General features: G+C 64.4%; 102 protein-coding genes, 1 tRNA gene and 3 pseudogenes (1 of these 106 only partly in view). 66 read left to right on the forward strand and 40 right to left on the reverse strand.

Annotated features, from left to right (window positions below):
* Positions 1–165: 165 nt before the first annotated feature.
* The 7 genes from DU478_RS11800 (at position 166) to DU478_RS11830 (ending at position 7,486) form a co-directional block, all read left to right on the forward strand.
* The gene (locus tag DU478_RS11800; protein WP_114511178.1) at positions 166–1,452 is read left to right on the forward strand and encodes a homoserine dehydrogenase; all 1,287 of its coding nucleotides are present in this window, start codon (positions 166–168) and stop codon (positions 1,450–1,452) included.
* 127 nt (positions 1,453–1,579) lie between these two features.
* On the forward strand, positions 1,580–2,554 hold the full coding sequence (gene glpX, locus DU478_RS11805; protein ID WP_114511305.1) for a class II fructose-bisphosphatase: 975 nt from the start codon (positions 1,580–1,582) through the stop codon (positions 2,552–2,554).
* Positions 2,555–2,642: 88 nt separating this feature from the next.
* On the forward strand, positions 2,643–4,388 hold the full coding sequence (gene recJ / locus DU478_RS11810) for a single-stranded-DNA-specific exonuclease RecJ (protein WP_114511179.1): 1,746 nt from the start codon (positions 2,643–2,645) through the stop codon (positions 4,386–4,388).
* Positions 4,389–4,551: 163 nt separating this feature from the next.
* A tRNA-Glu gene (locus DU478_RS11815) sits at positions 4,552–4,626 on the forward strand.
* 386 nt (positions 4,627–5,012) lie between these two features.
* Positions 5,013–6,014 carry a response regulator gene (locus DU478_RS11820; RefSeq protein ID WP_114511180.1) on the forward strand — a complete coding sequence of 334 codons (1,002 nt, stop codon included), beginning with the start codon at positions 5,013–5,015 and terminating at the stop codon, positions 6,012–6,014.
* A gap of 77 nt (positions 6,015–6,091) precedes the next feature.
* The gene (locus DU478_RS11825) at positions 6,092–6,505 is read left to right on the forward strand and encodes a response regulator (protein WP_114511181.1); all 414 of its coding nucleotides are present in this window, start codon (positions 6,092–6,094) and stop codon (positions 6,503–6,505) included.
* A gap of 471 nt (positions 6,506–6,976) precedes the next feature.
* Complete coding sequence (locus DU478_RS11830) at positions 6,977–7,486, forward strand: response regulator (RefSeq protein ID WP_147276339.1); 510 nt, start codon at positions 6,977–6,979, stop codon at positions 7,484–7,486.
* Between the two features lie 163 nt (positions 7,487–7,649).
* On the opposite strand, the gene DU478_RS11835 is transcribed toward DU478_RS11830, so the two are convergent.
* Positions 7,650–8,003 carry an Hpt domain-containing protein gene (locus tag DU478_RS11835; RefSeq protein ID WP_114511183.1) on the reverse strand — a complete coding sequence of 118 codons (354 nt, stop codon included), beginning with the start codon at positions 8,001–8,003 and terminating at the stop codon, positions 7,650–7,652.
* A gap of 909 nt (positions 8,004–8,912) precedes the next feature.
* Between DU478_RS11835 and DU478_RS11840 the strand changes: the two genes are divergently transcribed.
* The 3 genes from DU478_RS11840 (at position 8,913) to DU478_RS11850 (ending at position 11,940) form a co-directional block, all read left to right on the forward strand.
* Positions 8,913–9,647 carry a class I SAM-dependent methyltransferase gene (locus DU478_RS11840; RefSeq protein ID WP_233501211.1) on the forward strand — a complete coding sequence of 245 codons (735 nt, stop codon included), beginning with the start codon at positions 8,913–8,915 and terminating at the stop codon, positions 9,645–9,647.
* A gap of 25 nt (positions 9,648–9,672) precedes the next feature.
* Complete coding sequence (locus DU478_RS11845; protein WP_114511185.1) at positions 9,673–10,362, forward strand: N-acyl amino acid synthase FeeM domain-containing protein; 690 nt, start codon at positions 9,673–9,675, stop codon at positions 10,360–10,362.
* A 195-nt stretch (positions 10,363–10,557) separates the two neighbouring features.
* The gene (locus DU478_RS11850; RefSeq protein ID WP_114511186.1) at positions 10,558–11,940 is read left to right on the forward strand and encodes a sensor histidine kinase; all 1,383 of its coding nucleotides are present in this window, start codon (positions 10,558–10,560) and stop codon (positions 11,938–11,940) included.
* Between the two features lie 157 nt (positions 11,941–12,097).
* Here the strand turns inward: DU478_RS11850 and DU478_RS11855 are convergent, their stop codons facing one another.
* The 5 genes from DU478_RS11855 to DU478_RS11875 form a co-directional block, all read right to left on the reverse strand.
* The gene (locus DU478_RS11855; RefSeq protein WP_114511187.1) at positions 12,098–12,862 is read right to left on the reverse strand and encodes an ABC transporter ATP-binding protein; all 765 of its coding nucleotides are present in this window, start codon (positions 12,860–12,862) and stop codon (positions 12,098–12,100) included.
* Complete coding sequence (locus DU478_RS11860) at positions 12,859–13,896, reverse strand: FecCD family ABC transporter permease (protein WP_114511188.1); 1,038 nt, start codon at positions 13,894–13,896, stop codon at positions 12,859–12,861. Before DU478_RS11860 ends, DU478_RS11855 begins: the two co-directional genes overlap by 4 nt.
* The gene (locus DU478_RS11865) at positions 13,896–14,903 is read right to left on the reverse strand and encodes an ABC transporter substrate-binding protein (protein ID WP_114511189.1); all 1,008 of its coding nucleotides are present in this window, start codon (positions 14,901–14,903) and stop codon (positions 13,896–13,898) included. Before DU478_RS11865 ends, DU478_RS11860 begins: the two co-directional genes overlap by 1 nt.
* A gap of 427 nt (positions 14,904–15,330) precedes the next feature.
* Positions 15,331–16,110: an SDR family oxidoreductase gene (locus DU478_RS11870; protein ID WP_114511190.1), complete on the reverse strand. Its 780-nt coding sequence runs from the start codon at positions 16,108–16,110 to the stop codon at positions 15,331–15,333.
* Positions 16,107–16,436, reverse strand: a complete 330-nt coding sequence (locus DU478_RS11875; RefSeq protein WP_114511191.1) for a nuclear transport factor 2 family protein — start codon at positions 16,434–16,436, stop codon at positions 16,107–16,109. The genes DU478_RS11870 and DU478_RS11875 overlap by 4 nt, the downstream gene beginning before the upstream one ends.
* A 94-nt stretch (positions 16,437–16,530) precedes the next feature.
* Here DU478_RS11875 and DU478_RS11880 point away from each other — a divergent pair, with 94 nt between their 5' ends.
* The 12 genes from DU478_RS11880 (at position 16,531) to cysG (ending at position 32,750) form a co-directional block, all read left to right on the forward strand.
* Positions 16,531–17,439 carry a LysR family transcriptional regulator gene (locus DU478_RS11880; RefSeq protein WP_114511192.1) on the forward strand — a complete coding sequence of 303 codons (909 nt, stop codon included), beginning with the start codon at positions 16,531–16,533 and terminating at the stop codon, positions 17,437–17,439.
* 277 nt (positions 17,440–17,716) lie between these two features.
* The gene (locus tag DU478_RS11885) at positions 17,717–18,301 is read left to right on the forward strand and encodes an ANTAR domain-containing response regulator (protein WP_114511193.1); all 585 of its coding nucleotides are present in this window, start codon (positions 17,717–17,719) and stop codon (positions 18,299–18,301) included.
* Positions 18,298–19,473, forward strand: a complete 1,176-nt coding sequence (locus DU478_RS11890; protein WP_114511194.1) for a CmpA/NrtA family ABC transporter substrate-binding protein — start codon at positions 18,298–18,300, stop codon at positions 19,471–19,473. Before DU478_RS11885 ends, DU478_RS11890 begins: the two co-directional genes overlap by 4 nt.
* 274 nt (positions 19,474–19,747) lie before the next feature.
* Positions 19,748–21,115, forward strand: coding sequence for a CmpA/NrtA family ABC transporter substrate-binding protein (locus DU478_RS11895; RefSeq protein ID WP_114511195.1), 1,368 nt, complete (start codon positions 19,748–19,750; stop codon positions 21,113–21,115).
* Between the two features lie 89 nt (positions 21,116–21,204).
* Entirely contained in the window at positions 21,205–22,281 is a 1,077-nt protein-coding gene (locus tag DU478_RS11900) for an ABC transporter permease (RefSeq protein ID WP_114511196.1), read from the forward strand.
* 20 nt (positions 22,282–22,301) lie between these two features.
* On the forward strand, positions 22,302–23,981 hold the full coding sequence (locus DU478_RS11905; RefSeq protein WP_114511197.1) for an ABC transporter ATP-binding protein: 1,680 nt from the start codon (positions 22,302–22,304) through the stop codon (positions 23,979–23,981).
* 45 nt (positions 23,982–24,026) lie between these two features.
* Positions 24,027–24,965: a GAF domain-containing protein gene (locus DU478_RS11910; protein ID WP_114511198.1), complete on the forward strand. Its 939-nt coding sequence runs from the start codon at positions 24,027–24,029 to the stop codon at positions 24,963–24,965.
* An 11-nt stretch (positions 24,966–24,976) separates the two neighbouring features.
* Positions 24,977–27,418, forward strand: coding sequence for a nitrite reductase large subunit NirB (nirB, locus tag DU478_RS11915; RefSeq protein WP_114511199.1), 2,442 nt, complete (start codon positions 24,977–24,979; stop codon positions 27,416–27,418).
* Positions 27,415–27,744: a nitrite reductase small subunit NirD gene (gene nirD, locus DU478_RS11920; RefSeq protein ID WP_114511200.1), complete on the forward strand. Its 330-nt coding sequence runs from the start codon at positions 27,415–27,417 to the stop codon at positions 27,742–27,744. Before nirB ends, nirD begins: the two co-directional genes overlap by 4 nt.
* Positions 27,744–30,374: a nitrate reductase gene (locus DU478_RS11925; protein WP_114511201.1), complete on the forward strand. Its 2,631-nt coding sequence runs from the start codon at positions 27,744–27,746 to the stop codon at positions 30,372–30,374. The genes nirD and DU478_RS11925 overlap by 1 nt, the downstream gene beginning before the upstream one ends.
* Entirely contained in the window at positions 30,371–31,318 is a 948-nt protein-coding gene (locus DU478_RS11930) for a glycosyl transferase family protein (protein ID WP_114511202.1), read from the forward strand. The genes DU478_RS11925 and DU478_RS11930 overlap by 4 nt, the downstream gene beginning before the upstream one ends.
* 13 nt (positions 31,319–31,331) lie before the next feature.
* Positions 31,332–32,750, forward strand: coding sequence for a siroheme synthase CysG (cysG, locus tag DU478_RS11935; RefSeq protein ID WP_233501212.1), 1,419 nt, complete (start codon positions 31,332–31,334; stop codon positions 32,748–32,750).
* Between the two features lie 146 nt (positions 32,751–32,896).
* Here the strand turns inward: cysG and DU478_RS11940 are convergent, their stop codons facing one another.
* On the reverse strand, positions 32,897–34,687 hold the full coding sequence (locus tag DU478_RS11940; protein ID WP_114511204.1) for an SLC13 family permease: 1,791 nt from the start codon (positions 34,685–34,687) through the stop codon (positions 32,897–32,899).
* An 18-nt stretch (positions 34,688–34,705) separates the two neighbouring features.
* A complete protein-coding gene (locus DU478_RS11945; protein WP_114511205.1) occupies positions 34,706–35,047 on the reverse strand; it encodes a hypothetical protein in 342 nt (113 codons plus the stop codon).
* 257 nt (positions 35,048–35,304) lie between these two features.
* On the opposite strand from DU478_RS11945, the gene DU478_RS11950 reads away from it, so the two are divergent.
* Complete coding sequence (locus DU478_RS11950; RefSeq protein ID WP_114511306.1) at positions 35,305–36,273, forward strand: DUF6635 family protein; 969 nt, start codon at positions 35,305–35,307, stop codon at positions 36,271–36,273.
* Positions 36,274–36,356: 83 nt separating this feature from the next.
* Here DU478_RS11950 and DU478_RS11955 read toward each other — a convergent pair whose 3' ends face one another.
* On the reverse strand, positions 36,357–37,367 hold the full coding sequence (locus DU478_RS11955; protein WP_114511206.1) for an AraC family transcriptional regulator: 1,011 nt from the start codon (positions 37,365–37,367) through the stop codon (positions 36,357–36,359).
* 95 nt (positions 37,368–37,462) lie between these two features.
* Between DU478_RS11955 and DU478_RS11960 the strand changes: the two genes are divergently transcribed.
* On the forward strand, positions 37,463–38,017 hold the full coding sequence (locus tag DU478_RS11960) for a cupin domain-containing protein (protein ID WP_114511207.1): 555 nt from the start codon (positions 37,463–37,465) through the stop codon (positions 38,015–38,017).
* 241 nt (positions 38,018–38,258) lie between these two features.
* Here the strand turns inward: DU478_RS11960 and DU478_RS11965 are convergent, their stop codons facing one another.
* The 7 genes from DU478_RS11965 to DU478_RS11995 all read right to left on the reverse strand — a co-directional run bounded on the left by DU478_RS11965 (position 38,259) and on the right by DU478_RS11995 (position 46,216).
* Complete coding sequence (locus tag DU478_RS11965; protein WP_114511208.1) at positions 38,259–39,311, reverse strand: 2,3-butanediol dehydrogenase; 1,053 nt, start codon at positions 39,309–39,311, stop codon at positions 38,259–38,261.
* 22 nt (positions 39,312–39,333) lie between these two features.
* Positions 39,334–40,107 (reverse strand): acetoin reductase, encoded by a 774-nt coding sequence (locus DU478_RS11970; RefSeq protein WP_114511209.1) that lies wholly within the window; start codon positions 40,105–40,107, stop codon positions 39,334–39,336.
* A gap of 72 nt (positions 40,108–40,179) precedes the next feature.
* A complete protein-coding gene (locus DU478_RS11975; protein WP_114511210.1) occupies positions 40,180–41,979 on the reverse strand; it encodes an NAD(P)/FAD-dependent oxidoreductase in 1,800 nt (599 codons plus the stop codon).
* 140 nt (positions 41,980–42,119) lie between these two features.
* A complete protein-coding gene (locus tag DU478_RS11980) occupies positions 42,120–43,868 on the reverse strand; it encodes a sigma-54-dependent Fis family transcriptional regulator (protein ID WP_114511211.1) in 1,749 nt (582 codons plus the stop codon).
* 247 nt (positions 43,869–44,115) lie between these two features.
* Positions 44,116–44,919, reverse strand: coding sequence for a metal ABC transporter permease (locus DU478_RS11985; protein ID WP_114511307.1), 804 nt, complete (start codon positions 44,917–44,919; stop codon positions 44,116–44,118).
* Positions 44,919–45,689, reverse strand: coding sequence for a metal ABC transporter ATP-binding protein (locus tag DU478_RS11990; RefSeq protein ID WP_114511212.1), 771 nt, complete (start codon positions 45,687–45,689; stop codon positions 44,919–44,921). The genes DU478_RS11985 and DU478_RS11990 overlap by 1 nt, the downstream gene beginning before the upstream one ends.
* Positions 45,686–46,216 carry a transcriptional repressor gene (locus DU478_RS11995; protein ID WP_114511213.1) on the reverse strand — a complete coding sequence of 177 codons (531 nt, stop codon included), beginning with the start codon at positions 46,214–46,216 and terminating at the stop codon, positions 45,686–45,688. The genes DU478_RS11990 and DU478_RS11995 overlap by 4 nt, the downstream gene beginning before the upstream one ends.
* Positions 46,217–46,272: 56 nt before the next feature.
* Between DU478_RS11995 and DU478_RS12000 the strand changes: the two genes are divergently transcribed.
* From DU478_RS12000 to DU478_RS12055, 12 genes and pseudogenes are all read left to right on the forward strand, one after another.
* Positions 46,273–47,352 carry a metal ABC transporter solute-binding protein, Zn/Mn family gene (locus DU478_RS12000; RefSeq protein ID WP_114511214.1) on the forward strand — a complete coding sequence of 360 codons (1,080 nt, stop codon included), beginning with the start codon at positions 46,273–46,275 and terminating at the stop codon, positions 47,350–47,352.
* 72 nt (positions 47,353–47,424) lie between these two features.
* Positions 47,425–47,748: a DUF1007 family protein gene (locus tag DU478_RS12005; RefSeq protein ID WP_158545772.1), complete on the forward strand. Its 324-nt coding sequence runs from the start codon at positions 47,425–47,427 to the stop codon at positions 47,746–47,748.
* Positions 47,749–47,848: 100 nt separating this feature from the next.
* Entirely contained in the window at positions 47,849–49,060 is a 1,212-nt protein-coding gene (locus DU478_RS12010) for a GTP-binding protein (protein WP_114511308.1), read from the forward strand.
* On the forward strand, positions 49,057–49,692 hold the full coding sequence (locus DU478_RS12015; protein WP_114511216.1) for a DUF1826 domain-containing protein: 636 nt from the start codon (positions 49,057–49,059) through the stop codon (positions 49,690–49,692). The genes DU478_RS12010 and DU478_RS12015 overlap by 4 nt, the downstream gene beginning before the upstream one ends.
* Positions 49,689–49,943 (forward strand): DUF6525 family protein, encoded by a 255-nt coding sequence (locus DU478_RS12020; RefSeq protein WP_114511217.1) that lies wholly within the window; start codon positions 49,689–49,691, stop codon positions 49,941–49,943. The genes DU478_RS12015 and DU478_RS12020 overlap by 4 nt, the downstream gene beginning before the upstream one ends.
* A 183-nt stretch (positions 49,944–50,126) precedes the next feature.
* Positions 50,127–51,485 (forward strand): annotated as a pseudogene (locus tag DU478_RS12025) (ABC transporter substrate-binding protein).
* The gene (locus DU478_RS12030; RefSeq protein WP_114511218.1) at positions 51,482–52,411 is read left to right on the forward strand and encodes an ABC transporter permease; all 930 of its coding nucleotides are present in this window, start codon (positions 51,482–51,484) and stop codon (positions 52,409–52,411) included. Before DU478_RS12025 ends, DU478_RS12030 begins: the two are co-directional and overlap by 4 nt.
* Positions 52,408–53,226 (forward strand): ABC transporter permease subunit, encoded by an 819-nt coding sequence (locus DU478_RS12035; RefSeq protein ID WP_114511219.1) that lies wholly within the window; start codon positions 52,408–52,410, stop codon positions 53,224–53,226. The genes DU478_RS12030 and DU478_RS12035 overlap by 4 nt, the downstream gene beginning before the upstream one ends.
* Positions 53,223–54,680 (forward strand): ABC transporter ATP-binding protein, encoded by a 1,458-nt coding sequence (locus DU478_RS12040; RefSeq protein WP_114511220.1) that lies wholly within the window; start codon positions 53,223–53,225, stop codon positions 54,678–54,680. Before DU478_RS12035 ends, DU478_RS12040 begins: the two co-directional genes overlap by 4 nt.
* 40 nt (positions 54,681–54,720) lie before the next feature.
* Entirely contained in the window at positions 54,721–55,377 is a 657-nt protein-coding gene (gene zrgA / locus DU478_RS12045) for a zinc uptake protein ZrgA (protein ID WP_233501213.1), read from the forward strand.
* Positions 55,378–55,604: 227 nt separating this feature from the next.
* Positions 55,605–57,728 (forward strand): 4Fe-4S binding protein, encoded by a 2,124-nt coding sequence (locus DU478_RS12050; protein WP_114511221.1) that lies wholly within the window; start codon positions 55,605–55,607, stop codon positions 57,726–57,728.
* Positions 57,725–58,609 (forward strand): FAD:protein FMN transferase, encoded by an 885-nt coding sequence (locus DU478_RS12055; RefSeq protein ID WP_114511222.1) that lies wholly within the window; start codon positions 57,725–57,727, stop codon positions 58,607–58,609. The genes DU478_RS12050 and DU478_RS12055 overlap by 4 nt, the downstream gene beginning before the upstream one ends.
* A gap of 38 nt (positions 58,610–58,647) precedes the next feature.
* Here the strand turns inward: DU478_RS12055 and DU478_RS12060 are convergent, their stop codons facing one another.
* The gene (locus DU478_RS12060; protein WP_114511223.1) at positions 58,648–59,547 is read right to left on the reverse strand and encodes a substrate-binding periplasmic protein; all 900 of its coding nucleotides are present in this window, start codon (positions 59,545–59,547) and stop codon (positions 58,648–58,650) included.
* A 37-nt stretch (positions 59,548–59,584) separates the two neighbouring features.
* Entirely contained in the window at positions 59,585–60,283 is a 699-nt protein-coding gene (gene pedF, locus DU478_RS12065) for a cytochrome c-550 PedF (protein ID WP_407703160.1), read from the reverse strand.
* Positions 60,284–60,461: 178 nt separating this feature from the next.
* Between pedF and DU478_RS12070 the strand changes: the two genes are divergently transcribed.
* The 4 genes from DU478_RS12070 (at position 60,462) to DU478_RS12085 (ending at position 65,279) form a co-directional block, all read left to right on the forward strand.
* Complete coding sequence (locus DU478_RS12070; RefSeq protein ID WP_233501214.1) at positions 60,462–61,637, forward strand: ABC transporter substrate-binding protein; 1,176 nt, start codon at positions 60,462–60,464, stop codon at positions 61,635–61,637.
* Positions 61,619–62,602 carry a YVTN family beta-propeller repeat protein gene (locus DU478_RS12075; protein WP_114511224.1) on the forward strand — a complete coding sequence of 328 codons (984 nt, stop codon included), beginning with the start codon at positions 61,619–61,621 and terminating at the stop codon, positions 62,600–62,602. The genes DU478_RS12070 and DU478_RS12075 overlap by 19 nt, the downstream gene beginning before the upstream one ends.
* A 67-nt stretch (positions 62,603–62,669) precedes the next feature.
* A complete protein-coding gene (locus tag DU478_RS12080; RefSeq protein WP_114511225.1) occupies positions 62,670–63,227 on the forward strand; it encodes a tetratricopeptide repeat protein in 558 nt (185 codons plus the stop codon).
* Positions 63,228–63,512: 285 nt separating this feature from the next.
* On the forward strand, positions 63,513–65,279 hold the full coding sequence (locus DU478_RS12085; RefSeq protein WP_114511226.1) for a PQQ-dependent methanol/ethanol family dehydrogenase: 1,767 nt from the start codon (positions 63,513–63,515) through the stop codon (positions 65,277–65,279).
* Positions 65,280–65,659: 380 nt separating this feature from the next.
* Here DU478_RS12085 and DU478_RS12095 read toward each other — a convergent pair whose 3' ends face one another.
* The 7 genes from DU478_RS12095 to DU478_RS12125 all read right to left on the reverse strand — a co-directional run bounded on the left by DU478_RS12095 (position 65,660) and on the right by DU478_RS12125 (position 74,563).
* A complete protein-coding gene (locus DU478_RS12095) occupies positions 65,660–66,919 on the reverse strand; it encodes a benzoate/H(+) symporter BenE family transporter (RefSeq protein ID WP_114511228.1) in 1,260 nt (419 codons plus the stop codon).
* A gap of 35 nt (positions 66,920–66,954) precedes the next feature.
* Positions 66,955–67,761: an enoyl-CoA hydratase/isomerase family protein gene (locus DU478_RS12100; protein ID WP_199488334.1), complete on the reverse strand. Its 807-nt coding sequence runs from the start codon at positions 67,759–67,761 to the stop codon at positions 66,955–66,957.
* Between the two features lie 17 nt (positions 67,762–67,778).
* The gene (locus tag DU478_RS12105) at positions 67,779–69,308 is read right to left on the reverse strand and encodes an AMP-binding protein (protein ID WP_114511230.1); all 1,530 of its coding nucleotides are present in this window, start codon (positions 69,306–69,308) and stop codon (positions 67,779–67,781) included.
* Entirely contained in the window at positions 69,301–69,807 is a 507-nt protein-coding gene (locus DU478_RS12110; RefSeq protein ID WP_114511231.1) for a (2Fe-2S)-binding protein, read from the reverse strand. Before DU478_RS12110 ends, DU478_RS12105 begins: the two co-directional genes overlap by 8 nt.
* Entirely contained in the window at positions 69,795–70,622 is an 828-nt protein-coding gene (locus DU478_RS12115) for an FAD binding domain-containing protein (protein WP_114511232.1), read from the reverse strand. Before DU478_RS12115 ends, DU478_RS12110 begins: the two co-directional genes overlap by 13 nt.
* Positions 70,619–73,603, reverse strand: coding sequence for a xanthine dehydrogenase family protein molybdopterin-binding subunit (locus tag DU478_RS12120; RefSeq protein WP_114511233.1), 2,985 nt, complete (start codon positions 73,601–73,603; stop codon positions 70,619–70,621). Before DU478_RS12120 ends, DU478_RS12115 begins: the two co-directional genes overlap by 4 nt.
* Positions 73,604–73,711: 108 nt before the next feature.
* Positions 73,712–74,563: an AraC family transcriptional regulator gene (locus DU478_RS12125; RefSeq protein WP_114511234.1), complete on the reverse strand. Its 852-nt coding sequence runs from the start codon at positions 74,561–74,563 to the stop codon at positions 73,712–73,714.
* Positions 74,564–74,792: 229 nt separating this feature from the next.
* Between DU478_RS12125 and DU478_RS12130 the strand changes: the two genes are divergently transcribed.
* Both DU478_RS12130 and DU478_RS12135 read left to right on the forward strand, forming a co-directional pair.
* A complete protein-coding gene (locus tag DU478_RS12130; RefSeq protein ID WP_114511235.1) occupies positions 74,793–75,923 on the forward strand; it encodes an efflux RND transporter periplasmic adaptor subunit in 1,131 nt (376 codons plus the stop codon).
* Complete coding sequence (locus tag DU478_RS12135; RefSeq protein WP_114511236.1) at positions 75,920–79,057, forward strand: efflux RND transporter permease subunit; 3,138 nt, start codon at positions 75,920–75,922, stop codon at positions 79,055–79,057. Before DU478_RS12130 ends, DU478_RS12135 begins: the two co-directional genes overlap by 4 nt.
* Positions 79,058–79,125: 68 nt before the next feature.
* Here DU478_RS12135 and DU478_RS12140 read toward each other — a convergent pair whose 3' ends face one another.
* Complete coding sequence (locus DU478_RS12140; RefSeq protein WP_114511237.1) at positions 79,126–79,773, reverse strand: GntR family transcriptional regulator; 648 nt, start codon at positions 79,771–79,773, stop codon at positions 79,126–79,128.
* Positions 79,774–79,917: 144 nt separating this feature from the next.
* Between DU478_RS12140 and DU478_RS12145 the strand changes: the two genes are divergently transcribed.
* The 5 genes from DU478_RS12145 (at position 79,918) to DU478_RS12165 (ending at position 84,908) form a co-directional block, all read left to right on the forward strand.
* Positions 79,918–80,703, forward strand: a complete 786-nt coding sequence (locus tag DU478_RS12145) for a citryl-CoA lyase (protein ID WP_114511238.1) — start codon at positions 79,918–79,920, stop codon at positions 80,701–80,703.
* Positions 80,703–82,016 carry a phenylacetate--CoA ligase family protein gene (locus DU478_RS12150; RefSeq protein ID WP_114511239.1) on the forward strand — a complete coding sequence of 438 codons (1,314 nt, stop codon included), beginning with the start codon at positions 80,703–80,705 and terminating at the stop codon, positions 82,014–82,016. The genes DU478_RS12145 and DU478_RS12150 overlap by 1 nt, the downstream gene beginning before the upstream one ends.
* Positions 82,017–82,063: 47 nt before the next feature.
* Positions 82,064–83,071, forward strand: coding sequence for a TRAP transporter substrate-binding protein (locus DU478_RS12155; protein WP_114511240.1), 1,008 nt, complete (start codon positions 82,064–82,066; stop codon positions 83,069–83,071).
* Between the two features lie 63 nt (positions 83,072–83,134).
* Positions 83,135–83,602, forward strand: a complete 468-nt coding sequence (locus tag DU478_RS12160; RefSeq protein ID WP_114511241.1) for a TRAP transporter small permease — start codon at positions 83,135–83,137, stop codon at positions 83,600–83,602.
* A gap of 4 nt (positions 83,603–83,606) precedes the next feature.
* A complete protein-coding gene (locus tag DU478_RS12165) occupies positions 83,607–84,908 on the forward strand; it encodes a TRAP transporter large permease (RefSeq protein WP_114511242.1) in 1,302 nt (433 codons plus the stop codon).
* A gap of 6 nt (positions 84,909–84,914) precedes the next feature.
* Here DU478_RS12165 and DU478_RS22895 read toward each other — a convergent pair whose 3' ends face one another.
* Positions 84,915–85,067, reverse strand: a complete 153-nt coding sequence (locus DU478_RS22895; RefSeq protein WP_158545773.1) for a hypothetical protein — start codon at positions 85,065–85,067, stop codon at positions 84,915–84,917.
* A gap of 541 nt (positions 85,068–85,608) precedes the next feature.
* On the reverse strand, positions 85,609–86,307 hold the full coding sequence (locus DU478_RS12170; protein WP_114511243.1) for a winged helix-turn-helix transcriptional regulator: 699 nt from the start codon (positions 86,305–86,307) through the stop codon (positions 85,609–85,611).
* 188 nt (positions 86,308–86,495) lie between these two features.
* Between DU478_RS12170 and DU478_RS12175 the strand changes: the two genes are divergently transcribed.
* The 3 genes from DU478_RS12175 to DU478_RS12185 are packed head-to-tail and all read left to right on the forward strand — an operon-like array spanning position 86,496 to position 87,551.
* The gene (locus DU478_RS12175; RefSeq protein WP_114511244.1) at positions 86,496–86,717 is read left to right on the forward strand and encodes a tautomerase family protein; all 222 of its coding nucleotides are present in this window, start codon (positions 86,496–86,498) and stop codon (positions 86,715–86,717) included.
* A gap of 21 nt (positions 86,718–86,738) precedes the next feature.
* A complete protein-coding gene (locus tag DU478_RS12180) occupies positions 86,739–87,140 on the forward strand; it encodes a group I truncated hemoglobin (protein WP_114511245.1) in 402 nt (133 codons plus the stop codon).
* Positions 87,141–87,185: 45 nt separating this feature from the next.
* The gene (locus DU478_RS12185; protein WP_114511246.1) at positions 87,186–87,551 is read left to right on the forward strand and encodes a cupin domain-containing protein; all 366 of its coding nucleotides are present in this window, start codon (positions 87,186–87,188) and stop codon (positions 87,549–87,551) included.
* A gap of 83 nt (positions 87,552–87,634) precedes the next feature.
* Here the strand turns inward: DU478_RS12185 and DU478_RS23325 are convergent, their stop codons facing one another.
* The 3 genes and pseudogenes from DU478_RS23325 to DU478_RS12200 form a co-directional block, all read right to left on the reverse strand.
* The gene (locus DU478_RS23325) at positions 87,635–87,877 is read right to left on the reverse strand and encodes a helix-turn-helix domain-containing protein (RefSeq protein ID WP_233501215.1); all 243 of its coding nucleotides are present in this window, start codon (positions 87,875–87,877) and stop codon (positions 87,635–87,637) included.
* Complete coding sequence (locus DU478_RS23330) at positions 87,874–88,071, reverse strand: hypothetical protein (RefSeq protein ID WP_233501216.1); 198 nt, start codon at positions 88,069–88,071, stop codon at positions 87,874–87,876. Before DU478_RS23330 ends, DU478_RS23325 begins: the two co-directional genes overlap by 4 nt.
* Before the next feature lie 342 nt (positions 88,072–88,413).
* Positions 88,414–88,890 (reverse strand): annotated as a pseudogene (locus DU478_RS12200) (DUF2177 family protein).
* 77 nt (positions 88,891–88,967) lie between these two features.
* On the opposite strand from DU478_RS12200, the gene DU478_RS12205 reads away from it, so the two are divergent.
* Together DU478_RS12205 and DU478_RS23705 are read left to right on the forward strand one after the other, a co-directional pair.
* Positions 88,968–91,055: a VWD domain-containing protein gene (locus tag DU478_RS12205; protein ID WP_114511249.1), complete on the forward strand. Its 2,088-nt coding sequence runs from the start codon at positions 88,968–88,970 to the stop codon at positions 91,053–91,055.
* Positions 91,056–91,242: 187 nt separating this feature from the next.
* Complete coding sequence (locus DU478_RS23705; RefSeq protein WP_114511250.1) at positions 91,243–91,572, forward strand: transposase; 330 nt, start codon at positions 91,243–91,245, stop codon at positions 91,570–91,572.
* 194 nt (positions 91,573–91,766) lie between these two features.
* Here DU478_RS23705 and htpX read toward each other — a convergent pair whose 3' ends face one another.
* Both htpX and DU478_RS12220 read right to left on the reverse strand, forming a co-directional pair.
* Positions 91,767–92,690: a zinc metalloprotease HtpX gene (htpX, locus tag DU478_RS12215; RefSeq protein ID WP_114511251.1), complete on the reverse strand. Its 924-nt coding sequence runs from the start codon at positions 92,688–92,690 to the stop codon at positions 91,767–91,769.
* A 460-nt stretch (positions 92,691–93,150) separates the two neighbouring features.
* Positions 93,151–93,813 (reverse strand): GntR family transcriptional regulator, encoded by a 663-nt coding sequence (locus DU478_RS12220; RefSeq protein ID WP_233501217.1) that lies wholly within the window; start codon positions 93,811–93,813, stop codon positions 93,151–93,153.
* A 185-nt stretch (positions 93,814–93,998) separates the two neighbouring features.
* Here DU478_RS12220 and dctP point away from each other — a divergent pair, with 185 nt between their 5' ends.
* The 7 genes from dctP to DU478_RS12250 all read left to right on the forward strand — a co-directional run bounded on the left by dctP (position 93,999) and on the right by DU478_RS12250 (position 101,110).
* A complete protein-coding gene (dctP, locus tag DU478_RS12225; RefSeq protein ID WP_114511252.1) occupies positions 93,999–95,024 on the forward strand; it encodes a TRAP transporter substrate-binding protein DctP in 1,026 nt (341 codons plus the stop codon).
* Between the two features lie 77 nt (positions 95,025–95,101).
* Complete coding sequence (locus DU478_RS12230) at positions 95,102–95,623, forward strand: TRAP transporter small permease subunit (protein ID WP_114511313.1); 522 nt, start codon at positions 95,102–95,104, stop codon at positions 95,621–95,623.
* Positions 95,613–96,929 carry a TRAP transporter large permease gene (locus DU478_RS12235; RefSeq protein ID WP_114511253.1) on the forward strand — a complete coding sequence of 439 codons (1,317 nt, stop codon included), beginning with the start codon at positions 95,613–95,615 and terminating at the stop codon, positions 96,927–96,929. The genes DU478_RS12230 and DU478_RS12235 overlap by 11 nt, the downstream gene beginning before the upstream one ends.
* A 13-nt stretch (positions 96,930–96,942) precedes the next feature.
* Positions 96,943–97,113 (forward strand): hypothetical protein, encoded by a 171-nt coding sequence (locus DU478_RS23135; RefSeq protein ID WP_199488335.1) that lies wholly within the window; start codon positions 96,943–96,945, stop codon positions 97,111–97,113.
* Positions 97,114–97,117: 4 nt separating this feature from the next.
* On the forward strand, positions 97,118–98,851 hold the full coding sequence (gene araD / locus DU478_RS12240) for an L-arabinonate dehydratase (protein ID WP_114511254.1): 1,734 nt from the start codon (positions 97,118–97,120) through the stop codon (positions 98,849–98,851).
* Positions 98,852–98,859: 8 nt separating this feature from the next.
* Positions 98,860–99,585, forward strand: a complete 726-nt coding sequence (locus DU478_RS12245) for a ribonuclease activity regulator RraA (protein WP_114511255.1) — start codon at positions 98,860–98,862, stop codon at positions 99,583–99,585.
* Between the two features lie 10 nt (positions 99,586–99,595).
* A complete protein-coding gene (locus tag DU478_RS12250; protein WP_114511256.1) occupies positions 99,596–101,110 on the forward strand; it encodes an aldehyde dehydrogenase (NADP(+)) in 1,515 nt (504 codons plus the stop codon).
* A 104-nt stretch (positions 101,111–101,214) separates the two neighbouring features.
* On the opposite strand, the gene DU478_RS12255 is transcribed toward DU478_RS12250, so the two are convergent.
* Positions 101,215–101,643, reverse strand: coding sequence for an XRE family transcriptional regulator (locus DU478_RS12255; protein WP_114511314.1), 429 nt, complete (start codon positions 101,641–101,643; stop codon positions 101,215–101,217).
* Between the two features lie 376 nt (positions 101,644–102,019).
* Positions 102,020–103,222, reverse strand: coding sequence for a LacI family DNA-binding transcriptional regulator (locus tag DU478_RS12260; protein WP_233501218.1), 1,203 nt, complete (start codon positions 103,220–103,222; stop codon positions 102,020–102,022).
* Between the two features lie 60 nt (positions 103,223–103,282).
* Between DU478_RS12260 and DU478_RS12265 the strand changes: the two genes are divergently transcribed.
* The 6 genes and pseudogenes from DU478_RS12265 to DU478_RS12290 all read left to right on the forward strand — a co-directional run.
* Entirely contained in the window at positions 103,283–104,332 is a 1,050-nt protein-coding gene (locus DU478_RS12265) for an ABC transporter substrate-binding protein (RefSeq protein ID WP_114511257.1), read from the forward strand.
* Positions 104,333–104,395: 63 nt separating this feature from the next.
* Entirely contained in the window at positions 104,396–105,196 is an 801-nt protein-coding gene (locus DU478_RS12270; protein ID WP_114511258.1) for an ATP-binding cassette domain-containing protein, read from the forward strand.
* 1 nt (position 105,197) lies between these two features.
* Positions 105,198–106,448 carry a sugar ABC transporter permease gene (locus DU478_RS12275; protein ID WP_114511259.1) on the forward strand — a complete coding sequence of 417 codons (1,251 nt, stop codon included), beginning with the start codon at positions 105,198–105,200 and terminating at the stop codon, positions 106,446–106,448.
* 21 nt (positions 106,449–106,469) lie between these two features.
* Entirely contained in the window at positions 106,470–107,198 is a 729-nt protein-coding gene (locus DU478_RS12280) for an SDR family oxidoreductase (protein WP_114511260.1), read from the forward strand.
* Between the two features lie 27 nt (positions 107,199–107,225).
* A complete protein-coding gene (locus tag DU478_RS12285) occupies positions 107,226–108,860 on the forward strand; it encodes an FGGY-family carbohydrate kinase (RefSeq protein ID WP_114511261.1) in 1,635 nt (544 codons plus the stop codon).
* A 46-nt stretch (positions 108,861–108,906) separates the two neighbouring features.
* Positions 108,907–109,140: pseudogene (locus DU478_RS12290) on the forward strand (glycerophosphodiester phosphodiesterase family protein); the annotation flags it as partial.
* A 36-nt stretch (positions 109,141–109,176) separates the two neighbouring features.
* Here the strand turns inward: DU478_RS12290 and DU478_RS12295 are convergent.
* The 5 genes from DU478_RS12295 to phnD are packed head-to-tail and all read right to left on the reverse strand — an operon-like array spanning position 109,177 to position 113,493.
* Positions 109,177–110,085: an HAD-IIA family hydrolase gene (locus DU478_RS12295; RefSeq protein WP_114511262.1), complete on the reverse strand. Its 909-nt coding sequence runs from the start codon at positions 110,083–110,085 to the stop codon at positions 109,177–109,179.
* Complete coding sequence (gene phnE / locus DU478_RS12300; RefSeq protein ID WP_114511263.1) at positions 110,082–110,891, reverse strand: phosphonate ABC transporter, permease protein PhnE; 810 nt, start codon at positions 110,889–110,891, stop codon at positions 110,082–110,084. The genes DU478_RS12295 and phnE (DU478_RS12300) overlap by 4 nt, the downstream gene beginning before the upstream one ends.
* Positions 110,888–111,682, reverse strand: coding sequence for a phosphonate ABC transporter, permease protein PhnE (gene phnE, locus DU478_RS12305; protein WP_114511264.1), 795 nt, complete (start codon positions 111,680–111,682; stop codon positions 110,888–110,890). The genes phnE (DU478_RS12300) and phnE (DU478_RS12305) overlap by 4 nt, the downstream gene beginning before the upstream one ends.
* Positions 111,679–112,455: a phosphonate ABC transporter ATP-binding protein gene (gene phnC, locus DU478_RS12310; protein WP_114511265.1), complete on the reverse strand. Its 777-nt coding sequence runs from the start codon at positions 112,453–112,455 to the stop codon at positions 111,679–111,681. Before phnC ends, phnE (DU478_RS12305) begins: the two co-directional genes overlap by 4 nt.
* 54 nt (positions 112,456–112,509) lie before the next feature.
* Positions 112,510–113,493 carry a phosphate/phosphite/phosphonate ABC transporter substrate-binding protein gene (gene phnD, locus DU478_RS12315; RefSeq protein WP_114511266.1) on the reverse strand — a complete coding sequence of 328 codons (984 nt, stop codon included), beginning with the start codon at positions 113,491–113,493 and terminating at the stop codon, positions 112,510–112,512.
* Between the two features lie 50 nt (positions 113,494–113,543).
* On the opposite strand from phnD, the gene DU478_RS12320 reads away from it, so the two are divergent.
* Positions 113,544–113,859: the 5' portion of a DeoR/GlpR family DNA-binding transcription regulator gene (locus DU478_RS12320; protein WP_233501219.1), read on the forward strand. 620 nt of this gene lie beyond the right edge of the window; the window shows 316 of its 936 coding nt (coding positions 1–316); its start codon is at positions 113,544–113,546; its stop codon lies beyond the right edge, outside the window.

Genomic DNA, 113,859 nt, shown 5'->3' on the forward strand with positions numbered 1-113,859 from the left:
CGTCACTGCGGGCGCGGGCGGCGCGGCTGCGCGGGCCGGTGATCGACGCGGCCACGGCGGCGCGCATCGAACGCGGGGTGCGGCGTCCCGGCTGAGCGCCGTTGCACGTCCCCGCCGAACCGGCTACGAACCCGCGCAACATCATTCTGCGCAGGAGCCCCGAACATGTCTGACCCGTTGCGCCTTGGAATTGCAGGCCTCGGCACCGTCGGCGCGGGCGTCGTCAAGATCGTCCGGCAAAAGGCCGCGCTGCTGGCCGAACGCACCGGCCGGCCTGTGACCATCTCGGCGGTCTCGGCGCGGCACCGCGATGCCGACCGGGGCGTGTCGCTCAGCGACTACGCCTGGGAAGACGATCCGGTGCAGCTTGCGGGGCGCGACGACATCGACGTCTTCGTCGAGCTCATGGGCGGCAGCGACGGCCCCGCCAAGGCCGCGACCGAAGCGGCCCTGCGCGCGGGCAAGGACGTGGTCACGGCCAACAAGGCGATGCTCGCCCACAACGGCCAGGCGCTGGCGGAACTGGCCGAGGAACAGGGCCGCGTCCTGCGCTTCGAAGCGGCGGTCGCGGGCGGCATTCCGGTCATCAAGGCACTGACCGAAGGGCTTGCGGGCAACGAGATCACCCGCGTCATGGGCGTGATGAACGGCACCTGCAACTATATCCTCACGCGGATGGAATCCGCCGGGCTGACCTATGACGAGGCCTTCGCCGAAGCGGACGGGCTGGGCTATCTCGAGGCCGATCCGGAGCTGGACGTGGGCGGCATCGACGCCGGTCACAAGCTGTCGCTGCTGGCGGCGATCGCCTATGGCACGCAGGTCGCCTTCGACTCGGTCGAGCTGGAAGGGATCGGCAAGATCAGCATCGACGATATCCGCCAGGCGTCGGACATGGGCTTCAAGATCAAGTTGCTGGGCGTCAGCCGGATGACCGGGCGGGGGCTCGAGCAGCGCATGGCGCCCTGTCTCGTTCCCGCGACCTCGCCGCTGGGGCAGCTGGACGGCGGCACCAACATGGTGGTGATCGAAGGCGACCAGGTGGGCCAGATCGTGATGCGCGGCGCCGGGGCCGGCGAAGGCCCGACCGCCAGCGCCGTGATGGGCGACGTGATGGACATCGCCCGCGGCACGCGGCTGTCGACCTTCGGCCAGCCCGCCAGCTCCCTGCGCGCCGCCACGGCGGCGAAATCCGCCACACCCGCGCCCTTCTACCTGCGCATGTCGCTGGTCGACAAACCCGGCGCCCTGGCCAAGATCGCCACGGTCTTGGGCGAGGTCGGCATTTCCATCGACCGGATGCGCCAGTACGGCCATTCCGAAGGCGCCGCCCCGGTGTTGATCGTGACGCACAAATCCGCCCGCGACGCGCTGGACCGCGCGCTCGAGGCGATGGCGGACACCGGCGTTCTGGCCAGCGACCCGGTGGTCCTCCGGATCGAGGAAGTCTGACCGGTCCGGCGTCGGGACCGCTGCCGCTTCGGCGCGCCCGGCCGCCTATTTCACAGCAGCGCCCTTGTGAACCGGGATGCCGCTGGGCTACACGAACGAGGACATTTTCATCACGAGGACGATCTTCATGCCCGCGACCAAGGATTTCAACGACCGCATGCTGTCCCTGGGGCTCGCCCGGGTCTCCGAAGCCGCCGCTATCGCCTCGGCCAAGCTGATCGGACGCGGCGACGAAAAGGCCGCGGACCAGGCCGCGGTCAACGCCATGCGCGAGCAGCTCAACAAGCTGGACATCGCCGGGGTCGTGGTCATCGGAGAGGGCGAGCGCGACGAGGCGCCGATGCTCTATATCGGCGAAGAGGTCGGCACCGGCAACGGCCCCGGCGTGGACATCGCGCTCGATCCGCTCGAAGGCACCACGCTGACCGCCAAGGACATGCCCAACGCGCTTACCGTGATCTCCATGGGGCCGCGCGGGTCGATGCTGCACGCGCCCGACGTCTACATGGACAAGCTGGCCATCGGCCCGGGCTATCCGCAGGGCGTGGTGACGCTGGACATGAGCCCGGCAGAGCGGGTGAAGGCGCTGGCCAAGGCCAAGGGCTGCGGGGCGGGGGACATCACCGTCTGCATCCTCGAACGTCCGCGCCACGAGGACATGATCGAAGAGGTGCGGTCGACCGGTGCGGCGATCAAGCTGATCACCGACGGCGACGTTGCGGGCGTCATGCACTGCGCCGAGACCGGGATTACCGGCATCGACATGTACATGGGATCGGGCGGCGCGCCCGAGGGGGTGCTGGCCGCGTCGGCGCTGAAATGCATGGGCGGGCAGATCTACGGCCGGCTGCTGTTCCGCAACGAGGACGAGAAAGGCCGCGCCGCCAAGGCCGGGATCACCGACCTCGACAAGGTCTATGCCCGCGACGACATGGTGACGGACCACGTCATCTTTGCCGCCACTGGCGTGACCAGCGGATCGCTGCTGCCGGGGATCAAGCGTGAGGTCGGGTATTTGACCACAGAGACGATCCTGATGCGGTCGAAGACCGGATCGGTGCGGCGCATGAACTACCGTAACCCGACCAAGCCCGCGGCCTGACGCAGCACGGGCGTCGGGCGCCGGAGCCTCCGGCGGGAGTTTTTTGGCAAGATGAAGGGGGAGCCGCGCGCTCCTGAACGGGACCGGCGTGAGTTTTCTGGGGGTCGAGACATCGCTGACCGGACGGCGCTGGATCGGCCCGGCGCCGGACCGGGCGCGCGCCGCCGAGGCGATGGCGCAGCAGACCATGCTGCCGCCGGCGCTGTGCCAGACACTGGCGCGGCTGGGCGTGGCCAACGAGGCGGCGCTGGCTTACCTGGAACCGACCCTGCGCGACCTGCTGCCCGATCCGCGATCCCTGCGCGACATGGAGGCGGCGGCGGCGCGGCTGGTGCGGGCCGCTGGCGCGCGGGAACGGATCGCGATCTTTGCCGATTATGACGTCGATGGCGGCGCCTCTGCGGCGCTGCTGCTCGACTGGCTGCACCAGCAGGGGCAGCAGGCCACACTCTATGTGCCCGACCGGATCGACGAAGGCTACGGCCCCAACGATGCCGCCATGGCCGAGCTCGCCGCGCGCCACGACCTGATCGTCTGCGTCGACTGCGGGACGCTGTCACACGGGCCGGTGGCGGCGGCGAAAGGCGCGGACGTGATCATTCTCGATCATCACCTGGGCGGTGAGACGCTGCCCGCGGCGCTGGCCGTGGTGAACCCCAACCGGCAGGACGAGAACGGCGACCTGGGCCATCTTTGCGCCGCCGGGGTGGTGTTTCTGGCGCTGGTCGAGGCCGGGCGCCAGATGCGCGAAGCGGGCGGCAACGGGCCGGACCTCATGTCGATGCTCGACCTTGTGGCGCTGGCCACCGTGGCCGACGTGGCGCCGCTGCGCGGGGTCAACCGGGCACTGGTGCGGCAGGGATTGCGCGTGATGGCGCAGCGGGGCCGGCCCGGTCTGGTGGCTTTGTCGGACATCGCCCGGCTCGACACCGCACCGACGGCCTACCACCTGGGATTTGTCCTGGGGCCACGGGTCAATGCCGGCGGGCGCATTGGCCGCGCCGACCTGGGGGCGCGCCTGTTGTCCTGCCGCAACCCGGTGGAGGCGCAGGCCATGGCCGAACGGCTCGACCAGTTGAATACCGAGCGGCGCGAGATCGAGGGCGAGGTGCGCGCCGCGGCGCTTGCGCAGGCCGAGGCGCGCGGGCTCGACGCGCCGCTGGTCTGGGCGGCGGGCGAGGGCTGGCACCCGGGGGTCGTCGGCATCGTCGCCTCGCGCCTCAAGGAGCAGGCCAACCGCCCCGCCATCGTGATCGGCCTCGACGGCGACGAGGGCAAGGGCTCGGGCCGGTCGGTGAGCGGCATCGATCTTGGCGCGGCGATCCAGCGGCTGGCCGCCGAAGGGCTGCTGATCAAGGGCGGCGGGCACAAGATGGCCGCCGGTCTGACCGTGGCCCGCGACCGGCTGGACGCGGCGATGGCGCGCCTGACGGAACTCCTGGCAAGGCAAGGCGCGGGGCAGGGCGGGCCCGCCGACCTCGCGCTCGACGGGATTCTGATGCCGGGCGCCGCCACCATCGAGCTTATCGACCAGATCGCCGCCGCCGGCCCCTTCGGCGCTGGCGCACCGGCCCCGCGATTTGTCTTTCCCGACGTGCAGATCGGCTTTGTCAAGGAGGTCGGCACCGGGCATCTCAAGGTCGGGTTCGGCGACGGCCTGGGCGCGCGGCTCGATGCGATTGCCTTCGGCGCCATGGACGGCCCGCTGGGACCGTCGCTGCGCGATCACGGCGGCAGGCGATTCCATCTGGCCGGACGGCTCGAGATCAACGAATGGAGCGGCCGGCGGTCCGTGCAACTGCGCCTCGATGATGCCGCCCCCAGCCATGGCTAGAGCCGCGCCGGCCGCACCAAGCTGCTGCGACAGAACGGAAATCTTCGTGTCACGCTGGTAATTGGACAGCGTCAGAAGAACTTGGCGCGCCGCGGCAAGATTTCCGAAATTTCCGCTTGCGAAGCGCCCGGCCTTTCCCTAGAACCGCCACACGCCAAGGTTTGGCCCGTTCGTCTATCGGTTAGGACGCCAGGTTTTCAACCTGGAAAGAGGGGTTCGATTCCCCTACGGGCTGCCACTTTCCTCCGAAAAACGCACTTGCGCGGCTCTAGATGCCGCATATGACACACGGTGTTCGGGCGTGGACGTGATGTACATGCCATATGCGCTTTGCAAGGCCAGATCCCGCTGCCGCAGAGTTTTCGGGAGCGACGTCCCGACGGTGCCATGCCGCGGTGGCGCCGCGTGGCGGTTCGGGCAGCACAAGCCAGTCGCGAGGCTTTTCCCGGAGGGAATCGCGTACCGAAGGTGGTGATTTTCTTGAATTGGGCAGGGAAAAGCCGTTTTTTTGCCGTTGTTCAACCTTAGGGAGAAAGATAAGCCTCGAAACCACTCGAGCAAAACCAGTCGTTAGGTGTTGTTCTCAGTTCGAGACAGAAAGAGAAAAGCCCAACCGGGCAAACGATGGCGGGAAAGCTTGCACCTATGAAAATACTCATCATTGACGACGATCCGATCGCAATCGATTTGCTGCGCGACTGCCTCTCTGAAGCCGGGTACACAGACCTGACCTGCGTCACCTCTGCCGATGCCGGGGAGCTTCATATTCGCAACAAGCTCGAACATTTCGACTGCTTCCTGCTCGACATCTCGATGCCGGGAAAGAGCGGTATCGAAATCTGCGCCGAGATCCGGAAGACCACACGCTATCGCTACACGCCGATCCTGATGATCACGCGGCTGGCAGAGCGGTCGTCGATCCGGGCGGCGTTCCAGAACGGCGCTTCGGACTACATCACGAAGCCGTTCGAATATTTCGAGGTCATCGCCCGTATCAACATCGCGCAACGTCTGGCCGCCACCCGTGCGAAGGAGCATGGGGATCCGCTGGTCATCGATCCGATGCCGAAAGCGGGTTCGTCCGAACAATACCCCGGTTCCTTCCTGAGGAAGATCGACACCCTGATCGACCAGGAAAGCCTGTCGCTCGAGCGGGACGGGGTTCTTCCGATGTTCGTGTTCAAGAACTACCTGGAACGCATCACCCGGGTGGAAACCTGTGCCATCGAGGTCTTTGCCATCAAGGTCGAGGATATCGAGGATCACTTCGGTCGCATCGACCCGGCCAACTTCATCAGGTTCATCGGTGCCCTCAACACGTCAGTCAAGGAATTCACCGGGATCGACAGCGCCTTCATGACGCATGTCGGCGAAGGGCTGTTCCTGTGTGCAGCCGACGGCGCGAACGTGAGTTCGGTGGACAAGATCGAACGTGGCGTGTCAGAATGCTTTGATCGCAGGCTGTCGAAGGCGGTGCCGGGATACACGCGTCGGGTCGAACTGACCTCGAGCGAACCGCTCCATCTTCTCACCGCCTCGCGGCCGAATTTCAACCGCCTGATCAAGGTCATGCGAACACGCGTAAATCTTCGTCAATCTGACAAGATGAGCAGCGTCGGAGCCTGAGGCCCGGTAGACAGTTTCCGTTTGAGTGGTCACGCTTTCTGTTCCTTGAAATGGATTGTCAGACATGTGGTGCGCCAATGACTCAGACACTGCGGATTCTTCATGTCGAGGATGATCTCAGCATCCTCGAAATCACGAAGATATCTCTTTCGCTTTCGGACCGGATTCAGCTGTTTCAGTTTTCGTCGCCGGCAAGGGCGCTTGAGTTTGCCTCGTCCGAAAAGGTCGATGCGTTTCTTCTTGATGTCGCAATGCCAGAAATGAACGGTGGCGTCCTGTTGCAAAAACTTCGAGAGCTGGAGGGATTCGAGACAACTCCGGCCATTTTCATGACGGCCCATGCGCAACATGAGGATATCGTCAGGTTGGAGTCGCTGGGGGCCAACAGTGTCATTACAAAGCCCTTCGATCCCGTCACGCTCGCCGAAAAGGTTCTTCGGATTTTCGAGAGGCTGACCCAGAACACTCCACCGGAGAGGATGCCGAGATAGAGTTTCATCCGGCGAGACATCTTTCTGTACTGTGGAAGGTGAAAGATTGGCACTGAAAAGGGCGGCGTGCCGCCAAATTCAACCGGGCGCTTTCCTGTATCTTGCCAGAGGTACCAAGGGTACGGCGCCCGGCGCCTTTCGATGATTCGGATGGGTTTTCAGCAATTTCTGACGGCCGTGCCCGGGCTGCGCACGGCGTGTCAGCGGGAACGCCAGCGCAAATGCCGGTGCCCGGCACTTTCGGAGAATCCCATACGCGATAAGTCTGGATGAACCGGGGGAGGTGGTCGACGTGCCCCTCTGGTCGGAGGAAGCGATTTTCAGGCCAACGGTTAGAGACTCGTGGCGTCTGATCAGGTGGCATATTCCGAACAAGGTTAAGTCAGATTTGCGTGCGCGTTCCGGCGAACTTTCGCCATATTCCGATGTCAGCGGTTTAATCAGCAATTTGGCTGAGACCTGGGGGTCAAGTTGAAAATACTCGTTGTCGATGACGATCCTTGTATCTTGGAAATGCTTCCGATCATTCTGGCGAATGAAGGGATGCGTGAAGTCGTTTGTTCTGCGTCGAGTCACGACGCTTTGACCGCCATCGAAGAGGCGTCTCCGCGCTTCGATTGCTTCATCTTCGATATTGCAATGCCGGGTCTGACGGGAATCGATCTCTGTCGCAGGGTTCGAGCGACAACGGCGTACAACGCGACGCCAATCCTGATGCTGACCTCGCTTCGAGACGAAGAAAGCATGCGCCAGGCGCTTGGAGCCGGAGCCACCGACTATATAACCAAACCGTTCGACATTCTGCAGATTGGCGTGAGGATAAAATTGGCCCATCGGCTCGTGACGGCGCGTGAGAAAATCACGGCCCTGACCGAAGGCGATCATCGCGATACCGGTAAACAGCGGCTGAGGGAAAATATCACGCGGAACGAGATCATGAACCTGTTTTCGAACGAACTGTATAAAACAGGTGGCAAGTAAACAGGGACTCTCGAAAACTGAGTGATCTAGTGTCTTTACGGCTGGGAAACGGCGACGTTTCAGAAATCATGCGTGCTGGCCACGCCGTTGTTTCAGAAATCATGCGTGCTGGCCACGCCGTTTCCGTCACAGAAGCAATTTTTCGCTATCGGTGATATACGCCTCAATTCCTGCGAACGTCTTGTACCGCGTAGTCGGCCTGGCAGCTCTCGCAAACCTCGAGAAGATGTGCGACCGCCTTCATGACGTCATCGTCTATCTTTGAACCAAGCGCATCCCGTCTGCGGATCAGGTCTTCGGTCTTTCCCGCCTGTTGGCCGAGCGTATGAAAGCCGAGCGTGCCGGCCGTTCCGGCGATTCTGTGTGCAATATCCCGAATGACTATCAGGTCCGAATGGTTGGGCGGGGTCTGCCGAATGCTGACGGACGCTTTGCTGATCTGATCTGTTTGTTCCTTGAGCAACCCGATGAAGCGCAGTTTGATCTTCTCGAAAGAGGAGTAGAACTCTTGATTCATATTCAAGCCTGTCTGTCTGGGTTTTCAGGGGGTTTCGGGCGCTGATTTGGGTGCTCGCACCGCCTTAGTGACGCCGTGATGGTATTGGCGCAGTTGTCTCGGCACGACCGGAGTCAGCCATTCCTCGTGATGCGAGCGAAAAATCACTCTGCCCGAATAAGAGGCGCCGTATTCGTCGCACCTGTCGAATGGCAGATGCGCGCGCGATCCGATGCGGTACCGGACCTGCGGTAAGGGTTTCGGTACACCCATGCGTCTTTGTGAGGCGCGACACCGGCGCAGGCCGCTTCGGCAGGGGCGGCGTTGACGTTGTGGTACGTGACCATGCCAAGAAAGTAAGCGACGAAGTCGAGTTCGTTCAGCGTCCTGAAATTAGGAGAAACGTCCATTTAAACCTCACGAGATGCCGTGTTTCAGCGATTCTCTTACCTTCAACCAAAATTGCGGCTGCTTTTTGTCGAGTCGGAGACACTGGCCTCCTTGTTTGAAGTGCCGGGTCTGCCGGTGCCAAAATGTCATCTCGCGACGATGCTTTTTCCCACGATTTGCCCCCTGATCCTAGCCAATTTGGATCATTCCGAAAACTGTTGTGAGAGACAAAAGTTAACAACAACTTGAGGTTGAGGGTCGCCTGTGGACAAATGTTGTGGCAAAACCGTAGGCGAGGCCGTCGACGGTCGCCATTGCCGCGCTGCCAGCACCGCTCTGATCATCGGGCGCGCAGCTGTTGCGAGAGAAACGACAATGTTCTGAAAAATGTTTGCATTGTCCTTGAAAGGCCTTGCAAAGTTAGCATCGCCCGGTAACGTTCGGTTATCAATGGATGTTGTTCGATTGAAAGTTTTCCGAGTGATGGGCGAGGCTGTGCGTATGAGGATGGCATACGCTACGTAGGAAAAGGTGGCGCCAGTGACTCTGGAATGCTCTGGGCCGGCTGGCCAAACAGGTTCCACGGATTGGGCGGCCTACGCGACGGCCTACGACTTGCTGGCTCTTCACAACCCTGAGTATAAAGCGTTGATGTCGGGCTTTGAGACGTTTCTGTCGTCGGTCCAAGAACCTCGGCTCGTCTACGACATAGGCGGCGGTACCGGCAACTATACCGCCATCGCCGCGAAGGCCTTTCCGAAGAGTGCGATTCGCTTCATCGAACCCGATCCCGGGATGATGGGCCTGGCGAAACGCAAGCTGGCCGGGCACAAAAATATCGAATTCCAGAATGTGTCGCTCGAGAAGCTTTCGGTCGTCGACAAAGCCGACCTGATCGTATGCGTGCATGCGCTGTATGCGATGCCGAACCCCGCGCAGAGGCTCAAGGACCTGCATGATCTCCTTCGCCCCGGCGGAGTCCTTTATCTTGTGGATCTGGGCCGCTACATGGCCGTTTCGGACTGGCGTCGATATCTCTTTCTCTCAATCCTGAAGGCTCAGGGTCCTATCGGTGCGCTCAAGATATTTTGGCGCGGCCGAGAAATCGCCAAGCAGAACGCGGCAATCTACGAATCGCAAAAAAAGGGTGAGTACTGGACGCATACCGAAGAGGAATTCGCAGTTGCCGTCAAAAAGGCCGGTTTCGAAATCCTGAAGCAGCAGCCGGTTTATCGTGGCTACAGCGATCTTGTGGTGTGTCGTCCTAAACCCTAGTCGCGCGCGGGCGGAAGGATCGATTATGAACTTGCAAGCGATCAAGACATTGGAGCGGGCTCGATACAGGGTCGTGACGGAAAAGGTCTACCTCGATCAGGTGTATCGCCTGCGCTACAGATCCTATCGTTCCGAGAATACGATTCCTCATGACGATAGCGGCATGATGACAGATCGTTTCGACGAAACAGCGAACTGCATTCACGTCGCGGTCGATTTCGACGATAAACTCGTGGCGTCCGTGCGTTTGCACCTGATATCCAAATTATCACCGATATCGCCGACCCTGGAAGTGTTTCCAGAACTTCTGGACGAGCTTGCAAGCGGGAAAACGATCCTGGATCCGACGCGGTTTGTCATCGATCCTGCGGTCCGGAAGGACAATATTCAGTTGCATTTCCTGGTTCTGCGTATCCCGTTTCTGGCCACGATCTTCTACGATGTGGATATCGCCCTGGCACCGGTTCGGTCTGAACACGTCCCGTTCTACAGGCGCTATCTGGGCTATGGCGCCATGCTGGAGCCGCGAACCTATCCCGGGCTGAGCAAGCCGATCCAGCTTCTCACCGCGCGGGTGCGCGAGCAACGCGCCGCAGTTCTGGCGCGGACGCCGGTTTTCGGTCCGATCGGATGGATTCCGAATTCCAGCATCGCGTTTCCGGACTTGTCGGGCGTCTTTCCCGCCTGCCGGAAGGGCGGGACCGACGCGGCCTGAGCGCGGCGGTAATGTGGCAGGTTGCACAAGGTATCGGTCAGAATGGCCGTGCTGAATCGGCTTTTGTCCGGGAGAAACGCCGTTCACCTTTGGGTTGAGGTGTGCGGAGGAAATCTCGCGTAAAAACAGATTTTCAGCCTACTTTCGACAAAATGAGCGTGCATGATCTTTGTGAGCTCAGCAGTAGGTGCTTGAATGCAGGCCGCGAAAACATTTCTGAAGACCTGGAAAGGTTGGTTCGACCCTACCGGTCGTGAACAACGGATCAAGGACTACATCCACTTGGCCAACCAGCTTGTCTGGAAGCGTCAGGCGAGCTTTCTCGCGGCGGCGGTCCTGGCAGCGCTCTACTTCGATCCGGTCGTCGTCTTCATGGGCTACGCGCTGGTGGTCGTGACAGAACTCCTCGATGGCCTTCTGGCCCACAAATCGAAGAATTGGGACGGCCAAGACAAGGCCGTCGGGCGTCAAATCCTCAAGGGTATATTTGTCAACACGGCCCTGAGCGCCCTGGCGATCAGCTTCTTTATCGCGCAAATCGCCAACCAGCAGGTGTCCGGAGGACATTTTACGCCTTTGTTTTTCCTGTTTTCGGCGTCGGTATTTGCGGCAATGTACAACAGCCAGATGCTCGGGATTCTCCTGCTGCGCATATCGATCTATGGAGTTGCCTTTCTCTATATCGCCCTGGTGGACGTGATCCGATACAACCCGCCGCTCAGCTCGAACATATGGCTTGAATTCTTCACGCTTATCTTCGTCCTTTACTTCATTTTCGACATATCGATCACCTTCTATCGCCGCTACCAGGAGCGGATCGAACAAATGAAGCTGATCGAAGAGGAAAACCGCCGCACGAAAGCTGCGCTGGAGGTGAAATCCCAGTTTCTTTCCACGGTGAGCCACGAATTGAGGACGCCGCTGACCTCGATCATCGGATCCCTGGAACTGGTCAGGAACAACGCCCTGGGCGACATGCCTGACAACATGAAGCCGATCATCGGGATCGCGGCGAAGAACTCCCAACGACTTGCCGCCCTGATCGAAGATCTTCTGGACGTGCAGAAGATCGAGGCCGGGGAAATGAGGTTTCATTTCGAAACGCTTTGCGCAAATGCCCTGGTGCATGAAGCGGTGGATTCCAGCGCTGGCTTTGCGAGCCGTCTCGGGATTCCCGTGAAAGTCATAGATCGTGCCGGTGGAGCCCGGATCAGAGGCGATCGGAACCGGTTGATTCAGGTTCTCAACAATCTTTTGTCCAATGCCCTGAAGTTCTCGGACAAGGGCGGAGTCGTCACCGTGTGTTCGGAAGTGGTCGGGCAGCGCGTTCGTATTTCCGTCCGCGATGAAGGATTGGGAATCCCCGAAAACTCGGAAGAATGTGTCTTCGGCAAGTTCAGCCAGATCGACTCTTCGGATATCCGCAAGGTCGGGGGCACGGGGCTTGGTCTCAATATCAGCAGACAGATCATGAACCATCACGACGCGGAACTCAGATATGAGAGCGAGCTTGGTGTCGGAACGACGTTCTATATGGACTTCGACGGCGTGGCGGAAGAAAGCGACAAGGCGGCATAAAGGCCGTTAGGTGTCGCAGACGTTCGCAAAGACGGATTTCCGCGTTTTCCCCGTTCGGGACTAACTTGCGGGCCCGGACCGGCGCATCGCACTTCAGAATGGCGGTCACACCCGCCGTGTCGCCGGGGGGGCTCAATGCGCATGTCTCCCGGCCCGGTCAATCGGATATGAACCGGATATGCGGCCGACCGTTCGCCGATGCGCCACTGACATGGGCCGTGACGCGGAACACCTCCCGCAGAGTGTCTTGCGTCAATACCTCTTCCGGTGTGCCGCTGGCGCGGAGGGCCCCGGCTTCGAGCACCACGATCCGGTCGCAGAACATGGCGGCAAGGTTGAGGTCATGCAGCGCGATGACACTGGTCACGTCGAGGTCCCGGACCATGCGCAGGATTTCGATCTGGTGGTGAATGTCGAGATGGTTCGTCGGCTCGTCCAGGAACATCACTTGCGGGGACTGCGCCAGCGCGCGGGCGATATGCACCCTCTGGCGTTCGCCCCCCGACAATGTCTGCCAAGCCTGTTTCCGCCGCGATGCCATGTCCACGCGGTCGAGCGCCCGGTTGACCGCCGCCTCGTCGCCCTCGGACCAGCCCGCAAGCGCCGAGCGGTGCGGGGTCCGCCCGAGGCACACGACATCCGCCACGGTGACATTGGTGTCGGTGGCCGCGCTTTGCTGTACGAAGGCGACCTGCCGGGACAAGGCTTTGCGAGACACCTGCGCGATGTCCTGTCCATTGATCTCGACGCGCCCCGACAGCGGAGACCGCAGCCCGGCCAGCAGCCGCAACAGGGAGGACTTGCCGGATCCGTTGGGGCCGATCAGACCCAGGGTTTCACCCGACGCGACCGTCAGCGACACATCCGCCACGATGGTTCTGCGTTTCACGCCCCAGACAAGGTTCTCGGCCACGACACTCATGTTTGCGGCCTTGCCCGGTAGAGGATGATCGCGAAGAAGGGCACGCCGACCAGCGCCGTGACCACCCCGATGGGGACCGTCTGCTGCGCGACGATCACGCGCGACGCGATATCGGCGATCACCATGAAGACCGCACCGGTCATGGCGCAGGCCGGGAGAAGCCGCAGGTGCAGAGGTCCGACGATGTAGCGCGCGGCATGCGGGACCACGAGCCCGACAAAGCCGATGGCGCCGACCATGCTGACGATCGTCGCGGTCAGGACGGCCGTCACCCCGAACAGAACCAGCCGGATGCGCCCGACGGGCACGCCGAGCGCCGCCGCATCCTCGTCTCCGAAGGTGAAGGCGTCGAGCGATCGCGCCATCCAGATGCAGATAACGAGACTGAGGACAACAACAGCGAGCAGCAGCTGGAAATCCGGCCAGCGCACGCCGCCGAAACTGCCGAGAAGCCAGAACATCACATCCCGCGCCTGTTGAGCATTGCCCGACGTGGTCACGATGTAGGAGGTCAGCGCGTTGAAAAGCTGCGAAGCCGCGACACCGGCGAGGATCGTGTGGTTCGGCCCGCTTGTCRCGCCGTTGGACAGCAGCGCCACCAGCGCAAAGGCGGCGAACGCCCCGGCGAAGGCGCCCAGGGACAGCGACAGGCCTCCGGCGCCGATGCCGAGCACGATCACGCAGACCGCTCCGGTCGAGGCCCCCGCCGAGACGCCCAGGACAAACGGTTCGGCCAGGGCGTTGCGCAGCAGCGCCTGTAGGATCGCGCCGCAGATCGCCAGCCCCGCCCCGGCGAGCGCCGCCACCAGCGCGCGGCTGAGACGCAGGTTCCACACCACGCTCTGCTCGACGGGGGGAACCTCGGCGCCAGTCAGGCCAAGCTCGTTCGTGATCGACAGAAAGACCGTGGGCAGGGCGATGTTGTAATCGCCGATCGCAGCCGCCGAAGCGACCGCGAAGGCGAGAACGGCCGCCGACAGGCACAGGAACGGAAAAAGCCAGCCCGATCCGCGTTCCCCGGTCTCCGAGGTCATCACGGCAGATCCAGCTCTTTCAGCTGTTCGGCCAAGGCTTCAGCGCCGTAAAGTGTGCGGACGCTGGTGTTCATCGCCGCGCCGCTCATCACCACGATGCGGCCTTCGCGCACCGCTTCCATCTGGCTGACGGTCGGGTCCGAGGTCAGAAAGGCGATCTTGTTCTCTGCAGTGTCCAGCGCCCAGCGATTGCGGTCGACCTGGCTCACGACAAAGACCGTGGGGTCGGCTGCCATGATGCCTTCCCACCCGACCGTCGGCCATTCGGCCTCGGTCTGGATGGCGTTCTTGCCGCCAAGCAGATCGGCGATGTAGCCCGAGGCGCCGAAGCCGCCGCCCAGGTAGGCGTCATCGGCGGGCGAAGGGCTGGAGAACCAGAACAGGAACGTCAGATCCTCGTCCTCCGGGAAACGCGCGCGCAAGGCGGCCTCGCGCGATTTGAAATCCTCGATCAGCGCCGTGCCGCGGTCGGCGATGTCGAAGATGCGCGACAGGTCCTCGATCTCTTTGTAGACCAGGTCCATGGTCCAGAGGTCGCGGCGGGAGCCGTAGGCGTCGCCCGCATCGAGCGTCGTGGAACACGCGCTTGGCGACAGGTAGGTCGGGATGCCGAGAACTTCGAAATCCGACCGCTGCGCGACCTTGCTGTCGGGCCCAAGCAGTGTCGTGAGCATGGCCGCCACGAAGTCGGGTTGCGTCGAGAGCACGGATTCAAGAGTTGGGAATTCAACCGTCAGAAGCTCGACTGAATTGTTGGCTTCCGCCAATTCGGGCAGCACGGAATTCGGCCAGAAGGCCGTCGCCGCCATCCGGTCTTCGAGCCCGAGAAGCAGCATGATCTCGGCGCTGTTCTGACCTAGGGCGACGGCCTTCTGCGGCGCCTGTTCGAAGGTGACGCTTTGACCGCAGTTCTCGATCGTCAGGGGATAGGTCGTTTCAGCCTGCGCAGACATGCCGCAAATGGCCAGGGCAACGCTTCCGGACGCCAGGATCGGCTTGATCCGCATGGTGGGAATCCATTCTTGAGTAGTTAAGTCGGAAATGGCGTAATCGCATCCCCACGCCAGTTCAAGAGCGTTTTTGTCGGAAATAAACCGGCGCGCTGCCGCCTCGACCTACGTTGCCCGAAACGCCAAGGCGCGCGCCTGCCGCCAGCCGGTATCCCCCGTCGCGCAGATCCGTCCGAACCTGACAGCCGCGCCTCAGAAACTTGCTGCGGCGTGGTTTCGCCCCCTCGCTCTTGCGTCTTTTTCCCGTAAGTTGGCCACCCGCCGGATTGGACGTTCGCCGGGCTTCACACGTGCGCATCGACGCTTCGCACACGCCAGAACGCCGTCCGAGCGATGTGGTTGCGGCAGCGGCGGTTGCCCGGAGAGGTGTTCGGCGGCAAACCGTCCCAGCCAGGCCAGGCCGCCTGCCTGGGACGTAGCGGTGCTAGACGGTCGGAACCGTGCCGCCGTCGATCACGTATTCCGTGCCGGTGATCGTGCCGGCGCGATCCGAGCCGAGAAATGCGATCAGGTTCGCAACCTCTTCCGGCCGGGTAGGCCGGCCGATCGGCACGCCGCCGAGCGACTCCATGATCATGCGCTTGCCCGCGTCGACGTCGACCCCATGCTCTGCGGCAAGGCGTTTTGCCAGCTCGACCGAGGATTCGGTCTCGATCCAGCCCGGAGAGACGCGGACGACTCGCACACCCTTGGGCGAGACCTGCTTCGACAGGCTCTTGCTGTAGGTGGACAGCGCCGCCTTGGCGGCGGCATAGGCCGTCGTCGCCTCGGGCAGTGGCAGCGCGCGCTGGATGGATGTGACGTGGATCACCACGCCGCTGCCCCGCGCCTCCATCTCCGGCACGAGCGCGCGGTCGAGGCGCACTGCCGGCATCAGGTTCAGGTCGATCTCGCGCCGCCATTCGTCGTCGTCCAGCGCCCTGTAGCCGCCTGCGGGCGCCGAGGACCCGCCGAGCATGTGGACGATGATGTCGACGCCGCCCAGCCTCTCGCGCACGGCCTCGGCCACTGTGGCGCAGCCTTCGGGCCGCGTCAGGTCCGCCGCGATGAACCGGTCTTCGGGCATCTCCGGTGGTCTTGTGCGTGCCGTCGTCAGAACATCGGCACCGAGCTTCTTGAACAGGGACACGGTCGCGCCTCCGGCACCGCGTGTGCCGGAGGTGACGAGGGCCCGCTTGCCCTCAAGGGTCAGAAAGGCGCTCACGGGACGATCTCCAGTTCGGCGATCTTTTTGCCACGGAGGACGAAGAAGTAGCGCAGGTCGACAGGGCTGCCGGGGAAGTTGCCGACGAGATGGCTGGTGACGACCGTGCGCGCGCCGTCTTGCGCGATGTCGAACGGTTCGACCGTGTAGGTGTATTGCGTGGAGGCGTTCGCCATCCACTGCCGGATCGCGTTGCGGCCGGTGTAGGTATTGCCTTCGTCGAGGACGGTGGCGTCCTCGGTGAAGCAGTCCGAGATCGCCTGCGCATTGCCTGTCTTGTCGGCCGAAAAATAGGCGGCGATCACCTTGGGAAGTTCAATACTCATAGTGGGTCTCCTTTTGTGTGAGGCGAAGGTAGGGTTTTGACATCGTGCGGATAAGCGGGATAAATCCGAATGTGGCATTCTGGTTTTGGGGACAATGGCGACCTATAAGCTGTCCGATTTCGACGCGGTTCTGGCGATCGCCCGCCGGGGGTCGTTCCGCGCGGGCGCGCTTGATGTGGGGATGTCGACAAGTGCGCTCAGCAACGCGGTCTCGAAACTCGAGGCGCAGTTGGGCGTGCGGCTTTTCAACCGCACGACCCGCAGCGTGTCTCTGACCGAAGCCGGGCAACGCTTCGTCAACCAGGTCAGCCCGGCGCTCAAGGACATTCACCGCGCGCTGGACACGGTCCGGTCGCAGCAGGAGACGCCCACCGGCGTCCTGCGCATCAACACCTTTGCCACGGCGGGCCGCGAGATCCTGACGCCGCTGGTGCTGGAATACCTGCGGCGGTTCCCGGGCGTGCAGATCGACCTCGTGACCGAGGGCAACCTCGTCGACATCGTGGCCGAGGGCTTCGATTTCGGGGTGCGCAGTCAGACCCTCGTGCCGAGCGACATGATCGCCATCCCGCTGGGGCCCGGGCGGCGCTACGCGGTGGTCGCGACGCCCGGTTATTTCGACGGCCGGGAGACGCCAAAAGTGCCCTCCGACCTGCTGGCGCATGCCTGTATCCGGACGCGCCTGCCGAACGGCGCGCTCTTTCGCTGGCCGTTCGAGTCCGACGGTCAGCCGGTGCAGGTCGATGTGGCGGGGCCGATCACGCTGGACGAAGCCAGCCTCGCCCGGATTGCCGTGCTCGAGGGCCTCGGCATCGGTTTTTTCATGGAATCGGATGTGCGCCAGGACATCGAGGCGGGGCGCCTCGTGCGGGTGCTGGACGACTGGACACCGCCGCTGGCGCCGCTTTGCCTGTACTATCCCAGCCGGCGCAATCCGCCGGCGGCCTTCAAGGTCTTTGTCGATCTCGCGCGGGAACGCGCGCGCGCCTCTCGGGCCCGCTGAGGGCGTCGGGGCGGACGATCCGCAGGGTCTGACCGGCACCGCGGCGGTCCGCCCAAGGTACAAGAATTGGCAACGCCTGCATTGCATGGGGTCGCAAACCCGGTGCGGTCGATCTTGTCTTGAACCGGGGGCGTCGGGTGATGCAGCCGGCTTTCCACGGGCGAAGTGCCGAAAAACCGGGCAGTGTCCCCGTTCGTGCTGCATTTCCGGTCGGGGTCCGGCCCTGTCTGCGGCATAGCCGTTGCACCGCTGTGTGGATTGGCACATGCCATCCGGTATGAGCGCCAAACTGACAGTCGTCGTCGTGGAGGAGGATCGCGACCGTGCGATCGGGATCATCGATGCGCTCACCGCCAACGGCGACTGCGACGTCCATGTGATCGGTCACGCCAGCGGACTGGCCCGCAAGATCGCGGCGCACAGTCCCGACATCGTGCTGATCGACATCGACAATCCCACCCGTGACATGATGGAGGAACTGACCCTCGCGTCAGGGCCGCTGGACCGGCCGGTGGCCATGTTCGTGTCCGGCGCGGCGGGCGGCCTCGCGCAGGCCGCGGTCGAGGCCGGTGTCTCTGCCTATGTCGTCGACGGGCTTTCGCCGAAACGGCTGAAGCCGGTGATGGACACGGCGATCGCCCGGTTCGGCATGGTCCGGCAGATGCGCAACGAACTGGCCGAGACCCGGCGGGCGCTGGAAGAGCGCAAGGTCATCGACCGCGCCAAGGGGCTTTTGATGAAGGCCCGCGGCATTGATGAAGACGCGGCCTATGCGCTGCTGCGCAAGAGCGCCATGGACAACGGCCGGCGCGTCGCGGATGTGGCCGAGGCGCTGGTGACGGCTTCGGGGCTCTTGGGATGAAGACTGTGAACCTTCCCGTCGCCTACATGCCGCTGGTGGACGCGGCGCCGCTGATCATGGCGCAGGAGATGGGATTTGCCGAGGCGGAAGGCATCGCGCTCGACCTGATCGCGGCACCGTCCTGGTCGTCGGTGCGCGACATGCTGGCCTTTGGCCGCGTGGATGCGGCGCACATGCTGTCGCCGGTGCCGGTGGCCATGGCGATGGGGCTGGGCGGGGTGACGACCGCGCTGTCGGCCGTGTCGGTGCTGTCCGTGAACGGCAATGTCATCGGCGTCGGCAAGGGGCTCGAGGCCAAGCTGCGCGCCATCGGCCATGGGTTCGATTTTGCCGATCCGGTGGCGGCGGCAAAGGCGTTGGACCGCGTCCGCGACGGGCCGCTGACCTTCGGCGTGCCCTTTCCGTTTTCGATGCACGTTGAATTGCTGCGGTATTGGAGCGCGGGCACCGCCCTGGGCGCGAAAGGCATCGAAATCCGCACCGTGCCGCCGCCGCTGATGGCCAGCGCGCTGGCGGCGGGCGACGTGGATGCGTTCTGTGTCGGAGAGCCGTGGGGGTCCGTGTCCGTCGAACAGGGCGTCGGTGCGCTTTTGTTGCCGGGACAGAGCATCTGGCAGTTCGCCCCGGAAAAGGTGTTGGCCGTGCGCAGGGACTGGGCCGACACAGAGCCCGACCTGGTCGCGCGGCTGATGCGGGCCGTCTTTCGCGCCGGGCGTTGGCTGTCGCGGCCCGAAAGTCGGAGCGCGGCCGGCGAGGTGTTGTCCCGCCGCCTTTACCTGGATGTGCCGTCGGAGCTGATCGACCGGGCGTTGAGCGGAAACCTCATCCTGTCGGCGCGCGGCGAGCTGCGCCCGGTCGAGCGGTTCGTCGAATTCTTCCACGGCGCCGCGACCTTTCCCTGGCGCAGTCAGGCGAAGTGGATCGCCACACGCCTGGCGGCGGAACACGGGCAGGATATCTCGGGTCGGCTCGACCTTATCTCGCATGTCTTCCGCGCGGATCTGCATCGTCGCCACCTGGCGATGACCAGCAATGACCTGCCCGGTGCGTCCGAGAAGGTCGAGGGTTCGATTCGTCACGATACGCCGGTGGCCTCTGCGCAAGGCAACCTGTCGCTGCTGCCGGACAGGTTTTTCGATGGGCGCATTTTTGATCTAACCGACGAATTCTGACCAGTAGAGAGGCAGTTTTCGCCGTTTCCGGCGGTGTCTCTCGAAGAAATCCGCCTTTCGTTCATTTTTCTTTTGCGTGAATTTCTGCGTTGCCGCATCACGAAGAGGCCGGTTTGCAATGGCGTGAGCCGGCACGAAATTCTTCCCAATGACAGGGAATACCCTGAGCAAGGTCGCTCGCTTTCCGCCGGATTCCGGTGGTCAGTGATCGGCCTTTTTTGCGTTTTTCGTCCGGTTTTCTCTACGTCTGCCGGGCATTCCGAAAGGACACCTCATGAAGAAGCTCCTGACCGGCCTCGCGGCCTGCACGGCGATGACCGGCCCCGCCTTCGCCCAGATGCTGGACCTGGAAAAGGATGAACTGACCCTCGGGTTCATCAAGCTGACCGACATGGCCCCGCTGGCCGTGGCCTACGAGCAGGGATATTTCCTCGACGAGGGACTTTTTGTGACGCTCGAGGCGCAGGCGAACTGGAAAGTGCTGCTTGACGGCGTGATCGGCGGGCAACTGGACGGCGCGCATATGCTCGCCGGTCAGCCGCTGGCCGCGACCATCGGTTTCGGCACCGAGGCGCATATCGTCACGCCCTTTTCGATGGACCTGAACGGCAACGGCATCACCGTCTCCAACGAGGTCTGGGAAAAGATGCTGCCGCATATTCCCAAGCTGGACGATGGCCGCCCGCAGCACCCGATCTCGGCCAAGGCGCTGGCGCCGGTGGTCGAGGAGTTCCGGAACGCCGGCAAGCCCTTCAACATGGGCATGGTGTTTCCGGTGTCGACCCACAACTACGAACTGCGTTACTGGCTGGCCGCCGGCGGACTTCATCCGGGCTACTACAGCCCCGAGAACATCAGCGGCCAGATCGGTGCCGATGTCTTCCTGAGCGTGACGCCGCCGCCGCAGATGCCCGCCACGCTCGAGGCCGGAACGATCGACGGCTATTGCGTCGGCGAGCCCTGGAACCAGCAGGCGGTGTTCAAGGGCATCGGGGTGCCGGTCATCACCGATTACCAGCTGTGGAAGAACAACCCCGAAAAGGTCTTCGGCATCACCGCAGAATTCGCCGAACAGTATCCGAACACCACGCTCGCCATGACCAAGGCGCTGATCCGCGCCGCGATCTGGCTTGACGAGAACGACAACGCCAACCGGCCCGAGGCGGTCGAAATCCTCAGCCGGCCCGAATATGTCGGCGCGGATTACGAGGTGATCGCCAACTCGATGACCGGCTTCTTCGAGTTCGAAAAGGGCGACAAGCGCGACATCCCCGACTTCAACGTCTTCTTCCGCTACAACGCGACCTATCCGTTCTACTCCGATGCGGTGTGGTACCTGACGCAGATGCGCCGCTGGGGCCAGATCGCAGAGCCGAAGTCGGACGCCTGGTACGACGAGGTCGCGCGCGACGTCTACAAGCCCGAGATCTACCTCGAGGCGGCGCGCCTGCTGGTGGACGAGGGGCTGGCGAACGAGGCGGATTTTCCCTGGGACAGTGACGGCTACAAGGCGCCGACCCCGGCGGCGGATATCATCGACGGCATCCCCTACGACGGCCGCACGCCCAACGCCTACCTGGATAGCCTGCCGATCGGCCTGAAAGGCGAACAGATCGTTGTCGGCACCGAGGTCGAAGGCTGAGCCCCTTAGGGGGTGCGCCACATCGGCGCGCTCCCGATTCACCTCGCCTGCGACCAGCCCCGTCCAATCCGATCTCACGAGGACATTCCATGACCACAGTCGATCCAAACTTTGCCCAGGCCGCGGACCGCGAAGCGCGGCGCGCCCGGCTTTTCACCCGCATCAATGCCGCCGACAAGTGGTTTCAGGTTCTCGGCCTCAGTTGGGTGACCCCGATCCTCAGGGCGATGGCCGGAGACAATCCAAGGGCCCAGCTCAAGGATATCTGGCGTCTGCTGCTGGTGCCGTTGCTGGCAATCGTCGTCTTCCTGGTCCTCTGGGGCGCCCTCGCGCCGCGTGTGCAGACCTCGCTCGGGGCGGTTCCGGGTCCGGCCCAGGTCTGGGAACAGGCGGTCATCCTGCACGAGGATGCACAGGACAAGGCGGCCAGCCGCGCCCGGTTCCAGGACCAGGTCGACACGCTGAATGCGCGCCGCGTCGCCAACGGTCAGGAACCGGTCGAGCGGGCCTACACGGGCGCGCCCAGCTACTATCAGCAGATATGGACCTCGATCCAGACGGTGTTCTTCGGCTTCCTGATCGCCACCGTCGTTGCCGTGCCGCTGGGCATCGCGGCGGGCCTGTCGCCCACGGCGAATGCCGCGCTGAACCCGCTGATCCAGATCTTCAAACCCGTATCGCCGCTGGCCTGGCTGCCCATCGTGACGATGATCGTCTCCGCTCTGGCGGCGTCCAACGACGGGCTGCTGGCGAAAAGCTTCATCATTTCCGCGATCACCGTGACGCTGTGTTCGCTCTGGCCGACGCTGATCAACACGGCCCTGGGCGTGGCCAGCATCGACCGCGACCTCGTCAACGTCTCCAAGGTGCTCAAGATGAACACCTGGACCAAGATCACCAAGCTGGTGCTGCCTTCGGCGCTGCCGCTGATCTTCACCGGGCTGCGCCTGAGCCTCGGTGTGGGCTGGATGGTTCTGATCGCCGCCGAGATGCTGGCGCAGAACCCGGGGCTCGGGAAATTCGTCTGGGACGAGTTCCAGAACGGATCGAGCTCAAGCCTCGCCCGGATCATGGTCGCGGTTCTGACCATCGGGATCATCGGCTTCCTGCTCGACCGGGTGATGTACGCGCTGCAATCACTCTTCACCTTCACCAACAACCGCTGAGGCAGGGAAAGGAGACCGATATGGGCATTCTCGAACTGGACAACGTCAGCCAGAGCTTCGGCACCGGCACCGACGCGACCCATGTGCTGAAGGACATCACGCTCGAAGTGGCCGAAGGTGAATTCCTGGTGCTGCTGGGCTTTTCCGGCACCGGCAAGACGACGCTGATCAACCTGATGGCCGGGCTGGAAAAACCCACCAAGGGCAGCGTCCGCTTCAAGGGCGCGCCGGTCACCGGGCCGGGACCGGAACGCGGGGTGATCTTCCAAAGCTATTCGCTGATGCCCTGGCTCTCGGTGGCCGGCAACGTGCGACTGGCGGTCGATACGGTGTTCCCCGAGCTCACCAAGACCGAAAAGGCCGAAAAGGTGGCGCATTACGTCCAGATGGTGGGACTAGGCCATGCTGCGGCGCGCCGTCCGGCGGAACTGTCGGGCGGGATGCGCCAGCGGGTCAACGTCGCGCGCGCCCTGGCGATGTCGCCCGAGGTCCTGCTGCTGGATGAACCGCTGAGCGCGCTGGACGCGCTGACCCGCGCCAACCTGGCCGATGAGATCGAGCATATCTGGGAGGCCGACAAGAAGACCTGCGTGCTGATCACCAACGATGTGGACGAGGCCATCATCCTCGCCGACCGCATCGTCGCGCTCAATCCCGACGGCACGCTGGGGCGTGAGTTCAAGGTCAGCATCCCGCGCCCGCGCGACCGCATGGAGATGAACACCGACGAGAGCTTCAAGAGGCTGCGCGCCGACGTCACGAAGTACCTGATGGACGTGGGCATCGAGGCCAAGGTCGAAGGCACAAGACATTTGCCCGCGGTCACGCCGATCCACGGCGCGCCCGCCGCGGTGGCCGAGGCGCAGAAGGGCCTGATCGACGAGCGCTTCCTCGACTTCAGCCAGCTGCACAAGGTTTATCCGACGCCGAAGGGACCGCTGACCGTGGTCGAGGATTTCGACCTCAAGATCGACCGCGGCGAATTCATTTCGCTGATCGGCCATTCGGGCTGCGGCAAGTCCACCGTGCTGACCATGGCGGCCGGGCTCAACGAGATCAGCCAAGGCGCGATCAAGCTGGACGGCCGGCACGTCGAAGGCGCCGATCCGGAGCGTGCGGTGGTGTTCCAGTCGCCCAACCTCTTTCCCTGGCTCAGCGCCAAGGAAAACGTCGCCATCGGTGTCGACAAGGTCTATCCGCGCGCAACGCAGGGCGAACGGCAGGAAGTGGTTGAATACTACCTTGAACGGGTCGGTCTGGCCGATGCGATGGACAAGCCCGCCACGGATCTGTCGAACGGCATGCAGCAGCGGGTCGGCATCGCTCGGGCCTTCGCGCTCTCGCCCAAGCTGCTCTTGCTCGACGAACCTTTCGGCATGCTCGACAGCCTCACCCGCTGGGAATTGCAGGAAGTGCTGATGGAGGTCTGGTCGCGCACCAAGGTGACCGCGATCTGCGTGACGCACGATGTCGACGAGGCGATCCTGCTGGCCGACCGCGTGGTGATGATGACCAACGGGCCGCAGGCGACCATCGGCAAGACCCTCAACGTCGATCTGCCGCGCCCGCGCACCCGCAAGGCGCTGCTCGAACACCCCGACTACTACCGTTACCGACAGCAGGTGCTGGATTTCCTCGAGGAATACGAACACGGCGCCAAGCCCAAGCGGCCCGCGGCCAAGGCATTGGCCGCCGAATAGACCCCGACACATGGGCGCCCGCCGCCCGCAGCGGAGACGAAACCGATGGACGGAAAGATCGACACACCTACCGACACCTTCATCCAGGTGGCCGAGGTCTGGGTGCCCAAGGACGACGTGCTTGTTTATGCCGCGGGCGACACGAATGGCCTCGGCGCCTTCGAAGAAGCCTCGCGGGGCACCCGCTTTGCCAAGGGCGAAGGCTTGCCCGGCAAGGCCTGGGCCGAGGCGCGCCCGGTGGTGCTCAAGGGCTTCGACGGGTCGTATTTCAAGCGTACCGAGGTGGCGAAAGAGGCCGGTCTCAGCGCTGCCGTGGCGGTGCCGGTCTTTGACGGCGACACGCTCAAGGCGGTGCTGGTCGTGCTCTGCGGCGACGACGCGGAGCGGATCGGCGCGATCGAGGTCTGGACGGCGAACCGCGACGGGCTGCTGATGCTCGACGACGGCTACTACGGCGCCGCCGAGGAATTCGCCTTCGTCTCGCAGCACACCTGTTTCCCGCGCGGACAGGGCCTGCCGGGCGGCGTCTGGGCGGCGGATGCGCCGATCCTGATGCGCGACCTTGGCTCGGGCTACAAGTTCGTGCGCGCCTCGGCGGCCGGGAAGGCGGGGCTGACCTCTGGCATCGGCCTGCCGGTGCGGGTGCCGGGCGGAACGCCTTACGTGCTGACACTGCTCTCGGCGCTGGGCACGCCCATCGCCCGGCGGTTCGAGGTCTGGGCCGTGAAGCGGGGCGGCAAGGCCGTTCTGATCGACGGCGTTTGCGAACGCGAAGGCGCGCTTTGGCGCGACGACGGCGACGGCACCCGCGCCGAGGCGCCAAAGGCCGAAGCCTGGAAAGGCCCCGTTGGCCAGGTGCTGGGCACCGGCCTGCCGGTGGTACAGCGCGGCGCCGGGGGCCTGCCCGCCGGCTACGGCGCTTTTGTCGGACTGCCCTCCTACGGCGGCGGCGCGATGACCCACATCGTCGCCTGGTACATCTGAAAGGAGCCAAGATGAGCACGCGCAAACTTGTGGTGATCGGTGCCGGAATGGCTTCGGGCCGGGCGCTGGAACACCTCTTCGAAGCCGCGCCCGGACAGTGGGACGTCACCCTGTTCAACGCAGAGCCACGCGGCAACTATAACCGCATCATGCTGTCGCCGGTTCTGTCGGGCGAAAAATCCTACGGCGAGATCGTGATCCACGACGACGACTGGTACGCGCAGCACGGCGTGACCTGCCGCTTTGGCGAAAAGGTCCTGAGCATCGACGCCGATGCGAAGTTGGTCGAGGGCGAGAAAGGCGTTGTTCCCTATGACAAGCTGCTGATCGCCACCGGGTCGACCCCGTTCATCGTGCCATTGCCGGGCCACGACCTCGACGGCGTCATCGCCTATCGCGATCTGGAGGACACGAACCGCATGATCGATGCCGCCGCGACGCCCGGTGCGCGGGTCGTGGTGATCGGCGGGGGTCTCCTGGGCCTAGAGGCCGCCGCCGGGCTGCGCCTGCGCGGCATGGAAGTGACTGTGGTGCATCTGATGGGCCACCTGATGGACAGGCAGCTTGACGAAAGCGCGGGTTTCCTGCTGCGCAAATCGCTGGAAAGCCGCGGCATCGACATCCGCTGCGGCGCCAATTCCAAGGAAATCCTGGGCGAGAACGGCAAGGTCCGGGCGCTGCTGCTGGACGACGGCACCGAACTGTCCTGCGACCTGCTGGTCATGGCCGTGGGCATCCGGCCCAACATCGCGCTGGCCAAGGAGGCCGGGCTTGCGACCGGGCGCGGCATCCATGTGGACGGCCAGATGATCACGTCGAACGCCGATATCCTGTCGGTGGGCGAATGCATCGAACACGACGGCGCGGTCTTCGGGCTAGTGGCGCCGCTTTACGATCAGGCCAAGGTCGCGGCCCAGACGCTGCTGGGCACGCACGCGACCTTCGTGCAGAAGCAGTTGTCGACCAAGCTCAAGGTCACTGGCTGCGACCTCTTCAGCGCCGGTGATTTCGCCGAGGGCGACGGGCGCGAGGACATCGTGTTCCGCGACCCGGGCCGCGGCATCTACAAGCGGCTGGTGATCGAGGGACACCGCCTGATCGGCGCGGTGATGTACGGCGATACAGCCGACAGCAACTGGTTCTTCGGCCTCATTCGCGACGGCACCGACATCGACGACATGCGCGAAACGCTGATCTTTGGTCCGGCCTACCAGGGAGGCGCCTCCGCGGACCCTCTGTCAGCCGTTGCAGCATTGCCGCCTGAGGCGGAGATTTGCGGCTGCAACGGCATTTGCAAGGGCACCATCACCGACGCCATCGCCGGGGGCGCGACCGACCTCGGCGCGGTACGCGCGCAGACCAAGGCCAGCGCCTCCTGCGGGACCTGCACCGGGCTGGTGGAACAGCTTCTGCAGGTCACGCTGGGCGACGCGTTCCAGATGCCTGCCGCGCAGCCGATCTGCGGCTGCTGCGACCTGAGCCACGAGGACGTGCGGCGGCTGATCAAGGCGCAGGAACTGAAAAGCCAGGAGGCCGTCTGGCAGGAGCTGGGCTGGAAGACCCGCAACGGCTGCCATGTCTGCCGCCCGGCGGTGAACTTCTACCTGTTGGCGGATTGGCCGCTGGAGTATCGCGACGATCCGCAAAGCCGGTTCGTCAACGAACGTAAACACGCGAACATCCAGAAGGACGGCACCTTTTCGGTGGTGCCTCGCATGTGGGGCGGGATCACCACGCCCGCCGAGCTGCGCGCCATTGCGGACGCCGCCGAGAAATACGCCGTGCCGACGGTCAAGGTCACCGGCGGGCAGCGCATCGACCTGCTGGGTGTGAAGGGCGAGGATCTGCCCGGCATCTGGGCCGATCTCAACGCAGCGGGTCTTGTGTCGGGCCATGCCTATTCGAAGGGTCTGCGTACGGTGAAAACCTGCGTCGGCACCGATCACTGCCGCTTCGGCACGCAGGACAGCACCGGGCTGGGCGTGAAGCTCGAGCAAATCCTGTGGGGGTCGTGGACGCCGCACAAGGTCAAGCTGGCGGTGTCGGGCTGCCCGCGCAACTGCGCCGAGGCGACCTGCAAGGACGTGGGCATCGTGTGCGTGGACAGCGGTTATCAGGTCGGCGTCGGCGGCGCCGCGGGCATGGACGTGAAAGAGACCGAACGGCTGGGCGACGCAGCGACCGAACAGGAGGCCATCGACCTCACCGTGGCCTTCATCCAGCTATACCGCGAGAACGCGAAATACCTCGACCGGCCCTACAAGTGGGTCGCCAAGGTCGGGCTCGACTGGGTCAAGGCGCGGGTGGTCGACGACCTTGACGAACGCGCGCGGCTGATCGCGGCCTTCGATCTGTCGCAATCCATCTATCGCAAGGACCCCTGGGCCGAAGAGGCCAAACGCGCCCCGGCATTCCAGCCCGTGGCGGATCTGACGCTGGAGGCTGCGGAATGAGCTGGATCGACCTTTGCGCCATCGACGACATCCCCCTGCGCGGCGCGCGCAGGATCAAGACGGCACAGGGCTGCGTGGCGCTCTTCCGCACCGGGGATACGGAAGTCTTTGCCGCCGCCGACCGCTGCCCGCACAAGGGCGGGCCGCTGTCCGAAGGCATCGTGCACGGCCAGTCCGTGACCTGCCCGCTGCACAACATGGTCTTCGACCTCACCACCGGGCAGGCCCGGGGCGAGGCCATGCAGATCCAGACGCACGCTTTGCGGATCGAGGACGGTCGTGTGCTCATAGACGGCGCCAAACTGCGCGCCCGGAGTGCCGCGTGATGGGCGGGGGTGGCGCGCCAGAGGTCCGCTCCACCTGCCCCTATTGCGGGGTCGGCTGCGGCGTGCTTCTGCGAGCGGACGGGCAGGGCGGGCTGGCGGTGCGCGGCGATCCCGCGCATCCGGCAAACCGTGGGCGGCTCTGTTCCAAGGGGTCTGCCCTCGGCGAAACCGTGGGGCTGGAGAACCGACTGCTGGCGCCGCGTGTGTACGGGAAAGAGACCGGCTGGGACGACGCGCTGCAACTGGTGGCGGACCACTTCCGCGACACCATCGCAACGCACGGGCCCGACAGCGTGGCCTTCTACGTCTCGGGCCAGATGCTGACCGAGGATTACTACGTCGCCAACAAGCTGATGAAGGGGTTCATCGGCTCGGCCAATATCGACACGAACTCGCGGCTCTGTATGGCCTCGACCGTGGCGGGGCATCGCCGCGCCTTCGGCACCGACACCGTGCCCGGCGCTTACGAGGATATCGAAGAGGCCGACCTGGTGGTGCTGGTGGGATCGAACCTTGCCTGGTGCCACCCGGTCCTGCACCAGCGGGTGCTGGCCGCGAAGAAGGCCCGCGGCACCCGGATCGTGGTGATCGATCCGCGCCGCACGGCAAGTTGCGACGGCGCCGACATGCACCTTGCGCTGACGCCAGGCGCCGATGTCGCGCTCTTCAACCGCCTGTTCGCGACGCTCTATGAGGGCGGGGCGATCGACAAGGCGTTCATCGCGCGCACACAGGGGTTCGATGACACGCTGCGGTCGGCGCTGAACGACGGCCTGGCCCCGACCGGGCTGGATGCGGCCGAGGTCGAGGCGTTCTGCCGCCTCTGGATGCGGACCGAGCGGGTGGTGACGATCTTCAGCCAGGGGGTGAACCAGTCCACATCCGGATCGGACAAGGTCAACGCCATCCTCAACTGTCACCTGGCCACGGGTCGCATCGGCAAGCCCGGCTGCGGCCCGCTGTCGGTGACGGGCCAGCCCAACGCCATGGGCGGGCGCGAGGTCGGTGGGCTGGCCAACATGCTGGCCTGTCACCTCGACCTGGAAAACGCCGATCATCGCAGCGCCGTGCGCGCCTTCTGGAACGCTCCGCGCGTGCCCGATGCGCCGGGGCTGAAGGCGGTGGACATGTTTCGCGCCGTGGGTGACGGGCGAATCAAGGCACTTTGGATCATCCACACCAACCCCGCCGTTTCGATGCCCGAGGCGGATGCCGTGCGCGATGCCATCGCCGCCTGTCCCTTTACGGTCGTCAGCGACATCACGGCGCGGACCGACACCGCGCGGCTGGCCGACGTGCTGCTGCCCGCGACGGCCTGGGCGGAAAAGGATGGCACGGTCACCAATTGCGACCGCACGATCAGCCGCCAGCGCAGCGTTTTGCCGGCGCCGGGTCAGGCGCGGGCCGACTGGAATATCCTGGCCGAGGTGGGGTGCCGGATGGGTTTTGGAGCGGCCTTCGACTATGCCAGCCCGGCCGAGATCTTCCGCGAACACGCGACCCTCTCGGGCATCGCCGGCGGCTTCGGGCGCGATTTCGACATCTCGGGCCTTTCGGCCATCAGCGACGGCGATTACGCCGCCATGGAACCGCAGCGCTGGCCGGTCACTGCCACGCGCTCCGGCAACCGGTTCTTCGCGGACGGGATTTTCTTCCACCCCGACGCCAAGGCACGCCTCATCCCTGTCTCCTGGCGCGCGCCCGCGGCGAAGACCGGACCGCGCTATCCCTTCCGGCTGAACACCGGCCGGCTGCGCGACCAGTGGCACACGATGACGCGCACGGCGCTGAGCCCGCGCCTGTCGGCGCATTTGGCAGAGCCGTTTCTGGACATCCACCCCGACGACGCCGAGGCTTTGGACATCGACGCGGCGGATCTCGTGCGGGTGACCAGCCCGGTCGGCGCCTGTATCCTGCGGGCCCGCATCACCGATGCCGTGCAGCGCGGACAGGTGTTCGCGCCGATGCACTGGACCGGCGAAACCGCACCGTCGGCGCGGATCGACACGCTGGTGGCCGCCGCCACCGACCCGCTTTCGGGCCAGCCGGAGAGCAAGGCCAGCGTCGTTGCCATCGCCCGTCACGACGCGGCCTGGTACGGCTTTGCCGTGTCGCGCGATGCCATGGACCTCCGGTCGGACTACTGGGCGCTGGCCCGCACGACCGCAGGCTACCGCGCCGAACTGGCCGGGGCGCAGGCCCCTGCGGATTGGGCGGCCGAAGCGCGGCGCCTGTTCCGGGCGCCGGAGGCCGAGACCGCATCGGTGATCAACGCCGCCCGCGGCACCGCGCGGATCGTCCTGAAAGCCGACGACCAAGTGATCGGCGCGATCTTCGTCTCGCCGCGCCCGGTGGCGGTGATGCGCGACTACCTCGCCACCCTGCCGGGCTCCGCCGCGGCGGATGCCCTCTTTGGCAGGCCGCTCGCCGATATGCCCAATCCCGGACCGGTGCTCTGTTCCTGTTTCGGCGTCGGGATCAACACCATCATCGAAGCCATCGAGACGCAGTCGCTGATGACGGTCGACGCCATCGGTGCCGCCCTGAACGCCGGAACGAATTGCGGCTCGTGCCGCCCCGAACTTGCCGATCTCTTGCAGCAGGTCCGCACGCGGGAGGCCGCTGAATGAGCCTCGCCGAGCACGTCCGCACGCTGGGCCGCGGCCCGGGCCGGTCCCGATCCCTGACGCAGGACGAGGCGCGGGATGCCATGCAGCGCATGCTGGCGGGCGACGCGGCACCACAGGCCGAAGGCGCGCTGCTGATGCTTCTGCGCATGAAAGGCGAAACTGCGGACGAGATCGCGGGCTTTGCCGCCGCGGCGCAGGCGGCCGGTCCGGCTTTTCCGCCGGTCGATCTGGACTGGCCCAGCTATGGCGCGGGTCGGACGCGAGGCGCGCCCTGGTTCCTGCTGTCGGCACAGCTGGTGGCGCGGGCCGGGCACCGGGTGCTTCTGCACGGCTGGAACGGCAGCGACCCGAAGGTCCGGCAGGGCCTGCGCGCCGCCGGGATCGGCATCGCGTCGGATCCGGACGCGGTGGCGCGTCTGCTGGAGCGCGACAACATTGCCTATCTCCCACTCGAGGACGCGCATCCGGCGCTGTTCCGGCTGCTGGCGCTGCGCGACGTGCTGGGCCTGCGGTCATGTGCCAATACGGTCTGCCGGATGCTGAACCCCGCCGGCGCCGCCGCCAGCGTGCAGGGCGTGTTCCATCCGTCCTACCGCGACTTGCAGGCGGATGCCGCGGCGCGGCTGGGCTGGCAGGCGCTGAGCGTCATCAAGGGCGGGGGCGGCGAATTCGAACGCCATCCGGCGAAGGACATCGCGGTCTTCGGTCTGCGGAACGGCACGCGATGGGAGCAAAGCCTTGCCGCCCGCTGCGACGTGCCCCGCAGGCTGTCCGACACCGAAACCGATCTGGCACAGGCGCTGTCGGGCGCCGAACTGCCCGGTTTCGAGACGGAGATCGTCATCGGCACCGCCGCGTTGGCCCTCGACACGCTGGGGCATCCGGCACCGGCAGCGCTGGCCGCCGAGCTCTGGTCGCACCGTCCCCGCCACCTCGCAGCCTGAAAGGATCCGCGCCGTGAAAGCGTTCCCGATGTTCATTCGCACCAGCAACCGCCGTGTCGTCATCGTCGGCGGCGGCGAACAGGCGGCGCAAAAGGCGCGGCTCTTGCTCAAGACCGATGCCACGCTGGTCCTGGTGGCCGCGACGCTCGACGACGAATTGCAGACGCTTGTCGGAGCGGGCCGGGCGCAGCATGTGCCGACGCTCCCGGCAGCGGTGTTCGACGACGCGACCATGGCCTTTGTCGCCACCGGCTGCCCGGGGTTCGACGCGGCGGTGCATGCGCTGGCGAGGGCCGCACGCTGCCCGGTCAATGTCGTGGACCGGCCGGACCTGTGCGACATCACCACGCCGGCCATCGTCGACCGCGACCCGATCGTCGTGGCCATCGGTACCGAAGGCACGGCGCCTGTTCTTGCCCGCGACATCAAGACCCGGCTGGAGCAGATGCTGCCCCAGTCCCTCGGCGGTCTCGCCGCGCTGGCCGGGCGCTTGCGGCCGGCCGTCGCGCGCCACGTCCCGCGCGCGCAGCGCCGCGCGCTTTGGGCCTGGGTCTTCAAGGGCGCGCCCCACGACCTCTGGACCCGCGGCGCGGAGCGCGACGCCGCGCGCGAGATCAAGGATGCCATCGCAGCCGGCTGCCCGCCGCAGACCGGGGCCGCCGGACACATCGCGCTGGTCGGCGCGGGGCCGGGCGCCCGCGATCTGCTGACCCTGCGCGCGGTGCAGCGCCTTCAGGAGGCCGACGTGATCTTCTACGACCGGCTGGTCGATGGCGAGGTGCTGGAACTGGCGCGCCGCGATGCCGAACGGGTGTTCGTGGGCAAGCATGTGGGCGCCCACAGCTGGCCGCAGGACCGGATCAACCGGGTGATCGTCGCCGAGGCGCAGAAGGGGCGCCGCGTCGTGCGCCTGAAATCCGGCGATCCCGGCGTGTTCGGGCGCGCGACCGAGGAACTGGATGCGGCCCGCGCGGCCGGCATCGAGATCGAGATCGTGCCCGGCGTGACCGCCGCCTGCGCCGCCGGGGCCGCATTGGGGCGCAGCCTGACGCAGCGCGATGTGTCGGACACGCTCGTTCTGGCGACCGGGACCGGAAGCCTCAGCGATCCGTTCCCCGACAGCACCCGGCTGTCAGGGCCGGGCACGACCACGGCGTTCTACATGGCGGCGCGCCATGCCGGCCGATTGGCGCAGGATCTGACAGGCCGCGGTCTGCCGGCTACGGCCCCCGTCGATATCGCGGTGGACGTGTCCAAGCCCACGCAGCGCCACGTCGCGGCGACGGTCGGGACACTTGCCGACACGTTCGCAAGGGAAGGGATCACGGGCTGCGCGATCCTTCTTGTGACCTGGCCCAAGACCCTGGCCGCGCCGTCTGTATGCGTCGGCGGGTTCGCGGATGCCGTCCCCATGGAGGGCGCAAGACGATAACCGGGTGCTCCGCAGCCAAGCGATCCTGCTCCGGCGACCCGAGCAATTCGGACCGGCGACTTTCCTCTGGCCATCGCGCGCCCGAGGTCGCGTTCCATGTCCCCGTGACGCGATCCGACCGGCCGGGCGGGACGGGACACATCGGGCTATCCTGCCAGCGGCCAGATCAACGGGATGACCAGCACGGTCACTGCACCGATCAGAATGTTCATCGGCACGCCGATCCTCATGAAGTCGAGGAACCGGTAGCCGCCGGCGCTGTAGACGAGCGTGTTCGTCTGGTACCCGATCGGCGTTGCAAAGCTTGCGCTCGCGCCGAACATCACCGCGACGACGAAGGGGCGCGGGTCCAGGCCAAGCTGCAAGGCAACGCCCGCAGCGATCGGTGCCATCAGGACAGCGACCGCATTGTTGGTCACCAGCTCCGTCAGGATCGACGTCAGCATATACACGAGCAGGAGCGCCAGGATCGGCCGTACGGTCGCCAACAGCGGCGCGATGCTGTCGATGATCAGCGTGAGCGCCCCGGATTGCTCGAGAGCGCGGCCCAGGGTCAGCATCGACACGATCAGCAAAAGCAGGCGGCCGTCGATGGCCCCGATCCCTTCGTCCGCGTCGATGCATTTTGTCAGGAACACGATCGCCACCCCGACCAGGGCGAGCGTCAGGATCGGCGCGACGTTCAATGCCGCCAGACCGACGACCGCCGCGATGGTGCCGATGGCGATTGGGGCCCGCGACCGGCGAAAGGCCCGCGCCGCGACCGGCGACAGCATGATCAGGTGCTCTTCGTCCACCAGCCGGGCGATGTCGTCGGGCGTGCCGTCCAGCAACAGTGTGTCGCCCACCGCGAGACGCATCACCGACAGGCGCATGTCGCGCGCCGTGCCGCCTCGGTGCAGTGCCATCGGATAGACACCAAAGCGCCGTCGCCAATGCAGCCGGCCGATCATGCGGTGAAGCGCGCGGGTGTTCGGACCGACCATGACCTCGACCACGGTGGTGCGCCGGGCCGTCGACGGCTCGGTGCCGGCGATCGCCTTGCCCGCCACCGTCCCGTCCCGAAAGCCCATCAGCTCGGCTTCGCGCGTGGCCAGCACGACGATGTCGCCCGCTTGGAGACCGGTGTCGTCCAGCGCCTGGCGCAGAGAAACATCTCCGCGGACAAGATCGACCACACGGCTCCCGCCTGCACCAAAGGCCGCGACCTTGCCGGGCGGCATGCCGATCAGGGGAGAATCGGCCGGAATGAACAGCTCCACCAGCCATCTGCGCTGGTCCCTCTCGGGCAGACTGGATCCGACAGTCTGTCGAACCGGAAGAAGGCGCGGGGCCGCAAGCGCCAGGAAGGCCGCTCCGGCCAGGGTGACGACGATCCCCAGCGGCGCGATCTCGAAGATGCCGAACGGCGGCAGTCCCAGGTCCCGCGCGACCCCGTCGACAAGCAGGTTCGTGGAGGTCCCGATAAGCGAACAGGTGCCACCGAGGATCACCATGTAGGACAGCGGGATCAGCAGATGCGATGCCGCGATCTTCATCTCGCGGGCCAGCGTGATGACGACCGGAATCAGCACCATGACCACCGGCGTATTGTTCATGAAGGCCGAGGCGATGGCAGCAGAGGCGAAGAAGAGGCCGACCGTCAGTCCGGGATAGTCCGACGAATAGCGCCCGAGAATGCCGCTGACGGATTCCAGAACGCCGGTCCGCACCAGAGCCGCGCTGAGGACGAACATCGCCCCGATGGTGGCCGGTGCCGGATTGGCCAGCGACGCCAGCACGTCATCCGGGCCGACCAGTCCTATCGCAAGTGCCGTGACCGCGCCGCAGAATGCGACAATTTCGGGCGGTTGGATTTCCAACGCGAACGCGATGAAGATCGCCAAGAGCAGTAAGAGTGTTGCGTAGGGTGCAAGACCGATCAGGTCGAGAGGCATGCTTTGGACTCACTCCATTCAAGCAATGATCGAGGAGACGTGTATCTGCAGGCGCAGGCGCCGCCTCATGCGCGCGCTGTCCGAATCGGGTGGGATTGCGGCCAGGTTGAAATCGGGACGTTGCCTGTGAGGGAGCATGCGTTGTCCCGTGACTGGGGTGTCCGTGAACGGCAGGGCGAATTGCGTCGGGAGCGCCGCGTCTCCGGGCGCGATCTTCGCCCGGGCGCAACCGATCACGCTGAGGCCGGTCGACAAGCGCGGGATCGCCCTGCGTCTGGCGATGCCGAAACTTCCGCACGCCAGCGCAGCGCTGCCGCAGAACAGACCGGCCAGGCCGCCAATCAACCGAAGATAATCCACGAAGAACGCCCCGCGAAGGCATTGGATCCGCCTTCGATACTGAGGTGCGTATCGACGGAGTCGGCGGCAAGATGTGGTAGAAAATAAAGTTGGTTGCGACGTCAGCCGAGCGGATAGAATGCGCGCAGGCGCCGCCTTGTGCGCGCGCTCTCGACACGAAATGTCGGGATTGGTAGCGGGGAGCAAACCCCCGAAGCGCGACCGGTAAAACCCGGCCCGTTCGAATGGGGTTCAGCAGGAGGCAGCGGGTCACCGTCATGGGTTCATCATCGAAGGGCGCACCGTCCGCCGGGGGCAGCGGCAATCCGCTCCGCCTTGCGTACTTCGATTGCCGCCGGGCGATGATCGACGGGTTCGTGGCACGGCATTTCACCTGGCCCGGCACATTGCGGCTTCATCGCGCGGCCTTCGGATGGGATATGCTTCGCGCCCCTGTCAACGTGGCCTTGTCGCCGGTCCTCCTGCTGACCCGCATCGCCGCATACCTCTTTCGGCGCGCGGGCCGGAGGGGACTCGCAGATTGGCTGTCCCGCCGGCGCATCCTCTTGCGTACCGCCGTGGCGCGGCGGGTCGAGATGCTCATCGTGACCGACCTTCTGGACGTGCCTCTGGACACGGCGGCTGCGGACCGTGATCCATCGGCCCCGGCGCGCGCCGTCTTTGCAGCGCCGGAGTTTCGCGAGATGCTCCGAACACGGGACAGCGCCGTGCAGGACGATGCCCTGGTCTGGCGGATTTCACAGGCTCTGGGCGAATACGCGGGCGTTCGATCCGCGGTCGCTGAGATGACCACGACGCTGTGCGTTCTCGTTGTCGGCGCCCTGGTGTTTCAAATGCTCACGCCGGGCATGATCTCTATGGCGCCCAGCGTCGCGGACGCCATGGCCCGAAGCACCGCCATCGCGTCCTTCCCGCTCGGTCAGACGCTTGGCGGCATGTGGTACGGCGTGTTTTCGGCGGTTGCCTCTCCGTGGCTGGTCGGCGCGACAGTCGTGGGGCTGGTAATGACAGGCTCTGCCGTTGCCGCCTTTTCAGGCGTGCTGGCCGATCCGGTGCAAAGCCGCCTTGGTGTGCATAGCCGCCGCCTTCGCCGCCTGCTGGACACGGTGGAGGCAGAGGTTCTGGGACGGAGTGACAGACCTTTCGTCGCGCGCGAGCACCTCTATGCCCGCTTGCTCGATCTGTTCGACGCTGCCGCCAGCGCCTTGCGCATATTCAGGAACTAGCGGCTTCTGCGTCTGACGTGAAACGAGTTGCATCGGTTAACGCGTTGAAATCTTTTATTTCAGACAGAATTAAGGTGCCCTTTTCACACTCCTTCCGAACCCGCTCCAAGTGCAGCCTTGGCGGATCGGTAGCGCGACGGCGCCGTTCCCGTCCAGCGCCGGAAGGCCCTGGAAAAATGTGGGCCGTCGCTGTACCCCAACTGAAGGGCGATATCGGTCACATCCTGGTCGGTCGACGCCAGCAGCGTCAAGGCGCGGTCCTTCAGCAGATCGTCCAGCAACATGGAATAACTGCACCCTTCCGCGTCGAGCGAGCGCTGCAAAGAGCGGCGGCTTGTATCCAGTTTGGACGCGATCCAGTCGATCTTTGGCGGACCTTCGAGCAGCGCGATCGCCAGGAGAGCCATGACCTCCTCGCGGTACCCAGAGGCGGGCGGAACAAGAGAGTCCGGGCGTGTCTCCGGAGCAGCGCGCGGGCGGCCGACCGCCGAAAGCAGCGAAGCATCGAATTCAACCGCCGTGACCTTGCAGCCGTGCATGACGGGCGCCTGGAAGACCTTTTCCAGGGCGCCGGCCTGCTTGGGACCAACGCAGGTCGAACGGATCAGTGCCGGACGCCATGTGCGACCCGCGTAGTGCCGCACGCCATCAATCAGATAGCTGACGCCGAGAAGCTCATTCTGAAATCTGCCATCGGCCCCGGAATCCAGAAATTCGATCGACCAGCGCGCGGTCTGTCCGAGCACACCGAATTCGAGAACGGTGCCGGTCTGGAGATACTTGTTGAGACCCCGGTTAGACCGGTCGATCGCACCTTCCAGCGTCGAGGCGCCCGAGACCCATCTGCCAAAAGCGCTCAGTTTCTCCATGCTGACCAGGCGCCCGAGCGCGGCGCCGAAGAAGGGGTCTCCGATCTCGCGTCCCGCTTCGCTGAGAACGTTGAACTGATCTTTCAATGGCAGCGGCTGGTCGGGGCTGTTCAGCAGGGTTACCGGCAGATCCGCGCGCTGAAAGATCCGGTTGATCGAACCGCCGCGGGTTTCCACGAAATCGGCGATCGGTCCCAACGCGCTTGCGCGTGTGTACCCCCTCATCGCGCCACCTCCTTCTGAAAAATGGCACCAAATGGCAAGTAACGAAAGCTGCGATGTGAGATGTTACAGGCGCAAGCTTTGTTTGGGAGGCCATAATGAAAAAGACGACAATGACCCGACGCGAGGGGCTCGCCGGTGTTGGGACAGCCGCGGCGGCCATCGCCTTGGGGCCGCAGGAGGCATCGGCCGAAACGCATGCGGGAGGTTTCGATCAGTCCAACATCAAGTGGTACACGCTCGCCGGGTTCGACCACGTCTGGTATCACATCCTGAAAGTCGATCCGGATGCCCGGATTGTCGACCTGCTGCTGAAATTCGCCGCCAACGAGCGCATTGTGCTGCACCGTCACCACGCCGACTACAGCACCTTCGTCATCCAGGGTGAGTTGCGCATCTATTCGGAGGACGGCGAAATCCGCGAGATACGTCCCACAGGGAGCTTTGTCGAAAAGCCGGCAGGCGGCGCGCCGCATACCGAAGGCGGCGGCGATGAGGATTGCATCGCCTGGTTCAGCAACCGCGGCACAGACGGGATGATCTACGAGATATTGGGCCCCAACCACGAAACGGTTGCCACATTGGGCCTGCCCGAGTTCAAGGCGCTGCTGGAGGCGCAGGACGCGCCGGTTCAACCCTACGTTCCAGGTTGAAGACAGCGAGCGCTGCCGCGGCGGAGACGTCGGGCGCGAGTCAAGCTGCCCGCGCCACGGCGACCGCGTCGGCGCCGCCGGATCCGGCACCGCGGACACGGGACCACGCTCGCCTTTGCAATTCATGGATATTGCGCCTCTGCCGCAGGGCGACGGCAGGACCTCTGAGACTAGTCCTGCCGCGTCTCTCTTGCGACCGGCCGCCGAGAGGGGCAGGCGGCCGGCGCGGTCCGGCAGGGTGTCAGTCTGGCGCCTCGACCAGTATCTTCACCTGGGACTTTTCCGCAACCAGCGCTTCGAACCCTTCGGCGACGATCTTGTCCAGCGGGATGCGCTTGGTGACCATTTGATCGGCGCTGAAGTATCCTTGGGTCATCAGCGCCATGACCGCGGGGTACACGTTGCGATATGCGATGGTCCCCTGAAGCTGACGTTCCTTGAGCACGACAGAGTTGGGTTGGAAGGACGCCTCGCTTTCCCAGATCGAGACCACCAGCACCTGGCCTTCGTGGCGCGTGGCGTCGATGCAGTTGGGCAGGACCTGCGGCACGCCGGTGACCTCGAAGGCCACGTGAACGCCGCCGGTCGCCGCGCGGATGGCCGCGACGGCGTCTTGCGTCGTCGGGTCGATCGCAGAGGTCGCGCCGAGGTCGAGTGCTTTGCGGCGACGGACTTCGGAGGGTTCGACAACGTGGATCTCGGAGGCACCGGCCACCCGAAGCGACTCCACGACAAGAAGTCCGATCGGCCCCGCGCCGAAGACCGCCGCGGTGTCACCGGCCTTGATCCTGGACAGACGGACGGCGTGCAAGGCCACGGCAGCGGGCTCTACCAATGCGCCCTGTTCCATCGACAGCTGGTCCGGCATCTTGTGAACCATACGCGCCGGGACCACGCTGTAGGCCGCAAAACCGCCGTGCCCGCCGGACAGGCCGACGAAGCCGAGCGTGTCGCAGAGATTGTACTTGCCTTCGAGGCAGGCCGGGCACGTACCGCAGGCGAAGATCGGTTCGATCGCGACGCGGTCGCCGACCGCGACATCCGTGACGCCCTCGCCCAGTTCCGAGACGGTGCCGCAATACTCGTGGCCCATGGTGATCGGCGCCTTGTCGTGGCTCAGGGGATGGTCCTCATCAACGGGCACGAAGATCGGACCGGCAAGATACTCGTGCAAGTCGCTGCCGCAGATTCCGGCCCAGGCGACCTTGATCTTGACCTCGCCCTTGCCGGGTTTCGGTTCCGGGATATCTTCGACGCGAATGTCCTTCACGCCATGCCAACGTGCTGTTTTCATGGGGCTTCCTTTTTTAGATGGGTCAGCGGTAGACCATGCCGCCGTCGATCACGATCGACTGGCCGGTCATGTAGTCGCTGTCGGGGCCGGCGAGATAGGACACGAGGCTCGCGACGTCGCGCGGCGTCTGCGCGCGGCCCAGGGCGATGGATCCGACAAACGCCTTGAAGGTCGCGCCTTTTTCCGCGCCGGTGACCTCGGCAAAGCGTTCGTCGATCTCGACCCACATGTCGGTGCCGACGACGCCGGGGCAATAGGCGTTGACAGTGATGCCATCGGCGGCGAATTCCTTGGCCGCGACCTGGGTCAGCGCCCGCACGGCGAATTTGGTCGAGCAATAGGCCCCCAGCATCGGATAGCCCTCATGCGCCGCGATCGAGGCGGCGGAGATGATCTTGCCTTTCGTGCCATCCTTCCTGAAGCGCGCGGCGGCGGCCTGGATGCCCCAGAGCACACCCTTGACGTTGACCGCGAAGACCTTGTCCATCTCGGCCTCGGTGATGTCGGTGATGGGCTGCACCTGCGCGATGCCCGCATTGTTGATCATGATGTCGAACCCACCCAGCTCTTCTGCCGTGCGGTCGATGGCGTCGATGACCTGCTGGCGGTCGGTGACATCCGCCGCAATGGTGATCACGGTGCCATCGTCGAAGTTTCCGGCGGCCTCGGACAGCTGGTCGGCGTTGAGATCCGCCAGCGCGATCCGGGCGCCATCCGCGGCGAGCCGTTCCGCGATGCCAAGACCTATGCCACGCGCCCCGCCGGTGACGAGCGCAGTTTTTCCTTTGAGACACATGTCTCTACTCCTTCGAAAATCGGAAAATCCCGCGCGCACCCGACATCGAGAACCGAGTGCGCGCGCTTTGCATCACGCCAGGTGATGAACCTCTTGCAGGCCGTAGACGGGGGTGTCGATGCCCTCCATCCGGGCCTTCAGTTGCAAGGCAAGATACAGCGAGTAGTGGCGTGACTGGTGCAGGTTGCCGCCGTGAAACCACAGGTTCTGCTGCTGCGTCGGTTTCCACATGTTGCGCTGCTCGCCCTCCCAAGGGCCGGGATCCTTGGTCGTGTCGGAGCCGAGCCCCCAGACCTTCCCGACCTTGTTGGCGACCTCCTGGCTGATCAGGTCGGCCGCCCAGCCGTTCATCGAGCCGTAACCGGTTGCCATCACGACCAGATCGGCGTCGAGACGGGTGCCGTCGGACAGCACCACACCGGTTTCGTCGAAGCGCTCCACCTGGCCTTTGACCAGTTTGACCTCACCGTCGATGATCAGCTGGCTGGCGCCGACGTCGATGTAATAGCCCGAGCCGCGGCGCAGATATTTCATGAAAAGACCCGAGCCGTCGTCGCCCCAGTCAAGGTCAAACCCGGCCTTCTCGAGCCCCGCATAGAAGTCGGCATCGCGTTCGCGCATCTGGTCGTAGAGCGGGATCTGGAATTCATGCATGATCCGGTAGGGCAGCGACGCGAAGATCATGTCGGCCTTTTCGGTCGTCACGCCATTGGCAACGGCCTCTTCCGAATAGAGCGCGCCGAGGCCGATATCCATCAGCGTGTCGGAGCGCACGATATGGGTGCTGCTGCGCTGCACCATCGTCACATCGGCATCCGCCTCCCAGAGCGCGGCGCAGATGTCGTGCGCGGAGTTGTTCGACCCGACGACGACCACCTTCTTGCCTGTCCAGGCGTCCGGCCCCTCGTGTTGGGAACTGTGCTGGATGGTGCCCTTGAAGCTGTCCATGCCCGGGAACTCCGGCATGTTCGGCTTGCCCGACATTCCGGTCGCCAGCACGAGTTGCGTGGGCTTCAGCGTGACCTCTTCGCCGTCCCGGTTCACCTTGACGGTCCAGGTGCCGGCGGCTTCGTCGAACGCCGCGCTCTGCACCTCGGACCGCGTCCAGTAGTTCAGCTCCATGACCCTGGTGTACATCTCGAGCCAGTCACCGATCTTGTCTTTGGGCGTGAAGACCGGCCAGTTCTCGGGGAACTTGATGTAGGGCAGGTGGTCATACCAGATCGGGTCATGCAGGCAGAGCGACTTGTAGCGCGACCGCCACTGGTCGCCGGGCCTGTCGTGCTTGTCCAGGACGATGGTCGGCACGCCCAACTGGCGCAGCCGCGCGCCCAGGGCGATGCCACCCTGTCCGCCGCCCACGATCACCGTGTATGGCTGCTCGGTATAGCCGAGCTCGGCTGCTTCGGTTTCGCGCTGTTCCTTCCAGGATCTCCGGTTCTTGGCCGCGCCGTGTTCGGCGCCCATGGGGCGCCGTTCGCCCTTGTTTTCCTCGAAGCCCTTCAATTCCTGAAGCGCGGTCAGAAGCGTCCAGATCCGACCGTCCCTGAGGCGCATCAGCCCCCAGCCTCTGCCGGTCGCGGTTTCAAAGGTGATCCATGCGGTGATCACGCCGCCATCTTCGGCCGGCATCTCGCCATTCTGCATGGCGAAATCGCGCGGTTTGGTATGCTTCAACTGCGCCGTCAGCATATCCCGAACGCCGGACGGCCCTTCAACCGTCTTCAAATTCCATGTGACGGCGATCAGGTCGCGCCAGTAGCTGTCCGCGGCGAACAGGTCTCCCGCCGCCTGGGCATCGCCGGCCTCGAGGGCGGCATTGAAACGGTCGAGGGTCTCCTGAACCTCTGTCGTGACTGTCGAATCGAGCATTGCGTATCCTCCTCATCCACAATGTGATGGCAGGAGACTGGCGGCAGGACCGACGGTCCGACCACGAAATTCGAGTCGATTTCACGCAGAACATGGATGCGGCATTGCAGCATGTTGCACATGCAACGCCGCGCAACCGCTCAATCCGGGGGGCGCAACCCGTCCTTGCGGATGCGGCGCAGGATTGTCGACCGGTTGACCCCGAGGCGACGTGCCGCCCGGGCCATATTCCAGTTGCAGGCGTCCAGAACGGCCTCCAGATCCTGTTCGGGCGCGCGGGTTTTCGGGGCGGCGGGCAGGTCCGGCGAGTCGATCACCGTCGTCTCTGCCAGGGCGCAGGCCACATCCAGAACGTTGCCAAGCTCGCGCAGATTTCCTGGCCAATCGCGGGCGATCAGCTCGGCCCGCGCTGAGGGCGTCAACCGCATCTCTCCGCCGCGGCGGCGGCGCAGCAGACGGTCGATCAGCCACCCCAGATCCTGACGTTCGCGCAGCGGCGGCACATCCAGAACCGCGCCCGACATGCGGAAATAAAGCGCCGGTGGCAGGATTTTCCGTGCCATGAGTTCAGCCGGTGCGAGACCCGTGGTGGCAATCGGCCGCATGTCGGGAAGCGCATCCAGAAGCCCTGCCACAACGCGCGCCACATCCTCCGGCATCTCTTCGATCCGGCGAAACAGCACCGTACCGGGTCCGGCTTCCCCGGACAGCGCCACGCGCAGCATGTCCGCGCTGGAGCCGGCGCAGTGCAGTTCCACGAAACGGCCGCGGCGGGACGCCATGTGTATGGCCCGTGCCAGCTTGGTCTTGCCGCTGCCGCTTTCTCCGCTGATCAGCAGCGGCACCTGTGTCGGGGCCAGACGTTCCGCCTGTGTCAGAACGCGCTGCATTCCGGGATCGCTGTCTGCCAGCGTCGCTCGAAACCCGCTGGATGTCCTCTTTTCGCCGGATATCTTCCCCGTAGCCGCCCGACGAGGCGCCTGTGGCGCGATCGCGTGTCCGAAGACCGCGCCCCCGTCCGACAGGCTGATGACGCGGTCTTCGGTGGGCCGGTCCCGCATAAGGTCGGGAAGATCGTCGACGCCCACGCCCAGAAGGCTCTCGATCGGTTCGCCGATCAGGCTCTTTCCTCGGGTCAGCATCCGCTTCGCCGCATGTGTAGCGCCAATGACCCGGCCCGATCCGTCAAGCGACACGGCGGCTTCGGGGTCGACGTCGAGGAATTCCGGGCTCGAAGAGAAGCGCAGGACCCATTCGCGGCGGCTGGCCGCCATGAGGTTCGCCATCTCTACCCGCCGTGCCGCCGCCGTCACCAGCGACATCGCAAGATTCTGGCTGCTTTTCGGTGCCGGCGAGCGCAGAAGGGAAATGTCCAGCACCGCCGCCAGCTGCCCGAGGCTGTCGTAGATCGGGGCCGCCGTGCAGGACAGGCCGGTATGCGCGTTGCCGAAATGATCGCCCTGGTGCACCGTCACCGGCTCTCCGGTGACGATGCAGGCCCCGACACCGCAGGTTCCGGCGAGATCCTCCGCCCAGTTCGAGCCGAGGTAAAGCCCGGCGGTCCGCAGGTCGTCGACAAAGAGATCGTCTCCGAAAAAGTCGACGCACACGCCTTTGGCATCCGTCAGCAACAGCACGTAGTTCTGGCCCGCCACCTGCCGGAACAGGCTGTGCAGGCTGGACCGTGCCGCACCGATCATCCAATCGGCCTGATCCCGGTGAATGCGAAATTCGGTGTCCGAAACGATATGGGCCGGATCGCTGCGCATGGGGTCCATGCCGTAAAGCTCGACACATCGCCGCCACGACGCTTCGACATAGCTGTCGCGACCGGATGCATGGCCGTCCAGAACCTGTGCGATTTCCTCGAAGTGATGTCTCTCGACCATGAGTATCGCCTCCTGAAGCCGATCATACTCCAAAGCGGCGCTCGCCCGAGGGAAGACTTTGGTCTGAGGCAGCGGTGCCTGCACAGCGATTCAGGGAGAAAACCCCTTGGACGGCCTGTGCGGAGACGACCGCGACGGCCCGTTCGCGTCCATCGGCGAGCGGCGTCCTGGAAATGTGAGGCCGTTCATGCTGTCAGTCACGCAGGATCTGCGACGTGCCGCGCCTTCAGCCGGCATCGCACGGTCGCTAGCCTTTCTGACGCGGCATCCCGAACAGGCTGAACAGACTGGTGCCGACAAAGCACAAGGCCGCGACGCACACGATCGACGGACCGGCCGGCGTGTCCAGAACATAGGCCGCGCGGAGGCCGGCAACCGCGGATGCGCTGCCGATTGTCGCCGCGATCAAGGCCATGCTTTCGGGCGTGCGGGACAGGGGGCGCGCGGCGGCGGCGGGGATGATGAGCATTGCCGCGATCAGCAGGACACCCACGACCTTGATCGCCACGGCGACCGTGATGGCGAGCGAAAGCGTCAGCACCAATTGCTCGCGCTTCGGGTCGATGCCGCTGGCGTAGGCCAGTTCGTCGTTCAAGGTGGACGTCAGAAGCGCGGACCAGCGCCAGCCGATCAGCGCGACCACCAATGCCGCTCCGCACCAGATGACCGCAAGATCGCCACGCGACACCGACAGGATATCGCCGAAGAGATAGGCCATCAGATCAATCCGGATACCCGACAGGAACGACACGGCCACAAGGCCGAAGGCCAGCGCCGAATGTGCCAGCACACCAAGAAGCGTGTCCATGGCATAGCCGCGCCCGCTCAGCCCCGAGACGGTCAGGGCCATGACAAGCGCCACGGCGATCGCGCCGGGGAAGATGGACATGTCGAGGGCAAGCGACAGCGCGACGCCAAGGATCGCGGCATGGGCCGTGGCGTCGCCGAAATACGCCATGCGCCGCCAGACGACGAAACTGCCAAGCGGGGCGGCTGCGACCGCGACGCCGATACCCGCAAGGGTGGCGCGTGTCATGAAATCGTCGAGCATCATTCGGCCGCCTTGGTCTGGTCGCGGGGGGCGGAGTGATCGGTCCCGCATGCGCCGTCATGATCGTGCCTGTGGTCGTGATCATGCCGGTAGAGCGCCAGCGCGCCGCCGGTGCCGGTTCCGAAGAGGGCTTGATACTCGGGCGCGGAGGAGACGTGCTCGGGCGTGCCGTGACAGCACACATGGCCATTGAGACAGATCACCCGGTCGGAAGCCGCCATGACGACGTGCAATTCGTGGCTGATCATCAGCACGGCACAGCCGGTGTCGCGGCGCACGTCGTCGATCAGGCGGTAGAACGCGGCAGAGCCGGGCTGGTCAAGTCCCGCCGTCGGCTCATCCAACAGCAGGAGCCGGGGTTTGGCGACCAGGGCGCGCGCCAGCAGCACCCGCTGAAGCTGTCCGCCGGACAGCTGCGACATCTGACGCTTGGCAAGCTCCGGAACGCCCGCGCGGGCCAGCGCGGATTTCTTGTCCGCGCGACTGGCGCCCCCCGGCAACGCCAGGAACCGTTCGACGGTGATCGGAAGCGTGGGGTCGATATGAAGCCTTTGCGGCACGTAGCCCAGTACCAGGCCGGGCGCCGTTCCGATCCGGCCGGCGGTGGCCGATGCCGCCCCGACGATCGCGCGCAAAAGCGTGGTCTTGCCCGATCCGTTCGGGCCGACAATGGTGACGACCTCACCGGGGTCCACGGTCAGGCTGACATCGCGCAGGACTTCGGTCGCGCCGTAGGAAACGCTCAGATGTTCGACGTTCAAAAGGCTCATGTGTCGGAGGTGTCCGCGCAGGAGGGGCAGATGCCGAGCGCCTCGACCACGGTGCGTTCGATCTTGAACCCGGTGGCGCGGGCCGCTTCGCCAAGCGTGCCGCGGGCCGGGGCCGAATGCGCCTCGGCGACCGCGTCGCACTTGCGGCAGATCAGGAACGCGGGGGAATGACTCGCACCCGGATGCGCGCAGGCGATGAAGGCGTTGAGCCGCTCGATCTTGTGCACGAACCCGTGCTCGACAAGGAAATCCAGCGCCCGGTAGGCCACGGGCGGCTGAGCGCCGAACCCGGCATCGCGCAGAAGGTCCAGCAACTCGTACGCGCCCAGCGCGCGATGCTCGCGCAACAGGATCTCGAGCGCGGTGCGCCGCACAGGCGTGAAGCGCAGGCTGGACGCGGCGCAATGGGCCTCTGCCTCGGCGATCGCCGTGTGGACGCATTGATCGTGATCATGCGCGTCAAAGCCGATAGGTCCAGGCGCCGCCCGTACCGCTTCCGGCTTTTCCAGATGTCCACGACTTGTCATGTTATCTCATTTCCTGTATTCGACTCGCAATGTTATACAATCACGTGGAAGCGTCGATGTCCAGATACCTGATCCCTCTCTCCCTGACCACGTCGATCCTGGCCGGGGCCGCCGTGGCCGATGCCCCCAACGTCGCCGTCGATATCGCGCCGGTGCATTCGCTGGTCGCGCGCGTGATGGAGGGTGTGGGCACACCGGCGCTGATCGTGCAGCAGGGCGCCTCACCGCACGAATACAGCTTGCGCCCGTCCGAGGCACGGGCCCTGCAGGACGCCGACCTGGTATTCTGGATGGGCGAGGATCTGACGCCATGGATGGAAGACTCCCTCGAAACGTTGGCACCCGAAGCCGAGGTCACCTCGCTTCTGGATTCGGAGGGCACCGTCCTGCTGGACTTCCGGGAGGATGCGCTTTTCGCGCCGCATTCCCACGGTGACAAGGCACCCGGCGAAGAGGGGGATCACGATCACGCAGAGCACGCCGAGGGCGGAGACGACGATCATGCGCACGAAGAGCATTCGGATGACGAGGCGCATGACAACGAAGACCATGCCAACGGAGACGATCACGACCACGGAGACCATGCCGAGTCGCATGAGGACGATCACGACCATGCCCAAGGGGACCACGACCCCCATGCCTGGCTGTCCCCCGAAAACGCCATGACCTGGTACAATGTGATCGCGTCGCAACTGTCTGCCGCGGATCCCGACAATGCCGGAGCGTACTTTGCCAATGCCGCAGCGGCCCGCGAAGAGGTCGCGGCGGTGTCGGCAGAGGTGGCTGCGACCCTGGACCCGGTTCGGGACAGCCGGTTCATCGTGTTCCACGATGCCTACCAGTATTTCGAGACGGCCTTCGATTTCCCCGCCTCGGGCGCCATCTCGATCAGCGACGCCTCCGACCCCAGCCCGGCGCGCATCGCGGAAATCCAGGGTCGCATCGCCGACGAAGGCGTCTCGTGCGTGCTGTCGGAACCGCAGTTCAATCCCAGGGTCGTTGCAACCGTGATGGACGGCGCGGAGGCCAGGACATCGGTGCTAGATCCGCTTGGATCCGATCTCGAACCGGGGGCGGGACTTTACCCGCAACTCTTGCGCAACCTCGCCACCTCGCTTGCCGACTGCCTGGCGTGATCGCGGCGGAGCAGAGCTCACCTGTCGTTGAAGAAAGGTCTGATAACAGTGAGGCGCCGTTCGCATACGCTCTTGGTTTTTCTCTTCGGGTTGGCCGGGCACGCGGCGGCAAAGCCGCATGTCTTCGCGGTTTTGGAAGTGGAGTTTGACATCGACTCCACGCGCCTTTCCTCGCTACGCATCGGCTGGACATACGATGAAATCACGACCCTGGTCCTTTTCGACACCTTTGGCCTCGATGCGGATGAGCATGGCGCTTTGAAAAGCGATGTCTGGCCCGGCACGCGGCAGGCGAGGCGGAATGGCCGGACGGTTACGATGGCGACGTGTATTTCAAAGCCGACCAGCGACCGGTCGCGCTTGTCTGGCCGCTGCTGTATCTCGCGCTCCACTTGACATGATCCGCTTCCATGACGCGGCGGGTTGCACGCGCTAAATGTAATAAAATAACATAACTTTGATTCTTTCGAGCAAAGGACCGCAAGCCATGCCGATCATGACCGACACCCGCCTTCCCGTGACCGTGCTGTCCGGCTTTCTGGGCGCCGGAAAGACCACGCTTGTGAACCGCGTGCTGAACAACCGCGAAGGCCGCCGTGTCGCGGTCATCGTCAACGACCTGTCCGAAGTGAACATCGACGCCGACGTGGTGCGCGAAGGCACCAACCTCAGCCGGACCAATGTAACACTGGTGGAAATGTCGAACGGCTGCATCTGCTGCACACTGCGCGACGATCTGCTGGACGAAGTGCGCCGCCTCGCCGCCGAGGGTCGCTTTGATTACCTCCTCATCGAGTCGACGGGCATTTCGGAACCGCTCCCGGTCGCCGCGACCTTCGATTTCCGCGACGAACACGGCGACAGCCTGGCGGATGTCTCGCGGCTCGACACGATGGTGACGGTCGTCGACGCGGTGAACCTGCTGGGGGATTATTCGTCCCATGATTTCCTGAGCGACCGGGGCGAGACGATGGGCGACGCGGACGACCGCACACTGGTTCACCTGCTCACCGACCAGATCGAACTCGCCGACGTGGTGATCCTCAACAAGGTGACGGACGCAGGCCCCGAACGCACGGATGCCGCGCGTAAAATCATCCGCGCCCTGAATGCCGATGCAAGGATCGTCGAGACCGACCATTCCGACGTGCCGGCGAACGCCATCCTCGACACCGGGCTCTTCGATTACGAAAAAGCGCACGAACACCCGATGTGGGCCAAGGAGCTTTACGGCTTTGCCGATCACACACCCGAGACCGAAGAGTACGGGGTCGCATCCTACGTCTACCGAGCGCGTCTGCCGTTCATTCCCGAAAAAATCCTGAGCGTCCTGAACGGCGACATGCCCGGCGTGATCCGCGCAAAAGGGCATTTCTGGATCGCCACGCGCCCGGGCTGGGTGGCCGAGTTTTCGCTTGCCGGAGCGCTGTCCAGCGTCAAACCGCTGGGAACGTGGTGGGCCTCGGTTCCGAAAGACCGCTGGCCGGATCACGACATCGCGCGCGCCTATATGCAGGCGCACTGGCAAGAGCCGTGGGGCGACCGGCGGCAAGAGATCGTCTTTATCGGCGCGGGCATCGACTGGCCTGCCCTGAAAGACCGTCTCGATGCCTGCCTTGTCCCGGCGACCGCGGCCTCCGGCCCCGACAGCCTGCCAGACTATGCCGATCCCTTTCCGGTCTGGCGGCACGAGGAGGAGGCCGCATGATCCTGGCGCCGGAATTCCTGCGGGATGCGGCCATCGGCGTCGCGGTTGTTCGCAAACCCGAAGAACTGACACACCTCCTGAAATCCGATTGCGGTGCCGCCCTGTGGCAAAGGAAAGTCCTGCCGGATTTTCAAAGATGGATCGACGGTCTGGCGCCGGAGAACCTGCCGCGCGGTCGTCTGATCCTGCGTCCCGAAGCGGTGCGCGATGCGGTTGCCCAGCTGTGCGACCTGGCGGACATGCCCGATCATCCGCATCGCACGCGTTTGATCGACGATATCGCGGCCCTGTCGGACATCTTTGCGAAACTCATGGATGCATGCTGGCTGCGGTTGCGGCTCGATGCCGTGACCACGAACGCATGCCGCAAATTCCACATCGATGCGATCGCGGCGCGGCTGGTCTGCACCTATCGCGGCGCCGGCACGCAATACGGCAATGCGCCCAGGGGGCGGTCTCCCGACCGCGTCGTTACCGTGCCGACCGGTTCGCCGATCCTGTATCGCGGAACGCTCTGGCCGGCCCGCACGGAGACACCTTTGCTGCACCGCTCGCCGCCCATCGAAGATACCGGAGAGACGCGGCTGGTTCTCGTCCTCGACCCGGTCGACGATCCGGAGGGCGCCCTGTGAAGCCCAGCAACCGCGGAGAAACCGACCTTCGGTGCCGCCGCCGTAGCGAAGATCCGATGCGGGCCTTCGACGCATTGCCCGCACCGGTGCGCCGCTGGCTGTCGCAGGCCACCTCGCCCTGGTCGCCCGCCTCGTGCCGCAAGATCCTGCGCAGCGCCACGGCGCGGGGCGAAGACATCGACCGGGTGCTGGCGCGTCTCGATCGCGCGGAGCGGCAGACGCTCGCCAGAGGCCAAGGCGACCGAATTTGACACTCTGCACATCCTGAAGAAAGTGAAATACACCCCATGACCAAATTTCTGCTCAACATCGGCACAGCTCTGGCCGTGCTTGCGGCGGCGTCGGTGGCGGCCGCGAACGATACGCTCGATGTCGTCGCCCAGTTCGAGATCCAGGGGCCGGAGCCGTCGACCAGCGGCTACATCTTCACGCGCATGGGCATTGCCGAAACGCTGGTAAATGCCGATGCCAACGGCACTCTGACGCCCGGTCTGGCGACGGGGTGGCAGGCATCGAAGGACGGGCTGACCTGGACCTTTACCCTGCGCGACGATGTGACGTTCCACGACGGCACCGCGATGACGACGGAAACCGTGCTCAATGCGCTGGAAATTGCGCGTGGCAAACCCGGCCCGCTGGATGACCTGCCGATCACCGGTGTCTCGGCAGAGGATGGTGCGATCACGATCTCGCTGTCCGAACCCGTGGGCGCCTTGCCCGCATACCTCGCCTACTTCCGCTACCAGATTCTCGCACCTGACTCCTATGGCCCGGACGGCGCGGGTGTCGCGGTCATCGGCACCGGTCGTTAAAGCATCACGGAAATGGAACCGCCGCTGAGCCTGGATGCGACGGCCTTCGCCGGTTATTGGGGCGAGGCCCCGCATATCGCCGATGTCACTTATTCCGGCGTCAGCCGTGTCGAGACGCGAGCGCTCATGGCCGAATCCAACGAGGCGGAGTTCGTCTTCGGTCTCTACCCCGCAAGCGTCTCGCGCCTTGGAACGCTCGACAATGTCGAGGTCATGGCCGTCGACATCCCGCGGACCCTGCTGATCAAGGTGAACGCCGGGCATCCCGCCCTGTCCGCACCGGACGCCCGACGCGCATTGAGCCTGGCCATCGACCGCGAAGGCATCGCCAAAGCGGTGCTGCGCTATCCGCAAGGTGCCACGCAGTTGTTCCCGCCATCGGTCGCAGGTTGGCATGACGAAACGCTTCCGCCGCTTGCCTACGACCCGAACGAGGCGAAAGCCTTACTGGCGGAGCTTGGCTGGCAGGCAGGCCACGACGGCATCCTGACCCGCGACGGAGAACGACTCGCGCTGACCTTGACGACCTATCCGGACCGGCCGGAACTGCCGCTGGTCGCGGCCGTGCTGGAACAGCAGTTCCGCGCGATCGGTGTAGAGCTTACGATCAACACAACGAATTCTTCCGAGATCCCGGCAGGGCATCAGGACGGTTCTTTGGACCTTGGTCTGATCGCGCGGAACTTCTCGTTGATCCCCGATCCCATCGGCACGGTCCTGGGCGACTACGTCGGCAATGGCGACTGGGGCGCGATGAACTGGCAGAACGACAGCTTTGCCGAGCTGGTGCGCGGCATCTCGCGCGGAGAGGGCGGCGACAATGAGAAGGAAGAGGCCGCCGCCATCCTGCAGTCCGAACTGCCGATCATTCCCATCGCTTGGTATCAGCAGACCCTGGCCGTGTCTTACACGGTCGCGGGTGTGACCATCGACCCGTTTGAACGGACGTTCGGCCTGCAAGACATCCGGTGGGCGGAATGAACGCAGTTGTCTCAAGACTTGTGCAGGCGATCATGGTCGCGCTCCTGATCGGGACCGCGACATTCGTGATGATGCGCAGCCTGCCCGGAGATGCTGCCTGGCGGATCGCTGCCGGACGCTACGGTTACGACCACGTCGACGCTGCCGCGGCCGATGCGGTGCGCGCGGAGCTGGGCCTGGACGGCCCGGCCCTGCCTGCGCTGCTGCAATGGATGGGCGATCTGGCGTGGCTGGACTTCGGAAATTCGCTGGTCTCCGGGCAGCCCGTCATGGACGAGATCGCGCACCAGCTTGGCGCGTCCCTGTCGCTGGCGGTCGTGGCGATCCTGCTTTCGCTGCTCATCGGTCCGCCACTTGGCATTCTCGCGGGCCTCAGGCCCGGAGGTGTGCTCGACCGAATGCTGCTCGTTGCCTCGACCGGGTTGAAGGCGGTGCCGCAATTCCTGATGGCGCTGGTTCTGATCGTTTTCATTGCGGTCCAGATGAGATGGCTTCCCGCCGCCGGTCACGGAGAGATCTGGCATTTCATCCTGCCCAGCCTGACGCTGGCGCTTGGATTGGCCGCGGTCAACGCCCGCATTGCGCGCGATGCCATGGCCCGTATCGCCGACATGCCGTTCTGGCGTTTCGCGCAGTGGAAGGGATTGTCGGAGCGTCAGACGCTGTTCCGGCACGGGCTGCGCAACGTCTCGGTGCCCTTGTTCACCTATCTGGGTCTGCAATTCGTCACCCTGGTCGAAGGTGTCATCATCGTCGAATCCGTCTTCGGCTGGCCGGGCATCGGGCATGCGCTGGTCCACGCGATCTTTTCGCGTGACGTGCCGATGGTGCAGGGGACCGCTCTGGTCCTCGGACTTGGCTTTGTGCTCGTCAATGCCACGATCGACCTTGCCGTGCGCCGTATCGATCCGAGGGTAACGGCATGATCGTCATCGCGACACCGCAGAGGCGCCGGGCCATGTGGCCCGCGGCGCGGATCGTCGGAGCGGCGCATGTCCTCGTCGTCGCGCTCCTCGCCTTACTCGGGTCGGTTGTCGTCCCAAGCGATCCCTTCGCGCAGTCGCTGGTGAAAGCACTGGCCGGGCCTGATCCCGCGGCCCCGCTGGGATACGACCACCTTGGCCGATCCATCTTTCACCGTCTTGTCGATACCCTGAAACTGTCCCCGATCATTACGCTCGCAGCGGTGGCCACGGCGGGAAGCGCCGGCCTCGTCTTGGGAACGGCGGCCGCAGCCTTGGGCGGCTGGATCGAGCGCAGTCTCGTCATTCTGGCCGATGCACTGCTTGCCTTGCCGGGTCTTCTCCTGGTGCTCATCGTGCTTGCCATGGTGCCGGGGACGGCGCTGGGGTTCTGGGCCGCGCTATCGCTGGTGTTGTGGGTCGAGTTCTTTCGCCTGACCCGCGCCGCCACGCGCGAGGTCCTGGCCTCGCCGGCCGTTCAGGCGTCACGGCTCCTGGGCTTTGGTCCGATCTACCTTTTTCGCGCGCATATCTGGCCCGAAATCGCGCCGATGATGCTGACCGCTGCGGCCTTCGGCACGGCGACGGCGATCATGGCCATCGCGGCGCTTGGATTCGTGCATGTGGGCCTGCGGGCGCCGACACCCGAGCTGGGCCTGATGATGGTCGAACTGCTGCCCTACTGGCGCGAGGCGCCGCTGGCGCTTCTGTCTCCGGTCATCGCGATATTCGCGCTGCTTCTGGGGCTGACCCTTCTGGCCGGGAGCCGCAAATCATGAGCCTGTTGAAAGCCGTAGGCGTTATCGTTCTGGACGGCGGCGCGCCTCTGTTGCAGCCGCTGTCTCTCCACCTCGACCCCGGTGAGCCGTTGGTGATCCTGGGCGAAACCGGGTCCGGAAAGAGCCTTCTGGCGCAGGCGCTCATGGGCACGTTGCCGCCGGAACTGACGGCCAGGGGGCGCGTCGCCATCGCCGACCGCGTTCTCGACACAGGCAGCCCGGACCGGTTTCGCGGCCTCTGGGGGCGGGAGATCGGCGTCTTGCCGCAGGAACCCTGGCTGTCGCTCGATCCGCTGATGCGGGCGCGGGCGCAGGTGGCGGAAACCCATGCGCTTGTACGCGGATTGCCCCGGGGCGAGGCTGCGGCCCGGGCGCAGGCAGATCTGGCGGCACTTGGACTTGCCGGTGCCGAACGCCGCTATCCGCACGAATTGTCCGGCGGCATGGCCCAGCGGGTCGCCATCGCCGCGGCACGTGCTGGCGGCGGGCGCATCGTGATTGCGGACGAACCCACCAAGGGTCTTGAAGCGGGACGGCGCGACGATGTCGCGTCCCTTCTGCTGTCCGAGATGGGCGACACCGGCGGCTTGCTGGTCATCACCCACGATCTGGCACTCGCGCGTCGTCCGGGCGGCCGGTTGATCGTCCTGCGCTCTGGTGCGGTGGTGGAACAGGGACCATCCCGTCAGGTCTTTGCAGCCCCGCAGGACGCCTATACGCGGGAATTCCTTGCAGCCGATCCCGAGAACTGGTCAGCGAGGACGCCACGGGCCGGCACGGAACCGGCGGTCGTCTCTGCCCGCGATCTTGCGGTCTCGCGCGGCGGCAGATCCCTGTTCGCCGGCATTTCGCTCCGGATCGCGCCGGGACGGATATTCGGCGTCACCGGCCCCTCGGGCTGCGGCAAATCCTCCCTGGGTGACGCGCTTCTGGGTCTCATCCCGCCGGATCGCGGGACCGTGACGCGCCGTCCGGGGGACCATCCTCACGCCATGCAGAAACTCTACCAGGACCCGGTTGCCGCCTTTCCGCGGAAACGCAGCATCGGCCAGACACTCGCCGACACCGTTTCGGTGTCAGGGGGCAATTCCGCCGACGTCGACGGCCTTCTGGACCGGCTCGGCCTCGATCCGACCCTGCTCGGGCGCAGGCCCGGAGCCGTGTCAGGCGGCGATCTGCAGCGCCTGTCGCTGCTTCGGGTCCTGCTCAGATCGCCGAGCTTCGTCTTCGCGGACGAACCGACGTCGCGGCTGGACCCGATCACGCAGGCGCGTGTGATCCGGCTCCTCACCGAAATCGCTGAAAAGGACGGAGTGGCGCTGATGCTTGTCAGCCATGATGCGGCTTTGATCCGCAACACGGCAGACACGGTTCTGTCACTCGATGCGGCGGGGACCGCTGCCATTTCGGAACCTGCAACATTCGGGACACCTGTCGCCGAAGCCTTGACCTGATCCGCAATATTGATCTTCTCACAAACCAAGGAAAGGACACATGATGAAAACCCTCCAGTTGACGCTTCTGGCTTCGGTCGCGGCCACGCCGCTCTTCGCGCAGGAAACACGCGAGATGGACGCCCATGTGCATGGAGTGAGCACGCTCGAACTGGCGATCGAGGACGGCATGCTCGAACTGAGCCTGCTCTCGCCCGGCATGGACATCGTCGGCTTTGAATACGAGGCCAACAGCGATGCGGACAAGGACGCGGTCGAAGCGGCGATCCGCGCGCTGCTTGTGCCAGAGAACGTCGTGACGCTCCCGGATGCGGCGGACTGCCGGTTGACCGAGGTCCTTGCGCATCTCCACAGCGACGACCACGCACATGAAGACGCCGACGATCACATGCACGAGGGCGAAGGCGAAGATCACGATCACGACCAGCATGCCGAAGAAGCCGGACACGACGATCATGCCGAGGGCGAAAACCACGCCGAGGGCGCGGAGCACGATCACGAAGAGGGTGCCCGGCACAGCGAATTCCACGCCAGCTACAGCTTTTCCTGCGCCCATCCCGAAGACCTGACAATCATCGGCCTCCCGTTCTTCGACACCTTCGAGAACGCGCAGGAGATCGAGGCGCAGTATGTCACCGACGCAGGCGCCGGGACGGCCGAGATCCGCCGCGATGCACCGGACCTGACACTGAACTGACGATGCCGGAACCCGCCGCCGCCCTGACGGACGCGGCCTTTTCTTCGCCTGATCGGGCCGTGGCGGGTTCACGCCGATCTCTCCGAAGGTCGAAATGAGACCGGGCGACAGCGCCGCGGCATCGGGGTTGTTGGAACCGTCTGCCGGGGAGGCGCCACCATGTCCTGACCCGTCGGGCCTACGAAGGTCGGATGTCTGGCGATCCCGTGCCGTGCTTATCATCCCGGATGTTCCAGAGGCTGGCCGTTTCCGCGATTCTGATATGGGCCGCGACGGTGCTCACCGCCGCGGCCGACGTTCTTGACCGCGCAGCGATCGCAGAGCGGATCGCGCCGCCGATGACCCTGGGCGAGCAGATCACCGAGGACGGCGTCTACCAGTTGCTGAACTCCGGCGGCGCAGAGGCGGGATACGTTTTCCAGACCGAACCGATGGCGCCGCTGCCGGGGTTTTCCGGCGCGGCGATCAACGTGCTCGTGGTGCTCGACCTCGACGGTCGGTTTCTCGACGTGCGGCTCCTGACCCACAACGAGCCGATCTTCGTCTCGGGGCTGGGTCCGGCGCCGTTCCACGCCTTTTTCGAACAATACCGCGGTCATTCGATCTCTGAAACGCTGGTGGTCGGGACGCCCTACGGCGTGGGCGACGGCGGCGGTCAGCTTGTCTATCTCGACGGGGTGACCAAGGCCACGGCCAGCGTGAGGATCGCCCATGAAAGCATCCTTGCCGCGACGCTTCAGGTGGCCCGCAGCAAGATGCGCGGGGTCAGCGCCGGAAAGCCGCCCGCGCCCGCGCCCGACCACGACGAGGACCTGGACTGGCAGGCGCTGGTCGATCAGGGCATCGCGGCGAATCTGCGCGTCACCAATGCCGAGGTGCAGACGCTGTTCGCGGGGACGATCTGGGAGTTCGACGACGCCCTGGCGCTCGACGCGCCCGACGCGCCCTATCTCGACCTCTGGGCGGTGGATGTTGGCCCGCCGGCCATTGCCCGCGCCGTGCTCAACCCCGGCACGGTCGAGACGCTGGCGCGGTTCCGCGAGATTTCCGGCGACGACGAACCGATCCTGCTGATCGAGGCGGGGCGGCACGGGCTGGTGTCGGAGGACTTCGTGCGCAACACCGCGCCCGCCTGGATCGGCATGACCCAGGACGGCCTGCCGGTGGCGCTGCGCGATGCCGATCTGTTGATCGACCTCAACGCGAAGTTGCCCGAACGCTTGCAGGACGCCCGCGCGATGATCTTGCGCACCGACCGGCGGCTGGGTTTCGATCCGACCCGGCCCTGGGTGCTGGAGGTGCAAGCGGTGCGCGAACACGGTATGTTCCAGCCCGAGACCGGCTCGGTGACGCTCACGCTCGAGCACAGCACCCCGGAGCGGTTCTTCACCCAGCCCGAAAGCGCCGCCCGCAGCCGGTCGCCTTTCGAGGTCGCCATCTGGAACCGGCGCCACGACCTGATCGCGCTGGGCGTGTTCCTGGCGGTTCTGCTCCCCGCGCTGCTGATCTTCCAGTCGCGGCTGGCCGGGCTGGCCGCCTTCACGCCCGTGCGGCTGGGCGTGCTGGCGTTGGTTCTGGGCTTTGTCGGCTGGTGGGGGCAGGGGCAGTTGTCGATCGTCACGCCGCTTGCCGCGCTGCAGGCGGGGCTTGCCGGAGGCAGCCTGGCCTTCCTGCTTTACGATCCGTTCTCGCTGCTGATCTGGGGGGGCGCGGTGCTGGGCTTCGTGTTGTGGGGGCGGGGTCTTTTTTGCGGCTGGCTCTGTCCCTTCGGCGCGCTTCAGGAATTCGCGCATCACGTCGGGCGGCTGTTGCGTCTGCCACAGGTGAAGGTGCCCGCGCGCTGGGATGCCCGGCTCAAGTGGCTGAAATATGCCGTGCTCGCGGCGCTCGTCTGGGTGACGGTGGCGATCCCGGCGCAGCTTGACCGGGCGGCCGAGGTCGAACCCTTCAAAACCGCGATCACCACCTTCTTCCTCCGGGAATGGTATTACGCGGCCTACGCGCTTTTCTGGGTGTTCCTGGGCATGGTCCTCTTCAAGGGCTTCTGCCGCTATGTCTGCCCGCTGGGAGCGCTGATGGCGATCGGCGGCGCGCTGCGGCTCAGGCGCTGGATCCCGCGCCGGGCGGAATGCGGAACGCCCTGCCAGCTGTGCCGGGTCGAATGCCAGTACGGAGCCATCGAGAAAACCGGTCAGGTCGTCTATTCAGAGTGTTTTCAATGCCTCGACTGCGTGAAGATCCACGACGATGCGCGCCTTTGCGTGCCGCTGCGCCTGGACGCGCGGCGGGACCGGCGCGCTGCGCAGATCGCCGGTCATCCGAATGCGGGCGCCGCGACGGTGGCGCAATGAAGCGGCGGCGGTTCCTGTGCCTTGCCGCCGCGTTCGGGGCGGCGCCGCTTTCCGCCCGGTCCGGGGCAGGCGTGCGCTGGTCGGGCCGCGCGTTCGGGGCGGATGTCAGCCTGCAGCTTGACGGCCCGGCGGCGCAGGCCGACCTTGTGCTGAACGAACTTCCCGATCTGCTGAAGCGGATCGAGGCGACCTTCAGCCTCTACGATCCCGCGTCTGAACTCTCGGAACTGAATCGCACCGGCCTGCTGCGCGGTCCCTCGCCCTGGATGCGGCAGTTGCTGGACGTGGCGGACCGCGCGCACCGTCTGACCGGGGGGCTCTTCGATCCGACGGTTCAGCCGCTTTGGCAGGCGCTGGCCGCCGGAGGCGATGTCGCCGGCGCACGGGCGCTGGTGGGCTGGTCGGGAGTGGCGCGGGACGGGTCGGTGCGGCTGGGCGCGGGACAGGCGCTGACGTTGAACGGCATCGCGCAGGGCTTCGCCACCGATCTGGTGCTGGCGCGGCTCCGGGCGCTGGGGGCGCGGCAGGCGCTGGCTGATATCGGCGAGACGGGCGCGCTGGGCGGACCGTTCCGGCTGGGCGTGGCGGACCCCGCCGCGGGGCAGGTCGGCTGGCGCAGCCTGCGGGACGGGGCGGTCGCGACGTCGAGTCCCGGCGCCCTGCGGCTGGACCGGGACACCTTCCATATCCTGCACCCCCTGTCGGTCACGGCGCCGGCCTGGTCCACGGTCAGCGTCGCGGCCCCCGGCGCCGCGCTCGCTGACGCGCTGTCAACGGCGGCGGTGTTCCTGCCGGCAGAGGCCCTGGCGGGGCTGCGGCGCCGCGCGGGGCTGGGCCGCATCCTGTGCGTGGCGCCGGACGGAGACCTGCGCAGCGTCTGAAAGGATTGGCGCCGGTCGCGGCGGAGCGCCTCGGGCGCCTACCAGCTGGCTTCCTGCCAGGTCAGGCCGTAGTCCGCGAAAATCTTCGCCAGCCGCCCGTCGTCGATCGCCTTGCGGATGGCGTCATCGACCGCGTAGCCCAGCGGCTTGTAGGCGAAATGCACCGCGATGCCGACGTTCCAGCTGGATTTCGCAAGGCCGGGCAGGGGCGGTTCGTGAACCGCCAGACCCTTGGTCAGCCCATGCTCCAGTTGCACCCGCTGGCCCATCACCGCATTGATGTTTCCGGCGGCGAGGTCGGACATGGCATCGGCCACCGACGGGTAGCGGCGCACGCCCGCGCTGACCTGCCCGCCCGCGAAACTCGACAGGTAGAAATCCGACAGGGAATCGTTCTCGACCCCCACCGTGTCGAAGCGGAAATAGGCGGGGACGGGCTTCGATCCGTCGTAATAGCCCTCGTCATAGGCAATCGCGATTCGATCCTGCATGTAGAGCCCGGTGAAGGTCACCTGCTCGACACGGCAGGCGAAGGTCGGATCGAAGGGGACATGCATCATCACGTTCGAGACAGTGCCGTCCACCACCGGACGCTGCCAGATGTAGCTCCGCAGATCGGTCTCGATGGTCTCGCCCGCCGCGACGAAATCGAACCGTGGCGCGACGCCCAGGTCCTCGGCGACGATCCGGGCAAGCTCCACGTCCACGCCGCGCGCCTCGCCGCCCTCCTGCCAGGAATAGGGGGCGAAATCCTCGTAGACCGCGAAGCGGATGAAGCCGCGTTCGAGGATCGTGTCGATGTCCTGACCGACGATGTCGCGGCTGGCGTTCTGCGGCTTGGGCTGCGGCACGTAATCGGCGCAGGGGTCTGCCGCGAAAACGGCGCCGGTCCAGAGGACGGACGCCAGGAAAGCGCAACCGGGGAGAGACGGTGTCATGCGCTGGTCCTTGTTTCGGGATGTGGCATCGCGGTGGTCAGTTGGCGGCCGACAGGCCGATGGTGAGCGTCTCGGCCGCCTTTTTCTGATCGGCCCCTGCGGCGAGCTGGTTGGCGGCGCGGTAGGCGATGCTGTCCGCGACCGGAGCGCCGGAAAGGGTTTCGATCTCGCCCGCGATTTCGGCGAGACGCGCCTGCGCCGCATCGGTATCGGCGCTGCCCGCGTCCAGATCATCCCGCAGGGACGCCAGTTCGTCGGCATACTCGGCAAGGCTGTCGGCGTCGGGCCGCGTTTCCACATAAGTGCGGATCGCCCAGCCGGCTTTCTGCCCCAGAAGCTCGCCGAAGGCCGGCATCTTGGTGGTGCCATTCTGGGTGTAGCCGTGGATGAAGCGCTCCATGTACCATTCGTCGCCGTACTCTTCAGCTTCGAGGAAGCGCAGGTCCGGGGCCAGTCCACCCGAGATCGCCTCGAGCCCATGGCAGCGCGCGCAGTTCTGGTTGTAGCCCGAGGCGCCGATCTCGACCGCCGCGGCCCAAACATCCGCGCCCGCCGCTTCGGCGCGGTAGGGGTTCTCGGTCAGCCACTCCTCGCCCACGTCGGGCAGGGCATCGGTGTTCACCGGCTGCGGGGCTACGTCGCCGTGGGCAAAAGCGAGGGACGCCGCCAGCAGCAGCGCCGCTGCAGAGCCTCCGGCAAGGGTCATGCGGATCGGGTGGGTCTTGGACTGGTCCATGGTTGCTCCTCTCTCGGCACGCACGGATATCGGCACGCCTCTCGTCCCGAGTCATAGGCACGCGGCTCCGAGGCCCGGAATAGGACTTTGGTGCGAAAGACCGCGATATCGGGCGGCACATTGGTCGTATTGGCCGTTTTCACGCCTCGCCGTAGCGTCCAACGTCAAGGAGGATTCCATGCTGCTCGACCTGATGAAACGCACTTTCTGTGCGCTGTTTGGCCTTTGCCTGGCCTCCGGCACGGCCAGTGCGCTGGACATCCAAATCCATTACCTGCGCCAGGAAGTGCCGCCCGTCGCGACGCTGTCCGAACTGGACGTCGCACCCGAGGACCTTGGCCTGGCCGGCGCCAGGCTTGGCCTCGACGACAACGCGACGACCGGACGGTTCCTGGAGCAGAATTACACGCTGGAGACGACCTGGGTCGCGCGGGACGGCGATTGGCCGGCGGCGGTGGATGCGGCGCTGGCACAGACCGGGCTGCTGGTGATCGACGCGCCGCAGGCCGCGCTGCTGGACGCCGCGGACCGGGCCGCCGATGCGGGCGCGCTGGTGTTCAACGTCGCGGCGACGGACGTGGCCCTGCGCGACGGGGATTGCCGCGCGAACCTGCTGCACACGATCCCGTCGCGGGCCATGCTGTCCGACGCTTTGGTGCAACTGCTTGTGCAGCGGCGCTGGCGCGACCTGGCGCTGATCACCGGGCCGCATCCCGGCGATATCGCCTTTGCCGCGGCGATCGAGGCGTCGGTGCACAAATTCGGGCTCGAGATCGGCAGCCGTGCGGACTGGACGCTGCAAGCCGACTTGCGCCGCAGCGCCTCGACCGAGATCGCGGCCCTCACCCAGTCTCTGGGAGAATTCGACGTTGTCATCGCCGCGGACGAGGTCCGCGATTTCGGGCGCTACCTGCTCTACAACACCTGGCTGCCGCGGCCGGTTGTCGGGTCCGAGGGGCTGGTGCCCTCGGCATGGTCGCCGGTGATCGAGCAATGGGGCGCGATCCAGTTGCAGAACCGGTTCCGCGACCTGGCCGGCCGCAGCATGGAAGACATCGACTATGCCGCCTGGGCCGCCGTCCGCTCCATTGGCGAGGCGGTGACCCGCAGCGGCGATGAGGACCCGGCCGCGATCCGCGCCTACCTGCTGAGCGACGGTTTCGAACTGGCGGGGTTCAAGGGCACGCCGCTGACCTTCCGCACCTGGAACGGCCAGCTGCGCCAGCCCATCGCGCTGTCCCATCCTCGCGGTCTGACCGCGCAGGCGCCGCTGGATGGCTTCCTGCATCAGGCCAACCCGCTCGACACCCTCGGCCTCGACGTATCGGAGACGACATGCACCGCATTCCAGTGACCCGCCTTTCGACCCTGACCCTTGCCGCCGCACTGACGGCCTTTACCGCGCAGGCGGACGAGATCTGGGTGACCAACGAAAAGGACGACACGATCAGCGTGATCGACATCGACACGCTCGAGGTCACGCGCACCATCCCCACAGGCGACCGGCCGCGCGGCATAACCTTCGCGCATGACTTTTCGGTGGTCTATATCTGCGCCTCGGATTCCGACGCCGTGCAGGTAATGGACCCGGTCTCGGGCGAGATCCTCTACGATCTGCCCTCGGGCGAGGATCCCGAGCAGTTCGCCCTGCACCCGGACAACCGTCACCTTTACATCGCCAACGAGGACGACGCGATCACCACCGTCGTCGACACCCAGTCGCGCGAGGTCGTGCGCCAGATCAGCGTCGGGATCGAACCCGAGGGCATGGCGGTGTCGCCGGACGGAACCATCGCCATCACCACGTCGGAAACCACCAACATGGCGCATTGGATCGACACGGAGACCGGCGATCTGATCGCCAACACGCTGGTCGATTCGCGCCCCCGCCACGCCGAATTCGTCAAGGGCGGGACCGAGCTCTGGGTCAGCTCCGAAATCGGCGGCACGATCACCGTCTTCGACGTGGCGACCAAGGCCGAGAAGGCCAAGATCGGGTTTGAGCTGCCGCGCATCCTGCCGTCGCTGATCCAGCCGGTCGGCTTCGAATTCACCGAAGGCGACAGCCATGCCTTCGTGGCGCTTGGTCCGTCGAACCACGTCGCCGTGGTCGATGCCGAAACCTACGAGGTCGAGGATTACATCCTCGTCGGGCGCCGCGTCTGGCACATGGCGTTCAACGCCGACCGCAGTCGGCTTTTTACCACCAACGGTGTCTCGGGCGACGTCAGCGTGATCGACGTGGCCGAGCGCGAGGCGGTGAAGTCGATCCAGGTCGGCCGCTTTCCCTGGGGCGCGGCCTTCCGCCAGACGAACTGATCCGCGACACCTTTGCTGGCCGGGCGGCCGATTCGTGATAGGCTTCCGGCAAGAAGGAGACCTGCCCATGCGCCGCCCCGTGCTGTTCGCCGCCCTTGCGTTCATTCTGCCGGCCCTCGGCCCCGCCGCAGCGCAGGACAGCCAGGGCGACGCGCTTGGCACGCTCAATCCCGACGAGATGACCTGGCAGCGCGTGCTGGAAAATTCCGAAGGCGGCGCCACCGACATGGTCACCTGCGCCTCGGGCTACATGCTGACGAAATCCGGCAATCACGCCGCTGCCCGGGCCCTGTTCCGCCGTTGCGCCGAGGCCGGATATACCGGTGCGATGACCTGGATGAGCCAGCTCGACAACAACGGGCTGGGCGCCGACTACAACCCCGAGGCTGCGGCGGACTGGGACCGGCAGGCGGCGTTGGCGGGCGATCCGGTGGGTCAGTTCAACCACGGCCTGAACCTGATCCGCGGGCATGGCATCGCGCGCGACACCGAGGCCGGGCGCGCCTTCGTCGACCGGGCGGCCGCCGCCGGGCTGGAGATCGCGACGCGGTTCCAGCGCTCGGGCTACGACCCCGACGAGGTGACGCCGGACGCCGATAACTGGCGCTACGCGCCGTCGTTCTAGGCCGGTTCGGGTCTCTGCGACCAAAGCACAAGACGGCGCGATTTCGGCCCCGAGGGCCGAAAATTCCGCCGAATCCACGCCAAATTCCCGCAAAACAGCCCCGACACGGCCCGTTTAGACGGGAATTTCGGTATTTCGGACCTGCCAAAAACCGCGGGTGTCAAGCGTCAATGGGTCGTACGACCAAAGCGCCGTATCCCCTGGCAATCCCGTCTTTGTAGCGTTTTCGCGACGACGCCCGTCGGTCGGGCGATCTGACGAGAACACTCGAAAAGGGAGGATACCATGAACCGTTTCATCGCCGCCGTGACCGCGGGGATCCTGGTTGCCGGGGCAACTGGGGCCGAAGTGACAGAAGAGATGATCGCCAACGACCGCGAGATGACCGGACAGGTCGTCACCAACGGCATGGGCCGCGATCTGCAGCGCTATTCGCCGCTCGACATGATCAACCGCGACAACGTCGACAAGCTGGTGCCCGCCTGGGCCTTCAGCCTGGGCGGCGAAAAGCAGCGCGGGCAGGAAACCCAGCCGCTGATCTACGACGGCATCATGTACATCACCGGGTCTTACTCGCGGCTTTACGCCATCGACGTGATGACCGGAGAGGAGCTCTGGCAGTACGACGCGCGCCTGCCCGAGGGCATCCTGCCCTGCTGCGACGTGGTCAACCGCGGTGCGGCGATCTACGGCGACAAGATCTATTTCGGCACGCTCGACGCGCGTATCGTGGCGCTCGACCTCAAGACCGGCGACGTGGTCTGGCGCGACCAGATCGCCGATTACAAGGCCGGCTATTCCTACACCGCCGCGCCGCTGATCGTGGACGGGCTGATCATCACCGGCAACTCCGGCGGCGAATTTGGCATCGTGGGCGAGGTGCAGGCCCGCGACGCCGAAACCGGCGACCTGGTCTGGACCCGTCCGGTGATCGAGGGCCACATGGGCACCCTGAATGGCGAAGAAAGCACCATGACCGGCGAGCTCAACGCGACCTGGCCGGGCGACATGTGGAAGACCGGCGGCGGCGCGACCTGGCTCGGCGGCTCCTACGACGCCGACACCGACACGCTGGTCTTTGGGACCGGCAACCCGGCGCCCTGGAACAGCCACCTGCGCAACGCCGGCCAGCCGGTCGAGGGCAACACGGGCGACAACCTCTATGCCGCGAGCCGCCTTGGCATCGACCCCAAGACCGGTGAGATCAAATGGCATTTCCAGTCCACGCCGCGCGAGGGCTGGGACTATGACGGCGTGAACGAAGTCGTCGCCTACACCGACCGCGACGGCAACATGCGCTATGCCACCGCCGACCGGAACGGCTATTTCTACGTGCTGAACCGCGAGGACGGTGCCTTCGTCTCGGCCGCGCCCTTCGTCAAGGACATCACCTGGGCCGAAGGCATCGACGACACCGGCCGCCCGATCTTTGCCGAGGATAATCGCCCCGGCGATCCGTCCGAGGCGGTCGAGGGCAACAAGGGCGAGGTGGTGTTCTCTTCCCCGTCGTTCCTCGGCGGCAAGAACTGGATGCCGATGGCCTTTTCGCAGCGCACCGGCAATTTCTACATCCCGTCGAACGAATGGGGCATGGACATCTGGAACGAGCCGATCACCTACAAGAAGGGTGCCGCCTATCTTGGGTCGGGTTTTACCATCAAGCCGAACTACGAGGATCATATCGGTTCGCTCAAGGCGCTGGACCCGGACACCGGCGAATGGAAGTGGGAATACAAGAACGACGCCCCGCTCTGGGGTGGCGTGATGACCACCGCAGGTGGCCTCGTGTTCTTCGGCACGCCCGAGGGCAAGTTCGTGGCGCTGGATGACGAGACCGGCGAAGAGCTGTGGTCGTTCCAGACCGGCTCGGGCATCGTCGGCCAGCCGGTGACCTGGGACATGGACGGCGAACAATATGTGTCGGTGATCTCGGGCTGGGGCGGTGCGGTTCCGCTCTGGGGCGGCGAAGTGGCCAAGAAGGTGAACTTCCTCAATCAGGGCGGCCTGCTCTGGACCTTCAAGATGCCCAAGGAACTCGCTTCGGCCGAGTGACCTGACGCCATACCAAACCGAAATGCCCGGGGCACGTGTCCCGGGCATTTTCATTTCGAATCAAGTGCTTCTGTCTGCACCGGAGCAAGCGCCGAACTCTGGCGAACACGGATGGTCAGGCAAGACGCGTGTTGCGCCGCGCCGATTATCTGTCGGCAAGGCCCGTACGGGCTGTGACAATTCTCTGACGGTCGACCAACCGAATACACAGGCCCGGCTGCAGCACTGCGCGACGCTCGATGACGTTCGGTGCCGGCCAAGTTTCGGCGGGTCGCACGCCATGCCCGATCAAAAGGAATTTACGCGCGAACATAAAGAGGGGGCAATGCTGGTGCATGCCCCCTCTTTCTAGGTCCTGCCGGCAGGCTTCGGCGGGTATCCTACGACACCGCGCGGCCCGTCGCAGATGTCCGCGTCACCTTTTCGTTCAGCATCGAAATGGCGGCACCGGCGACCAGCGCCCAGAACGGTGCGCTGATGTTCAGGAAGGACACGTTGGACATCGCCACGATCAGGGCGACGAAAGCGCCGATCTGGTGTCCCGCGTTGCGGTCAAAGGCCGATTGAAAGGCGCTGAGAAGAACGGTGATCATCGCCAGCCCTGCGACCGCGCCGATCAGCGGTCCGGGCAATGCCATGATCAGCGGGACCGCGACGCCTGCGAAGACACCGAACGCTGCAAAGAGCACACCGTTCAGCACGGTCGCTACATACCGGCCTTCGGGGTTCTCGCCGGCCTGATCCGAAGAACAGATCGCTGTCATCGGGCCTGCAATGTTGGCGTTGTGTCCACCGACTAGTCCGGCCAGCATGCCGCCGATGCCAGAGACAATCGTCATGGCGTTGATCGGAGGGCGGTAGCCTTCGGCATAGAGCACCCCGATGGCCTGGGCGTTTTCGGCGCCTATGACAAGGATCGCCAGCGGCACGGCGATGGCAAGAAACGCATCCAGCGTGAACACGGGGGCGGTGAACTCAGGGGCAACGAAGCTGATCGCCGCCTCTCCGCCCTGGAACCCGCCGGTGAACGCCACCGCGACAAGGCCGACCACCAGTGCAGTGAGAACCGGCGGCACGGCGCGCAGGAAACGCATGGACAGGAAGAAGGCGAGGGTTGCGGCGCCCACCACGATGGGCAGCTTCTCGATCGAGGTGACAGCCCCGATGCCGAAGCGGATGAGGGCCCCCGCGATCATCGCCATGACGATGGGCATCGGCAACCAGCGCATGACCCTCCCAATCAGCCCTGTGATGCCAAGGATGAAGACCATCGCCCCGGCCATGAGGAAGGCGCCGACCGCCTGCTCGAACGGAAAAGTGCCAAGCGCCCCGGCAACCAGCGCGGCCCCCGGGATCGAATAGGCCCCGGTGACAGGCAGCTTGTAGTAAAGCGCCATCACCAGGCTGATCAGCCCGCCGAGGCCGTAGATCGCCAGAAGCCAGGCCACGGTCTGTCCTTCGGTCAGACCGCCGTTGTTGGCCGCGCCGATGACAATCAGCGCCGGGCCCGAGCAGCCGAAGATCGCCGCGACCAGTCCTGCACTGGCGGTCTTGATCCCGAGCCATTCGCGCAGACCTGAAAGTCCCGCGCCAAAGCCGGGCCCCTTTTCGATCCATCCCGTCTGTTTTGTCTGTTCCATCTTGTGTTCCTCCCTTGGAAATCGGTGTGGCCGGCTCAGCGACCGGTGAAGGCGGGCTTGCGCTTTTCGTGAAATGCTTCGACCCCCTCACGGAAATCGTCCGACTGGCGCAGGCGGCTGTAGTTAAGCCCCTCCATCTCGATCGCGGTGCTCAGCAGGGCGTCGTCAGTGTCGTTGAGCAGTTTCTTTGCGGTGCGCTGCGCCATCGGAGAGAAGCCGCGCAGTTCATCCACCAGATCGCTGACCGCCTGTTCCAGCGTCTCGTCGGGCACGCATTCCGTGGCGATACCCCAGTCCAGCGCTTGCTGACCCTTGATGCGCTTGGACCGCATTACGATGTCCTTCGTGCGTGTGACGCCGACAATCTTCTGCAGGCGGGCAGAGCCGCCCGATCCGGGGATCTGGCCCAGCTTCTGTTCGGGCAGGGCATAGCGGCAGGTCTCGGAGACGATGCGGAAATCGCAGGCCAGCGACAGCTCGAACCCGACCCCGAATGTGTAGCCACGATTGGCCGCGATCACCGGTTTGGAGCAGCGCGCTGGTGCTGCGATGTTCCACGCAAGGTGCGAGACGTGCTCGGGGCTGGCCTCGAGGAAGCCCTTGATGTTGCCGCCGGACGAGAAGTGTTCGCCTTCGCCCGAAACGACGATGATGCGCACGCGGTCGTCGGCATCGAGCGCTTCGAACACGAGACGCAGCTGGTCGCGCGCGCCCATCGAGATGACGTTGTAGGGCGGACGCGCAAGGATGATGTCGGCGCGTTCGTGGTCCGCGTCTAGCTGGACGTGGAAGCCGTCAAGCTCGGCAAGGCGGGGATCGCTGAAGGTCATTGGGTCTGTCATGTCAGTCTCTTTCTGTTTCAGGCAGGGGTGTTTTCCGGGGTCTCGGGTTCGTATTCGCCCGCGACGAGCAGGCGGCGCAGCAGCTTGCCGACCGGAGATTTCGGGATGTCGCGGACGAAGACGTAGCGGCGGGGGCGCCGGAAATTCGACAGGTCGGAGCGACGGCAATGCGCATCGAGGTCGTCTTCGCTGACCGTGTCCTTGCGCTTGATGAAGGCGGTCACGACCTTGCCCCAGCGTTCGTCCGGCAGGCCGACAACGGCGACCTCGGCCACCGCGGGATGCAGCGACAGGCAGCTTTCCACCTCCACCGGAGAGACGTTCTCGCCGCCGGTGATGATCATGTCGTCGGCGCGCCCGGTGACGAACAGATCGCCGTCCTCGTCGAAATGCCCGCAATCGCCGGTAAAATACCAACCGCCGCGGATCGCCTTGCTGTCTGCCTCGGGCCGGTTCCAATATCCCTCGAACGCCTCATCGCCCTGCATCGAGGCAACGATCTCCCCTTCCTCGCCGGGGGCGCAGGTCTGGCTGGCATCCTCGGCGCCCAGAGGGACCACGCGGAGGCGCTGGTTGATCGCCGCGCGCCCGGCGGATCCGGGTTTGGCGGTGGCGTCCTGACAGATGGAAAAGGTGTAGATCTCTGACGACCCGTAGTGGTTCACGAAGAGCTCGGGCTGAAAGGTCTCCGCCAGCTTGCGCAGAAGTCCATCGGTCATCGACGCGCCGGCAAAGCCCAGCTTGCGCACGCTTGCCACCCGGTCGGGAGTGAAATCGGTATGGTGGACGATGTCGTGGTAGAGCGTGGGCACCAGGTAAAGATTGGTGACGGCGTGCTGTTCGATGGCATGCAGCGCGCCCGGCACGTCGAAGCGGGGCAGGCAGACGAAGGCGCCGCCGATGACACTGGCAGACAGGAGGGACCGGACGCCCATCGTGTGATAGAGCGGCATGACTCCCAACGTGCGTTCCCCCTGACCGTACATGTTCTGCGCCACATGTGCGATGGCAGCGGCGCGCTCGGCCCGGTGCCGGCGCGGCACGCCCTTGGGTTTGGACGTGGTGCCGGAGGTATAGAGCATGACCGACAGATCTTCGGCCGAAGCGTGCGGCGCGGCATCTGGCGCCTTTCCCGCCAGCATGTCCGAGAGTCCGCCATTACCGTGCAGCGGCAGGACGGTCAGACCGGCGGCCAGGGCGGACCCGCGCACGGCCTCTGCGGCGGCATCGTCGTGCACCAGGGCCTTGGCGGCGCTGTCGCTGAGCGCATGGTCAAGCTCATCCGCGGTGACGCGCCAGTTAACCGGCGTGATCACTAGTCCGGCCAGTTGGCAGGCCCAGTGCAGGGACGCGTTTTCCCAGCGGTTCTGCATCGCCGTGACGAGAGTGTCGCCCTTGCGCAGCCCGATCTGGCCGAGTCCGTCAACCAGGGCACTGATCCGTGCAAACCATTCTGCGTAGGTCAGCATCAGGTCGCCTTCGGCAATGGCCATGGCGCCTGGATCGCGTTCGACGGACGCGATAAAGCTGGTTCCGAGGTCAAGCATCGATTGGTCCTCCCTTGATGCGATTGCGAGCGGCGAGCGCCGCCTGGACGATCGGCGCATAGCCGGTGCAGCGGCACAGATGGCCCGACAGCGCTTCACGAATGGTGGCCTCGTCGGCCTCTGGCTGGGATGCGAACAGTGCGTCCAAGGTCATCAGGATCCCCGCCGTGCAGAACCCGCACTGCAGGGCGAAATGTTCGCGAAAGGCGGCTTGCAGCGGCGACAGCTCCGGCCCCTCGGCCAGCGCTTCGACGGTGCGGATGTCACAGCCTTGGGCCTGCTGGGCGAGCATCAGACACGCCCGGACGGGTGCGCCGTCCACCTGCACCGTGCAGGCGCCGCAGACGCCGTGTTCACAGCCGACATGGGTGCCGGTTGCGCCGATCTCGTGGCGCAGCAGGTCGCTGAGCAGCATGCGCGGTGGGGCCTCGGGCGATACCGCCCGCCCGTTCAGCGTAAAGCGGACCGCCGGTTTTTCGTCCTTCGTCAGTCGCGGCATGAAAGGGCCTCCTTCAAGGTTGTGCGGCCCAACCGGCGGACCAGATCGCGGCGGTACCGCGCAGTGGCGTGCAGGTCGTCGCGGGCCTGCAGATGCCAGGCGAATTCGTTCAGCCTGTCATCGCGGCCGGTCGTGTCGGCGGGCAGATCGAGCGTCTGCGGCGTGTCGGCGACGCCGCCTACGGTCAGCGTGCTGCTGCCATCGGGCCGGGCGATAGCGGCGCAGGCCACGATGGCAAAATCGCCGTGGCGGCGGGCGACTTCGCGGAAGGCGTAACCGGTGCCCTGCTTCCGCGCCGGTATGGATACGGAGGTGATCATTTCACCCGGGGCGAGGTCGGTGGACATCATGCCCTGGAAAAAATCCCGTGCCGCGACGGTCCGCGTCTTGCGACGGCGGCGCAGTGTCACCGTGCCGCCGAGCGCGAGCAGGCAAAGCGGCAGTTCGGCGCTGGGATCGGCATGAGCGACAGAGCCGCAGACCGTCCCGCGATTGCGCAGCTGAGTATGGCCGACCCAGGAGATTGCCGCGCGGACCAGTGGCAGGCGGTCGGCCAGATCGGGCCAGGATTCGAGCGTGGCCTGACGCACGGCCGCGCCGATGATGATCTGATCGCCCTTGGCTTCGATTCTTGACAGCTCCGGAATTCGGGTGATGTCGACCAGCGTGGCGGGGCGTGCCAGGCGCATGTTGAGCATCGGCACCAGCGACTGGCCGCCGGCGATGACGCGGGCGTCAGATCCGCCTTCTTGCAGCGCGTCCAAAGCTTCGCTCAGGTCAGTGGCGGCGACGTAATCGAACGGGGCGGGTTTCATGTCCGGCCTCCTTTCGCGATGCGGTTGAGAAGACCTCTCAGGCGCGCGATCGGGCCGTTGCCTGCGCCGCCGCCGCAATGGCGGGCCAAAGCGCGGAAGAATTCGCCGATCACGACCTTGGCCGCGCCATCCAGAAGGCGTCCGCCGACCGACGCGACCTTGCCGCCGATTTCGGCCTCGTAACGATAGGTGATCTCAGTGCCATCACCGGTGTCGGTGAGGGTTACGCGACCGTGCCCGCCGCCAGTTCCAAGCGCGCCGACGGCTTGGCCTGACAGGGTGACAGCGTTCGGCGGATCGAGGTCCGACAATTCGATATCGGCCTTGTAGCGGCCCCGCACCGGTCCGACGCCCAGCGTCACATCAGCCTTGAACCGGGTCTCATCGACCTTCTGCACCCCATGCGAGCCGGGAATGATCGCATCCAGCGTCGCCGGATCGAGCAGCATTTTCCACACGTCCTCGCGGCTGGCCTGCACCAGGGCGCGGCCTTCGCCCGTGAGTTTTCGGCCACCCGAAGTGGCTTCCGCCTTCGTCTCGGGCACCGGCTCTTTCGGCTCTGGCTCTTCGCCATGGATCAGCGGGGCGAGTTTGGCCGCGGTCACGGGCAACACGATGTTTGGCGCGTCGCCTTCAGGGGCAAGCGCATCGGCCACGGCGTTGGCGATGCAGACAGGTGTGGACATGCAGTTGCCTTCGCCCACGCCCTTGGCCCCAAGCGGGGTGAAGGGAGAGGGGGTCTCGTGATGCAGGATGACCGGCTCGGGCACCTCCATCACCGTCGGCAGGAGGTAGTCTGCGAGCGTACCCGACCGAAAGGATCCATCCTCTCCGTAGGCGTATTCTTCGAGAAACGCCGCGCCGACGGCCTGGGCGAAACCGCCGCGCACCTGGCCATCGACCATGGCGGGGTGCAGGATGCGCCCGCAGTCATGCATCGTCACGTAGCGGTCGATCCTGGGTTCTGCGGTGTCGGGGTCGATCTCGATCCCGCAGAAATCGAAGATGAACCCGTGGCAGAGCGACGAATTGATGCCGTCATCGGCTGTTGGCGCCTCCAACTCCGGCGGTGTCCAAAAGACCGTCTCGCGCAGCGTCTGTCCCACATCGTCCGGGAGGGTGCCGGGGGACCAATGGGCCGTCGCGGCCACACGCGCAAACGACAGGCTGTTGTCGGGGTTCTGCGCCGCGCCGATACGCCCCGCGTCAAAGGTGACATCCGACGCGCCGATGTTGAGCTGCGAGGCGGCGACCTTGGCGAGCTTGTCCCGAAGCCGGGTCGCAGCGATTTCGGTCGCACCCGCAACGGCCGGGGCAAAGCGCGAGGCATAGTTGCCCGACGCGATGGACCAGGCGTCGCGCATCGTGTCCACGTCGGCCAGAACGCGCACCGCGTCCAGCGGCAGGCCGAACTTGTCAGCCACCACCTGGGCCAGCACGGTCCTGTGTCCCTGGCCCTGCGGGACCGAGGCGACCTTGACCGTCACCGATCCCAACGGGTCGATGGCGACCGTCGCGGTGGCCTGAGCACCGTTTTTCGGTCCTGCCTTTGCGCGCTCCTCGGAACTCAGAACCGTAGTGATGTAGCCCATGTTCGATACCGACGGCTCGACCACGCAGGCAAAGCCGATACCGTAGCGGCGGCCCTCTGCGCGCGCCGTGTCGCGGCGGGCATAAAGCTCGGCCAATCCGCCTTCATCCACGGCGCGCGCCATAGCCGCGGCGTAGTCGCCCGAGTCGAGCAGTGCCCCGGTGGCTGTCCGGTACGGGAAGGCGTCCGCCGGAACGAGGTTGCGGCGGATGACGTCGAGCCGGTCCAGCCCCAGCTGCCGCGCGATCGTGTCCATCAGGCGCTCGAGCGCGAAATAAATCTGCGGGCCGCCGAATCCGCGATTGAGCCCCGTGGGGGTCTTGTTGGTCAGCACCACGCGATTGCGGATTGCCACGTTCGCGATGTCATAGGCCCCGGTCATGTTGCCGTGCATCCGGTAAAGCGTGGCGGGCTCGGGCGCGCGCAGATGGGCGCCGCAATCCTCGATCTGGTCCCAGTCGAGAGCCGTGATGCGGCCATCCGCCTCGACCGCCGCCTCGATCCGGGTCTGGCGGTTGGTCGCAGAGACGCTGGCCGAAAGATGTTCCAGGCGATCCTCGATCCACTTGACCGGCGCGCCGGCGATTCGGGCGGCGACGCCAGAAAGGATCATGTAGGGAAAGACGCCCTGCTTGATCCCGAAGGACCCGCCGGAGTCCGGCGGCGTGCGCAGGCGAAGCCGGTTTCCCGGAACCTGCAGGGATCGCGCCACGACCGCGTGGATCGAAAACGGTCCCTGGAAGTTCGCGGTGATGTCGTAGGCGTCCTCGCCGGGCTCGTAGCGCGCGATAACGCCATAGGTTTCGATGGGTGTACAGGCGCTGCGCGGATAAGTGACGTCGATGCCGATCCGGTGCGGCGCGGCGTCGAAAGCGGTCTCGGGATCGCCGTAGCGGAAGCGGCGCTCGTTGATCAGATTGCTCCCAAGGCTCTGGTGCAGAACCGGCGCGTCGTCGGCCAAGGCGCGAACCGGGTCCACCACCGCAGTCAGCGGCGAATAGTCGACCTCGACCAGATCCGCGGCATCCTCGGCCAGGTACCGGTCGGTCGCGACGACCATGGCCACCGGCTCTCCGACATAGCGCACGCGGTCCACGGCGATCGGCCAGCACTCAACGTTGGCCTTCACCCCCACGGTCATGGAGCGGATGTAGCGGGTCACGTCCTGCCCGGTGATGACCGCGGCCACGCCCGGCGCCCTTGTCGCCGCGGTCACATCCACGGATTTGATGTCGGCATGGCCGTGTGGCGCGCGAACGAAGGCCACTGCGAGCGTTCCGGTCGCGACGGGCAGATCGTCGATAAACTGTCCGCGTCCCGACACCAGCGCGGCATCCTCGATGCGTTCGACGGACCGGCCCAATAGCGGTTCTGTAGCGGTATCTTTCATGTCTCCTCCCGGCTTGGCATGAGCAAGCCCTTGGCAGAGGAGGCTACAGTTGGGGTCTGTGGGGCCGCGATCCCGTGGCGTCTCGGAACTTACCGAGGCGTCTCAAAATCAGCCGTCGCGGAGTGCAGAGACAGCGCGGAACGTGCGCGGCGAAGAGCCTGCGTGGTCATGAAAGAAACGCGAGAAATGCGCGGGCACGGAGAATCCCAGCTCTTCGGAGATGGTTGAAAAGCTCCGGTTTTCGTTGGCGACGGCCTGCACCGCGCGTTCGACGCGCAGCGTATTCAGATAGACACGGGGAGAAATTCCCATGGCCGTTTCGAAGAGTCGGAAGAAATGCGCGCGCGATAATCCGGCGTCGCGCGACAGCGCCTCCATCGAGGTGATGTTGGCTGGATCGGCACGCATCAGGTCAAGCGCTTTCACAATCCGCCTGTCGGTCGCGCGTAGCGCGTTTGCCCGGGAGCGCAGGGACTGTCGCACGGAGCGCCAATGCACCGAGCGTTCGATGATCGACACCATCAGCCGTCCGATCAAGCGCTCATGTGTCTCCGCATCCGCGGGCGCATGCACCATCGCCTCGGCCGTTTCGCCCACCTGGCGGCGGATTTGCGGCGTGATCGCTCCGCCCGGCTGTGGAAAGAAGCCGGGTGCTCCACTGGCCTGCCAGTTGCCGCGAAACGCACCCAGCCAGGTGGGCTCTATATAGAGTGCGAGTATGATCGTCGGCGGCTGGTCGCCGCGATGGACGTAGCTGTGATGTTCCCAGGCGTTGATCAGAACGGCGTTCTCGTCAGTGAGAGCGACGCGGCGCCCGTTCACATCGAACTCCGTATCCGCGCCTTCGACTTTCATAAGCACATGGCATTGCGCATGGGCATGCTTTACCAAGGGCCGGTCCATATCAAGGAGTGCGACCCGGCCGAACGTCCCTATGGCGATCCTGAGCGCAGATGACATTTGAAATTCTTAGCAGGTCCTTGCCATCGGTCAATGATCGGTGACATCTGCCCGAGAGTTGGTAGCAGGTGCTTCGCGGAGTATAGAAGCCCCACGATCCTGGTTTCGATGCTCGGCAGCGTATTGCTGTCCGACCCAAGGAATCATCGCCGGACGCTGGTGTCCCTGATAACACCCAACCGCACGAATGAAACGGCCGACGGGATGCGCGGCCTCGAGGATCACTGACATGACGGACGAAACGGGAAGACTTGCCTTTGAGGACGACAAAGGCGCGTCGCGTGCAACGTGGATCGCTGGCGCGCTGGTGATCTTAATCGTCGGGTGGATGGGCAGCGGTTATGTCTTGCCCTCGAACGACGGGGATGTACCGCGAGAGACCGAGACTCGCCTCGCGCCGGTTGCCGTCTCGGTCGAGCAATCATCGGTCGAGCCGGTGACGCTTTACTTTCAGGCCGAAGGGCAGGCGCAGCCGGATCGGGACACGTCGATCCGGGCGGAAGCGTCGGGCGATGTGGCCGAGGTGCTGGTCGCCAAAGGCGAGGATGTCGCCGAGCGCAGTGTGATCGCGCGACTGTCCACGACCCGCGCCGAGGCCGACTTGGCCCGCGCTCGCGAGGAACTGGCCCGCGCGCAACGCGAGTTTGACAACGCAACCGCCCTTCTCGAGCGCGGCATCGCCACCGCGGACCGCCTGAGCCAGGCGCGCGCCGATCTGGCATCCGCCGAAGCGGCCCTGGCTGCGGCCGAGGAAGGCCGGAGATCGCTGGACATCACGGCCCCTTTCGCGGGGCGCATCGAAACATTGACGCTTGATCCGGGCGAATTCGTGCAGGCCGGAGCCGAGGTCGGGCGCATTGTCGACAACCGCCCGCTGACGGTTGCCATCCAGGTGCCGCAGCAGGCGCTGAACCGCATCCAGAACGGGCAGGACGCGACGATCAGGTTCATCACCGGCGAAGAACGCGCGGGCACGGTCAGCTTTGTCGGCACGTCTGCCAATGCCGAGACGCGCACCTTTCTGGCCGAGATCGCCGTGCCGAACGCGGACGGCGCCATCCCTGCCGGCATTTCGGCCGAGATCAGCATTCCGACGGGACAGGCACAGGCGCATTTCGTGCAACCGTCAACCGTCTCGCTGTCGCCCGAGGGGCGCCTTGGCGTGAAGACGGTCGATGACGAGGATCGCGTCGTATTCAACCCGGTCGAGATCGTGCGCGCCGAAATCGACGGTATCTGGGTCACCGGGCTGCCCGAGACCGCCCGGATCATTACCGTGGGCCAGGGGTTCGTGAACGCCGGCGAGATTGTCGCGCCCGCGCCCGCGAACACGTCGACCGCTGTGGACGAAACCCGATGAACGCGCTCATCGACGCCGCATTCTCTCGCAGCAGGGTCGTGATGATGGCCCTCCTGATGATCCTGACCATGGGCGGGATAGCATATGTCTCAATCCCGAAAGAGGCCAATCCAGAGGTGCCTTTGCCGCTGGTCTACGTGTCGACCGGACTGGAAGGCATCAGCCCCACCGACGCCGAACGCCTGCTGGTGGAGCCGATGGAAACGGAATTTGCGGGGTTGACCGGACTTGACAAAATGACCGCCAGCGCGGGCGAAGGCTATGCAAACGTCCAACTCGAATTCACGCCCGGCGGCGACATCGACGAGGCGCTCGACAGGGTGCGCGAAGCCGCGGACCGGGTCGAGGGCGACCTGCCCGAAGACGCCACTGACCTGTCGATCACCGAGATCAATACAGCACTTTTCCCGATCATCACCGCCATCGTGTCGGGTCCGGTGCCCGAACGTACGCTGAACGCCCTGGCGAACGACGCCCAAGAGGTTATCGAAGGCGTTCCGGGCGTGCTGGAAGTCGAGATCGGCGGATCGCGCGACGAATTTCTGGAAGTGCTCATCGATCCGACGGTCTTTCAGACCTACAACCTGTCCTTCGACGAGTTGATCGGCCAGTTGCAGCGCAACAACCGCCTGATCGCCGCCGGCGCCATCGAAACGGGCGGCGGCCGCGTGGTGCTGAAGGTGCCGGGTCTGATCGAGGACCTTCAGGATGTCATGGACATCCCCGTGAAGGTGCGCGGAAATACCGTCGTCACGTTTGAGGATGTTGCCACGATCCGGCGCACGTTTCAGGACCCGACCGGCTTTGCTCGGATCCAGGGCCAGCCCGCGTTGGCACTCGAGGTCAAGAAGCGATCGGGCGCCAATATCATCGAAACCGTGGCCGCGACCAAGGCCGCCCTGACCGACCTCAGCGCCGACTGGCCGGACAGTGTCGAGGTCACCTATCTGCAGGACCAGTCCGAACAGGTCGAGACGCTGCTGTCGGATCTCGAGGCGAACGTGATCGCAGCGGTGATCCTGGTGATGATCGTCATCGTCTTTGCGCTGGGTGTCCGTTCGGCGATCCTGGTCGGCCTGGCCATTCCCGGCGCATTCCTGGCGGGCGTGTCCGCCTTGTGGGCGATGGGATTCACGATGAACATCGTGGTGCTGTTTTCCCTGATCCTCGTGGTGGGGATGCTGGTGGACGGCGCCATCGTCACCGCCGAACTGGCCGACAGGCGCTTGCAGGAAGGAGCTTCCCCGCCCGATGCCTACGCCTTTGCCGCCAAGCGGATGGCATGGCCGATCATCGCGTCGACGGCGACGACCCTGTCGGTGTTCTTCCCCCTGCTGTTCTGGACCGGCCTCGTCGGCGAGTTCATGAAATTCCTGCCGATCACCGTCATCCTGACGCTTTTCGCGTCGCTTTTCATGGCGCTGATCTTCATCCCGGTTCTGGGCGGTCTGATCGGCAAGCGGCAACCGCAGACGGCCGCGGCCAAGCAGGCGCTTCACGAGGCAGAGACCGGCGATCCACGGCGCATCGGAGGGGTGACCGGCGCCTATGTCCGCGTGCTGGAACTGGCGATCCTGCGCCCCGGCGCGACCGCCTTGCTCGCGCTGGCTTTGCTGCTGGGGGGCTTCGGTCTTTATGGCCAGTTCGGCAAGGGCGTGACGTTCTTCCCGTCCGTCGAGCCCGAATTCATGCAGGTCCAGGTCCGCGCCCGTGACAACTTTTCGATTTACGAACGCGACGCGCTTGTCCGACAGGTCGAAGAGCGACTGCTGCGACTCGACGAGGTCGCCACCGTCTACGCCCGCTCCACCATGAGCGCGGGGCAGGGCGACGAGGAAACCATCGGTACCCTGCAACTGGAGCTGATCGACTGGGACACCCGCCGCCCGGCCGCCGAGATCGGCGAGGACATCCGCGAAGACGTGTCCGATATCGCCGGGATCGACGTGCAGGTGCAGACGGAAAGCGGCGGGCCGACCAGCGGCAAGCCGGTGAACCTTCAAATCGCGGCGCGCAATCCGGCAGTGCAGAACGACGCGGTGGAACAGGTGCTGGGCATCATGGCCGACATCGGCGGCTTCACCGATGTGACCGATATCCGCCCCCTGCCGGGCGTCGAGGTCTCGATCCTCGTCGACCGGGCAGAAGCCGCGCGCTTCGGGGCTGACGTCAGCCTTCTGGGCCAAGCCGTGCAGCTTCTGACCCAGGGCATCGCCGTCGCGGATTACCGGCCGTCCGACGCGGACGGCGAGCTCGATATCCGCGTGCGCTTCCCGGCCGAGGAACGGTCGTTGTCCGAATTGGGCAACCTGCGGGTGCCGACCAGCGCCGGTCTCGTCCCAATCTCGAACTTCGTCACATTCGCGCCAAGCGAGCGCACCGGCAATATCACCCGCATCGACGAAAGGCGTGTCGTCTCGATCGAGGCCAATATCGCGCCGGGGCTTCTGGTGAACGATCAGGTGACGGCGCTTCAATCCGAACTGGACGCGGCCGATCTGCCGGACGGCGTCAGCTACAGTTTCGCCGGCGAGGCCGAGGATCAGGCCGAAACGATGGTTTTCCTCGGCGGGGCCTTCGCCTCGGCGATCTTGCTGATGCTCGTCATACTGGTTCTGCAATTCAACAACTTCTACCAGGCGTTCGTGGTGATGAGCGCCATCGTCTTCTCGGTCGCGGGCGTGCTGCTGGGCCTGATCATCACGGGCCGCCCCTTCGGCGTCGTCATGGGCGGCATCGGCGTCATCGCGCTTGCGGGCATCGTGGTGAACAACAACATCGTGCTGATCGACACCTATAACGACCTGAGGCGGTCGGGCCTGCCCCCGCGCGAAGCCGTGTTACGCACCGGGGCGCAACGCCTGCGCCCGGTCATGCTGACATCCATCACAACGGCGCTTGGCCTCATGCCGATGGTTCTGGGAGCCAACCTGAATTTCTTCACCCGCGAAATCGTGTTCGGCGCGCCGTCCACGCAATACTGGACCGAGCTCTCCAGTGCGATCGTCGGCGGGCTGGTGGTCGCCACTTTACTTACTCTGATCCTGACCCCGGCGATGCTTATGTTGGGCACTGAACCAAAGAAGCCCCGGTCGCACGCCGGTACAGTGCTCGAACCGGCTGAAACGGGTTAAATCTGTCCCGGTTGGTCGACCATATCACCGGGGCACTTCATGAGAGCTTTTCGGATAGGCTGTCTGGCCTATTCAGACTTGAAAACACTCCCATGCATCTGACTGACAAAGTCTCGGGCACGGGACAAGTGGGCGCGCGCTGCCATGTCTGCGGCGGCGACGTCGCCATTCAGAACAGCGTTGGCGATGCTCCGGTGTTCACCGATCGACTTCGCCATGATGTCCGGTGTCAGCGACGCGGAAATTTGCGCCATGATGAGTGAGAGCTGCAATTGACGGTTTATCAACGACAGTTGGCCATTGCCTGAAGCTCGAAACACGGCGGCGTGAAATTTTTCGTTCTCTATAAGATAAGCCGAAGTCGAGAGGCGGACATCTTCCTGCCAGATCTCGGATACGTCTTGTTCGAATCGATCCCTGACTTGGGGCGCGGCGCAATTCGCCGCCGCCAGTCGTGCGGCAAGTGACTCGAGCTCGATGCGAATCTGGAACAGTTCCATCGTTTCTTTGAGTGACAGGCGATGTACGACGGCGCCCCGGTTGGGGACGATCTCCAGCAAGCCTTCAGCAGACAAGCGCCGAAACGCTTCTCGTAACAGGCTACGGCTTACTCCAAGCTCTTCTGTCAGGTCGATCTCGACCAGCCGCTGACCCGGAACGTAGCGACCCAGCTGAATGGCGCGTCGTAAATGTGCGACGAGATCTTCGCCCTTCATGCCCCTTCGGGCGGTCTGCGTCGCTGTTCTGTCGGATTGCACGGCCAAGCCTATCGAATTTCGTTCCGCATTCTAGATCAGGCAACCCCTGTTGACAATGTCAATATTGTCGGACAATCTTGTACTCAACATTGGAGGCGCGCGATGATGATCGGGAAAGGCGGTGATGCAACCACCGCAATCAGTACGGCGGATGCGGATAGCGTCACGGTGCGCGGAAAGGACCTCACCGGCGACTTGATGGGGCGGGTTGGTTTCAGCAGCTACTTCTTCTTGCTGACCACCGGACGCGAGCCGACCGCGGACCAGGAGTATTTCCTGGACCTGCTCTTGGTCGCCATTGCCGAACACGGTCTTGTCCCGACGAACCAGGTGGCCCGCATGACGCTCGCGGCCGACCCGGAGTGCCTTCAGGGCGCGGTCGCCGCCGGCATTCTGGGCTGTGGTTCGGTCATTCTCGGCACCGCAGAAGCCTGCGGTGCGTATCTCTCCGAGGCCCGTGAGGCCGTACGCGGCGCACCAGAGCGGTCCGAAGCTGTCACATCTTTGGTGACGTCGATCCGGGAGTCGGGTCGCAAGATCCCCGGCTTCGGCCACCCGTTGCACAAGCCTCTGGATCCGCGCGCGGAACGAATCTTCGAACTGGCTGACTCCCGCGGTGTGGCGGGACAACATGTTGGGCTGGCCAAGGAAACCCGTAAGGCGGTTCACGAGGTCTGGGGCAAGCCGCTGACGATGAACGTCTCGATGGCCATTGCGGCGGTGCTGCTGGACCTCGATTTTCCGGCCTCGGTCCTCAAGGCCGTGCCGATCCTCGCCCGGACGGCGAGCCTTCTGGCGCATCTGGCCGAAGAAAAGCAGACCCCGATCGGCTTTGTCATGGCGCATCACGCCGAAGAGGCGATCCGCTACAACGGGGAGAGCTCCTGATGCATGATCCGGACGTCGAGGCGCGTCCCTGGGCAGAGCAATCCCAGATTGACGATGCCGCTTACCGCACGCAGGTCGCCTACCTGTTCGAAAACTCGCCTTTCTACCGCAAACACCTTGGCGACGCCGGATTTCACAGCGCGGCGGACGTGGGCGGGTTGAGCGACATCGCGGCATTGCCATTCACGACCAAGGATGACCTGCGTCAATCGCGCACCGAGGATAACGCGATCGGCGGTCATCTTGCCGCGCCACTCGACGACATCCAGCGGATCTATTCGACCAGCGGTACGACCGGCACGCCCAGTTATATCCCGCTGACCAAGCAGGATCTGGCGAATTGGGTCGCGATCTCTTCGATTTCCTACGCGGCCTCCGGTGTCCGTGCCGGGCACAGGCTGGTCTCGACCTACAATGCCGGGCCCTTCGTTGCAGGCGTCACACTGGACGCCTTCGCGGCGCTTGGCCTGTGCCATATCCCGGTCGGAGCGGGTAACACAGAGCGGCTGATGTCAGCGGTTCAACTGCTCAACCCGGATGTGCTGGCCTGCACGCCTTCCTACGCATTGCACCTTGCCGAATGGGCAGACGCGCGGAACGTCGACATACGCAATTCATCCGTCAAACGTATTCTCGTGGCTGGGGAACCCGGGGGCGGAGAGCCTGCATTGCGCGCGCGCATCGAAGACGCCTGGGGTGCCCGCGTCACCGAGGCAATGGGCATCGGGGACATTTCCGTATCGCTCTGGGGCGAATGCGAGCGTCAGTCCGGGATGCACTTCTCGGGCCGCGGATTGGTTCATTTCGAACTGGTCGATCCCGAAACCGGCGCGCCTGTCCCGATCGAGGACGGAGCGACGGGCGAACTGGTCTACACGCATCTCGCGCATCAGTCCGCGCCGGTTCTGAGGTTCCGCAGCCGGGACCACGTGGTGATCCACACAGGCCCCTGCGATTGCGGACGCACCGCGCCGAGGGTGCGTTGCATCGGGCGGACAGACGACATGCTGATCGTGCGCGGCGTCAATGTGTTTCCCACTGCCGTGCGCGAGGTGGTCAATGAATTCGCGCCGGCGGTAAGTGGCGTTATCTCGATCCAGCCGACTTCGGCCGACGTAAAGCAGCAACCGCCGTTGCCGATCAAGGTGGAGCTTGCGGCCGAACAAGAGCCGGACGACGGCCTGGCCGACCGAATTCGCCAGCGCATCCGCGACAAGCTCGTGTTTACAAGTGCCATCGACCTCGTTCCCCACGGCAGCCTGCCGCGGACGGACTACAAGTCCAAACTCGTCGAAAAGACCAAGGGCGGCTGAGGCCCAGAACGGTCCGCCGTCAAAAGACATTCAAGGGAGGAGAAACCATGAAGAAACTGATGAGAACCGCGACGGTACTCGCAGCCAGCCTGACCGGCTTTACTGCCGCGCAGGCTGCGGAATACGAGATGAAAATGTCCTCGATGTTTCCATCGACGCATTTCATCAACACAATGGCCATGGTGCCTTGGGCGGAAGAGATCGAAGAGCGCACAGATGGACGCGTGACCTTCACACTCTTCCCCGCAGGCTCCGCGCTAGGCGATGCCACCAAGCAATTCGACCAGGCGCGCGCCGGTGTGGTCGAGGTCTCTGTCGGCATCCCGGCTATTCCGCGCGGCCGCCACCCCAAATCGGTATTGGTCGAGCTGCCTTTCACCGTGCCCGACTCCACCGTCGGCACGTGCGCCATGATGGCGATGAAGGATGACCTGGCTTCGGATTATCCGGACACGAAGGTGCTTTATCTCACCGTGACCGAGCCGAGCGGTGCGCACACCAAGCAGGAAATCGCCAGCCTCGACGACTTGAAGGGCCTGCGCATTCGCACGCCCACGCCCGCGATCACCGCGATGCTCGAAGAAATCGGCGGAACCCCGGTCGGTATGCCACCCACCGAGATTTACGAAAGCGTCGAGCGTGGCGTCGTCGACGGCAACATCATGCCCTGGGGACCGGTCGGCGCGTTCAAGCTGCACGAAGTGCTGGGCTACCACCTTGATGCGGCAATCAATCCGGTCGCGATGTATATCGTCTTCAATCAGCGCAAGTTCGACGCGCTGCCAGAAGACATCCAACAGGTCATCGATGAGGTCAGTGAAGAGGTCTTCTCGAACTGGGGCCGCTGGTGGCACGAAACGGACCAGGAGGCCATCGCGGCCGCGAGGGAAGCGGGCAACACGATCATCCCGATGTCCGACGCGGATCGCGAAGGCTGGCGCGAAAGGCTGCAGCCGGTGATCGACAACTATCTCGCAAACGACTCCGACATGTCGGAACAAGACGCCAAAGCGACATACGCGGCGATCCGCGACGCTGTTGCTGCTTGCGAATAACGACACTTCGGGCGGCGCGCGCTGCGCCGCCTGTCCCTGAGGCGATCTGACCTGGACGGGTGAATGAAACGCGCAACCTACTACCTTGCCCTGCTGGGTACGATGGCCTTTGTCGTGGCTGTGGGCCTGACGGTTCTGGACATCGTCCTGCGATCGGTCAGCGGTCTGACGGTGCACGGCCTTACCGACATCGTGACACTTTGCACGATGATCGGTGCCATGCTGGCCATCCCTTACGGCTTTGCCGCCCAGGAGCACGTGGCGATCGACGTTTTCACGGCGCGCCTGGGCCATAGCACCCAAGCGATCCTGATGATCTTCGCAGCCTTTCTTGCCTTTTGCTTCCTCGCCGGGGCCGCATGGTTCGGAGCCGAGCAGATGATGCGCGAGTACGGGTACGGCGATCGCAGCCAGTCGATCGGCATCCCGATCATCTTCTACTGGCTGCCGCTGGTTGCGGGACTGGGGCTGTCGGCGCTGGTGAATCTCTGGCTGATCCTGCGGAAGATTCGCAGCCTTTCAAGGACCTGAACTCATGTCACCCCCTCTGACCGGTGTCGTCGGCCTCGCGGCCCTGCTTATCCTGATCGGCCTGCGCGTGCCGGTTGCCATCGCCATGGGTGCCGTCGGGATTGTCGGCGGGGTCTATCTGAACGGCTGGTTCAGTCTTGGCTTCGTTCTGGGCTCGCAACCTTTCGTCACCTCGTCGAGCTATTCGCTGTCCGTGATCCCGCTGTTCGTGATGATGGGCGCATTCGCTTCCCGTGCCGGTCTCTCCGCCAGCCTCTATCAGGCGCTGAACGGTCTCATCGGACACTGGCGCGGCGGGCTGGCATCGGCGACCGTCGGCGCTTGCGCTCTTTTCGGAGCAGTTTGCGGCTCGAGCCTTGCCACGGCAGCAACCATGTCCCGCGTCGCCGTGCCCGAGATGACCTCCATCGGTTACGACCGGCGTCTCACGTCCGGTGCGCTCGCCGCTGGCGGAACGTTGGGTATCCTCATCCCGCCGTCGATCATCATGGTGATATTTGCGCTGCTGACCGAACAATCCATCGGCCGCATGTTTCTGGCCGGGATGGTGCCTGGACTGCTTGCGGCGGTCCTGTATATCGGCACCGTCACGCTGGTTGCCACGCTGCGCCCGGACTGGGCGCCGCGAACGCCGCGTATCACCGGTGCCAATCGACTGGCAGCCTTGGGGCAGATGTCGCCGATCCTCGGCCTCTTCGTGGTGGTCATGGGCGGCATCTACGTCGGCATCTTCTCTCCGACCGAAGCGGCGGCTGTCGGCGCTTTCGGGGCGATCGTCCTTGCCGCGATGCGCCGCACGCTGAACCGCGAAGTGGTTCGAGACGCGCTGATTGAAACCGCCTCGACCACCGGCATGCTTTTCATGATCCTGATCGGGACCTCGGTTCTGCAATTCTTCATCGAGACCTCCACGCTGCCGCGGATAATTGTCGACTGGATCACCACGCTGGGACTGTCGCCGACCGGTGTGGTTGTCCTGATCCTAATTATTTACGTGATCCTGGGGTGCTTTCTCGACAGTCTTTCGATGATGCTGATCACCCTTCCTCTGGTCTACCCGGTGATCCTTGACCTGGGAATTGACCCGATCTGGTTCGGGGTGCTTGTGGTGTCGGTCGTGGAAATCGGCCTGATCACCCCACCCCTCGGCATGAACCTGTATGTGATCGCGAGTTCCGTGGAAGACCTGAAATTCGAAACCGTGGCGGTTGGTGTCGTGCCGTTTCTGCTGGCCGACGTTCTGAGGATCGCGCTGCTCGTCTCGATCCCGGCGCTGTCGCTCGCCTTGCCGGAGCTGATGATGTGATACGTTTCACGACCTGCGCAGCCAGCAGATCCTGATCCTGCTGCTCGAACATCCCGGCTCCTGCTCGGCGTTCTCGGAAAGGCGACCGTAGACGTCCATCGTCATGATGATCGACGCCTGGCCAAGCAGCGTCTGGACCTTGCCGGCACCGTTCGCCAAGACGAGATTCTGTGCTGATGGCCAGCATCATACCGAGAAAGCCCGACGTGGTGCTGCCGACGCAAAAGCATATGACTTGCGGAACATCCGCGCTGATTTGAAGGCGTAGGCAGACCGCGACACCAGCAAGATGATGGCCGATAACCGAACCACCTCTCCGTGGCTGGGCGAACTGAACTTTACCGGCGCATGCCCGTGGTTCGGGTCCTGAGGCCCTCGCTGATTCCAATTTGGGACGCCGAAGAGGAGTCGCTGATCCCTCACGTTTACTTCGAGCTTTCAGGCATCCGGTCAGCGCTGCCGCACAAACTTTCAACCAAACCAAACCGGCGGTGGCTCGCGGTTCGCCGCGGGGTATCTCGTTGCGGACGGAAGTATTGGTCAGCCGTTCGCGGATGCGCTCGCCGCCAGATGCAAGCGGCGTATCAAGGCCGGAGCGACCTGCGGCATCAATCCGTTCGCCACGGCGATGGCGCGGCGTGACTGATCCGCCCCAACCCACCCCTCGATAGAGGAGGTACCGGGAGCTTTCCCGACGCGATCAGCTTGCGAGCTTTTCCTGCTGTGCGAAGGGGCTGAGGCCCAACCAGGTCTGCATCGAACGGATCAGGTCCGAAGATCCGACCAGCAGCAGCGCATCTCGGTCCACGGCATCGGCGACAGACCGCAGGCCCATCCAGATCTCCGTCATCGTCCGCAGATCGACGGTTGCGTAGAGATCCACGTCGAAGCCTGGGTCGATATGGCACAGGTCCACGGTTTCGTCGGGCTCCACGATCAGCCACCATTTGCGTTGCGACCGCGGAAGTTCCGGATAGATGAACTCGATCACCACGCGGCGGTCGGGCACCGGCGTCGTGTCGAGGTTGCGGCGCATGTCCCACATCAGCAGTTCGGGGTCGAGGTTTTCCAGCGACGGCTCGGTCTCGACCCATTTCTGACCCCACATGCCGATAGCCTCGATCACCGGCTGCAGATCCCGCCCGGCCCGGGTCAGCCGGTAGGCATCCACATCCGGCGGGTCGGTCAGCCGTTCGCGCTCGACCACGCCCGCTGACTCCAGTTCGCTCAGGCGCTTGGACAGCAGCGCCGGCGACATGCGCGGGACGCCGCGGCGCAACTCGTTGAAACGGGTCGACCCGGCGACCAGCTCTCGCAACAGGACGACGGTCCAACGGGTGCAGAGCACCTCGGCCGCCATCGCGACGGGGCAGAACTGCTTGTAGCTCGCATTGGTCATGACAAGCCTCCTTTCGCTCTCGGGTCCGGACCATGACAGATTCGCACAGTCTCCGGCCAGTTCAGAACTTGTACCGGCCGCGATTCAGTCCGTGAACTGGCGGGCGCGTCGGTCCGGCTGGCAGTCTGCGCCCATGCCGGTTGGCACCGGTAATGACGTGAACTGACTGACATGAAGGGAGAAAGACTATGCCTCTTGTCGATATCGAACTGATCGAAGGTGTCTTCGACGATGACCAGAAGCAACGCATGATCCGCGACGTGACCGAAGCCATGGTCGGCGTCGAGGGCGAGGCCATGCGCGGTGTCACCTGGGTCCGGGTGCAGGAAATCGCCAGCGGCGAATGGGCCATCGGCGGCAAGCCGATGACGGCAGAGGCCGTCAAGGCGGCGCAATCCGAACCCGCCTGAGAAAATCGGAAAGGAGCAGCCATGACCAGCCAACTCGCCAGAGACTTGCAATCCGTGACGCTATACCAGCGTCTCGGAGGTGCAGCCGGCATCCGCCGGATCGTCGACGGGGCCGTCGCGGCGCACATGGACAACCCGTTGATCGGGCACCGGTTCGCGCCCTACGCGGACCAGCCCGAGCGGGTCGAGGAGATCAAGCGGCACACCTGCGATTTCTTCGCCGCCGGTAGTGGCGGCCCCGACGACTACCGCGGCCGCAGCATGGCCGACGCGCATCGCGGGATGGAAATCGACGCGACCGAGTACGATGCCGCTTGCGACGACATCCTCGGGACGATGAGGGCCCTGCACTATGACGCGCCAACGCGCGGCGAGGTCGGGGAAATCCTCCAGTCCCTGAAACCGGAAATCACGCACGTATGAAGGGTCCGGTCTTGCGGGACCGACTCGCCGAAAGGCAGGAGAGACATGACCAAAGCCATCGAAACCCATCGCTTCGAGCGCCCTGATGACCGCCTTGACATGAAGGAGCGCGGCGGCATCGACATCGTGAAGACAGGACAGGGAACGACCGGCATGCACGCCGTGTTCGAGCCCGGCTGGACCTGGGAGACGGACGAGAAGCCGCTCCTCGGTCATCCCGATACCTGCCCGATGCACCACACCGGCTACTGCATGTCCGGGCGGCTGGTCGTGCGGATGGTCGAGAGCGGAGAGGAGACACCGATCAAGAAAGGCGATTACTTCGAGATCCCGCCGGGTCACGACGCCTATGTCGCGGGCGACGAACGTGTCGAGATGATCCTTTTCGAAGCACCGAGCGCCCAGACGTGATCGCGCCCGCACCTGGCAACGGGCGTTGTCCATGAAGGGCTCCTCCTCTTGTGGAGCCCTTCCCAAACGTCCACGTGCCGGGTCTAACCCCTCATTGGGCGAAAACGATCGCGGTAGGCCGAAGGCGTCACGCCACAATGTCGCTTGAAGATGCGCCGGAAGAAACCAACGTCCTCGTAACCCACGGAAAGCCCGACCTGTTCGATCGACGGCGCGCCGTCCTCGAGCATCTTTCGCGCCGCGGCGACGCGCAGCATCTGCTGGTAGACTCCCGGCATGTGGCCGGTGGCCTCCTTGAACCGACGCAAGAGGTTGCGTCGGCTCATGCTTGCGACGTCGGCGAGTTCCTCGACAGGAACGTCGCGGGCAAAACGTCGCGGGCAAAATGTCCGGAGAGGTGATGCTCGGCATTCCTGACCTTTTCGTCACCGTGCGGCCGCGCCAGCGGCAGGAGGGCATAGCCCGACTGGCTCGGTCGCGGCATGTCGAGGAGCAGCGCCTTCGAGCACTCGATCGCCACGTTCCGACCGCAGAGACGCTCGACGCGGTGCAGGCTCAGGTCACTGGCGGCGTTGACACCGCCACTGCAGTAGAGACCGGCAGGCTATCGCTCATCAGGCTTTTGTCTTGTGCTTGACCAATTGTGATTGAGGATTCTTCAAGACCGACGCGAGAACCATTGAAGGTAACAAAATGCCCAGCCGAATGCAGATTAAGATTCAAATAGATCAATGCAGTGAGTGGTGCCCGGGGGCGGAATCGAACCACCGACGCGAGGATTTTCAATCCGTCCAATTCGTGTGTGATTGCATTTGCCTAGCGGCAACAGAGGCCGATGCACTCCATTGATTTGTGGCGCTTGTTAACCGTCAAAACGCAGCATCCGCATGACACCCGCCCACGCAGAGGAACCGGTCAAAACCACGCCCCATGTCGTATCAGCGGCTACCTTCTGCCGGGGCCAGTCCTTCATAATCGCCATCGAGGTGAATTCTCAGGTGCGATAGGCCTTTGCGCCGACGATCGGCCCGTGTCGTGGGGCGCGCGTGGGGGCTGCATCGCGCAGAGGGGACGCCGAAACCGGAAACATGAGCCCGGCGATATAGGCCTGATAGAACAGACCTACTGGCGCCATCATCGGGCTTTCTTGCATTGCGTCGCCGGGGTGGTGTGTGAAGAGAGGCTTCATCACGAGCGTCTTTATAACCACCTCGAGGGCAAGGAAAATCAGAACGGTGGCGGCGTAGTGGCACATAGCGCACTCCCGTTCGATGCGCTTGAGGGTATTCGCCCAATTACCAAAGCTGCATTGACACGCCCAAGGTAAAGCAACCACCATGCAGGCGTTGCCGGGCTGCAGTACGTGCGACCGGTTCAGCAAGTCGAACCAAATTTTTTTACAAAGAGAAGGTTAGTATGCTTCCCGACCTTAACAACCTTGAAAATTTCACAACCTGGACGACCCTTCTAGGCTCTACCGCCGGCTTTATTGGCGTGCCTGAAGTCACCGCCGTCTTCGCCGCAGATCCGAACGAAGTGACCGTCGGTGAATTTCTTACCCTTCTCGATGCGGCGGATCAGGCGCTGCTTGAGACCGACTTCAGCTTCTTCCAGGTGCTGTTGGCCGATTTGCCGGCGACGATCGAGGACACAATCCCACCTGAGTCCCTGCCGGAAGGTTTCGATCTTCAGGAGCTGATAGACGAGACCGTCGGCCTTCTGGAGGATTTGATTGCGGAGCAGGACAGCGTGCTCTCAACGGGCTTTGCCGACTTGCAAGACTTTCTTGCGGAATTCGATCCGACGATCCTTTTGGCGGATGCGCTGTCGTCGGGATTTGGCTCAGGTGTTCCGATCGACTTTCCGTCTTTCGACGAAATTCTGCCCGAAGGCTGGGCTTCAGGCGACCCGCATCTGTCGACGCTGGACGGGGTGTCCTATGATTTCCAGGCGGCTGGCGAATACGTTCTGCTTCAATCGACCGACGATCAAGGATTTGTCGTTCAGGCCCGCATGATCCCGGTCAACGACAATCTCAGCGTGATCAGCGCGGTCGCCACCGAGATTGACGGCGCGGCCGTGATGATCGACGCAACGGATGCCCAACCGTTGTCGGTTGGGGGGGCAGCCACGGCCCTCTCTGATGGCGGGTCCGTTGTCGTCGGCAATGGCATCGTCGAGCGCGAAGGCGACACATATACGGTGACTCATCCCGGTTCGGACGGCGTGGTGAACGAGGGCGACACGCAGATCATCGTGCAAGTTCGCGATGATCGTGTCGACCTGCTGCTGCGGCCCGGCCAGGAGTTGCTGGGCAATCTCGAAGGTCTGCTGGGGGACGGTGACGGCAATCCCGATAACGACGTGGCCCTGGCCGATGGCACAGTGCTCGCCCGTCCGTTGGCTTTCGGTGATATCTACGGCCAGTTCCGGCAGGATTGGCGCGTCACCACTGAGACGCAGAGCCTATTCAGCTACGATGCGGGCGAAAGCCTTGATGGCTTCTACATCCCGGATCAACCGTCCGAGGAAGTGACTTTGGACACCCTGGATCCGGCCGCGCGCGCCGATGCCGAGGTAGCTGCGGAGGCGGCAGGTCTTGTCCCAGGCACTGAAGCCTACGAAAATGCCGTGATCGATTTTGCCCAGACCGGGGATATGAGTTTCATCGACTCGGCACTCAATCTTCCGGTCACCGAAGAGGGCACGGCCGCAGATGACATCATGTTCGGCGGTCTGGGCGACGATTACCTGTCCGGGCTCGGTGGCAACGACAGGCTTGAAGGGCGCGATGGGGATGACAGCCTTGTCGGTGGCGAGGGCGACGACGGCCTTCTCGGCAAGGACGGCAACGACATCCTGATCGGCGGTCCCGGCAATGACCGTCTTCCGGCCGGCGCTGGCAATGACACCTCTTACGGCGGCGAAGGCAATGATCGCCTTGGCGGCGGTGATGGCGACGACTATATGGACGGCGGCAACGGCCACGATGGTGGCGGTGCCGGACCCGGGAACGATACCGTGATGGGCGGTGCGGGCAATGACACATTCAATGGTGGCTATGGACGAGATCTGATCGATCTGGGCGACGGCGACGACCGGTCCGGTGCCAGCTTTGCCAATGACACGATGTTCGGCGGTGACGGCAACGATTTGCTGACCGGCGGGCATGGCAATGATGAAATCCATGGCGAGGCGGGCGACGACACGATCAATTCCGGCCTGGGCGAAGACACGGTCAGCGGCGGTGAGGGGGCCGATACCTTCATCTTCAACGCCCTGTTCGGTGGCGGTACGACGGTGATCGAGGATTTCGAGGATGATGTCGATGTCATGCGTGTCACCGGTCTGCGCAACCCCCCTGATCCGTTGGGACGACTCGACATCACGGACACGACTTATGATGGACAAGAGGCAGCGACGTTCTCCTACGGCGATCATACAGTGATTGTAGTCGGTGTCAGCGCGTCGGGTCTGACCGAAGCGGACTTCCTGTTCTCGTAGTCCATCAGCAGAGACCAGACGGCGATCAAGTGAGCCGCTGAGGCTCGTTGCCGTCTGGTCATCGGCCTTCCGGTCATCTCGGATTCATCGTGGAAGAACTGAAATAGCCGCTTCCGGGCCAAGTGCTGTGAGGTGACCCTGGATTTGTGGACGCTCTGCCCCCTAACGTTGAGGCGAAGAGGCCGAGATGGGGACACGCAATTACAGCGACGAGTTCAAGAGCGATCCGGTGCATCAGATAGAGGTGCGGGGGCATCCGGTTCGGAAGGTCTCCCGGTGTTTAGCCGTGGGCACCTATTCCCTCTACAAGTGGCCGAAGCAGTTCGGGGAACCGGTGACGAAGCTCGGCGTGCATCAGACCCGGATCTACACCTGGGAGCGGCAGGCGCCCGCCGGCATGTCCGGAGTTTTCTCCGGCAAGGCGACCGAGAAGGAAGGCGAGATCGAGAAACTGCACGCCAGGATCGGCCAGTTCGTGATGGAACGCGATTTTTTGGCCAAAGCCTCCGGACGATAGGTCTGGCCCCGAGGCGAGAGATGATCGAACCAGGCCAGCCTGCTCTGCCGTTTGTCGAGCCACGGCTGAACATACCCGAGGGCCGCTCGCGACTCCGGATGGGTATTCGCAGTACCGCGCGCGACGATTGCAATCCAACGGTAGAAAGCGTGGCTAACGGGACAGGTGGTCCCGCCGTGTAAAACCGGACGAGGTCAGGCCCAAGGTCCAGAACGTTTGGGCGTCCTGGTGCTAGGAATACGGCTGGCGGACAGCGACGGCCCAGAAGCCTTCGAGCCGTGCCCGCCCTGCGATGCCATCTCTCGAAGCGCCGCCACCCGGTTCTCGGTCGCTGGGTGCGTCGCGAAGAGGCTGTCGTGCTTGTGCGCGTGGAGCGGGTTGATGATGAACATATGTGCTGTCGCTGGATTGCGCTCGGCCGCGTGGTTGTCGATTCGGGCCGCACCGGCTGCTATCTTCTCCAGCGCTGACGCCAGCCAGAGCGGCTGCCCACAGATCTCGGCCCCCGCTTTGTCGGCGGCGTACTCCCGGGTCCGGCTTATCGCCATCTGAACCAGGGCCGCCGCCATTGGGGCGAGGAACATCATTGCCAATGTCCCGATCAGCCCCATCCGCTCTCTCGCGCCGCCGAAGAAAAGCGCGAAGTTGGCCAGCATCGAGATGGCACCGGCGAAGGTTGCGGTAACGGTCATGATCGCCGTGTCGTGGTTGCGGATATGTGCCAGCTCGTGGGCAATAACACCGGCCAGTTCCTCCCGCGTGAGGCTTTGCATCAGACCCGAGGTCACCGCGACGGCGGCGTTCGCGGGATTGCGCCCGGTGGCAAAGGCATTGGGCTGCGGCGTATCGATCAGATAGACTTGGGGCTCGGGCAACCCGGCGTTGCGCGCGAGCTCTGTGGTCAGAGCGTGCAGACCCAGGCGATCACCGTGGGTTACCGGTTGGGCGTTGTGCATCCGCAGGACCATTCGGTCCGAGTTCCACCAGGTAAATGTGTTCATCACCGCCGCGACGGCAAGCGCGATGACGGCGCCACCGTATCCGCCGATCAGGTATCCCACGCCCATGAACAGCGCCGTCATCGCTGCCATCAGCACCGCTGTCTTCACGTAGCCCATCTTCGTCTCCTTGCCTCTGCACGTCCGCGGTCGTGGAGATATGGGGCTTTTCCCAACATACACAAGCAAACTGTGCCGAGCACACGCGCGGACCGGACTTTGGGAATGTGCTCCGATAGCTGCTTTGGGAAGGTCGCACCCATCGGCTATCTAAGCCCTACCGCCTTCGCGGAGAGAACTATGAAAGCTTAAACTACCCTCCACGAAACCGGCAGCAGGCCATCATGTTGCTTGTGCAGTGATGATGGAAGGAAGACGGGGGTCCTCGATCGGAACTGCGGATGTGGACGACAAGTCCTAGGAAAGGTGGGCTTTGCCTATTGGGGCATATTGGGTGCGGGCGCCAGGGTCAGTGTCGATCCTTGGAGTTTGGCTGGACATTTTATCGCGCCGAAAAGGCGGCTTGGATGCTGATTTTGGGACCAGCCCGTGAACTCTTGCGCGGCACATGGTCTTGTACTCAAAAATAGTCTGGATACTTCTCGATGATCTGGTCGAGCTGGGACAGCGTTCCCGACAGATGTTCGCGCACGACGGCTTCGGCGCCGCGATGGTCGTGGGCATCGATCGCGTCAAGGATGCGTCCGTGGCACGAAATGATCGACCCTGATTTTCCCGGATCCGGCAGGTTCAACTTCCGAAGACGATCGATATGTCCGGACCGAGCAGTCACGATGCTCCACAATGTACCAACACCGGCGGCGTCGCACAGGGCGGCGTGAAATTCTTGATCCAAGCGCGAGAACTCCACGAGGTCGTCCGATTCAAGTACGGCGCGCTGAAGGGTAAGGCACGTCCTCGCCTTGGCGATCTTTGCATCCGCACCTTGCCGGATCAGAGCGCGCACAACCTCGAGTTCGATCGACAAGCGGAGAAACTGCGTTTCTTGGGCATGCGCCACGTCGATCTTCGACACCACCGTTTTGGACTGTGGATAGATGACCAGCAGTCCTTCTTCCTCAAGCCGCATCATGGCGTCGCGTACGGGGGTCTGGCTCACGCCATACTGAGCGGCGATCTCGGAGCGCGAGAGGTACGCGCCAGGAGCCAGCTCGAGACTGACGATTCGTTCGCGCAAGGCATCGTGAAGCACGGCGCTGGCAGAGCCACGCTTGATCGTCATGTGTGCAGCAGGGCGCCTGGCCTGCATTTGCCTCTTTATGTCAGTGCTTTCGGCCATTTCCACGCGTCAATTTCGAAGTTTCCTGTTCCAGACAATAAAGCGTCCTTGCCAGATTTACACTAATATATTAGTACATCAATAAGCCGAGGGGGGAGGCCCCCGGTGTCGTTTAAGGGAGGACCTTCATGACCGTTTCCAGAACAGCCGCACTTACCATGTCCGTTTCGATGCTTGCCGGACTTGCCCATGCCGATACGCTGAACATTCAGACGTCGTTCAACGCCGGCGATTTCTCGACCAAGTACATCACCGAGGAATGGCTGCCCAAGATCGAAGAGACGACCGAGGGACGCATTTCGATCGTTCTCACGCCGAATGGCTCCGTGGTTCCGGCACGCGATACGCCCGAGGCCGTCGCGGCGGGCGCGCTCGACGGTGACTTTACATCGGTCAACTACTTCTCCGGCCAAGAGCCCGCCTTTGCCCTGCTGGGCGACCTGATCTCGGGCTACGACACACCCGAGCAGATGATCGGCTTCTGCCAGGATGGCCCCGGCGAGGAAATGATGCAGAAAGCGTCCGACGCGATCACGGGTGGCGAGGTCAAGGTCGTCGCCTGCGGCCCGTACTCTCGCGAAGCTCTGGTCGCCCGCGAGCCGATCCGGACCTTCGAGGACCTGGAAGGCAAGAAGATCCGTTCGCCCGAGGGGCTCGCCGCCGCCGTGTTCCAGGCCGCTGGCGCGTCTCCGGTCGCGATCCCGTTTTCGGAGGTCTTCGGCGCGCTGGAGAAGGGCATCGTCGATGCTGCCGACGCGTCGGCTTACGTGAACAACGACGCGACCGGCCTGCACGACGTTGCACCCTATCCGCTTTATCCAGGCATCCACTCGATGCCTGCAATGCAGTTCACCGTGAACCGCGAGGTCTGGGAAGGTCTCGAGCCGCAGGATCAGGAGGCGCTGCGCACCTGGTGGTATGACGCGATGCGCGCGATGGCCGCCGAAGTCACCAAGCTCGACCGCGAACTGGCCGAGCGCGACGACCAGAAGGACGACATCGAGGTCATCGACTGGGCGCAGGAAGACCGTGACCAGCTGCGCGAAGTTGCCCGCAAGGAGTGGGAGAGCTACGCCCAGAAATCCGAGCTGGCTCAGGAAGCTCTCGAAGCGCACATCGGTTACATGACCGAAATCGGCCTCTTCAAGGAGTAACCGTCTCTCCCGCCGCCGGGGGCGGCGCGATGTGTGCGCCGCCCTCGGGGCTTCTTTCGAACCAATGGGAGGGACCCATGAAACGCCTGCTTGCGGGCTATGCCGAGGTGATGGACCGGTTCAGCGTCTTCATCGGGCATGCCTGCTCCACCCTCTTTTTCACGTGCATCGCGGTCTCGGCGCTCGAGGTCGTGCTGCGCTACGGCTTCGACAGCCCGACCGTCTGGTCGACCGAGCTGGCCATGACGCTGTGCGCGACCGTCTGGGTCCTTTCGGTCGGATACGTGACCCAGCGCAACCGGCACATTTCCATCACCATGCTCGAGTTGCTCGTGAGCCCGCGGGTCTGGCGCTATTTCCGGCTGTTGCAGCTGGCGATCGCCTTCGGCGCCATTCTGGTGCTGGCCATGGCGCTCTGGGGACCAGCCGAAAAGGTCATGGGCCGCATCGAGCATTCCGGCACGGCGTTCAATTCGCCCCAGCCCACGTATCTCAAGGTTCTGATCGTCGTCGGATGCGGTCTCTACCTGGCGCAACTGCTGGCCAACATCATCCGCTGGTTCCAGAAAACCGAGGGAGACCTGTCCGGTGGGCATTGAACTGATCACTCTCTTGATCGTCGTGGCCCTGTTGGGGCTCATGGCGATCGGCGTGCCATTGGGCATTACCACGCTCTCGGTCTCGCTCGTCACCGCGATCCTGTATTTCGGCGAGCGCGCAGGATTTTTCATCGTCGCCGCGAACGTCAGCGAAGTGCTGCACAAATACGAACTGATCGCGGTGCCCTTCTTCGTCTTCATGGCCAACGTTCTCGAACGATCGGGGATCGCGAAGTCGCTCTTCGACTCGATGGCGATCGCCGGTGGCCGGTTCCGCGGATCGGTCGGCGTGCAGACCTGCATCGTGGCGGTGCTGCTGGCGGCGATGTCGGGCATCATGGGCGGCGAGATCGTCATGCTGGGGCTGATCGCTTTGCCGCAGATGCTGCGCCTGGGCTACGACAAGAAACTGTCGATCGGGATCATCTGCGCTGCCGGCGCCCTGGCGACGCTCATTCCGCCATCGGTCGTGCTCATCGTCTACGGGCTGGCCGCGCAGGTCTCGATCACCAAGCTCTTCGCGGCGTCTGCGGTGCCGGGCATGCTTCTCGCCTCGCTCTACATCACCTACATCCTGGTGCGTGTGCGGCTGAACCCGGCGATGGCGCCGATCTACGATATTCCCGAGACCGGCCTGCCATTCCTCCAGCGTCTGAAATACCTCAAGGGTGTCGTCCTGCCGGGTGCGCTGATCTTCACCGTTCTCGGTGTGATCTATTCCGGCATCGCCACCGTGACAGAGGCCGCCGCCATCGGCGCGGTCGGCGCCCTGGTCGTGGCCGGCGTTCGCAACGAACTCAACTGGACGATGGCGCGCGACGCAATGCGCCAGACCGTGCTCACGGTTGGGTCGATCATCTGGCTGGTGCTCGGTGCCGTGTCGCTGATCGGGATCTACAACCGGATCGGCGGAGGCGACTTCCTGCGCGGAATTCTGTCCGGACTCGACATGCCGCCTCTGATGATCGTGCTTGTGATGATGCTGATCGTGATGCTGCTTGGCACGTTCCTGGAATGGATCGCGATTATCTTCATCACCGTGCCGATCTTCGCGCCGGTGGTGATCGAACTTGGCTTCGACCCGATCTGGTTCGGCGTTCTCTTTGCCATGAACATCCAGATCTACTACCTGTCGCCACCCTTCGGTCCGGCCTGTTTCTTCTTGAAATCAGTGGCGCCGAAAGGGGTCGAGCTTCAGGACATCTTCGTTGCCGTGCTGCCGTTCATCGGCCTGCAGATCATCGGCCTCGCCCTCGTGCTGTTCTTCCCGGACATCGCGCTGTGGCTGCCCAACCTGCTCGACTAAGGAGACACCTTTCATGTCCCAAGACGACGACAAGGACCTGACCCGTCAGGATGAAGAGATCGACGCGGCCCATTTCGCGGCTGAAGAGATCAAGGACAAGCATGATTTCGGCAACTGGCCCGACGTGGTCGGGCTGGCCTTCGCGGCCGCCGTGATCTGGTACAGCTTCAGCTTCACGGGGTGATCCTATGACGAAGAAAACGCCAAGCGACCTGCGCTCGGCGCGGTGGTTCGCGCCCGACGATCTGCGCAGCTTCGGCCACCGGTCGCGCATGATGCAGCTCGGCTACGACGAAGAGGACTTTCGCGACAAGCCGGTGATCGGGGTGCTCAACACCTGGTCTGAGCTCAACACCTGCCATTCGCATTTTCGCGAGAGGGTGAAGGACGTGAAACGCGGCATCGCCCAGGCCGGCGGTTTCGGAGTCGAGATGCCGTCCCTTTCGGTCGATGAAAGCTTCACCAAGCCCAGCTCGATGCTCTACCGCAACCTGCTGGCGATGGAGACCGAGGAGATGATCCGCTCGCATCCGCTCGACGGGGTCGTGCTGATGGGCGGCTGCGACAAGACCACGCCGGGCCTGGTGATGGGCGCGATCAGCGCAGGCGTACCGATGATCTACCTGCCCGCCGGGCCGATGCTGCGCGGCAATTACGCCGGCAAGATTCTCGGCTCCGGCTCGGATGCCTGGAAATACTGGGACGAACGCCGCGCAGGAAACATTTCGGACGAGGAATGGCTGGGCGTTCAGGGCGGAATCGCCCGTTCGGCCGGGACCTGCATGACGATGGGCACCGCCTCGACCATGACGGCCATTGCCGATGCGATGGGGCTGACGCTGCCGGGCGCTTCGTCCATCCCCGCGGTGGACAGCGGCCACCAGCGCATGTCGGCCGCTTGCGGGCGCCGCATCGTCGAGATGGTGTGGGAAGACCTGACCCCGGACCGCATCGTGACACCTGCGTCCTGCCGAAATGCTGCCGTCGTTGCGATGGCGACGGGCTGCTCGACCAACGCCGTGGTCCATCTTATCGCCATGGCGCGGCGCGCGGGTGTGCCGCTTGCGCTGGACGATCTGGATACCTTGGGGCGGATCACTCCGCTGATCGCCAACGTCCGGCCGGCGGGCAAGGATTACCTGATGGAGGATTTCTACTACGCCGGCGGTCTTCGCGCCTTGATGAAGCAGATAGAGTCGATGCTCGAGACGTCCGCGCTGACGGTCACCGGCAAGTCGATGGCCGAAAATCTTCAAGGTGCAGAGGTTTACAACGACGACGTGATCCGGCCCTTGTCGAACCCCGTCTATCACGAAGGCTCGCTCGCGGTGCTCAAGGGCAACCTGTGTCCCTCTGGCGCGGTGATAAAGCCCGCTGCCTGCGATCCGCGGTTTTACCAGCACGAAGGACCCGCGATCGTCTTCGACAGCTACCCCGAAATGAAGAAGGCCGTCGATGACGAGACTCTCGACATCACGCCCGATCATGTAATGGTGCTACGCAACGCCGGACCGCAGGGCGGACCGGGCTTCCCCGAATGGGGCATGCTGCCGATCCCGAAGGCGCTGATCAAGCAGGGGCATCGCGACATGCTGCGGATCTCCGACGCGCGAATGTCGGGCACATCCTACGGGGCCTGCGTCCTGCATGTGACGCCGGAAAGCCACGTGGGCGGACCGCTCGCGCTTTTGAAAACCGGCGACACCGTGCGGCTCGATCTCGCGGACCGGCGGCTCGACATGCTCGTGGACGAGTCCGAACTCGAGGCACGCCGGGCGGCCCTGGCACCGCCGCCGCCGCGGTACGAACGCGGCTACGGCTACATGTTTCTCAAACACGTCACCCAGGCGGATGAAGGTTGCGACTTCGACTTCCTGCAATCCGATTTCGGCCGCGCGGCGGGCGAACCCGACATTTTCTGAGGCACACAATGACCGACTACATACTCTCCGAAGTGACGCTCGCGCGGTACAAACGCATCTCGACCGCTTCGATCGCCACGCAGCTCTACAAAAGAGGGCTTCGCAACCAGTTCATTCAAGGCGTTCGACCGGTGTCGAAGAAGGCCGAGAACATGGTCGGCCAGGCCTTCACCCTGCGCTACCTGCCGGCGCGCGAGGATCGCAACACGCTCGACGTGTTCCGCAACCCGGAGCACCCGCAGCGCGTCGCTGTGGAAACCTGCCCGCCGGGCCAGATCCTCGTGATGGATGCGCGCGGCGATGCCTCCGCCGCGACAGCGGGGTCGATCCTGATCACGCGTCTGCAGGTGCGAGGATGCGCCGGCGTGGTCTCTGACGGCGGGTTCCGCGATTTCGAAGGCATCGGAGAACTCGACATGCCCGCCTATTGCGCGGGGCCGTCGGCGCCGACGAACCTGACGAAACACGAGGCCATGGAACGCAACATTCCCGTCGCCTGCGGGGGAGTCGCCGTGTTTCCGGGCGACGTGCTGGTGGGCGACGGCGACGGCGTCATGGTCATCCCCGCGCATCTTGCCGACGAGATCGCCGAGGTCTGTTCGGGCATGGAGAGCTTCGAGGCTTTCGTGCTCGAGGAGGTGCTCGCCGGCACTCCGATCATCGGTCTCTATCCCTGCACAAAGGAAGAGAACCAGAAGAAATTCGAAAACTGGCAGCGCGAACGCGGCCAGTGAGGAGAACGACATGACTTACCTCCCGCATGGAAAACATTTGATCGCCGGGGCATGGACGGGTTCGGACGATACCTTCGCCTCTCAGCCCGTCACGGGCGATCGGCTGACCGTGTCATCGGGTGGCGCGACCGAAGTCGACCGGGCCTGCCAGGCGGCCGAAGACGCGTTTCTCACCTACGGGTGGACCACGCGCGAGGCGCGGGCCGTCTTTCTTGAAACGATCGCCGAAGAGATCGACGCACGCGGCGACGACATCACGCGGCTTGGCAGCGCCGAGACCGGATTGCCCGAGGCGCGCCTGCAAGGCGAACGCGGTCGCACCACCGGTCAGCTGCGCATGTTCGCGGATCACATCCGGAAAGGCGATTACCTCGATCGCCGCCACGATGAAGCGCTGCCCGACCGCCAGCCGTTGCCGCGCCCCGACCTCAAGATGGTGCAGCGGCCCATCGGGCCGGTCGCCGTCTTCGGCGCATCGAACTTCCCTCTGGCCTTTTCGACCGCCGGAGGTGACACGGCCGCGGCGCTCGCCGCGGGCTGCCCGGTCGTGGTCAAGGGCCATCCGGCGCATCCCGCCACGGGCGAGATCGTCGCTGACGCCATCGCGGCCGCAATTGCGCGCACCGGCATGCCGTCGGGCACCTTCTCTCTGATCCAGGGGACGTCACACGAACTCGGCGGCGCGCTTGTGCGGCACCCGCTAATCCGGGCCGTGGGCTTTACCGGATCGCTTGGCGCGGGACGCGCGCTGTTCGACCTTTGCGCGGCGCGGCCCGAACCGATCCCGTTCTTCGGAGAGCTCGGCTCGATCAACCCTGTCTTTGTCATGCCCGAGGCGCTGGCCCAACGTGGCGCCGAGCTGGGGACTGCCTGGGCGGGTTCGCTGACAATGGGCGTGGGGCAGTTCTGCACCAATCCCGGCGTCGTGGTCATTCCGGAAGGTGAGGCCGTCACGACATTTACCGAGGCCGCGGCCAAAGCCCTCGCAGACGTCGGAGAGAGCGTGATGCTGACAGAGGGCATCGCGGAAGCTTATCGCCGCGGCGTGGCCGAGGTGGCTGGCAAAGATGGCGTTCAGGAACTGCTGCGCGGCACGTGCGACCGCCGCAAAGCCGCGCCCGCAATCTACAAGGTCAGCGCCGAGGACTGGTTGGCGAACGAGGCGCTTTCCGAAGAGGTGTTCGGACCGTTCGGCATCGTCGTCACGACCTCGGGACCCGAGCAGATGCTCGAGGTCGCGCGAAACCTCAAGGGTCAGTTGACCGTGACGCTGCAGATGGACGATGCCGATATGGAGGTCGCGAAGCCTTTCGTCCCCGTTTTGGAACGCAAAGCGGGCCGCGTGCTGGTCAACGGATTTCCGACCGGGGTCGAGGTCGCCGATGCCATGGTGCATGGCGGACCATACCCGGCCTCCACGAACTTCGGCGCGACCTCCGTCGGCACTATGGCAATCCGCCGCTTTCTGCGTCCCGTGTGTTACCAGAATATGCCGAACCAGCTGTTGTTGAAGGACCTTGTCTAAACGCCATGGTGTTCGGCAGGGCGGTTGTGATGTGAAACGCGGGAGCTTCCCGGGCAAGCATACTCGAAGGTCTTGCTGCCCGGAGCGCGTCGTCTCCGATTACGTCACCCCCCGAACGCCTCCCTAAACATGGCCTCCAGCGCAGCATCCCGGATGTCCATCAACTGTTCCAGCATCTCCAGATAGGCGCGGCGCTCGGATCGACACAGGCGCTTGAAGCGTTCAACCACGGGCTGCAGTCCCTTCATGTAGATCTGCGCTCGGGAAAGGCTTGGGTCGTGCCTGACATCCCAGAGAGCTCCAAGTCTCCGGCAAAACTCCATCATCGCGGCGCGCGTCAGCAGGTGTGGGTCGATCCCGGTGGCCCTGGAAAAGGCAGGGATCCGCTCTACCGGCATGCGCATTTCGCCGGACTTGAGCATGGAGACCACGTTCGGGCGCTCGAAGCCGATCTCGTTGGCGATCTCGCGCTGGGTCTTGCCGCTGGTATCGATGGCTTCTGCGATCAGGCGGGCGGTGGGGCCGTCGGTCATGTCGTACCTCTTCATCTTGTTGCTTGTGCAGTGATGATAGAAGGAGGGCAGGGGTCCTTGATCGGACCTGGGGCTGCGGACGACAAGTCCTAGCGAGGACGGACGTTGCTTCCGGGGGCATGTAGGGTGCGGGCCGTAGGGTCAGCGTCGATCCTTGGAGCCCGCGTTTGTGGGCACCTTCTGCCTTCGTCTGCCTCGGCCCGTTATCTATGCCGGCATCTTCAGAGACGTGCCGGGAAAGCTGTAGGTTTTCAGCTGAAAAGAAGGCTGCCATGCAACAGCAAACCTCTGAGGTTCGTCACGGCCTCATCGCTCGAATTGGTACTTTCCAGAGCTTGGCGGCTTTCCAACGCTTTAAAAATCAGTGTCGACCTGCTCACTTGCCCGATCGCACGGGTCTGAAGATACACGGAACAAGCACGGGATCCGTTGACTTCGCGTCGATCTCGATCAGATCGAAAGTCTTGTCCAGCATTGTTTCGAAATCTTGCTGCATCATGCCGACGTTCCCGGGCAGGAATTCTCCGAACGGATCCCAGTCGAAACATCCGAAGCGGATCAGGTTCGACTTTGCCGGCGCCTGATTCCGATACCAACGCATCGCCCCTTCGAGCGAGATCGTCGAATTGATGAACAGTCCGGCCGGTCCCATGATTTTGCATGACATCAGGGCGTTCTCTGAATTTTCCGCGGAATACCCCAGCGCCAGAACCGTCGCCTTCTCCGGATCGATCCCACGGCTTTTCTGCGCATCGATGAAGCCGCGCAGGCGTTCTGCCGTGTTGTGATCGCTGAGCCGTCCGCCAACGAAGGTCAGCGGCCCCTGCCAGTCGAGATCCTCCTGGCACCTGTCCAGCAACACGCGGGTAAGTTCCATGGCACCCGCATAGTTGTCTGAGATCACCGAAGGCGCACCTGCGCCGGGCAGGTCGAGGTTGATTGACCGGACCCCGGCCGCCTGGCAGATCTGTGTAATGCGCTCGGGGTCGGTGGCACCCGTCGCGATCAGAGTTTCGACCTGGTAGGAAATCAGCTCTTTCGCGGCCTCGACCTCCAGCGCCGGGTCACGCTGGGTGCAGGTGACGACTGGGAACAGACCTTGCGCACGGGCGCGAGCCTCGAAATGTTCTGCGATGGCGCCGAAGTAGCGGTTGTCGTATTTCGGGATGATCATGCCGATGATGTTCGACCGCGCCCGTCGGAGGACGCTGGCCTGGATATTCGTCGTGTATCCCCGCTCTTCTGCGATCCGCGAGATCCGGTCGGCCAGCTTCACGCTGATTCGACGTTTTTTCCACGTGCCGTTGAGAACAGAACTGACGGCGCTGGGCGATGTGCCCGCGAGGGTGGCGATGTCGTAAATCGTTGGCCGCTTTGAGACTTCGCCGCTGTCGTCTGCCACCGTCAGTGCCTCGCTCTGCTGTCCGTCATCGAAAGTCTTGACAGGAAAATCCGTCGCTGACAATGTTTGCTCAATCGATTGTGCAAACTTGCGCAATCGATCGTGCATGTGAAAGTCGCGCTTGGAGGAGGGCGGCGGGCAGATCCGTGATCCGAACCGGGCAGGGCGCGCCGGCATCAGAGTTGCGCCTGGCCCGACGTCGACTTTCAACGCATCAACAATGTGGAGGAAAAACGCATGACCAAGACAAATCTTATGGCCGCTGCATCCGCGATGGGCCTCGGCTGCTTCGCAGTGCCTGCTTTCGCGCAGGACGCGGCAACTGTCGCCTTCCTGATGCCCGACCAGGCATCGACCCGGTACGAGGAACACGACTGGCCCGGCTTCCAGGCCGCCATGGGCGAGCTTTGCCCCGACTGCACCCTGATCTATCAGAACGGCAATGCCGACGTTGCGCTGCAGCAGCAACAGTTCAATTCGGTGATCGCGCAGGGCGCGTCGATCATCGTGCTGGATCCGGTGGATTCCTCCGCGGCGGCGGCGCTGGTGCAGATCGCGCAGTCGCAGGACGTCAAGGTCATCGCATACGACCGCCCCGTTCCGGACGTCCCGGCGGATTACTACGTGTCGTTCGACAACGAGGGCATCGGCTATGCCATCGCCCAGTCGCTGGTCGAGCATCTGCAGGCTGAGGGCGTTCCGGAAGGCTCCGGCGTGCTGCAGATCAACGGCTCACCGACCGATGCCGCAGCCGGTCTCATCCGGGATGGCATCGACCAGTCGCTGGACGCTTCCCAATACGAGACCCTGTCGGAATTCGACACGCCAGACTGGGCCCCGCCGCGAGCTCAGGAATGGGCGGCGGGCCAGATCACCCGGTTCGGAGATCAGATCACAGGCATCGTCGCCGCCAACGACGGCACCGCCGGCGGCGCCATCGCCGCACTGAAGGCCGCGGGCGTAGAGCCGATCCCGCCGGTGACAGGCAACGACGCCACCATCGCGGCGCTTCAGCGCATCATCGCGGGCGACCAGTACAACACGATCTCGAAGCCGTCGGAAATCGTGGCGAAAGCCGCGGCAGAAGTCGCAGCGACTTTCCTCAAGGGCGAAACCCCGGAGGCCAAGACCACGCTCTACGACACGCCCTCCGAGCTTTTCGTCCCTGCGGTCGTGACTCGCGACAACATCAAGGCGGAAATCTTCGACACCGGGATCCAGACCACGGACGAGGTCTGCACGTCCGAATATGTCGACGCCTGCCGTGAACTCGGGCTCATCGACTGACGAGGATCGGCGCGGCGACCTCGATCGCCGCGCCGAAACGCCTTTGGGAGGAGGATTTCAGGAATGAACCGGGCCAGTCAGAGCCGCGATAACGGAGAGCTCATTCTCCGGCTGCGCGGCATTTCCAAGCAATTCGGTGCGGTGACCGCGCTGGAAGATATCCAGCTCGACGTGCACGCGGGCGAAGTCGTGGCGCTTGTCGGGGACAACGGTGCGGGCAAGTCCACGCTGGTCAAGACGCTGGCCGGGGTACACCAGCCCACCGCAGGAGCCATCGAGTATCTCGGCAAACCGGTCACGCTCGACACGCCGGGCAAGGCGCTCGAGATGGGCATCGCCACGGTGTTCCAGGATCTGTCGCTCTGCGAAAACCTCGACGTGGTGGCCAACCTGTTCCTCGGTCACGAGTTGAACCCCTGGCGCCTGGACGAAGTGCAGATGGAGGTCCGCGCCTGGACGCTGCTGCAGGAACTCGCCGCCCGCATCCCGTCGGTCCGCGAACCCATCGCCTCGCTTTCGGGCGGACAGCGGCAGACGGTTGCCATCGCGCGTTCACTGCTGCTTGACCCGCAGATCATCATGCTGGACGAACCGACCGCGGCGCTGGGTGTCGCGCAGACGGCCGAGGTGCTCAACCTGATCGAACGGGTGCGTGAGCGCGGTCACGGCGTGATCCTGATCTCGCACAACATGGAAGACGTCCGCGCCGTCGCCGACCGCATCGTCGTGCTGCGCCTTGGCCGCAACAACGGCGTCTTCACGCCGGAAAACACCCATGAGGAACTCGTCGCCGCAATCACCGGCGCCACCGAGAATTCGGTATCGCGCCGCTCCGCGCGCAAGCTCGAAACGCAGGGGGAATGACATGACCCAAGACACCAAATCCCCCACCGCCCAGTTGGACAGAGCCGACACGCGCGTCCGTCACGACGAAGGCATCACGGGCGAGATCCGCGCTTTCATCGACCGGGTGCGGTCGGGCGATCTCGGCATGTTGCCGGTGATCGTCGGGCTTCTGCTGATTTCCACCGTGTTCAGCACGTTGAACCCGGTCTTCCTCGCGCCCAACAACCTCGTGAACCTGCTCTTCGATGCGGCCGCGGTCGGCTTCATCTCTCTCGGCGTGGTCTGCGTGCTACTGTTGGGCGAGATCGACCTGTCCATCGGATCGATGAGCGGCCTAGCTTCCGCCGTGATCGGCGTGCTCTGGGTCAACACCGGCCTGCCGCTGCCGCTGGCCATCGCCGGTGCCTTGCTGGCCGGCGCGTTGACCGGCTTCGTCTACGGCAGCCTGCGCAACCGTTTCGAGATGCCGAGCTTCGTGGCCACCCTTGCCGGTCTTCTGGCGCTTCTGGGGATGCAGCTTTACATTCTCGGTCCAACCGGGTCGATCAACCTGCCGTTCACCTCGGGCCTCGTGCGCTTTGGCCAGATCATGATCATCCCGGCCTGGCTGTCCTATGCTTTGGCACTCGTGCCCGGCGCGATAATCATCTTCGGCGGCCTCAAGACCATTCAGCAGCGCAGCGCCGCCAACCTGTCGTCGGGTGGAATGACGGTGGTCCTGGTGAAGGCGGCCATCCTGACCGCGGCCCTGCTCTTCATCGTGTTCTACCTCGAACAGGGGCGCGGCGTGCCGTGGATGTTCGGTGTCTTCGTGCTCTTCGTGGTGATCCTCGACTACGCGCTGACCCGGACGCAATGGGGCCGGTCGATGTTCGCGGTCGGCGGCAATGCCGAGGCGGCCCGGCGGGCGGGCATCAACGTGCGGCGCATCCGCTTGTCGGCCTTCGTCCTGTGTTCGACCTTTGCGGCACTCGGTGGCGTGTTCTCTGCCGCGCGGCTTGCCTCGGCCAGCCAGCAGGCGGGCACCGGCGACGTGAATCTCAACGCCATCGCCGCGGCGGTCATCGGCGGCACGTCGCTTTTCGGCGGACGCGGGTCTGCATGGTCCGCGCTGCTGGGCGTGCTGGTCATCATGGCGATCTCGAATGGCCTGACTTTGCTCAATCTCAGCTCGTCGCTGCGCTACATGATCACCGGCGCCGTCCTTGCCATCGCCGTCATCGTCGACTCGCTTGCGCGCCGCTCGCGTGCCAGCCACGGCCGCGCCTGAACCGGAAAGGGAGGAAACCCAATGGCACAATCTCTTGCAGGCAAAACCGCGGCCATCACCGGCGCCGCCTCGGGCATCGGTCTCGAATGTGCGCGGGCGTTGCTGGAGCAGGGCTGTAACGTGGTTCTGATCGACCGCGCCGAAGACCGGCTGACCGCGCTTTGCGACGAGTTGGGACAGAACGCTCATCCGCTTGTGCTCGATCTCTTCGACGGGGCGGCGGTGTCGGACATGGTGCCTCGGATCGAGGCGCTGGCCGGCCCTCTGGACATCTTCCACGCCAACGCGGGCGCCTATGTCGGCGGCCCGGCGGCAGAGGGCGATCCGGACGTCTGGGACAAGGTCCTGACGCTCAACATCAACGCCGCCTTCCGCTGCGTGCGGGCCGTTCTGCCCGGGATGATCGAACGAAAGTCCGGCGACGTGATCTTCACCAGCTCGGTCGCGGGCGTCACACCCGTCGTATGGGAGCCGATCTACACCGCTTCCAAATATGCGGTGCAAGCGTTCCTGCACGCGACGCGGCGGCAGGTCAGCGAACACGGCATCCGCATGGGCGCCGTTCTTCCCGGCCCCGTGGTGACCGCGCTCCTCGACGACTGGCCCAAGGCCAAGATGGAAGAGGCGCTGGCCAACGGGTCGCTCATGCAGCCACGCGAGGTTGCCGAGGCCGTCGTCTTCATGCTGACCCGGCCGCCCGGCGTCGTGATCCGGGATCTCGTGATCCTGCCCAACAGCGTCGATCTGTGATCGCCACACCGCGACAGGAGGAACGACATGACCGAAAAGGCTGAAGGTTATCTCATCGGGATCGACGTGGGCACCGGCAGCGCCCGTGCCGGGGTGTTCACCGCAACGGGCCGGATGGTTGGTACGGACAAATGCGCCATCGCGATCCACCGCGAAGGTGGCGTGATCGTGGAGCAGTCTGGCGAAGACATCTGGCAAGCAGTCGTCCGGGCCGTACGCGGCGCGGTGGCGGACGCCGGGGTTGCGCCTGAGCAGGTCCGCGGCATCGGGGTCGACGCGACCTGTTCGCTGGTCGTGCTCGGCGCGGACAGGGAGCCGCTCCCGGTTGGGGACCCGTCTCATCCGGAGCGCAATGTCATCGTCTGGATGGACCATCGCGCCGTGGATCAGGCGGAGCGCATCAACACCATCGGTCACCGCGTGCTCGACTACGTCGGGGGCCGCATCTCGCCCGAGATGGAAACCCCCAAGCTTCTGTGGCTCAAGGAGAACCGGCCTGACGTATACGCCCGGGCCTGGCAGTTCATGGACCTGACGGACTTCCTGACATGGCGGGCGACCGGCGATCTGTCCCGGTCGATCTGCACCGTGACATGTAAGTGGACCTACATGGCACACGAAAGGTCGTGGGACCGAAGCTATTTCGAGGCAATCGGCCTGGCTGATCTGGCAGATGACGGATTTCAAAGAATTGGAAAGACGGTCGTCGATCCCGGCGCTACATTGGGAACGGGGCTGACTGAAGACGCGGCGGATGCGCTCGGACTTCGATCCGGCACGGCTGTCGCTGCCGGGCTGATCGATGCCCATGCCGGCGGCATCGGCTCGGTCGGAGCGCGGGACGGTGGCGGTGCGGAAGCCAATCTTGCCTATGTCTTCGGGACATCCTCCTGCACCATGACCACAACGCGTGAACCAGTCTTCGTTCCGGGAGTCTGGGGGCCGTACTTTTCCGCGATGATACCAGGTATGTGGCTCAATGAAGGCGGACAGTCGGCCGCCGGCGCCGCGATCGATCATTTGATCGAATTCCACCCCATTTACGCCGAGGCGCATGCGGAAGCATCGCGGGACAATCAATCGCTTCCGGCCTGGCTGGCGCAACGGGCTGAAATGAAGCTCGCCGGGGACCGCAACGTCGCCCGTTTGGCCGGGGGGCTTTACGTCGTGCCGGAATTCCTGGGTAATCGAGCGCCCTATGCCGATCCGCACACGCGAGCCGTGATCGCGGGCCTGGGCATGGAAAGAGACCTCGACAGTCTTCTGGCCCTCTACATAGCTGGACTGTGCGGGATCGGTTACGGCCTGCGCCAGATCCTTCACGCCCAGGCCGAAAAAGGCGCGAAGGTCGACCGTGTGGTTCTGAGCGGTGGCGCCGGGAAGAGTGACCTCGTGCGACAACTCCTGGCCGACGCGGCCGGGGTCGAACTGTCGATCCCGGCCGCCGAAGAGCCTGTGCTTCTCGGATCGGCGATTCTTGGCAGCATGGCTGCCGGAATTCACGAGGATATCGAGACCGCGATGGGAGAAATGTCCGCCTTTGCCAAGGTGTTCCGCCCGCAAGTAGGCGACGTCAGAGCCCTCCATGAAAAACGGTATCAAGTGTTCAAGAAATTCCAGTCCGCCGCTCGCCAAGCCGCAAAACTTCAGGAGCTTGATTGAACCGCCCCGGGTTTACCGGAGAGTGAAATTCTCAAGGGATGAGCCCTATGACGAAGAGGCGAAGGCCGCGGGGTTGAACATCATCTCATGGTCGCTCGAGCGCTCTGGCCCTCTCGCGGGGGGCGGCGGCTGGTATTTCCAGTCGGTGAATAACGCGATCGGCAGCGACGGCGACTACCTGCGCGTGCTCGATGTGCTGGCTCAGGATGTCGGGATCGTCGGCATGTTCTCGGACTGGCCTGCGACGGTGACCTTCTACGCAAATTGCATGGATCTTTGACGCAATTCCCTGCGGCGGGCATGGCTTGCCGCGGGATCAAATCCGGTGCATGACGAAATCCGGCACGATGCCGGACGTCTCGATTGCCTCGCCAACGTCAAGCCCCGACAGCGATCCGTCCGCGGTCACGAGCGCCGTAGCAAAGCCCATATGCGCGCCGCCGAGAATGTCCGTGTGCAGCGTGTCGCCGACCATCAGCACCCGCGAGGGCTTACTGGCAAGGCGCGCGAGGGCAAGGTCGAAGATTCCGGGGAACGGCTTGCCGACGAACTCGGGCGTGACGCCGGCCTCATCGACGAGCCGATGCGCAAAATAGCCTGGCTCTTGCGTCAGACCGCCTTCGCGCGGCGCGACCAAGTCAGGGTTTCCGATGCAGACCGGGCGCGGGTGCGCACGCAATGAAGCAGTTAGAAGCGCTTGCCGCGCCTCGGTCCAGCCGTCCGCTCCGATCAGCAGAAAGCCTTCGGCCCGGTCGTATTCCTCGCGGAAGTCCCCGAGATAGACGATGTCGTGTGCAAGCAGTTCGTCGTCCCCGGGCTCTTGCGTGAGCATAACGCCCCAGCGGCGCGGCGGCGCCGTGGCCAGTTCCGCGAGCAGTGCCTCGCGGCTGGTCACAACCTCGGCAGGTGAGAAATCGAACCCGAGCTTTGCATAGCGGTGCATCATGCGCCGCTTGGGATAGCCGGCCGAGTTCGAGACGACCATCAGCGGCTTGCCCTGTTCCCGAAGGTTCGCGATGCGCTTGGCCGCACCCGGAATCGGCGTCTCGCCCACGTTCAGCACGCCGTAGGCATCAAGCAGGATCAGGTCGAATTCGGCGGCGATCTCACCCAGGTTCCCGACTGCATGACATCTCTGCGGGAACCGCGCCTCGGGAAGGCGCGGGCGCACCCGTTGATAAGCCTCGAAGGCGCGCGCCGGGTCGGTCGCGGTCAGGACGCTCACAGGATACGGCGCCGCAGGAAGGCCGAGACCACCTCTCCGAGGATGACAAGCACGAGGATGGCCAGCAGGACCGTCGCCGCCTCTGGCCAGTTGAACGTGTCGATCGCGCCCTGAAGGATGATGCCGATGCCGCCCGCGCCGACGAGGCCGAGCACGGTCGACTCGCGCAGGTTGATGTCCCAGCGCAGGATCGCCACCGCCCAGAACGTCGGCATCACCTGCGGCACGATAGCGTAGGCGATGACCTTGAAGCGCGACGCACCGGTGGCTTCGAGCGCCTCGACGGGGCGCTTGTCGATCTCCTCGATCGCTTCGCCGAGCAATTTGCCGATGAAGCCGATCGAGCGGAACATGATCGCGATGATGCCCGCGACGACGCCGGGGCCGAAGATCGCCACGAACAGTAGCGCCCAGATGATGGTGTTGACCGACCGCGAGGTCACGAGGATCAGCCGCCCGAGCCAGAGCGTTGCGCGGTTGGGCGTGGTGTTCTGCGCGGCGAGATAGGCGACGGGCAAAGACATCAGCACCGCGAAGGCGGTGGCGAAGGTCGCGATGTTCACCGTCTCCCACAGCACCCTAAGGATCGTGGCGAGGTTGGTGGCATCGGGCGGATACATCCGCTCGAACAGGTCGCCCATCTGGCTCGGCGCGTCCCAGACCCAGGCCCAGACTACCTCGATCGACGAGATCGACCAGGCGATTGCCAGCGCGCAGACCGCGAAGATCGCAAAGCGCTGCCATTTCTGCTTGGACGAAAAGCGGCTCCAGTCCTCGCGCCCGAACTGTTCGGAAATGCTTGTCATCCGATGCGCTTCCTGATCATGCCGCTGATACCTTCCGAGATGAGGATCACGCCCACGATCACGATGGTGATGGCGAGGGCGAAGTCGTAGTCATAGCGCCCGAAGGCGTTGGCGAGGGTGGCGCCGATGCCGCCTGCACCGACGATGCCGACGACCGCCGAGGCGCGCAGGTTGCTGTCGAGCTGGTAGATCGTCAGGCCAATTTGGCGCGGCATGATCTGCGGGAAGATCGCGTAGAAGATGGTCGAAAAAAATGGTGCCCCGGCGGCCTTCATGGCCTCGACCTGGCCGAAGTCGATCTCCTCGATCCGCTCGGCCAGCATCTTGGCGACGAAGCCGATGGAATAGACCACCAGTGTCAGCACGCCCGCGAACGGGCCGAATCCAACGGCCTTCACGAAGATGATCGCGACGATCACCGGATGGAAGCTGCGCGCAACGATGATGATGAAGCGCCCAAGATAGTAAATTGGCAACGGAGCCACGTTGCGTGCGGCCATGAAGGCGATGGGAATCGACAGGAGCACCCCGCCGGTGGTGGCGAGTATGGCGATCTTGAGGCTCTCGAGAAAGCCGTCGATCAGGAGGCCGCTGCGCTCGAAGCTCGGTGGGAAAGCCCCGCCGAAGATGCGCCCCGCGCGGCCGAACCCGTCCGCGACGCGGGCCCAGTCGATGGGCATGGTCGCACCGACCCAGAGGAAGTAGCCGAGCGCGCCGAGATACACCGCCCAGCGGATCGCGGGGTTCGCGATGAAAGGTGGCTTTTTCCAGGTGTCGCGCGCCTCGCTCATGACGCCGCCTTCAGGTCTTCGCTGCGGTCGGCATGCGGGCTGCCGGAATAGATACTGTCCATCGCTTCCTGGTCGAGGCTGGCAGGTTTGTCGTCGAAGATGATCCGGCCGTAACGCATACCGACGATCCGGTCGGTGTATTCCTTGGCCTCGGTCACGTTATGGATGTTGATGAGTACCGGCAGCTTCAGCTCTCCGGCGAGGTCACGCAGCAGTCCCATGATCTGCTCGGAGGTCTTGGGGTCGAGCGAAGCGGTCGGCTCGTCGGCCAGCAGGATCTCGGGATCCTGCATCAGCGCGCGCACGACGCCCACCCGCTGGCGCTCGCCGCCCGAGAGTTGGTCTGCGCGGGTATTGGCGTATTGGGCGATGCCCACCCGCTCCATCAACTCGTAGGCGCGGCGGATGTCCTCTTTTGGATAACGCCGCATGATCGCCGCCCAGGTCGAGATGTAACCGAGCCGCCCGGACTGGACGTTCTCCATCACCGTGAGGCGGTCGACGAGGTTGAAACCCTGAAAGACCATGCCGATCTTGCGCCGCGCCGCGCGGAGGTTCCCGCCACGCAGCTTCGTCAGTTCGGTGCCGTTGAGCTCGATCGAACCCGAGGTGGGCTCCACCAGCCGATTGATGCAGCGCAAGAGAGTCGACTTGCCCGCACCAGACGAGCCGATGATGGACACGACGCTTTCGCCCTCGATGGTCAGGTCGAGGTTCTTCAGGACCGGGTCGCCGCTGCCGTAGCGTTTGACGAGGTCGGTTATCTTCAGCATGGGATGCTCCGTTGTCGGACCGGCGCACGACTGCGCCGGTCCGGTAAGTGCGAGTTATTCCGCCGCGAGGCCCTCGGGGGTGTATTCGACGCCGTTCGCGCTCTGGATCTGACGGATCACCGCCCACTGGTCCTCGTAGGTGATAGGCACGAACTTGGACACGCCAGCGAACTCCTCACCTAGTGCTGTGCCTTCGAAATCGAAGCTGAAGAACGCCTCTTCGATGCTCTCCTTCAGCTCGGGCGCGAGGTTGTGCGCATAGGCGTAGGAGGTCGTCGGGAAGGGCTCGCTTTCCCAGACGATACGGACCTCCTCGGGATCGTAGAGGCCGCGATCGGCCATCCGCTCGACCACTTCCGAGGCAACCGGCGCAGCATCGTAGTCGCCTGCGACGACGCCCAGCATCGACTGGTCATGGCTGCCCGAGTAGTTAACCTCGTAATCCTCGTCCGGCACGACGCCGAGGTCGGGGAAGAGCGCGCGCGGCGCCTGGTTTCCCGAGTTCGAGGTAGGCGAAGTGTGCGCGACACGCTTGCCGGCCAGATCCGGCATTTCCTGAATGTCGCTGTCGGCTTGAGTGTAGACTTGGAGCGTATAGCCGAAGCGCCCGTCATCGGCTCCCATGATCGCAAAGGGTACAGCTCCTGCGAGGTTCACCGCGAACGGCGTGGGGCCGGTCGAGAAGCCTGCGATGTGCAGGCGGCCAGAGCGCATGGCCTCAACCTCGGCCGAGTTGGACTGGACCGCGAAGAACTGAACGTCCTTGCCGGTCGACTCCTCCAGATGTTCGATGAACGGCGTCCAGATGTCTTCGTAGATCGCCGGGTCTTCGACGGGTGTGTAAGCGAAGACCAGCGTATCGGGATTGCGAAGCTGGCTTTCATCTTCCGGCGCGTCGGCGACGAGGTCGCCGTTCGCATCGCAATATTGCTCGTCGAGTTGACCGCGGTTCTCGCAGCTGTCTTGCGCGAAAGCGGTCGACGCCGTAAGCGCCAGCGCGGCAAGCGCCGTCGTTCCGAAGATCGTGTCCTTGGGCATGTCAGTAATCCTCCCGTTTCAGTCGGTGTGTCGCCTCCACGACACATTATGTGGATGACAGCATCGAAAATTGGGATATGCAACATACTTCATTCCAAATTCTGCGATTTTTGCTTATTCACCATGATGAAAATTGGCGTAGAGCAAGTTCCGTGATCGAAGCCCTGGAACCGAGACGACTGAAAAAGGTAGAGCGGCGAGAGCAGATTCTGCTCGAGCTCAGGCTCAAGCCGCATGTTCGCGTCAGCGAGCTTGCAAGCCTGTTCGGCGTCACGACCGAGACGGTTCGTCGCGACATGGAAGAGATGAGCGAGGCCGGCCTGCTCAACCGAGCGCATGGCGGTGCTTCAGCGGCTGCACCCGGCA

This window comes from Thalassococcus profundi, from assembly GCF_003344785.1.
GTDB classification, from domain to species: Bacteria; Pseudomonadota; Alphaproteobacteria; order Rhodobacterales; family Rhodobacteraceae; genus Puniceibacterium; species Puniceibacterium profundi.

What these genes read in the sequence shown, in the direction of transcription:
- DU478_RS11955 (WP_114511206.1), bottom strand. Translation starts at nt 37,367, where the DNA reads ATGAGGGGGTACACACGCGCAAGCGCGTTGGGACCGATCGCCGATTTC.
- DU478_RS12050 (WP_114511221.1), top strand. Translation starts at nt 55,605, where the DNA reads ATGTTCCAGAGGCTGGCCGTTTCCGCGATTCTGATATGGGCCGCGACG.
- DU478_RS12000 (WP_114511214.1), top strand. Translation starts at nt 46,273, where the DNA reads ATGTCCAGATACCTGATCCCTCTCTCCCTGACCACGTCGATCCTGGCC.
- DU478_RS12265 (WP_114511257.1), top strand. Translation starts at nt 103,283, where the DNA reads ATGACCAAGACAAATCTTATGGCCGCTGCATCCGCGATGGGCCTCGGC.
- DU478_RS12075 (WP_114511224.1), top strand. Translation starts at nt 61,619, where the DNA reads ATGCACCGCATTCCAGTGACCCGCCTTTCGACCCTGACCCTTGCCGCC.
- DU478_RS12180 (WP_114511245.1), top strand. Translation starts at nt 86,739, where the DNA reads ATGACCAGCCAACTCGCCAGAGACTTGCAATCCGTGACGCTATACCAG.
- DU478_RS12105 (WP_114511230.1), bottom strand. Translation starts at nt 69,308, where the DNA reads ATGCTTGACCTCGGAACCAGCTTTATCGCGTCCGTCGAACGCGATCCA.
- DU478_RS11855 (WP_114511187.1), bottom strand. Translation starts at nt 12,862, where the DNA reads ATGAGTGTCGTGGCCGAGAACCTTGTCTGGGGCGTGAAACGCAGAACC.
- DU478_RS12010 (WP_114511308.1), top strand. Translation starts at nt 47,849, where the DNA reads ATGACCGACACCCGCCTTCCCGTGACCGTGCTGTCCGGCTTTCTGGGC.
- pedF (WP_407703160.1), bottom strand. Translation starts at nt 60,283, where the DNA reads ATGGACCAGTCCAAGACCCACCCGATCCGCATGACCCTTGCCGGAGGC.
- DU478_RS12060 (WP_114511223.1), bottom strand. Translation starts at nt 59,547, where the DNA reads ATGACACCGTCTCTCCCCGGTTGCGCTTTCCTGGCGTCCGTCCTCTGG.
- DU478_RS12085 (WP_114511226.1), top strand. Translation starts at nt 63,513, where the DNA reads ATGAACCGTTTCATCGCCGCCGTGACCGCGGGGATCCTGGTTGCCGGG.
- DU478_RS11975 (WP_114511210.1), bottom strand. Translation starts at nt 41,979, where the DNA reads ATGCTCGATTCGACAGTCACGACAGAGGTTCAGGAGACCCTCGACCGT.
- DU478_RS11835 (WP_114511183.1), bottom strand. Translation starts at nt 8,003, where the DNA reads ATGAATCAAGAGTTCTACTCCTCTTTCGAGAAGATCAAACTGCGCTTC.
- DU478_RS12250 (WP_114511256.1), top strand. Translation starts at nt 99,596, where the DNA reads ATGACTTACCTCCCGCATGGAAAACATTTGATCGCCGGGGCATGGACG.
- DU478_RS12110 (WP_114511231.1), bottom strand. Translation starts at nt 69,807, where the DNA reads ATGCCGCGACTGACGAAGGACGAAAAACCGGCGGTCCGCTTTACGCTG.
- DU478_RS11965 (WP_114511208.1), bottom strand. Translation starts at nt 39,311, where the DNA reads ATGAAAACAGCACGTTGGCATGGCGTGAAGGACATTCGCGTCGAAGAT.
- DU478_RS11985 (WP_114511307.1), bottom strand. Translation starts at nt 44,919, where the DNA reads ATGCTCGACGATTTCATGACACGCGCCACCCTTGCGGGTATCGGCGTC.
- DU478_RS23705 (WP_114511250.1), top strand. Translation starts at nt 91,243, where the DNA reads ATGGGGACACGCAATTACAGCGACGAGTTCAAGAGCGATCCGGTGCAT.
- phnC (WP_114511265.1), bottom strand. Translation starts at nt 112,455, where the DNA reads ATGCTGAAGATAACCGACCTCGTCAAACGCTACGGCAGCGGCGACCCG.
- nirB (WP_114511199.1), top strand. Translation starts at nt 24,977, where the DNA reads ATGAGCACGCGCAAACTTGTGGTGATCGGTGCCGGAATGGCTTCGGGC.
- DU478_RS12165 (WP_114511242.1), top strand. Translation starts at nt 83,607, where the DNA reads ATGTCACCCCCTCTGACCGGTGTCGTCGGCCTCGCGGCCCTGCTTATC.
- DU478_RS12155 (WP_114511240.1), top strand. Translation starts at nt 82,064, where the DNA reads ATGAAGAAACTGATGAGAACCGCGACGGTACTCGCAGCCAGCCTGACC.
- DU478_RS12120 (WP_114511233.1), bottom strand. Translation starts at nt 73,603, where the DNA reads ATGAAAGATACCGCTACAGAACCGCTATTGGGCCGGTCCGTCGAACGC.
- DU478_RS12080 (WP_114511225.1), top strand. Translation starts at nt 62,670, where the DNA reads ATGCGCCGCCCCGTGCTGTTCGCCGCCCTTGCGTTCATTCTGCCGGCC.
- DU478_RS11825 (WP_114511181.1), top strand. Translation starts at nt 6,092, where the DNA reads ATGACTCAGACACTGCGGATTCTTCATGTCGAGGATGATCTCAGCATC.
- DU478_RS12270 (WP_114511258.1), top strand. Translation starts at nt 104,396, where the DNA reads ATGAACCGGGCCAGTCAGAGCCGCGATAACGGAGAGCTCATTCTCCGG.
- DU478_RS11940 (WP_114511204.1), bottom strand. Translation starts at nt 34,687, where the DNA reads ATGCCTCTCGACCTGATCGGTCTTGCACCCTACGCAACACTCTTACTG.
- phnE (WP_114511263.1), bottom strand. Translation starts at nt 110,891, where the DNA reads ATGACAAGCATTTCCGAACAGTTCGGGCGCGAGGACTGGAGCCGCTTT.
- DU478_RS12175 (WP_114511244.1), top strand. Translation starts at nt 86,496, where the DNA reads ATGCCTCTTGTCGATATCGAACTGATCGAAGGTGTCTTCGACGATGAC.
- DU478_RS12170 (WP_114511243.1), bottom strand. Translation starts at nt 86,307, where the DNA reads ATGACCAATGCGAGCTACAAGCAGTTCTGCCCCGTCGCGATGGCGGCC.
- DU478_RS23135 (WP_199488335.1), top strand. Translation starts at nt 96,943, where the DNA reads ATGTCCCAAGACGACGACAAGGACCTGACCCGTCAGGATGAAGAGATC.
- DU478_RS12245 (WP_114511255.1), top strand. Translation starts at nt 98,860, where the DNA reads ATGACCGACTACATACTCTCCGAAGTGACGCTCGCGCGGTACAAACGC.
- DU478_RS12230 (WP_114511313.1), top strand. Translation starts at nt 95,102, where the DNA reads ATGAAACGCCTGCTTGCGGGCTATGCCGAGGTGATGGACCGGTTCAGC.
- DU478_RS11880 (WP_114511192.1), top strand. Translation starts at nt 16,531, where the DNA reads ATGGCGACCTATAAGCTGTCCGATTTCGACGCGGTTCTGGCGATCGCC.
- phnD (WP_114511266.1), bottom strand. Translation starts at nt 113,493, where the DNA reads ATGCCCAAGGACACGATCTTCGGAACGACGGCGCTTGCCGCGCTGGCG.
- DU478_RS12255 (WP_114511314.1), bottom strand. Translation starts at nt 101,643, where the DNA reads ATGACCGACGGCCCCACCGCCCGCCTGATCGCAGAAGCCATCGATACC.
- DU478_RS11865 (WP_114511189.1), bottom strand. Translation starts at nt 14,903, where the DNA reads ATGCGGATCAAGCCGATCCTGGCGTCCGGAAGCGTTGCCCTGGCCATT.
- DU478_RS12115 (WP_114511232.1), bottom strand. Translation starts at nt 70,622, where the DNA reads ATGAAACCCGCCCCGTTCGATTACGTCGCCGCCACTGACCTGAGCGAA.
- DU478_RS11845 (WP_114511185.1), top strand. Translation starts at nt 9,673, where the DNA reads ATGAACTTGCAAGCGATCAAGACATTGGAGCGGGCTCGATACAGGGTC.
- DU478_RS12280 (WP_114511260.1), top strand. Translation starts at nt 106,470, where the DNA reads ATGGCACAATCTCTTGCAGGCAAAACCGCGGCCATCACCGGCGCCGCC.
- DU478_RS11910 (WP_114511198.1), top strand. Translation starts at nt 24,027, where the DNA reads ATGGACGGAAAGATCGACACACCTACCGACACCTTCATCCAGGTGGCC.
- DU478_RS12015 (WP_114511216.1), top strand. Translation starts at nt 49,057, where the DNA reads ATGATCCTGGCGCCGGAATTCCTGCGGGATGCGGCCATCGGCGTCGCG.
- DU478_RS12125 (WP_114511234.1), bottom strand. Translation starts at nt 74,563, where the DNA reads ATGTCATCTGCGCTCAGGATCGCCATAGGGACGTTCGGCCGGGTCGCA.
- DU478_RS12055 (WP_114511222.1), top strand. Translation starts at nt 57,725, where the DNA reads ATGAAGCGGCGGCGGTTCCTGTGCCTTGCCGCCGCGTTCGGGGCGGCG.
- DU478_RS11950 (WP_114511306.1), top strand. Translation starts at nt 35,305, where the DNA reads ATGGGTTCATCATCGAAGGGCGCACCGTCCGCCGGGGGCAGCGGCAAT.
- nirD (WP_114511200.1), top strand. Translation starts at nt 27,415, where the DNA reads ATGAGCTGGATCGACCTTTGCGCCATCGACGACATCCCCCTGCGCGGC.
- DU478_RS11820 (WP_114511180.1), top strand. Translation starts at nt 5,013, where the DNA reads ATGGCGGGAAAGCTTGCACCTATGAAAATACTCATCATTGACGACGAT.
- DU478_RS11900 (WP_114511196.1), top strand. Translation starts at nt 21,205, where the DNA reads ATGACCACAGTCGATCCAAACTTTGCCCAGGCCGCGGACCGCGAAGCG.
- DU478_RS11875 (WP_114511191.1), bottom strand. Translation starts at nt 16,436, where the DNA reads ATGAGTATTGAACTTCCCAAGGTGATCGCCGCCTATTTTTCGGCCGAC.
- DU478_RS12285 (WP_114511261.1), top strand. Translation starts at nt 107,226, where the DNA reads ATGACCGAAAAGGCTGAAGGTTATCTCATCGGGATCGACGTGGGCACC.
- htpX (WP_114511251.1), bottom strand. Translation starts at nt 92,690, where the DNA reads ATGGGCTACGTGAAGACAGCGGTGCTGATGGCAGCGATGACGGCGCTG.
- DU478_RS11995 (WP_114511213.1), bottom strand. Translation starts at nt 46,216, where the DNA reads ATGACAAGTCGTGGACATCTGGAAAAGCCGGAAGCGGTACGGGCGGCG.
- DU478_RS11800 (WP_114511178.1), top strand. Translation starts at nt 166, where the DNA reads ATGTCTGACCCGTTGCGCCTTGGAATTGCAGGCCTCGGCACCGTCGGC.
- DU478_RS11925 (WP_114511201.1), top strand. Translation starts at nt 27,744, where the DNA reads ATGGGCGGGGGTGGCGCGCCAGAGGTCCGCTCCACCTGCCCCTATTGC.
- DU478_RS12140 (WP_114511237.1), bottom strand. Translation starts at nt 79,773, where the DNA reads ATGAAGGGCGAAGATCTCGTCGCACATTTACGACGCGCCATTCAGCTG.
- DU478_RS11930 (WP_114511202.1), top strand. Translation starts at nt 30,371, where the DNA reads ATGAGCCTCGCCGAGCACGTCCGCACGCTGGGCCGCGGCCCGGGCCGG.
- phnE (WP_114511264.1), bottom strand. Translation starts at nt 111,682, where the DNA reads ATGAGCGAGGCGCGCGACACCTGGAAAAAGCCACCTTTCATCGCGAAC.
- glpX (WP_114511305.1), top strand. Translation starts at nt 1,580, where the DNA reads ATGCCCGCGACCAAGGATTTCAACGACCGCATGCTGTCCCTGGGGCTC.
- DU478_RS12030 (WP_114511218.1), top strand. Translation starts at nt 51,482, where the DNA reads ATGAACGCAGTTGTCTCAAGACTTGTGCAGGCGATCATGGTCGCGCTC.
- DU478_RS12130 (WP_114511235.1), top strand. Translation starts at nt 74,793, where the DNA reads ATGACGGACGAAACGGGAAGACTTGCCTTTGAGGACGACAAAGGCGCG.
- DU478_RS12100 (WP_199488334.1), bottom strand. Translation starts at nt 67,761, where the DNA reads ATGACAGACCCAATGACCTTCAGCGATCCCCGCCTTGCCGAGCTTGAC.
- DU478_RS12260 (WP_233501218.1), bottom strand. Translation starts at nt 103,222, where the DNA reads ATGCCGGCGCGCCCTGCCCGGTTCGGATCACGGATCTGCCCGCCGCCC.
- zrgA (WP_233501213.1), top strand. Translation starts at nt 54,721, where the DNA reads ATGATGAAAACCCTCCAGTTGACGCTTCTGGCTTCGGTCGCGGCCACG.
- dctP (WP_114511252.1), top strand. Translation starts at nt 93,999, where the DNA reads ATGACCGTTTCCAGAACAGCCGCACTTACCATGTCCGTTTCGATGCTT.
- DU478_RS11960 (WP_114511207.1), top strand. Translation starts at nt 37,463, where the DNA reads ATGAAAAAGACGACAATGACCCGACGCGAGGGGCTCGCCGGTGTTGGG.
- DU478_RS12220 (WP_233501217.1), bottom strand. Translation starts at nt 93,813, where the DNA reads ATGACGATCAAGCGTGGCTCTGCCAGCGCCGTGCTTCACGATGCCTTG.
- DU478_RS12135 (WP_114511236.1), top strand. Translation starts at nt 75,920, where the DNA reads ATGAACGCGCTCATCGACGCCGCATTCTCTCGCAGCAGGGTCGTGATG.
- DU478_RS11850 (WP_114511186.1), top strand. Translation starts at nt 10,558, where the DNA reads ATGCAGGCCGCGAAAACATTTCTGAAGACCTGGAAAGGTTGGTTCGAC.
- DU478_RS12275 (WP_114511259.1), top strand. Translation starts at nt 105,198, where the DNA reads ATGACCCAAGACACCAAATCCCCCACCGCCCAGTTGGACAGAGCCGAC.
- DU478_RS12070 (WP_233501214.1), top strand. Translation starts at nt 60,462, where the DNA reads ATGCTGCTCGACCTGATGAAACGCACTTTCTGTGCGCTGTTTGGCCTT.
- araD (WP_114511254.1), top strand. Translation starts at nt 97,118, where the DNA reads ATGACGAAGAAAACGCCAAGCGACCTGCGCTCGGCGCGGTGGTTCGCG.
- DU478_RS11905 (WP_114511197.1), top strand. Translation starts at nt 22,302, where the DNA reads ATGGGCATTCTCGAACTGGACAACGTCAGCCAGAGCTTCGGCACCGGC.
- DU478_RS12205 (WP_114511249.1), top strand. Translation starts at nt 88,968, where the DNA reads ATGCTTCCCGACCTTAACAACCTTGAAAATTTCACAACCTGGACGACC.
- DU478_RS11895 (WP_114511195.1), top strand. Translation starts at nt 19,748, where the DNA reads ATGAAGAAGCTCCTGACCGGCCTCGCGGCCTGCACGGCGATGACCGGC.
- DU478_RS12095 (WP_114511228.1), bottom strand. Translation starts at nt 66,919, where the DNA reads ATGGAACAGACAAAACAGACGGGATGGATCGAAAAGGGGCCCGGCTTT.
- DU478_RS11890 (WP_114511194.1), top strand. Translation starts at nt 18,298, where the DNA reads ATGAAGACTGTGAACCTTCCCGTCGCCTACATGCCGCTGGTGGACGCG.
- DU478_RS12185 (WP_114511246.1), top strand. Translation starts at nt 87,186, where the DNA reads ATGACCAAAGCCATCGAAACCCATCGCTTCGAGCGCCCTGATGACCGC.
- DU478_RS23325 (WP_233501215.1), bottom strand. Translation starts at nt 87,877, where the DNA reads ATGAGCCGACGCAACCTCTTGCGTCGGTTCAAGGAGGCCACCGGCCAC.
- DU478_RS11990 (WP_114511212.1), bottom strand. Translation starts at nt 45,689, where the DNA reads ATGAGCCTTTTGAACGTCGAACATCTGAGCGTTTCCTACGGCGCGACC.
- DU478_RS11980 (WP_114511211.1), bottom strand. Translation starts at nt 43,868, where the DNA reads ATGGTCGAGAGACATCACTTCGAGGAAATCGCACAGGTTCTGGACGGC.
- DU478_RS12150 (WP_114511239.1), top strand. Translation starts at nt 80,703, where the DNA reads ATGCATGATCCGGACGTCGAGGCGCGTCCCTGGGCAGAGCAATCCCAG.
- DU478_RS12035 (WP_114511219.1), top strand. Translation starts at nt 52,408, where the DNA reads ATGATCGTCATCGCGACACCGCAGAGGCGCCGGGCCATGTGGCCCGCG.
- DU478_RS12145 (WP_114511238.1), top strand. Translation starts at nt 79,918, where the DNA reads ATGATGATCGGGAAAGGCGGTGATGCAACCACCGCAATCAGTACGGCG.
- DU478_RS12160 (WP_114511241.1), top strand. Translation starts at nt 83,135, where the DNA reads ATGAAACGCGCAACCTACTACCTTGCCCTGCTGGGTACGATGGCCTTT.
- DU478_RS11885 (WP_114511193.1), top strand. Translation starts at nt 17,717, where the DNA reads ATGAGCGCCAAACTGACAGTCGTCGTCGTGGAGGAGGATCGCGACCGT.
- DU478_RS12040 (WP_114511220.1), top strand. Translation starts at nt 53,223, where the DNA reads ATGAGCCTGTTGAAAGCCGTAGGCGTTATCGTTCTGGACGGCGGCGCG.
- DU478_RS11970 (WP_114511209.1), bottom strand. Translation starts at nt 40,107, where the DNA reads ATGTGTCTCAAAGGAAAAACTGCGCTCGTCACCGGCGGGGCGCGTGGC.